The sequence below is a fragment of the Moraxella sp. CTOTU47618 genome, from assembly GCF_032017425.1.
In the GTDB taxonomy this organism is placed as follows: Bacteria; Pseudomonadota; Gammaproteobacteria; order Pseudomonadales; family Moraxellaceae; genus Faucicola; species Faucicola tetraodonis.
On record NZ_DALZPW010000002.1, the window covers coordinates 57,672 to 173,014 of the forward strand.

General features: G+C 45.0%; 105 protein-coding genes, 4 tRNA genes and 1 pseudogene (1 of these 110 only partly in view). 51 read left to right on the plus strand and 59 right to left on the minus strand.

The genetic code is table 11. From position 1 onward, the window contains the following. Positions 1-688, plus strand: partial view of a nicotinate phosphoribosyltransferase gene (locus RTS09_RS02455; RefSeq protein WP_312534022.1) — the 3' portion only. 719 nt of this gene lie to the left of the window's left edge; 688 of the gene's 1,407 nt are visible here — the last part of the coding sequence; the start codon falls outside the window, past its left edge; the stop codon is at positions 686-688. 57 nt (positions 689-745) lie between these two features. Here the strand turns inward: RTS09_RS02455 and coaE are convergent, their stop codons facing one another. From coaE to pilB, 4 genes are read right to left on the minus strand one after another with little or no spacing between them, the layout of a single operon-like run. Continuing rightward, positions 746-1,402: a dephospho-CoA kinase gene (gene coaE, locus RTS09_RS02460; RefSeq protein WP_312534025.1), complete on the minus strand. Its 657-nt coding sequence runs from the start codon at positions 1,400-1,402 to the stop codon at positions 746-748. Next, positions 1,399-2,274, minus strand: coding sequence for a prepilin peptidase (locus tag RTS09_RS02465; protein WP_312534028.1), 876 nt, complete (start codon positions 2,272-2,274; stop codon positions 1,399-1,401). The genes coaE and RTS09_RS02465 overlap by 4 nt, the downstream gene beginning before the upstream one ends. 5 nt (positions 2,275-2,279) lie before the next feature. Continuing rightward, positions 2,280-3,503, minus strand: coding sequence for a type II secretion system F family protein (locus RTS09_RS02470; RefSeq protein ID WP_312534031.1), 1,224 nt, complete (start codon positions 3,501-3,503; stop codon positions 2,280-2,282). A gap of 54 nt (positions 3,504-3,557) precedes the next feature. Continuing rightward, positions 3,558-5,264 (minus strand): type IV-A pilus assembly ATPase PilB, encoded by a 1,707-nt coding sequence (gene pilB, locus RTS09_RS02475; RefSeq protein ID WP_312534033.1) that lies wholly within the window; start codon positions 5,262-5,264, stop codon positions 3,558-3,560. Between the two features lie 433 nt (positions 5,265-5,697). Between pilB and tpiA the strand changes: the two genes are divergently transcribed. The 14 genes from tpiA (at position 5,698) to pnp (ending at position 19,050) form a co-directional block, all read left to right on the plus strand. Then, the gene (gene tpiA / locus RTS09_RS02480; protein WP_312534035.1) at positions 5,698-6,537 is read left to right on the plus strand and encodes a triose-phosphate isomerase; all 840 of its coding nucleotides are present in this window, start codon (positions 5,698-5,700) and stop codon (positions 6,535-6,537) included. A 91-nt stretch (positions 6,538-6,628) separates the two neighbouring features. Next, complete coding sequence (gene secG, locus RTS09_RS02485) at positions 6,629-6,949, plus strand: preprotein translocase subunit SecG (RefSeq protein ID WP_065253803.1); 321 nt, start codon at positions 6,629-6,631, stop codon at positions 6,947-6,949. Positions 6,950-7,057: 108 nt separating this feature from the next. After that, positions 7,058-7,142 (plus strand) — tRNA-Leu (locus RTS09_RS02490). Between the two features lie 68 nt (positions 7,143-7,210). Beyond that, a tRNA-Met gene (locus RTS09_RS02495) sits at positions 7,211-7,287 on the plus strand. A gap of 225 nt (positions 7,288-7,512) precedes the next feature. After that, complete coding sequence (rimP, locus tag RTS09_RS02500) at positions 7,513-8,022, plus strand: ribosome maturation factor RimP (RefSeq protein ID WP_282841714.1); 510 nt, start codon at positions 7,513-7,515, stop codon at positions 8,020-8,022. Between the two features lie 117 nt (positions 8,023-8,139). Beyond that, positions 8,140-9,621 carry a transcription termination factor NusA gene (gene nusA / locus RTS09_RS02505; protein WP_007115082.1) on the plus strand — a complete coding sequence of 494 codons (1,482 nt, stop codon included), beginning with the start codon at positions 8,140-8,142 and terminating at the stop codon, positions 9,619-9,621. A gap of 13 nt (positions 9,622-9,634) precedes the next feature. Continuing rightward, positions 9,635-12,364, plus strand: a complete 2,730-nt coding sequence (gene infB / locus RTS09_RS02510; protein WP_312534037.1) for a translation initiation factor IF-2 — start codon at positions 9,635-9,637, stop codon at positions 12,362-12,364. Between the two features lie 105 nt (positions 12,365-12,469). Continuing rightward, a complete protein-coding gene (locus RTS09_RS02515) occupies positions 12,470-12,859 on the plus strand; it encodes a ribosome-binding factor A (protein ID WP_007115084.1) in 390 nt (129 codons plus the stop codon). A 58-nt stretch (positions 12,860-12,917) separates the two neighbouring features. Beyond that, the gene (locus RTS09_RS02520; RefSeq protein WP_312534039.1) at positions 12,918-13,934 is read left to right on the plus strand and encodes an Lnb N-terminal periplasmic domain-containing protein; all 1,017 of its coding nucleotides are present in this window, start codon (positions 12,918-12,920) and stop codon (positions 13,932-13,934) included. 20 nt (positions 13,935-13,954) lie between these two features. Further along, positions 13,955-14,902, plus strand: coding sequence for a tRNA pseudouridine(55) synthase TruB (truB, locus tag RTS09_RS02525; protein WP_312534041.1), 948 nt, complete (start codon positions 13,955-13,957; stop codon positions 14,900-14,902). A gap of 389 nt (positions 14,903-15,291) precedes the next feature. Next, a complete protein-coding gene (locus tag RTS09_RS02530) occupies positions 15,292-15,822 on the plus strand; it encodes a type 1 glutamine amidotransferase domain-containing protein (protein ID WP_312534043.1) in 531 nt (176 codons plus the stop codon). 25 nt (positions 15,823-15,847) lie between these two features. Next, the gene (locus RTS09_RS02535) at positions 15,848-16,033 is read left to right on the plus strand and encodes a hypothetical protein (protein WP_096489435.1); all 186 of its coding nucleotides are present in this window, start codon (positions 15,848-15,850) and stop codon (positions 16,031-16,033) included. A gap of 208 nt (positions 16,034-16,241) precedes the next feature. Beyond that, positions 16,242-16,511, plus strand: a complete 270-nt coding sequence (gene rpsO / locus RTS09_RS02540) for a 30S ribosomal protein S15 (protein ID WP_096489436.1) — start codon at positions 16,242-16,244, stop codon at positions 16,509-16,511. A 397-nt stretch (positions 16,512-16,908) separates the two neighbouring features. Further along, the gene (pnp, locus tag RTS09_RS02545; protein ID WP_312534045.1) at positions 16,909-19,050 is read left to right on the plus strand and encodes a polyribonucleotide nucleotidyltransferase; all 2,142 of its coding nucleotides are present in this window, start codon (positions 16,909-16,911) and stop codon (positions 19,048-19,050) included. 246 nt (positions 19,051-19,296) lie between these two features. Here pnp and RTS09_RS02550 read toward each other — a convergent pair whose 3' ends face one another. The 4 genes from RTS09_RS02550 to RTS09_RS02565 form a co-directional block, all read right to left on the minus strand. Next, the gene (locus tag RTS09_RS02550; protein ID WP_312534047.1) at positions 19,297-19,797 is read right to left on the minus strand and encodes a hypothetical protein; all 501 of its coding nucleotides are present in this window, start codon (positions 19,795-19,797) and stop codon (positions 19,297-19,299) included. Positions 19,798-19,840: 43 nt separating this feature from the next. Further along, positions 19,841-21,070 carry a hypothetical protein gene (locus tag RTS09_RS02555; protein ID WP_312534050.1) on the minus strand — a complete coding sequence of 410 codons (1,230 nt, stop codon included), beginning with the start codon at positions 21,068-21,070 and terminating at the stop codon, positions 19,841-19,843. Between the two features lie 256 nt (positions 21,071-21,326). Further along, the gene (locus RTS09_RS02560; RefSeq protein WP_050324863.1) at positions 21,327-21,578 is read right to left on the minus strand and encodes a YheV family putative metal-binding protein; all 252 of its coding nucleotides are present in this window, start codon (positions 21,576-21,578) and stop codon (positions 21,327-21,329) included. Positions 21,579-21,617: 39 nt separating this feature from the next. Beyond that, a complete protein-coding gene (locus tag RTS09_RS02565; RefSeq protein WP_312534056.1) occupies positions 21,618-23,828 on the minus strand; it encodes a M3 family metallopeptidase in 2,211 nt (736 codons plus the stop codon). Between the two features lie 284 nt (positions 23,829-24,112). On the opposite strand from RTS09_RS02565, the gene RTS09_RS02570 reads away from it, so the two are divergent. Together RTS09_RS02570 and RTS09_RS02575 are read left to right on the plus strand one after the other, a co-directional pair. Continuing rightward, positions 24,113-24,901, plus strand: a complete 789-nt coding sequence (locus RTS09_RS02570; RefSeq protein WP_312534058.1) for an endonuclease/exonuclease/phosphatase family protein — start codon at positions 24,113-24,115, stop codon at positions 24,899-24,901. A gap of 196 nt (positions 24,902-25,097) precedes the next feature. After that, entirely contained in the window at positions 25,098-25,370 is a 273-nt protein-coding gene (locus RTS09_RS02575; protein WP_096489441.1) for a hypothetical protein, read from the plus strand. Between the two features lie 162 nt (positions 25,371-25,532). On the opposite strand, the gene rnr is transcribed toward RTS09_RS02575, so the two are convergent. After that, complete coding sequence (gene rnr / locus RTS09_RS02580; RefSeq protein ID WP_312534061.1) at positions 25,533-27,890, minus strand: ribonuclease R; 2,358 nt, start codon at positions 27,888-27,890, stop codon at positions 25,533-25,535. Between the two features lie 395 nt (positions 27,891-28,285). Here rnr and rlmH point away from each other — a divergent pair, with 395 nt between their 5' ends. Both rlmH and RTS09_RS02590 read left to right on the plus strand, forming a co-directional pair. Continuing rightward, entirely contained in the window at positions 28,286-28,792 is a 507-nt protein-coding gene (rlmH, locus tag RTS09_RS02585) for a 23S rRNA (pseudouridine(1915)-N(3))-methyltransferase RlmH (RefSeq protein ID WP_312534064.1), read from the plus strand. Between the two features lie 158 nt (positions 28,793-28,950). Beyond that, on the plus strand, positions 28,951-29,775 hold the full coding sequence (locus tag RTS09_RS02590; RefSeq protein ID WP_312534066.1) for a DODA-type extradiol aromatic ring-opening family dioxygenase: 825 nt from the start codon (positions 28,951-28,953) through the stop codon (positions 29,773-29,775). 3 nt (positions 29,776-29,778) lie between these two features. Here the strand turns inward: RTS09_RS02590 and RTS09_RS02595 are convergent, their stop codons facing one another. Both RTS09_RS02595 and asd read right to left on the minus strand, forming a co-directional pair. After that, on the minus strand, positions 29,779-31,020 hold the full coding sequence (locus RTS09_RS02595; RefSeq protein WP_312534068.1) for a multidrug effflux MFS transporter: 1,242 nt from the start codon (positions 31,018-31,020) through the stop codon (positions 29,779-29,781). Positions 31,021-31,218: 198 nt separating this feature from the next. Continuing rightward, positions 31,219-32,052: an archaetidylserine decarboxylase gene (gene asd / locus RTS09_RS02600; protein WP_065264347.1), complete on the minus strand. Its 834-nt coding sequence runs from the start codon at positions 32,050-32,052 to the stop codon at positions 31,219-31,221. A 151-nt stretch (positions 32,053-32,203) separates the two neighbouring features. On the opposite strand from asd, the gene dtd reads away from it, so the two are divergent. The 3 genes from dtd (at position 32,204) to phoR (ending at position 34,943) form a co-directional block, all read left to right on the plus strand. Further along, entirely contained in the window at positions 32,204-32,656 is a 453-nt protein-coding gene (dtd, locus tag RTS09_RS02605; RefSeq protein WP_312534074.1) for a D-aminoacyl-tRNA deacylase, read from the plus strand. A 190-nt stretch (positions 32,657-32,846) separates the two neighbouring features. After that, positions 32,847-33,545, plus strand: a complete 699-nt coding sequence (phoB, locus tag RTS09_RS02610; RefSeq protein WP_007115106.1) for a phosphate regulon transcriptional regulator PhoB — start codon at positions 32,847-32,849, stop codon at positions 33,543-33,545. Between the two features lie 90 nt (positions 33,546-33,635). Then, on the plus strand, positions 33,636-34,943 hold the full coding sequence (phoR, locus tag RTS09_RS02615; RefSeq protein ID WP_312534077.1) for a phosphate regulon sensor histidine kinase PhoR: 1,308 nt from the start codon (positions 33,636-33,638) through the stop codon (positions 34,941-34,943). Here the strand turns inward: phoR and RTS09_RS02620 are convergent. The 4 genes from RTS09_RS02620 to RTS09_RS02635 form a co-directional block, all read right to left on the minus strand. Continuing rightward, on the minus strand, positions 34,924-36,330 hold the full coding sequence (locus RTS09_RS02620; RefSeq protein ID WP_312534080.1) for a D-amino acid dehydrogenase: 1,407 nt from the start codon (positions 36,328-36,330) through the stop codon (positions 34,924-34,926). The genes phoR and RTS09_RS02620 overlap by 20 nt on opposite strands. A 92-nt stretch (positions 36,331-36,422) precedes the next feature. Continuing rightward, entirely contained in the window at positions 36,423-36,854 is a 432-nt protein-coding gene (gene mscL / locus RTS09_RS02625) for a large conductance mechanosensitive channel protein MscL (protein ID WP_036595296.1), read from the minus strand. Between the two features lie 193 nt (positions 36,855-37,047). Then, positions 37,048-38,886: a translational GTPase TypA gene (gene typA, locus RTS09_RS02630; RefSeq protein ID WP_036595294.1), complete on the minus strand. Its 1,839-nt coding sequence runs from the start codon at positions 38,884-38,886 to the stop codon at positions 37,048-37,050. A 166-nt stretch (positions 38,887-39,052) separates the two neighbouring features. Continuing rightward, on the minus strand, positions 39,053-40,210 hold the full coding sequence (locus RTS09_RS02635) for an OmpA family protein (protein ID WP_312534082.1): 1,158 nt from the start codon (positions 40,208-40,210) through the stop codon (positions 39,053-39,055). 669 nt (positions 40,211-40,879) lie between these two features. Here RTS09_RS02635 and RTS09_RS02640 point away from each other — a divergent pair. After that, complete coding sequence (locus RTS09_RS02640; RefSeq protein ID WP_312534084.1) at positions 40,880-41,443, plus strand: GspH/FimT family pseudopilin; 564 nt, start codon at positions 40,880-40,882, stop codon at positions 41,441-41,443. Between the two features lie 3 nt (positions 41,444-41,446). On the opposite strand, the gene pdxJ is transcribed toward RTS09_RS02640, so the two are convergent. The 8 genes from pdxJ to RTS09_RS02680 form a co-directional block, all read right to left on the minus strand. Continuing rightward, positions 41,447-42,196, minus strand: a complete 750-nt coding sequence (gene pdxJ / locus RTS09_RS02645) for a pyridoxine 5'-phosphate synthase (RefSeq protein WP_312176325.1) — start codon at positions 42,194-42,196, stop codon at positions 41,447-41,449. A gap of 39 nt (positions 42,197-42,235) precedes the next feature. Further along, entirely contained in the window at positions 42,236-42,991 is a 756-nt protein-coding gene (recO, locus tag RTS09_RS02650) for a DNA repair protein RecO (RefSeq protein ID WP_312534085.1), read from the minus strand. Between the two features lie 20 nt (positions 42,992-43,011). Continuing rightward, the gene (gene era, locus RTS09_RS02655) at positions 43,012-44,061 is read right to left on the minus strand and encodes a GTPase Era (protein WP_224054614.1); all 1,050 of its coding nucleotides are present in this window, start codon (positions 44,059-44,061) and stop codon (positions 43,012-43,014) included. A gap of 115 nt (positions 44,062-44,176) precedes the next feature. Then, complete coding sequence (gene rnc, locus RTS09_RS02660) at positions 44,177-44,962, minus strand: ribonuclease III (protein ID WP_050324849.1); 786 nt, start codon at positions 44,960-44,962, stop codon at positions 44,177-44,179. A gap of 86 nt (positions 44,963-45,048) precedes the next feature. After that, on the minus strand, positions 45,049-45,441 hold the full coding sequence (locus tag RTS09_RS02665) for a DUF4845 domain-containing protein (protein ID WP_312534095.1): 393 nt from the start codon (positions 45,439-45,441) through the stop codon (positions 45,049-45,051). 107 nt (positions 45,442-45,548) lie between these two features. Continuing rightward, positions 45,549-46,454 carry a signal peptidase I gene (gene lepB, locus RTS09_RS02670; RefSeq protein WP_312534098.1) on the minus strand — a complete coding sequence of 302 codons (906 nt, stop codon included), beginning with the start codon at positions 46,452-46,454 and terminating at the stop codon, positions 45,549-45,551. An 8-nt stretch (positions 46,455-46,462) separates the two neighbouring features. Continuing rightward, positions 46,463-48,268 carry a translation elongation factor 4 gene (gene lepA, locus RTS09_RS02675; RefSeq protein ID WP_076774812.1) on the minus strand — a complete coding sequence of 602 codons (1,806 nt, stop codon included), beginning with the start codon at positions 48,266-48,268 and terminating at the stop codon, positions 46,463-46,465. A 189-nt stretch (positions 48,269-48,457) separates the two neighbouring features. Next, positions 48,458-48,823: a zinc ribbon domain-containing protein YjdM gene (locus RTS09_RS02680; RefSeq protein ID WP_159375429.1), complete on the minus strand. Its 366-nt coding sequence runs from the start codon at positions 48,821-48,823 to the stop codon at positions 48,458-48,460. 264 nt (positions 48,824-49,087) lie between these two features. On the opposite strand from RTS09_RS02680, the gene ygfZ reads away from it, so the two are divergent. Further along, positions 49,088-49,816: a CAF17-like 4Fe-4S cluster assembly/insertion protein YgfZ gene (gene ygfZ, locus RTS09_RS02685; protein ID WP_312534101.1), complete on the plus strand. Its 729-nt coding sequence runs from the start codon at positions 49,088-49,090 to the stop codon at positions 49,814-49,816. A gap of 146 nt (positions 49,817-49,962) precedes the next feature. On the opposite strand, the gene RTS09_RS02690 is transcribed toward ygfZ, so the two are convergent. Continuing rightward, positions 49,963-51,291: a BaiN/RdsA family NAD(P)/FAD-dependent oxidoreductase gene (locus tag RTS09_RS02690; RefSeq protein WP_312534104.1), complete on the minus strand. Its 1,329-nt coding sequence runs from the start codon at positions 51,289-51,291 to the stop codon at positions 49,963-49,965. A 376-nt stretch (positions 51,292-51,667) separates the two neighbouring features. Between RTS09_RS02690 and acs the strand changes: the two genes are divergently transcribed. Continuing rightward, positions 51,668-53,617 carry an acetate--CoA ligase gene (gene acs / locus RTS09_RS02695; protein ID WP_309575856.1) on the plus strand — a complete coding sequence of 650 codons (1,950 nt, stop codon included), beginning with the start codon at positions 51,668-51,670 and terminating at the stop codon, positions 53,615-53,617. A gap of 238 nt (positions 53,618-53,855) precedes the next feature. Here the strand turns inward: acs and RTS09_RS02700 are convergent. Then, positions 53,856-54,843 (minus strand): annotated as a pseudogene (locus RTS09_RS02700) (IS5 family transposase). A 119-nt stretch (positions 54,844-54,962) separates the two neighbouring features. Here RTS09_RS02700 and RTS09_RS02705 point away from each other — a divergent pair. Continuing rightward, positions 54,963-57,338 carry an FdhF/YdeP family oxidoreductase gene (locus RTS09_RS02705; RefSeq protein ID WP_312534107.1) on the plus strand — a complete coding sequence of 792 codons (2,376 nt, stop codon included), beginning with the start codon at positions 54,963-54,965 and terminating at the stop codon, positions 57,336-57,338. 300 nt (positions 57,339-57,638) lie between these two features. Here RTS09_RS02705 and RTS09_RS02710 read toward each other — a convergent pair whose 3' ends face one another. Next, the gene (locus tag RTS09_RS02710; RefSeq protein WP_007115126.1) at positions 57,639-57,887 is read right to left on the minus strand and encodes an AMP-binding protein; all 249 of its coding nucleotides are present in this window, start codon (positions 57,885-57,887) and stop codon (positions 57,639-57,641) included. 267 nt (positions 57,888-58,154) lie between these two features. Between RTS09_RS02710 and RTS09_RS02715 the strand changes: the two genes are divergently transcribed. The 3 genes from RTS09_RS02715 to RTS09_RS02725 all read left to right on the plus strand — a co-directional run bounded on the left by RTS09_RS02715 (position 58,155) and on the right by RTS09_RS02725 (position 62,119). After that, positions 58,155-59,264, plus strand: a complete 1,110-nt coding sequence (locus RTS09_RS02715) for an S-(hydroxymethyl)glutathione dehydrogenase/class III alcohol dehydrogenase (RefSeq protein WP_312534375.1) — start codon at positions 58,155-58,157, stop codon at positions 59,262-59,264. 42 nt (positions 59,265-59,306) lie between these two features. Continuing rightward, positions 59,307-60,191 carry an S-formylglutathione hydrolase gene (gene fghA / locus RTS09_RS02720; RefSeq protein ID WP_312534115.1) on the plus strand — a complete coding sequence of 295 codons (885 nt, stop codon included), beginning with the start codon at positions 59,307-59,309 and terminating at the stop codon, positions 60,189-60,191. A gap of 140 nt (positions 60,192-60,331) precedes the next feature. After that, positions 60,332-62,119, plus strand: coding sequence for an FMN-binding glutamate synthase family protein (locus RTS09_RS02725; RefSeq protein ID WP_065253834.1), 1,788 nt, complete (start codon positions 60,332-60,334; stop codon positions 62,117-62,119). A 68-nt stretch (positions 62,120-62,187) separates the two neighbouring features. Here RTS09_RS02725 and glmS read toward each other — a convergent pair whose 3' ends face one another. From glmS to RTS09_RS02765, 8 genes are all read right to left on the minus strand, one after another. After that, positions 62,188-64,026 (minus strand): glutamine--fructose-6-phosphate transaminase (isomerizing), encoded by a 1,839-nt coding sequence (glmS, locus tag RTS09_RS02730; protein WP_312534120.1) that lies wholly within the window; start codon positions 64,024-64,026, stop codon positions 62,188-62,190. A 182-nt stretch (positions 64,027-64,208) separates the two neighbouring features. Further along, positions 64,209-65,567 (minus strand): bifunctional UDP-N-acetylglucosamine diphosphorylase/glucosamine-1-phosphate N-acetyltransferase GlmU, encoded by a 1,359-nt coding sequence (gene glmU, locus RTS09_RS02735; RefSeq protein ID WP_312534123.1) that lies wholly within the window; start codon positions 65,565-65,567, stop codon positions 64,209-64,211. Between the two features lie 45 nt (positions 65,568-65,612). Continuing rightward, a complete protein-coding gene (locus tag RTS09_RS02740; RefSeq protein ID WP_312534126.1) occupies positions 65,613-66,191 on the minus strand; it encodes a phosphatidylglycerophosphatase A family protein in 579 nt (192 codons plus the stop codon). A gap of 14 nt (positions 66,192-66,205) precedes the next feature. Continuing rightward, positions 66,206-67,171, minus strand: coding sequence for a thiamine-phosphate kinase (thiL, locus tag RTS09_RS02745; RefSeq protein WP_312534129.1), 966 nt, complete (start codon positions 67,169-67,171; stop codon positions 66,206-66,208). Positions 67,172-67,225: 54 nt separating this feature from the next. Continuing rightward, positions 67,226-67,786 (minus strand): transcription antitermination factor NusB, encoded by a 561-nt coding sequence (gene nusB, locus RTS09_RS02750; protein ID WP_312534132.1) that lies wholly within the window; start codon positions 67,784-67,786, stop codon positions 67,226-67,228. A gap of 9 nt (positions 67,787-67,795) precedes the next feature. Continuing rightward, positions 67,796-68,311 (minus strand): 6,7-dimethyl-8-ribityllumazine synthase, encoded by a 516-nt coding sequence (gene ribH, locus RTS09_RS02755; RefSeq protein ID WP_007115135.1) that lies wholly within the window; start codon positions 68,309-68,311, stop codon positions 67,796-67,798. Positions 68,312-68,469: 158 nt separating this feature from the next. Beyond that, positions 68,470-69,966, minus strand: coding sequence for a glutamate--tRNA ligase (gltX, locus tag RTS09_RS02760; RefSeq protein ID WP_312534134.1), 1,497 nt, complete (start codon positions 69,964-69,966; stop codon positions 68,470-68,472). Positions 69,967-70,139: 173 nt separating this feature from the next. Then, a complete protein-coding gene (locus RTS09_RS02765) occupies positions 70,140-70,766 on the minus strand; it encodes a DedA family protein (protein WP_060994646.1) in 627 nt (208 codons plus the stop codon). A 204-nt stretch (positions 70,767-70,970) separates the two neighbouring features. Here RTS09_RS02765 and RTS09_RS02770 point away from each other — a divergent pair. The 5 genes from RTS09_RS02770 to RTS09_RS02790 all read left to right on the plus strand — a co-directional run bounded on the left by RTS09_RS02770 (position 70,971) and on the right by RTS09_RS02790 (position 74,012). Next, a tRNA-Ala gene (locus RTS09_RS02770) sits at positions 70,971-71,046 on the plus strand. A gap of 35 nt (positions 71,047-71,081) precedes the next feature. Next, positions 71,082-71,157 (plus strand) — tRNA-Glu (locus RTS09_RS02775). Between the two features lie 371 nt (positions 71,158-71,528). Next, entirely contained in the window at positions 71,529-72,248 is a 720-nt protein-coding gene (locus RTS09_RS02780; protein WP_312534137.1) for a metal-dependent hydrolase, read from the plus strand. Between the two features lies 1 nt (position 72,249). Then, complete coding sequence (locus RTS09_RS02785; RefSeq protein WP_312534139.1) at positions 72,250-72,738, plus strand: YchJ family protein; 489 nt, start codon at positions 72,250-72,252, stop codon at positions 72,736-72,738. A 131-nt stretch (positions 72,739-72,869) separates the two neighbouring features. Then, positions 72,870-74,012, plus strand: a complete 1,143-nt coding sequence (locus tag RTS09_RS02790) for an aminotransferase class V-fold PLP-dependent enzyme (protein WP_312534142.1) — start codon at positions 72,870-72,872, stop codon at positions 74,010-74,012. An 89-nt stretch (positions 74,013-74,101) separates the two neighbouring features. Here the strand turns inward: RTS09_RS02790 and RTS09_RS02795 are convergent, their stop codons facing one another. The 5 genes from RTS09_RS02795 to RTS09_RS02815 all read right to left on the minus strand — a co-directional run bounded on the left by RTS09_RS02795 (position 74,102) and on the right by RTS09_RS02815 (position 78,082). Further along, on the minus strand, positions 74,102-75,004 hold the full coding sequence (locus RTS09_RS02795; RefSeq protein ID WP_312534145.1) for a histone deacetylase family protein: 903 nt from the start codon (positions 75,002-75,004) through the stop codon (positions 74,102-74,104). A 1-nt stretch (position 75,005) separates the two neighbouring features. Further along, positions 75,006-75,890, minus strand: a complete 885-nt coding sequence (locus RTS09_RS02800; protein ID WP_312534148.1) for a class II glutamine amidotransferase — start codon at positions 75,888-75,890, stop codon at positions 75,006-75,008. 18 nt (positions 75,891-75,908) lie between these two features. Beyond that, on the minus strand, positions 75,909-76,172 hold the full coding sequence (locus RTS09_RS02805; RefSeq protein WP_312534150.1) for a hypothetical protein: 264 nt from the start codon (positions 76,170-76,172) through the stop codon (positions 75,909-75,911). A 146-nt stretch (positions 76,173-76,318) separates the two neighbouring features. After that, positions 76,319-77,086 (minus strand): DUF3800 domain-containing protein, encoded by a 768-nt coding sequence (locus RTS09_RS02810; RefSeq protein WP_062333511.1) that lies wholly within the window; start codon positions 77,084-77,086, stop codon positions 76,319-76,321. Positions 77,087-77,095: 9 nt separating this feature from the next. Then, a complete protein-coding gene (locus RTS09_RS02815; RefSeq protein ID WP_201665379.1) occupies positions 77,096-78,082 on the minus strand; it encodes a homoserine kinase in 987 nt (328 codons plus the stop codon). Between the two features lie 92 nt (positions 78,083-78,174). Here RTS09_RS02815 and hisF point away from each other — a divergent pair, with 92 nt between their 5' ends. From hisF to RTS09_RS02835, 4 genes are all read left to right on the plus strand, one after another. After that, positions 78,175-78,933 (plus strand): imidazole glycerol phosphate synthase subunit HisF, encoded by a 759-nt coding sequence (hisF, locus tag RTS09_RS02820; RefSeq protein WP_007115145.1) that lies wholly within the window; start codon positions 78,175-78,177, stop codon positions 78,931-78,933. A gap of 129 nt (positions 78,934-79,062) precedes the next feature. Beyond that, positions 79,063-79,962 (plus strand): prolipoprotein diacylglyceryl transferase, encoded by a 900-nt coding sequence (gene lgt, locus RTS09_RS02825; protein WP_312534378.1) that lies wholly within the window; start codon positions 79,063-79,065, stop codon positions 79,960-79,962. A 31-nt stretch (positions 79,963-79,993) separates the two neighbouring features. Then, positions 79,994-80,854 (plus strand): thymidylate synthase, encoded by an 861-nt coding sequence (locus tag RTS09_RS02830; protein ID WP_095356690.1) that lies wholly within the window; start codon positions 79,994-79,996, stop codon positions 80,852-80,854. A 43-nt stretch (positions 80,855-80,897) separates the two neighbouring features. Next, positions 80,898-81,425 (plus strand): dihydrofolate reductase, encoded by a 528-nt coding sequence (locus RTS09_RS02835; protein WP_312534154.1) that lies wholly within the window; start codon positions 80,898-80,900, stop codon positions 81,423-81,425. A gap of 93 nt (positions 81,426-81,518) precedes the next feature. Here RTS09_RS02835 and RTS09_RS02840 read toward each other — a convergent pair whose 3' ends face one another. The 4 genes from RTS09_RS02840 to RTS09_RS02855 all read right to left on the minus strand — a co-directional run bounded on the left by RTS09_RS02840 (position 81,519) and on the right by RTS09_RS02855 (position 85,310). Next, entirely contained in the window at positions 81,519-82,007 is a 489-nt protein-coding gene (locus tag RTS09_RS02840) for a hypothetical protein (RefSeq protein WP_065253848.1), read from the minus strand. A 146-nt stretch (positions 82,008-82,153) separates the two neighbouring features. Next, a complete protein-coding gene (gene lnt, locus RTS09_RS02845) occupies positions 82,154-83,728 on the minus strand; it encodes an apolipoprotein N-acyltransferase (protein WP_312534158.1) in 1,575 nt (524 codons plus the stop codon). 52 nt (positions 83,729-83,780) lie between these two features. After that, positions 83,781-84,680, minus strand: coding sequence for a CBS domain-containing protein (locus RTS09_RS02850; RefSeq protein ID WP_312176380.1), 900 nt, complete (start codon positions 84,678-84,680; stop codon positions 83,781-83,783). Positions 84,681-84,836: 156 nt separating this feature from the next. Beyond that, complete coding sequence (locus RTS09_RS02855) at positions 84,837-85,310, minus strand: YcgN family cysteine cluster protein (RefSeq protein ID WP_159676779.1); 474 nt, start codon at positions 85,308-85,310, stop codon at positions 84,837-84,839. 204 nt (positions 85,311-85,514) lie between these two features. On the opposite strand from RTS09_RS02855, the gene RTS09_RS02860 reads away from it, so the two are divergent. Together RTS09_RS02860 and mutY are read left to right on the plus strand one after the other, a co-directional pair. Next, positions 85,515-86,255, plus strand: coding sequence for a dienelactone hydrolase family protein (locus RTS09_RS02860; RefSeq protein ID WP_007115153.1), 741 nt, complete (start codon positions 85,515-85,517; stop codon positions 86,253-86,255). A 168-nt stretch (positions 86,256-86,423) separates the two neighbouring features. Further along, positions 86,424-87,710, plus strand: coding sequence for an A/G-specific adenine glycosylase (gene mutY / locus RTS09_RS02865; protein ID WP_312534162.1), 1,287 nt, complete (start codon positions 86,424-86,426; stop codon positions 87,708-87,710). Here mutY and RTS09_RS02870 read toward each other — a convergent pair. The 4 genes from RTS09_RS02870 to RTS09_RS02885 form a co-directional block, all read right to left on the minus strand. Continuing rightward, positions 87,693-88,487, minus strand: coding sequence for a uroporphyrinogen-III synthase (locus tag RTS09_RS02870; protein ID WP_312534165.1), 795 nt, complete (start codon positions 88,485-88,487; stop codon positions 87,693-87,695). The two genes, mutY and RTS09_RS02870, sit on opposite strands and share 18 nt — an antisense overlap. Positions 88,488-88,502: 15 nt before the next feature. Further along, positions 88,503-89,462 (minus strand): hydroxymethylbilane synthase, encoded by a 960-nt coding sequence (gene hemC, locus RTS09_RS02875; protein ID WP_312534167.1) that lies wholly within the window; start codon positions 89,460-89,462, stop codon positions 88,503-88,505. Positions 89,463-89,630: 168 nt separating this feature from the next. Then, a complete protein-coding gene (locus tag RTS09_RS02880; protein ID WP_312534168.1) occupies positions 89,631-90,368 on the minus strand; it encodes a LytR/AlgR family response regulator transcription factor in 738 nt (245 codons plus the stop codon). A gap of 270 nt (positions 90,369-90,638) precedes the next feature. Then, positions 90,639-91,817, minus strand: a complete 1,179-nt coding sequence (locus RTS09_RS02885; protein WP_312534171.1) for a histidine kinase — start codon at positions 91,815-91,817, stop codon at positions 90,639-90,641. An 81-nt stretch (positions 91,818-91,898) separates the two neighbouring features. On the opposite strand from RTS09_RS02885, the gene argH reads away from it, so the two are divergent. The 4 genes from argH to RTS09_RS02905 are packed head-to-tail and all read left to right on the plus strand — an operon-like array spanning position 91,899 to position 95,270. Next, positions 91,899-93,275, plus strand: a complete 1,377-nt coding sequence (gene argH / locus RTS09_RS02890; RefSeq protein WP_312534381.1) for an argininosuccinate lyase — start codon at positions 91,899-91,901, stop codon at positions 93,273-93,275. A gap of 1 nt (position 93,276) precedes the next feature. Then, positions 93,277-93,621, plus strand: a complete 345-nt coding sequence (locus RTS09_RS02895) for a gamma-glutamylcyclotransferase family protein (RefSeq protein WP_312534173.1) — start codon at positions 93,277-93,279, stop codon at positions 93,619-93,621. 21 nt (positions 93,622-93,642) lie between these two features. Next, complete coding sequence (locus RTS09_RS02900; protein WP_007115982.1) at positions 93,643-93,930, plus strand: oxidative damage protection protein; 288 nt, start codon at positions 93,643-93,645, stop codon at positions 93,928-93,930. A 41-nt stretch (positions 93,931-93,971) separates the two neighbouring features. Continuing rightward, positions 93,972-95,270 (plus strand): MFS transporter, encoded by a 1,299-nt coding sequence (locus RTS09_RS02905; protein ID WP_312534176.1) that lies wholly within the window; start codon positions 93,972-93,974, stop codon positions 95,268-95,270. Between the two features lie 141 nt (positions 95,271-95,411). Here RTS09_RS02905 and rplS read toward each other — a convergent pair whose 3' ends face one another. The 5 genes from rplS to nhaD form a co-directional block, all read right to left on the minus strand. Continuing rightward, a complete protein-coding gene (rplS, locus tag RTS09_RS02910; RefSeq protein ID WP_007115984.1) occupies positions 95,412-95,792 on the minus strand; it encodes a 50S ribosomal protein L19 in 381 nt (126 codons plus the stop codon). Positions 95,793-95,916: 124 nt separating this feature from the next. After that, the gene (gene trmD / locus RTS09_RS02915) at positions 95,917-96,687 is read right to left on the minus strand and encodes a tRNA (guanosine(37)-N1)-methyltransferase TrmD (RefSeq protein ID WP_312534179.1); all 771 of its coding nucleotides are present in this window, start codon (positions 96,685-96,687) and stop codon (positions 95,917-95,919) included. A 127-nt stretch (positions 96,688-96,814) separates the two neighbouring features. Further along, positions 96,815-97,372 carry a ribosome maturation factor RimM gene (rimM, locus tag RTS09_RS02920; RefSeq protein ID WP_312534181.1) on the minus strand — a complete coding sequence of 186 codons (558 nt, stop codon included), beginning with the start codon at positions 97,370-97,372 and terminating at the stop codon, positions 96,815-96,817. Positions 97,373-97,406: 34 nt separating this feature from the next. Further along, positions 97,407-97,664 carry a 30S ribosomal protein S16 gene (gene rpsP / locus RTS09_RS02925; protein WP_007115987.1) on the minus strand — a complete coding sequence of 86 codons (258 nt, stop codon included), beginning with the start codon at positions 97,662-97,664 and terminating at the stop codon, positions 97,407-97,409. 301 nt (positions 97,665-97,965) lie between these two features. Then, the gene (gene nhaD / locus RTS09_RS02930; RefSeq protein ID WP_312534184.1) at positions 97,966-99,429 is read right to left on the minus strand and encodes a sodium:proton antiporter NhaD; all 1,464 of its coding nucleotides are present in this window, start codon (positions 99,427-99,429) and stop codon (positions 97,966-97,968) included. 146 nt (positions 99,430-99,575) lie between these two features. On the opposite strand from nhaD, the gene hisA reads away from it, so the two are divergent. After that, the gene (hisA, locus tag RTS09_RS02935; RefSeq protein ID WP_050325620.1) at positions 99,576-100,325 is read left to right on the plus strand and encodes a 1-(5-phosphoribosyl)-5-[(5-phosphoribosylamino)methylideneamino]imidazole-4-carboxamide isomerase; all 750 of its coding nucleotides are present in this window, start codon (positions 99,576-99,578) and stop codon (positions 100,323-100,325) included. 28 nt (positions 100,326-100,353) lie between these two features. Here hisA and RTS09_RS02940 read toward each other — a convergent pair whose 3' ends face one another. The 5 genes from RTS09_RS02940 to RTS09_RS02960 all read right to left on the minus strand — a co-directional run bounded on the left by RTS09_RS02940 (position 100,354) and on the right by RTS09_RS02960 (position 105,492). After that, positions 100,354-100,971 (minus strand): alpha-ketoglutarate-dependent dioxygenase AlkB family protein, encoded by a 618-nt coding sequence (locus RTS09_RS02940; RefSeq protein WP_203172476.1) that lies wholly within the window; start codon positions 100,969-100,971, stop codon positions 100,354-100,356. 1 nt (position 100,972) lies between these two features. After that, the gene (locus RTS09_RS02945; protein WP_007115991.1) at positions 100,973-101,857 is read right to left on the minus strand and encodes an alpha/beta fold hydrolase; all 885 of its coding nucleotides are present in this window, start codon (positions 101,855-101,857) and stop codon (positions 100,973-100,975) included. Positions 101,858-102,010: 153 nt separating this feature from the next. Next, positions 102,011-103,876, minus strand: a complete 1,866-nt coding sequence (locus RTS09_RS02950) for an ABC transporter ATP-binding protein (protein WP_312534190.1) — start codon at positions 103,874-103,876, stop codon at positions 102,011-102,013. A 350-nt stretch (positions 103,877-104,226) separates the two neighbouring features. Then, positions 104,227-105,033, minus strand: a complete 807-nt coding sequence (locus RTS09_RS02955; RefSeq protein ID WP_312534193.1) for a DODA-type extradiol aromatic ring-opening family dioxygenase — start codon at positions 105,031-105,033, stop codon at positions 104,227-104,229. A 54-nt stretch (positions 105,034-105,087) separates the two neighbouring features. Continuing rightward, positions 105,088-105,492, minus strand: coding sequence for a DoxX family protein (locus tag RTS09_RS02960; RefSeq protein WP_312523164.1), 405 nt, complete (start codon positions 105,490-105,492; stop codon positions 105,088-105,090). 180 nt (positions 105,493-105,672) lie between these two features. Between RTS09_RS02960 and RTS09_RS02965 the strand changes: the two genes are divergently transcribed. From RTS09_RS02965 to fumC, 6 genes are all read left to right on the plus strand, one after another. Continuing rightward, positions 105,673-106,521, plus strand: a complete 849-nt coding sequence (locus RTS09_RS02965) for a LysR family transcriptional regulator (RefSeq protein ID WP_312534196.1) — start codon at positions 105,673-105,675, stop codon at positions 106,519-106,521. Between the two features lie 521 nt (positions 106,522-107,042). Then, complete coding sequence (locus tag RTS09_RS02970) at positions 107,043-109,193, plus strand: circularly permuted type 2 ATP-grasp protein (RefSeq protein ID WP_312534199.1); 2,151 nt, start codon at positions 107,043-107,045, stop codon at positions 109,191-109,193. A gap of 60 nt (positions 109,194-109,253) precedes the next feature. Continuing rightward, the gene (locus tag RTS09_RS02975) at positions 109,254-110,105 is read left to right on the plus strand and encodes a transglutaminase family protein (protein WP_095356666.1); all 852 of its coding nucleotides are present in this window, start codon (positions 109,254-109,256) and stop codon (positions 110,103-110,105) included. A gap of 60 nt (positions 110,106-110,165) precedes the next feature. Then, positions 110,166-110,903, plus strand: a complete 738-nt coding sequence (locus tag RTS09_RS02980; RefSeq protein WP_312534202.1) for a proteasome-type protease — start codon at positions 110,166-110,168, stop codon at positions 110,901-110,903. A 303-nt stretch (positions 110,904-111,206) separates the two neighbouring features. After that, entirely contained in the window at positions 111,207-111,863 is a 657-nt protein-coding gene (locus RTS09_RS02985) for a trimeric intracellular cation channel family protein (protein ID WP_144918412.1), read from the plus strand. Between the two features lie 248 nt (positions 111,864-112,111). Continuing rightward, on the plus strand, positions 112,112-113,539 hold the full coding sequence (gene fumC / locus RTS09_RS02990) for a class II fumarate hydratase (RefSeq protein WP_312534204.1): 1,428 nt from the start codon (positions 112,112-112,114) through the stop codon (positions 113,537-113,539). Between the two features lie 159 nt (positions 113,540-113,698). Here fumC and urtE read toward each other — a convergent pair whose 3' ends face one another. Together urtE and urtD are read right to left on the minus strand one after the other, a co-directional pair. Next, entirely contained in the window at positions 113,699-114,397 is a 699-nt protein-coding gene (urtE, locus tag RTS09_RS02995; protein ID WP_007116004.1) for an urea ABC transporter ATP-binding subunit UrtE, read from the minus strand. Between the two features lie 9 nt (positions 114,398-114,406). Beyond that, a complete protein-coding gene (urtD, locus tag RTS09_RS03000; RefSeq protein ID WP_076774723.1) occupies positions 114,407-115,225 on the minus strand; it encodes an urea ABC transporter ATP-binding protein UrtD in 819 nt (272 codons plus the stop codon). Positions 115,226-115,343 lie beyond the last annotated feature (118 nt).

A 115,343-nucleotide genomic window follows, 5' to 3' on the forward strand; every position in this document is an offset into this window, starting at 1 on the left:
TTGGGGTCGTGAGCATGAAGCGGATGCCTATGGCAATATGATTGCCAAATTTGGCGGTGAAGGTAAAACCTTTGCGGTAGTGAGTGATAGCTACGACTTATGGAATGCCATCGATAATATCTGGGGCGGTGAGCTAAAAGAAAAAGTGGCGCAAACAGGGGGCACGTTAGTCATTCGCCCTGACAGTGGCGATCCGATTAAAGTGGTGCGTGAAGCCCTGCAGCGCCTTGCAGCAAAATTTGGCACTACCACCAACTCAAAAGGCTATAAGCTACTACCTAGCTATGTGCGACTCATCCAAGGTGATGGTATAAATCCCACCAGCATGAGTAAAATTATTGATGCGGTGATTAAAGCCGGATTTAGTAGTGATAATATCACCTTTGGAATGGGTGGCGGACTACTGCAACAAGTCAACCGCGATACCTTGAATTTTGCCATGAAGACCAGCAGCGCACGGGTGGACGGTTTTTGGCGAGACGTGTATAAAGACCCGATTACCAGTGTGAGCAAACGCAGCAAACGCGGGCGTTTAGCCTTGGTCAAACGTCAGGGTAGTTATATGACGCTGCGTGAAGATGAGCTTGCTGAGCAAAATAATTTGTTGCAGGATGTATTTTTGAACGGTGATTTACTAGTTGATGATACACTGACCGCGATTCGTCAACGCTCATCGGTAAAATCATAATTTAACTTGTCGCAATCTTAACAGCCGTCTTAATCAGACGGCTTTTTATCGTTAAAGCTAATTAACCCCTGCCATTGCCAAATATTTTTGGTGCAACTGTTCAAGTTTTAAATACAAATCGTCTAAGCTACCATTGTTGTCGACAATGTCATCAGCTTGCCTGAGCCTGTCATGACGCGACAGTTGATTTGCCATGATATTTTGAATACGTTCAGGTGTTTGACCATCGCGTTGACTGGCGCGCTCAATCTGCAAGGATTCATGACTATCAACCACCAATATTCGATCACACAGATTGGCTAACCCTGCTTCAGAGGCTTCTAACAGTAAGGGTGCTACCAAAATTACATAGGGTGACTGTGCAGTTGCTAGTAATTCTTTGGCACGGCTGCGAATGGCAGGATGGGTAATTTGTTCCAAATCCATTAACGCTTGCGCACTGCCAAATACATGCTCTCGCATGGCACGACGATTAAGCTCACCTGCCTCATCAATCACCCAGTCACCAAATTTGGCGACAATTTTTTTTAGCGTTGGCGAATCTTTGGCAACGACTTCACGTGCCAATACATCGGCATCAATAATAACAATTCCATGCGCATCGAACCAACGGCTCACTTGTGATTTGCCGCTACCGATACCACCTGTAAGCCCCACTACCAACATCGCCACCCCTCCTTGATTCACGGATAATTGACCCATAAATGACTTCATGACATTTTGCCTAGATACCACGACATTATTGGTTGCCCATACAAAAGTGCTATCATGCCGGCAATCGCGATATAGGGTCCAAAAGCAAAAGGTTTGCTTTCACCTGAGCGCTTCATCAGCATCACACCCACAACCGAGCCGACAAACGCAGATAAAAGCACAATTAAGGGTAGCATCAAAGGCCCTAGCCAAGCCCCCAAAGCTGCTAATAATTTAAAATCGCCATGTCCCATCCCGTGCTTGCCCGTAATCAGCAAAAACAGTTGGTAGACAATCCACAAGCATAAAAACCCAAATACATAGCCAAAAATAGCCGCTGTGGGGCTAATAAATAAGCCAAAGGCATTGACGAATAAGCCTAATCCCGCTAATGGCAATGTCAATCGGTCAGGCAACAATTGGGTATCAAAATCAATGCCTGTCAAAGCCACTAATGTCCATGTGAGTGCCAATCCTGCCAGCGCTTGCCAAGTAACACCAAATTTCATCACCACCAGCATAGACAAAATAGCAGTGATGATTTCTACAAGCGGATAGCGATAACTAATGGCGTTATGACACTGACTACATTTCCCTTTTAGCATTAGCCAGCTAACAACAGGCATATTTTCAAACCAACGTATTGAATGCCCACAATGCGGGCAACGAGAAGCAGGACTGCTTAAGGTAATGGATTCATGATTGTCAATAACGGTTTCTGGATGGAGCAATAGCTGGCATTCGTTCTTCCACTGCTGCTCCATCATTAAAGGCGTTCGATAAATCACCACATTTAAAAAACTGCCCACGCATAATCCCAATAAAGCTACGATAATCAACGTCAGCCATTGCGACTGTTGTAATAACGATACAAAATCTGAAAAAATCCCCATCGTATCTAGCCCACCACCGAGCCCATTTGGAAGATTGGTAGATACATGGCAATCACCAGACCCCCTACCAGTACCCCCAAAACCGCCATAATCATCGGTTCCATCAGGCTTGTTAACCCATCTACGGCGTTATCTACTTCGTTTTCATAATAAGTCGCGACTTTATCAAGCATCTCCTCTAGACTACCTGACTCCTCACCAATACCGACCATTTGGATAGCCATACTCGGAAAAAGATTGGTAGAACGCATCGAAAACTGCAGCTGTTGACCCGTCGCAACATCGCCTTTAATTTTTTGCGTGGCATTATAAAACACCACATTGTTGGTTGCCCCAGCGGTTGAATCTAACGCATCAATCAGCGGCACACCTGCTGCAAAAGTGGTAGATAAAGTGCGGGAAAAACGGGCAACCACCGCTTGATAAGCAATATTGCCAAAGATTGGTAATTTTAAGGTAAGTCGGTCTAAAAAATCATTAAAGGGCTTGCTACGTTTTTTAGCTTCAGAAAAGCCAACAACAGCGCCTGCAATGCTAAATAGCAATAACCACCACCATTTTTGCATCCACTCCGACATATTGACTACCATTCGGGTAAATGCGGGTAACTCTGCGCCAAATGAATTGAATAAATCAGCAAACACCGGTACTACTTTGACCAGCAAAATAATGGTAACGATAATCGCAACCACAATAACCGCAATCGGGTATTTCAAAGCTTTTTTAATTTTTGCTTTTAGTAGCTCGCTTTTTTCTTTATACGTCGCGACACGCTCAAGCATGGTTTCAAGCGCACCTGATTGCTCACCTGCCTCTACTAATGAACAAAACAAGTCATCAAAATATCTGGGATGTTTGCGCAGCGCTGCAGCAAAGGTGCTGCCTGATTCCACTTCTGACTTGACACTAAGCACCAACTCTTTCATTGAGGGGTTATCGAGCGCATCTGCAACGATTTCAAACGACTGTGTAAGGGGTACACCTGCTTTCATCATCGTAGCCAACTGACGCACAAAGATAGCAATATCAATTGGCTTGATGCTTTTTTTCATTTGAAAAATGGGCTTAGGTTTTTTCTTAATCGTCTTGACTTGGATGCCCTGCTTGCGTAGTTGCGCCTTTGCCAGCTCAATATTGCGGCTGGTGGTTTCGCCTTTGACTTTCTCGCCACGGCGATTGACCCCATCATAGACAAAGTCTAATAACATTTCTGTTTGGACTTTTGCCATACCCTTCCCCTTAATATCTCAACTAATCTTCAATAAAGACGGATAAAAAACGCCCTATTCGCTAGTAACACGATACATCTCTTGGATGCTGGTCGTGCCTTGTAGGACCTTTAAAATGCCAGAGCGCCTTAAATCCCTAAACCCTTGCTTTAAGGCAGCGTCTTTAATCTCAATAGCGTTGCCGTCTTCCATAATAATTCGGGCAATCTCAGGTGTTACTTTCATCACTTCATAAATACCAACACGTCCTTTATAGCCATCGCGGCATTCAGAGCAGCCAACGGGCTCATAAATGACATTGCTGGGATCTGCCAAATCTTCTTCGGTAAAGCCCATTTCAAGCAAGCTATTTTTTGGCACATCTGTCGGTTTCTTACAAGCTTTACACAGGCGACGTGCTAAGCGCTGCGCGATTACCAAATTGACTGAGGTGGCAATGTTAAAGGATGCCACCCCCATATTACGCAGACGCGTTAAGGTTTCTGGCGCTGAGTTGGTATGCAAAGTTGACAGCACCATATGCCCTGTTTGGGCAGCTTTGACAGCAATTTCAGCCGTTTCCAAGTCACGAATCTCACCAACCATCACAATATCAGGGTCTTGACGCAAGAATGATTTGAGCGCACTGGCAAAGGTCAAGCCAACTTTATTGTTCACATTGACCTGATTGATGCCTTCAAGGTTAATTTCAACGGGATCTTCTGCGGTGGATATATTGGTCTCAACTGTGTTTAAGATATTAAGACCGGTGTACAAGGAGACGGTTTTACCCGAACCAGTAGGGCCGGTAATCAATAACATCCCTTGCGGTTTTGCCAGCGCATCCATAAATAGCTGCTTTTGGTCAGGCTCATAGCCGAGTGCATCAATACCTAGCATCGCTGATGATGGGTCTAAAATACGCAATACGATTTTTTCACCAAATAAGGTTGGCAGTGAGTTGACACGAAAATCAATCGCCTTATCCTTGGAAATTTTTAACTTGATACGACCATCTTGCGGCACGCGGCGTTCAGAGATGTCCATTTGTGACATGACTTTCAGGCGGGCAGCAATTTTACCCGCTAGCTGCGTCGGTGGATTTGCCATTTTTTGTAACACCCCATCAATACGAAAACGCACGCGATAAGATTTTTCATAGGGTTCAAAGTGTAAGTCTGAGGCGCCCATGGTAATGGCTTTGATGAGCATCCCATTAACGAACTTGACGACAGGCGCTTCATCATTGACATCTAAATGACTGGTGGCACTATTGTCGTCATCGGCGCGGGTTTCATCAAACTCCACCGCTTCCATATCATCAAAATCAGCTAAATTAGAGCTAGCAAAGATTTTTTCGATGAGTGATTTTATTTTGTGGTGCTCGGCAACCACTGTTTCTACGGTAAACCTTGTACCAAATCGCAGCGCATCTAAAGCATCTACCCGCGTCGGGTCGCTCATGGCAACAAATAAGCGGCTACCTCGTTGGAAAATCGGCAGAATATTAAATTCGCGAATAATTTTTTCATCAACCGCTTCTTTTGGAATATAGTTGACATTGATGGCATCCAAATCAATGAGTGGGTCGCCAAATTCTCGTGAAATCACCCACGCTACTGCGTCAGCTTGCGCAAGCTTATTATCGACCACATAGGCGATTAAATTTATTTTTTGCTGCTGCGATTCTGCCAATACTTTTTGCATTGCCGCTTCGCTAATTAGTCCTTCATCCACTAATCGCGATGCAATGCCACCAAAACCAGGAAGGGATGCCGCCATCGTTTTTCTCGTTTACTCAATATTGATTCAAATGGGCTAATGTTTGTTAGTGTAAACTATTCATTTATATATTAACAAATCATTCTCGACAAATCCGTGAATTCAACGATAAATAATTTGTTATCGAATTTTATCTCTATCCATCAACCTTCATAAAACTGTTTGATACATTATCCCTTCTTTATCCTTTCTTTAAACACCTTACTTGCGTAACCCAATAATTTATTCGGCAAATCGCGGCAATTGCTTATATAATACCTACCATTTTACGCCTGATATTTTAAATACCCGTATTTTCATATCTTGATATCTTTAAATGGTGATGTTTTACATCATGATATGTTAAATAGCGTTACTTATATTTTAATGTTATCTTGACATTTATACTTTGCAAATTCGTAGATAACCACTTACCTCAATTGACAGGGACATTATGAAAGCATCTGATTATGTAGCAAATTGGCAGAATTCTTGGGTGATTGCTAATTGGAAAATGAATCCTAGCACACAGCTGACTGTCACAGCCCTTATGACCGATTTACAGCAGCAGCTACCTGCAGATGCACTGCAAAGCTGTAACGTGGTTATTGCGCCGAGTTTTATGCATTTATCGACCACGCAACAAGCCATTCAACATGGGTCATTGAACATCGGGCTAGCTGCGCAAAACTTATGTGCACAACACGCCGATAAAGGCGCGTTTACTGGGGAAGTTTCGGGTGCTCAGCTCAAGGACGCTCAGGTAAATTATGTCTTAGTCGGACATTCAGAACGCCGTCAATATTTTAATGAAGATGATGCTTGTTTAATCCGAAAAATTCGCAATACCTTTGCACATGATTTAACCGTTGTTTTTTGTATCGGTGAAACACAAGCCCAGTATGAGCAAAATCAGACCCAAGATGTGCTAGCAGCACAATTAACGGTAGTTAAACAACTAGCCGCTGAATTTGCTAATACCCAATCTGAAAACGCCCAATTGAATAACTTAGCATCGCGATTGATTATTGCTTATGAACCCGTTTGGGCGATTGGTACAGGTAAAATCCCAACCATACAAGAAGTACAAAATATTCATGCTTTTATCAACACCACCTTGACAGACATCGATGCCTCTTTAGCGACCACACCGATATTGTATGGCGGCAGCGTGAAAGCAGATAATGCGGCAGAAATCGCCCAATGCCCAAATGTAAATGGGGTGTTGGTAGGTGGGGCATCACTTGACGCGACGAGTTTTACACAAATTATTCAAGCATTTGCCCGAATTTAAGGTAAAATATCACCCATTTAAAATTTCTTACTTTTGCCACTGACAGCGTTTTTGTTGGGCATCAGTGCTATCAAGTTTTGTAGAGATAAGTATGTATAATGCAATTTTAGTGGTTCATATCATTGTCGCGATTTCGATGATTGGTCTGATTTTGGTTCAACATGGTAAAGGTGCCGATGCCGGCGCTTCATTTGGTGCAGGCGGTTCGGCAACCGTATTTGGTGCGTCTGGCTCTGCCAACTTTTTGACGCGCTTAACGGCGGTTTTAACAGCAATTTTCTTTATCACCAGTATGACACTGGCAGTATTTGCTAAACAGCAATCGCTATCTAGTCGTACTCTTGATACCAGCCTAGCGACTAGTACTGCGCCTGCAAGCCCTACACCAACGACGCCTACACCTGCCAAGTAAGTTATTAAAAAAAATGTTGCGTTATTGGTAGTTTTGACCTAGAATACAGCGTCTATTTTAGAGTGTTGTTTTTTAAAAAACAGCTTGGTTAAAGTAGTTTGGTTTTTTGCGATTGTGGTGGAATTGGTAGACACGCTACCTTGAGGTGGTAGTGCCGCAAGGTGTGAGGGTTCGAGTCCCTCCATTCGCACCAACTAAATTAATTTTAAATAACTATTGACAAGGTTAATATCTCACTCTATAATACGCTCTCTAAATTGTTGCGGGGTGGAGCAGTCTGGTAGCTCGTCGGGCTCATAACCCGAAGGTCGTTGGTTCAAATCCAGCCCCCGCTACCACTTTTCTAGTAGCATTGCTTTGGTAGCATTACTAGAAAAATCAATTTAGACACACTTTTATTGATTTAAAAGCCCACCAATTAGTTTGTGGGTTTTTTTGTATCTGTTGGTTTCGAAAAAACTTAAGTTTTGCTAAATTAGCGGTTGCGTTTTAGTAATGTGCCAATTTTTAAAATCAGCTTTTAAAATCAACAAAGATGTTAATAATCAACTCTAAAGGATATCATGAAACTATCAACGAAAGTTGCTGAACTGACCCAAATCATTGAGCCAGCAGTAACTGCCTGTGATGTGAGCTTGTGGGGTATTGAGTTTGTACCACAAGGTCGACGCTCTCTTCTTCGTATTTATATTGAAGCCCTACCTGAAGACCGTGCCGAAGGCAAACAAGTCACTATTGAAGACTGTGCTGCGGTCACCCACCAAGTCGGTGGTGTGTTGGACTTGCACGACCCGATTGCAGGCGAGTATCTACTTGAGGTGTCTTCACCCGGTTTGGACCGCGCGTTTTTTTCTGCTGAGCAGCTGCATGACTATGTGGGGCAAACCCTCAGCTTACGATTGATTCATGCGATTGGACAAGGTAGTGATAAGCGCCGTAAAGTAACAGGCGAATTGGTCAATATTGACGAGCGCCAGTTGACGGTCAAAACCGAACAGAATCAAGCCAATGACCAACTTTTAACCATCGAGCTTGATAATATTGATAAAGCCAATTTGGTCTACCAATTTTAGCTTTTAAATTTGGGGTTAACGCCTTTTTTACGCTATGTCTTCTAGCTAACTTTTTTCTAGCTAAAAGCAAGATTTTAAAGAATAAAGTCTAGAATGACTTAAATTATAGGTGATTACATGAATCGAGAAATTTTAACGGTCGTTGAAACCGTCAGTAATGAAAAAGGCTTAAATCCTGAAGATATTTTTGAAGCGATTGAGCAAGCCTTGGTGGTATCGACCAAAAAGAAAGTTTATAGTGAGCAGCCTGAAGTTGCCGTGCGCGTGCATATTAATCGCAAAACGGGCGACTATGACACTTACCGTTATTGGACAGTAGTGGCAGATGAAGATCATGAAATGCCTGCCTGTCAGCTAGCAATTAGCGATTTGGATGAAAACGAGTGGAAAATCGGCGACGTCAAAGAAGAACAAATCGAATCCATTGAATTTGGTCGTATTGCTGCTACCCAAGCTAAACAAGTCATCATTCAAAAAATCCGTGAAGCTGAACGCTCACTGGTGGCAGATGCGTTTGAACATCGTATCGGCGAGATGATTACGGGTGAAGTCAAAAAACCGGCGCGCGATGGTTATATTATTGATTTGGGCGATAATGTCGAAGGCTATCTACCACGCGATAAAATGTTGCCGCGTGAGCAGCTACGCATCAAAGGTCGTATCAATGCGATTTTAGAGCAAGTCAATCGTGATAACCGTGGTGCTCAGCTTGTATTGTCTCGTACCTCACCACAAATGCTAACGGCACTCATGCAAAAAGAAGTACCAGAGATTGCTGAGCAAATCATTGAAATTCGTGATGTTGCGCGTCAGCCTGGCTTACGTGCTAAGATTTCAGTCAAAACCAATGACCATCGTATCGACCCTGTCGGTGCTTGTATTGGTATGCGTGGCACCCGTATCCAAGCAGTACAACAAGAGCTTGAGGGCGAGCGTATCGACGTCGTGGTATGGTCGGATGATGCGGTGCAGTACATTATCAGCGCTTTGGAACCTGCGGATGTTGATCGTATTATTCTTGATGAAGATACCAAAACTGCAGATATCATCTTTGCCACTAACGATCAGTTGGCCCGTGCGATTGGCTCACAAGGTCAAAACGTGCGCCTTGCATCAGAATTAACAGGCTATCGTCTTAACATGATGCTCGAAGACGAGTACAATGCACAACAAGAATCAGAAACCAAAGTGTATCGCGACCTATTCTACACACGTCTTGAAGTCGATGAAGATTTGGCACAAGCCTTGGTGGATATTGGATTTACCTCACTTGAAGAAGTTGCGTATGTCCCTGCTGAGACTTTCTACGACATCGATGGGCTAGATGATGACGCCATCGACGCAATCCAAGAACGTGCCAAAGAGGCGGTGATCGCCGATGAATTGGTCAAACAACAAAATATTAAAGAGCCAAGCCAAGAGCTTCTAAACCTTGAAGGCATGACTCAAGCATGGGCCTACAAGCTTGCCGAACGTGACGTCATCACCGTCGACGACCTTGCCGAACAAGCCATCTTTGATATCCAAGATATCGAAGGTCTTGATGAAAAGACCGCAGGTGAGCTCATTATGAAAGCCCGTGAATCATGGTTTAATTAAAAAAGGTGTATGAATGGCAGATAAAACCGTAAAAGAACTTGCAGCAATGACCAAAAAGACCGTTGAAGCAATTAATAATCAACTGGTCAAGGCAGGGCTGTCTGCGCGCGGTGACAATGACATCGTCACCGATAGCGAACAACAAAAACTGGTCAGCTTTTTACAACAAAGTCATGGTCAAAATGACAAACCTCGCATTAGCTTAAAAAGCAAAACCACTTCTACTGCGCGGGTGACAGGCACTTCTGGTAAAGCCAAAAGTGTCAATGTTGAAATACGCAAAAAAATGGTATTTGATAAACCAAATCCCAATAAAATTGCTGAAGAACTAGCGTTGCGTGAAGCAGCGGCCAAAGAAGCTGAAGAAAAAGCGCGTTTGGCGAAAGAAAAAGCCGCCCAAGAACAAGCTGAAAAAGACAAAGCCAAACAAGCCGCTGAAGCGCGTCAACAAGCCACTTTAGCTGCCATGCGCGCTAACTTAGGTGGTGGTAGTCAAGCTGCCAAAGAGCACACAACCACCAGTGTGGTAGTGAAAAAAGGCAACAAAACTGCTGCAATTGAAGTCAAAAAAGCTGACAAAAAACCTGCGCCGAAAAAAGAATCGGATAGTGAACGCAAAGCGCGTGAAGCAGAAGAAGAACGCTTACGTCAAATCGAATCAGAAAATCGCCGTAAAGCCGCTGAAGAAGCTCAGCAGCGTACCCTTGAGCAAATGCGCCAAATGGCGAGTAAATATAGCGAAACCGATACTGAAACTACGATGGTTGTCAAAAAAGATGAACCATTAGCAGAAGGTTTGGTGGGCGCAGCGCTTGAAGACTCATTTGAACAAGAACGCCGTGAAATTAAACGCGGCACCGCAAGCACTGCCAACAAAAACCGTCGTCGTCGCCGTGACGATGAAGGTGAGCAAGAGATTAAGAACCGTAGTCGCGGCTTAAAATCATCGCAAGCCAATAGACACAAATTTGAAAAACCGGTTGAGAAAATCGTGCATAACGTTGAAATCGGTGAGACCATCGTGGTGTCTGAACTTGCCCAAAAAATGGCAATCAAAGTACGCGAAGTCGTCAAAATGTTAATGAAAATGGGCGAGTTGGTCCGTGAAAACGAATCCATCGACCAAGAAACCGCTGCCCTACTTGTTGAAGAAATGGGTCATAACCCCGTGCTTGTGAGTTCGACGCAAGTTGAAGACTCACTACGTGAGGCGGTGGGCGAGAAAAGTAGCAATGTCCAAGCGCGTCCGCCTGTGGTTACCATCATGGGTCACGTTGACCACGGTAAAACGTCCCTGCTCGATAAGATCCGTTCAAGTAAAGTGGCATCGGGCGAGGCAGGTGGTATTACTCAGCATATCGGTGCTTATCATGTGCAGACTGACCAAGGCGTTATTACTTTCTTAGACACCCCAGGTCACGCCGCATTTACCGCGATGCGTTCTCGTGGTGCCAAAGCGACAGATATCGTGGTGTTAGTGGTTGCAGCCGATGACGGTATGATGCCGCAGACGGCTGAAGCGATTGACCATGCGCGTGCCGCAGGTACCCCGATTATCGTGGCTATCAACAAGATGGATAAAGACAGCGCCGATCCAGACCGCGTCCTCAACGAACTAACCACCAAAGAAGTCGTTCCTGAAGAATGGGGCGGTGACACACCGGTGGTCAAAGTCTCTGCGTTAACAGGTCAAGGCATCGATGAATTGCTCGAAGTGATTAACCTACAAGCAGAAGTGATGGAACTTGAAGTCGCTACTGACGGTGCAGCACAAGGTGTGGTAATTGAATCACGTCTTGAAAAAGGTCGCGGAGCAGTGGTCAGTTTGCTGGTTAAACAAGGTACTTTAAATCAAGGTGACTTGGTACTTGCTGGCGAATATTATGGACGCGTCCGTGCTATGACCGATGAAAACGGTCAAAAAATCACCTCAGCGGGTCCTTCGATTCCTGTTGAAATCTTAGGTCTGCCTGATACACCAGCGGCTGGTAGCGAGTTTATGGTGGTCTCAGATGAGAAACGTGCGCGCGAAGTTGCAGAATATCGCACGGTGCGTGAGCGTGAAAAAGTGCTTGAACGTCAAGCCAAATCACGCTTAGAAAACTTGTTTGACCAAATGAGCGATGCCAAACTGCCTTCCGTTAATTTGATTCTCAAAACTGACGTTCGAGGTTCACTAGAAGCCTTGTTAACCGCGCTTGATGAGTTATCTACGGATGAAGTTAAAGTTAAAGTCATCTCATCGGGTGTCGGTCCAATCACCGAATCGGATGTGGTACTCGCCGAATCAAGTGAAGCGGTATTATTAGGCTTCAACGTTCGTGCTGATAGCGCCGCCAAACGCAAAGCGGATGAAGCAGGCCTAGATATTCGCTACTATAGTGTTATCTATGGGTTGATTGATGATGTGAAAGCAGCAATGAGCGGTTTACTTGCGCCAGAACATCGTGAGCAAATCTTGGGTATCGCTGAAGTACGTGAAGTCTTCCACTCTAGTCGCTTTGGTTATGCAGCCGGTTGTATGGTGACAGAAGGTAATATCATCCGTAACAAGCCAATTCGGGTATTGCGTGATGACCAAGTTATTTTCACGGGTCAATTACAATCATTACGTCGCTTCAAAGAGGATGTTAATGAGGTGCGCGCTGGTATGGAGTGTGGTCTAGCGGTGAAAGGTTATGAAGTAAAAGAAGGCGATAAGATTGAAGTCTTCGAAATTCATGAAGTCAAACGTACCTTATAAGTTAAGCTGACAACCTAATACTGCCAGCTTGCTATTAGCAACCTTTCCAGGGGTCTAATTAATCTAGGTTAATTAGACCTTTTTTTACTATAAAAAGGATTACCAATGAATCAACGTTTACAACGTCTTGCCGATCAAATTCAGCGCGACCTAGCGGTTTTGATTCGTGACGAGATTAACGACCCACGCTTGACTGGGTTTGTGACCATTTCTAGTGTCAAAATCAGCCCGGACTTGGGTTATGCTGATATTTATGTCACCATCATGGAAAAGTCGATGGATGATGCCATGGCAAAAGATTATCATACCGAGAGCTTAGAAGTGCTCAACAAAGCATCAGGTTTTTTGCGTACTGAGCTCAGTCATTTGCTAAAAACCCGCACTACCCCACGTCTGCGCTTTCACTATGATGAAGTGACAGCTAACGCTAACTATATGATGAACCTCATTTCTAAAGCGGTACAAAGTAGCGAAGGTCAGCCATCAGACGACTGATGCGTTGCAGGCTATAATAAGCTTATTTGTCACTTTGAGTCATTAACAGGGATGTTGAATGCAGTTACTTTGGGGTATCATTAAGTTTATCGTCATTATTCTCTCAAGCCTGTGGGTCGGGGTATTTGTATGGACGCATCAGCCCTTAGGCAGATATGTCAGTCTGGCACTGATTAGCATATGGGTATTTTTCACCCTTACTGTTTTGGTCAGTATCATCAAACCGACCCTGTTTTCATCCTCACTTTCTCATCAGTCTTTATTATTGATTTTTTTTGCGGTGGTGGCGCTTGCCATTGCCAGTTTTTTTTCGATGTCAGCTAGCAATGAGCGGGATTGGAACCCTGAAGTTGCCCAAATGTTAGACTATCGGCTTGACAGTGATGGCAACACACTCACCATTAGCAACGTTAGAAATTTTGATTGGCAAGATAAAACCCATTTTCAGCCGCGCTGGGAAACTAGACAATACGACTTGGCAAAGCTGCAAACTGTCGATTTTATTGCCTCCTATTGGATGGGCGATGCCATTGCCCATACGCTAGTGAGTTTTGGGTTTAGTGATGGAAAGCAGCTTGCGTTATCTATCGAGATTCGCAAAGAAGTCAATGAACAATTTAGTACGCTGGGTGGATTTTTTCGCAAGTTTGAATTGGTGATTATCGCTGCGGATGAAAAAGATATTATTTACACCCGTAGTAATATCCGTCATGAAGATGTTTATATTTATCCCATCAATATGCCAAAAGACCATATTCAAGCGTTGCTGCTTGCGTATCTAGCGAAAGCCAAGTCCTTAAAAACGCAGCCGGCATGGTATAATTCATTGGTAAATAACTGTACCACGGCAATTTATGAGCTGATTGACGATATCCAACCTTTGCCATTTGATTATCGTATCCTGTTATCAGGCTATATTCCCAGTTATCTGTATGACCAGCAATTGATTGATAACCGCTATAGCTTGCAGCAGTGGCAACAACGCGCACACATTAACCCTAAGTCAAAGCCATATTCTGTCAACCATCCTATTAGCGCAGCAGATTACTCGCAGCTGATTCGAACCGACTTTTAATGAATTGATAAATCCATAACATGATAACCCAACCAAAAACAAAATCCATCGTCTCTGGCGTCTTACTGATTGATAAACCGCAAGGGATGACTTCCCAGCAAGTGGTATCAAAAGTCAAATACTTGCTCAAATCTGATGTGCACGACAGTAAAAAAGCGGGTCATACCGGTACCCTTGACCCAATGGCAACAGGGTTGCTGCCGATTTGTTTGGGAGAAGCGACCAAGTTTAGCCATTACCAACTCGATGCCATCAAATCTTACCAAGCGATTATCAAACTTGGCGAGCAAACCGATACCGGGGATGCTGAAGGTGAGATAATTGCCACGAGCCCTGTACCGCATGTGACACAAGCGATGTTACAAAGCGTCACTGAGCAATTTTTGGGTGAGATAATGCAGGTCCCGCCCATGTACTCCGCGCTCAAAAAAGACGGCAAAAAACTGTATGAACTGGCGCGTGAAGGTATTGAGGTGGAGCGAGCAGCACGTCCTCTCATCATTTATGAGCTGTCACTCACTCCCCTATCCGCTCAACAATTGCAATTAACCGTTACTTGCTCCAAAGGAACCTATGTGCGCGTGCTGGCTGAAGATATTGCCAAAGCGCTGGGCACGCTAGGCCATCTAACAGCACTTAGACGGATACGCACGGGTGATTTTGAAATTGCCGATGCCATCCCATTAGCCGATTTTGCAGCGCTCGATGTTGCAGCGCGGTTTGATAAGCTATTAGCGGTGGATGCCTGCGTTCACTCACTACCAAGCTTAGTATTAGACGATAGCCAATCAAAGCGCATCCGGCAAGGTCAACGCTTAAACGTCAAGGCGACCATGTTAACTCAGCAGCTGAACTTAACCGCCAATCAAACGTTTCGCTTGTTTGACGACCATCAGCAATTTTTGGGTACAGGGCTACTTGAACCCAATGGTCGTTTACAACCGCTGAAGCTGGTCAATTTAAATTAGCCACGATAAGTCAAAAAATCTATCCATCTTGCTAATTTTTTGCTGTATTCACATAATTTACTCAATGAGCGATGCGATGTCACAAAGCGAGTACGTTTTTTATGCATTGATACAAAACGTGACGCTTTGCTAGCAGTTTTTACCCGGCGATTTCTTTATTCTTAGTGAGGTTGATTCATTTAGTTCTTTGCTTAGCAAGCTTTGCTAATAAAGAACAAACAGCGGTTTATTTAGATACCTTTATATAATTAATAAAAATATGATTAATAAAATAAAAATCAAATAATAATCTCAAAATAAAGCACGCACCTTACAGATGAATCGATAACAACAATAATTTTTTCTTTAACTATTTTTAACTTAAATAATGAAATAATAGGATAATTACCATGGCTAAGATTGCTATTTTACTTGATACCGACTTTGAACAAGTCGAATATACCCAAACCAATGACCTCCTTAAAGCTAAAGGTCACCAAACTACTTTAATTACCACACAACCAAAAAAACAAGTACGCGGGCTTAATCATACTGACCCTGCTGACACCTTTACCGCTGATTTATTAATTGGTGAAGCCAACGCAGCCGATTATGATGCCATTGTTTTACCAGGTGGCGGTGCCAATGCCGATGTGTTGCGGGCAAATACGGATGCACAAGCGATGGTAAAAGCATTCATGAATGCCGGTAAACCTGTCGCAGCAATTTGTCATGCACCGTGGATTTTTGCGGATACCGAAATTGCGCGTGGTAAAAAATTAACCGCTTACAAAACCATCGCTACTGACCTAAAAAATGCAGGTGCGCAGTTTGAAGACAAATCGGTGGTGATAGATGGCAATTTGATTACCAGTCGTCAACCTGAAGATATTCCAGATTTTGCTGAAGCGATTGACCAAGCATTGACTAAATCAGCTTAAATAAGCATAAGAAAAGGAGATTGCCATGCAACCAACTACCATGACAGATATTGAAAAAATGGACAAGAAAGCGTCTGACGCGACATTTGTTGCCGATACTACGCCTAATGATGCGGATGAAGTGACTTCTGATAAACTCACCACCGCGCCACAAGAGCAGCTTGACCGTCTGCATAGCGAAACACCCAAACAGCCTACGGGCAATCAGTAAGTTGAAAGCTTGAATTTATTAAAAGCCTTAATAAATTCAACACCCTAATGCAGATTAGGGTTTTTTTATTGGGCAATATTTGGTAAAATAATACTCCTTTTTGACGGTTAACTACTGAGAAGCGTGGTTATCCTGATTTTTTTACACTAATCGACTCGACTGATAGCCGATTAGGCTTCTCATTTTATGCTAAAAAAGCTAGGAAAACATTATGTTGACTAACCAAGACCGCGCAGATGTAATCGCAAAATTTCAACGCTCTGAAAATGATACAGGTTCTCCAGAAGTTCAAGTGGCGTTATTAACCGCACGTATCAATGACTTACAAGCACACTTTAAAGCACACAAAGCTGACCATCACAGCCGTCGTGGTTTGATTCGTATGGTTAACTCACGCCGTACGTTACTTGATTACTTAAAACGTAAAGATGCAGACCGTTATACTGCATTGATTAGTGAATTAGGCTTACGTCGCTAATTTATCAGCACGTTATTTGCTTTATTCAATCAGCGGCTGCTTTTGGGTAGCCGCTTTTTTATGGGTTCAATATTTTTAGCGAATTTTCTTTTCACTTTTACCCTCGCTGTTAGCTTAGTTATTACCCATCGTTTGCTATTAGGGGTTAAAGCGCAGTTAAAAGGTGGTGATTCGCCACAAAACTAGGTAAAATAGACAACGCATTGTGCCTGCACAATCGCAGTTTACACTTACTTTTTTTAAAGTATTTTTTAATTTAGGCTGATTTAAGGCTGCTATCAAGCGAATTGGTAGATTGCTTCTAACGTTTGTATTTTTTGAAAAGAACACAAACGTTAGGGGCTATTACTAAAACTTAAATCGCCCTATTTCATCACACTAAGGATAAAACCGCATTATGTTTAATATCATTACTAAAGAATTCCAATATGGTAATCAACAAGTTACGTTAGAAACAGGTCGCATTGCACGCCAAGCTAATTCAGTGGTCGTCCACATGGGCGGCGTCTCTGTGCTAGTGGCTGTTGTGGTAAAAGACGAGGCGCAAGCGGGTCAAAACTTTTTCCCATTGACCGTCAACTACCAAGAAAAAATGTACGCTGCTGGTAAAATCCCAGGTGGCTATGGCAAACGTGAAGGTCGCCCATCTGAGATGGAAACCTTGACCTCACGCCTCATTGACCGCCCGATTCGTCCATTGTTCCCAGAAGGTTACTTCAACGAAATCCAAGTGACCGCCACGGTGATTTCGTCAGACAAAAAACAAGATGCTGATATCGCAGCGATGATTGGTACTTCAGCGGCATTGGCAATTTCATCAGCGCCATTCAATGGTCCGATTGGTGCGGCACGTGTCGGTTTTATCAATGATGAATATGTGCTAAACCCAAACCATGAAGCGCTAAAACAAAGCTCGCTCGATTTGGTGGTCGCGGGCACGTCATCTGCGGTATTGATGGTAGAATCTGAAGCCAAAGAATTGTCAGAAGACCAAATGCTTGGCGCGGTACTATACGGTCACGCACAGCAGCAAGTCGTGATTGATGCCATCAATGAATTTGCCAAAGAAGTTGGCGTACAAAAAAACCAATTCGTTGCTCCTGCCGTCAATGAAGCCTTGCAAACTACCCTACAAAATCAATTTGCTGCAGCGATTTCAGAAGCGTATACCATCAGCGAAAAAGCCAGCCGTTATACTCGCCTTGATGAAATCAAAAACCAAGCGATTGAAGCCTTAGCCGGTGATGCAGAAGCCGAAGGCTATGCCGACAACGTGGCACAAATCAAAGAACTATTTGAGACCCTAAAATACCGTACGGTCCGTGACAATATTTTGTCTGGCAAACCCCGTATCGATGGTCGTGACTTGCAAACTGTCCGTGCCTTAGACATCCAAGTTGGTGTACTGCCTTACACGCATGGTTCAGCGCTATTTACGCGCGGTGAAACGCAAGCGCTCGTTACTACCACGCTTGGCAACAGCCGTGATGTGAACATGATTGACACCCTTGCGGGCACCAAACAAGACCACTTCATGCTGCATTATAACTTCCCAAGTTATTCAGTGGGCGAAACGGGTCGTGACAGCGGTCCAAAACGCCGTGAAATCGGTCATGGTCGTCTAGCACGCCGCGGTGTACAAGCCATGCTGCCAGATAGTGACCGTTTCCCATACGTGATTCGTATCGTATCTGACATCACCGAATCCAATGGTTCATCATCAATGGCATCTGTCTGTGGCGCATCACTGGCGTTAATGGATGCCGGCGTACCACTAAAAGCGCCTGTTGCTGGTATCGCAATGGGTCTGGTTAAAGAAGGCGAGCGTTTTGCCGTGCTGTCTGACATCTTGGGTGATGAAGACCACCTAGGTGATATGGACTTTAAAGTCGCGGGTTCTGCCAATGGCGTGACTGCGTTACAAATGGATATCAAAATTGAAGGCATCACGCCAGAAATTATGGAAAAAGCCCTGCACCAAGCGCATGCGGGTCGTATCCATATTTTAAATGCGATGAATGAAGTGATTTCAACCAGCCGTAAAGAAATCAACGCCCATGCACCAAACTTTGCGGTGATTGATATCGATCCTGAAAAAATTCGTGACGTGATTGGTAAAGGTGGTGCAACCATTCGCCAATTGACTGAAGAAACAGGCGCAGTGATTGATATTGATGATAATGGTACCATTCGTATCTTTGGTGAAAACAAAGCAGCGACCAAAGCCGCGATTGCTAAAATCGAAGCGATTACGGCAGAAGTAGAAGTTGGCAAGACTTATACCGGTAAAGTGGCTCGTATTGTTGAGTTTGGTGCGTTTGTCAATGTATTACCTAACACTGACGGTCTGGTGCATATCTCACAAATCTCTGATGCGCGTATTGAGAACGTGAATGATGTGCTAAAAGAAGGGCAAACGGTGAATGTACTGGTTCAAGACATCGACAACCGTGGACGTATTAAACTTACCATGAAAGGCGTGGATCAAACCATCGCGTCAACTGAATCTGCTGATACTGAAACGCCAGCGGCTGAATAGTTTTATTAAAATGTAGCTATCAAAAATTAAAAACCGCTTTATCGTAAGGTAAAGCGGTTTCTTTTGGGATAAATTTTGGCAAACGCTATGAAAACATCATTACAGTAATTAAAAAAAATGCCCGATGATGAGAAGGTTTTGACCGCGTTGACATTTTACTACTTGCAATATGCCGATAACGACAATGAATCGCTGAGTAGCCCTCGATAAAACCTCAACCATTGAAAACTCTTTAAACTAATAGCGTTAGCGATAAACCACCAAATTCAAATTACTCACAGGCTGAAGGTATTTTTCAAACAGTGGCAAAATATCTTCATCAAAACTTTTATCTTTTGGCAAAATGAGTTCATCACTTGCCAATATCGCCACACGGCGAATACCTTGATACCGTCCCCAATCAAACACAATTTTCTCTAACTTTTGTAACGCTGACACCATATACTCAACATGCGGCGGATTTTCGGCAAATTCTGTGATTGCCATATCCACGATGAATTGTGGCTTTGACAACGCCCCACCGACTGCCATACCTGCCAAATCACGCTGCGGCGTAAACTGTAACACATCACCGAGCAACAGCTGCGAACGCTCACAGGCTTGCTTGTAAACGGTATAATGCTCAGGATACAGCGATTGGTATTTAAGTAAGGTGCGATGACGAAAAACACCTGACACCGGGACGGGCATAATGAGCGCTTGATAGCGGTCTTGAAACAAGTTTTTTTTATCGACTTGGGTGAGCACTACTTAACCTGCCAGTTATTTATTGATTATTATTTGTGGGTGGTTATTTGTTAGCGGCTTTTTGCTGCTCAAGCTGTGCAACTTGCTGTTCTAGCAGCTGGATACGCTCTTCTTTTTTACTACTCAGCTCATTCATCATACGCAGCTGGTCTTGCATCATGGTTTCTTGCTCTTTTAGCTGCGCGCTCTGCTCTGACAATCGACTCAGCTCTTCTTTGGCAATCGCCGGATCTTCAGGCAGTGTCGGCGTAAGAATTTCTTCTGGCGTGATTGCCGGTAGCGCTGCGGTCGCATGAGCTGAGCTAGAGTTAGCATCCACTGCGACGGTTGACGCGGCAGGTAAGCTAGCGCTAGCTTGTGGTTTTACTATAGGCGCTGCAGTTTTGGGTGTTGAATGTGCTTGGGTCTGCGTCTGTGTCTGTTTCTGTGATTGCGCGGTCGATTTGTTGGGCTCGCTTGACTGCCCCATAAAAAACCATGCCAAGGCAGCCAGTGCCAACCCTGCACCCACTAGCAACCCAAGTTGTTTGCGTTTTTTTAACGTCCGTTTCGCTAGTGGCTGACGTGGCGGCCTTAAAAATGGGTTTGCTGTCTGGGCGATAACCGCTTTACTTTCGGGTTTTGTTTTGTTTAACGCAACGGGTGGCGTTGTCTCGATAGTCTCAATAGTCTCGATAATTTTTTTATCATTACTTTCATCACTATTTTCATCACTACTTTGTGGTGCGATGGGCTGTGCTTGCGCGCTATGGGGGTCTGATTCTAGGCTTAGTTTTAGGTCTGGGTCTGGCTTAGCTGCTAACGGTAGGTTATCAATATCAAACATCAGCGCGTCATCGGTTGTCTGTGACGGTACGGGCTGTGACACTGTCGCTGTATTAGCAGTGTCTTGGAGAGTCACAGTGGTGTTGGGTTCAACATCACTGGGTAGCTCATCCAAATCAAAATCATCAAAACTCAGCTTTTTAGGCGCGACAGTATCAGCCGCTTTTGTGTTATCTGCTGTATAGTCCGTTTTGCCATGAAGTAATTCATCTTCCAACTGGTTTAAATCAATGGTATCTAGTGAAAACGCATTTTTGATTGCTGTCGTTTCTGGTGATGTGTTTGGGTAGTTAGTCGCTTGCATCGGCGACTGATTAGTGGTATCAAGCTGCAACGCACTATCTGACACGCCTGTCGTTGGATTTTCAGCCAGCGGTGATGATGGATTGGCATCTTCGCTAGTCGGGGCTATAGAGTCATTGTCTTTTTTTAGGCTAAATAATTTCATGTTGGGTCAATATCCCTATCCATGTCGGGCGGGTCAGATGTCTGTACGCTTTCATGCTAGCGATGTATATGCCAAGCTGGCATGAAAATGATGGTGTACATTCGTTTGCTTGTTACTATAACAAACCGCAATCAAAAATAACAACGTTTGGCACAAAAACCTACTTTAACCGCCATACTTTGACCAGCCTAATTGTATCAAGAGCGCTTAAACTCGTTAACCTTGTCAAAATTTACCCAAACCGCTTAAACTTGGCTTATTTAAACCTAACAATACCTGCGCTATCGTCGCCATAATGAACAGTTTCCTGATGATTGGATTGCTGAATGTCGATGATATCATCGGGTGTTGGGCGACGCTCGGTATAGCCACATGCCGTACACTCGATATACTCATCATACTCGGGCTGATATAGCTGAATCTGAACAACTTTATCCAGTGCTTTACAGCTTGGACAAGCCACCCCTGCCAAAAATTGACGTTTGGGGCGATTGGATTGATATCTCATAGTTTCTTCTTTTTACTAGCCTGTATTTTGACAACCGTGTTACCAAGCTTGGGTATTGGCGTTATCGGTGTCATCGCTCAGCAGTTCATCATAGCTGCTGGTTAAAAATCCCGAGTGGCGTAACAGCGCATCAATACGGGCTTCACGACCGCGAAATGCCTCAAAGTTGGCTTTTGCAGATTGGCTACCGCCTTTGGCTAAAATGTTATCACGGAAAGATTTGCCAGCGTTTTTATCAAAAATACTGGTTTCTTCAAACTTGCTAAAAGCATCGGCTGACAACAGTTCTGCCCATTTGTAAGAATAGTACCCTGCCGCATAGCCCCCTGCGAAAATATGGCTAAAACCATTGGCAAAACGGTTATAACTGGCGGTCGGCATAATCGACACATCGGCACGCACGCTGTCGAGTAACGCCAATAACTGTGGATAGTCGGGTGCTGGGGTTTTGGCATGCAATAACAAATCAAATAGCGCAAACTCTAGCTGGCGCAGTGTTTGCATGCCGCTTTGGAAATTTTTGGCAGCGAGCATACTTTGTAGCATGCTCTCTGGCAACGTTTCGCCCGTATCGACATGACGGCTGATTAATGCAATCCCTTCAGGGTGCCATGCCCAGTTTTCCATAAACTGACTGGGTAGCTCAACTGCATCCCACTCGACGCCATTCACGCCTGCCACATCGCCCACATTCACTTCAGTAAGCAAATGATGCAGCCCATGTCCAAACTCATGAAAGAGCGTTAATACTTCATCATGGGTTAATAAGCTGGGTTTGCCGCGCTGTGCACCCGTTGGCGCAGGGCTAAAGTTTGCCACCATAAAACAAACGGGTAACTGCTGATAACCGCTATCATCGTGTTGATAACGCGCTTGAAAGCCACTCATCCATGCGCCACCGCGTTTGCCAGGACGGGCATATAAATCAAAATAAAAACCACCGATAAGCTGCTGATGTTCATCAAAAACTTGATAAAAACGCACGTCATCATGCCAGCGCTGCGTGCTTGCAGTTTTATCTTCAATCTGAATGCCATACAGTTTTTGCACAATCTCAAATAAGCCTGCGATGACTGTCGGCACCGGGAAGTACGGACGAACTTGTTCTTGCGATAGATTAAATTGACGTTGTTTGACTTTTTCTGCCAGATATGCGGTGTCCCAAGGTCGCACCTCATCGCCCTCATCACCGATGCCAAACGCTAAACCTTCAATTTGCAGTTGTTTTAAATCTTGCATGGCAAAGGGTCGTGCTTTGTCTGCCAAATCCCGTAAAAACTGCTCTACAGTGTCGACATTGTCCGCCATTTTGGTGGCAAGTGATAATTCAGCAAAATTGTCATAGCCCAATAACTGGGCTTTTTGTGCGCGTTTTGCCAAGATATCCGTCATGATATCGGCATTGTTAAATTCTGGCTGCGCTGACAATTCAGAGGCACGGGTGACATACGCCCGATACAAGGTTTCGCGTAACTCGCGGTCATCGGCATAGGTCATCACCGCAAGATAGACTGGGATATCAAGTGTCGCCACATACGGCGTTGCTAATACTTGCTCCGGGAATTTTTCTGTATATCGGTTACCCGCATCTGCAAGCATGGCAAGCGCAGATTCAGGCAGTCCTGCTAGTTGCGATTCACTTAACGGTAAAAAGTAGCTTTGGGTAGCATCGAGCACGTTATCGGAGAATTTAGCCGATAGCGTAGATAACTCGCTGGCAAGGGTGGCAAATTGCTGTTTTTGTGCCTCCGCTAAACCCACACCGGATAATTCAAAACTTTGTAGCGCCAAGGTCAACGAGCGTTGTCTCGCCGGCTCTAAACGCGCAAAAAATGACTGATCGCTCACCACACGCTGATAGCGTTGATACAGCGGTAGATGTTGACCAACCGCCGTGCCGTAGGCAGAAAGTGCGGGCAATAGTGCATGATGCAGCTCACGGATTGGCTCATCACTGATCACGCTATTTAAGTGCGATAGCAAGCCCCAACTGCGGTCTAATGCCAAATTCACATGGTCAAAGGCGATGATATCATTGAGCGCTTGTTGGCTGCTGAGTTTTGTATCGTTAACTTGACTATTAGCTTGCCCAGCTTTGTTATCGAGGTCGGCTTCATCATCGAGCATAGTCAAAAAAGCATGTCCATTCGCCAACGCCTCATCGATTGCCGTCTTGAGTTGCTCAAGTGCTAATTGATTAAATTCAACAAGGTGCAAATTTTTTGTCGGATTTTCTACATCGTTGGTCATACTGTTTTCCAATTTTTTATCGCTCGTTAATGATTGAAAGTAAAAGTCGTCATTGCCCAAAATTTTAGCATAAAAACCGCAACGCTTGGCAAAGTCACCCTATTTTGCTAAATAGGTTTGCGACATAAATGTCGACAACCATTATATTGTGACAATTTTTTGTCAAAACAAGCCAGCGGTACAATTTCACGTTAAAATAATGCCATGTTTATCACTGTGATTTTATTATGCGCTCACTAACACCTAAAAAAATAACACCTAAGCAAGTAGCATCTAACGAAATAGTGTCTAACCAAGTATCAGGCGCCAAACAACCAAAAAACAGCCTAATCATCACCAGTTATAACATCCATAAAGGCATGTCACCGCTCAATCGTTTTGTCAAAATGGAAGGCATCGCCGCTGCCCTTAACCAAGTGCAATCTGATATTATCTGTTTGCAGGAAGTCCAAGGTCAAAATCTCAAACGGGTGGTGAAATACAATGAATTTCCCGACCAGTCCCAACATGAATGGTTTGGCGAGTATCTACAGCTTGAAAACAGCTATGGCAAAAACGTCGAATATAACCACGGTCATCATGGCAATGCGGTGCTAAGTCGCCATCCGCTCGACCCCAAACACAATGTCAATATCACAGTGAGCCGCCTTGAGCAGCGTGGTGTATTGCACTGCGAAATTCAGCCCAAAGGCTGGCATACGCCTATTATCGTGCTTTGCGCGCATTTAAATCTGATGGAAAATGACCGTGAAAAACAATATGAGGTGATAAGCCAGTATATCAATAACGAAATCGACCAATCCACGCCGCTGATATTGGCAGGCGACTTCAATGACTGGAAAAAATTATCCTGTCAAAAGCTTGGCTGTGACCTTAATTTACAAGAAGCCGTGCTGACCCACCATGGCAAATTACTGCCCACCTTCCCTGCCAAGCTCCCGGTATTAAGCCTTGACCGTATCTATGTGCGTAACCTACAAGTACACCGTGCTTGGGTGCATAAGGGACAACCTTGGTCAAATCTCTCTGACCATTTGCCGATTAGTGCCGAAGTCAGTCTGCTACCAGATTAAACATTAAAAGATTAACAGATTAAATTTGCATGATTTTTGCACAAAGGTAGCCTACCAATTTTTATAGACACGACTGTCAATTTTTGTCCTAGCCAAACCCGATTTGACGTTTTAGGTCGCAAGCTTTAGATGTCAGACTTTAGACGTCAGGCTTTACACGTTGGTTAGCCAAATTGACGCTACACTGGAAATCCTCATGCAACCAAAATTACTCATTATTTTTGCGATATTAGGCATCACCGCACTCGCCATTTTTAACCTAATATCATCACATCGTACCCAGCAAGTCATTGCATCCAATCAAGCCAATAGTAGTGCCGCCTCGGCGCCCCTAGCCATAGCATCAAACGATACGTCATCGATTGGCGAGCAGCCTAAACAAGTGCTTGATAAAGCAACAGCAGATTTGAATCAAGCCGCTCAGACGTCATCCAACAACTTGGCAAGCGCAGAAAAAACCACGCAATAATAATTTGGCGTATTAGCTGCTAGTAACGCCAAGCAAGACTGGTTAAAGGGCATCAAGTGGCTAATATTAAATAGCTAAGATTAAGTAGTCAAAGGTGTTTTTTGTTCTAGCAGGTATTTGTCTGAACGATAAAAAAGGGCAAATTGTATTGCCCTTTTTTCATTAACGAGATTTGTTGCGCGCGTTACTTTTATTGTTAGCGCTTTTTGCTTTCCTGGCGCTCTCATTTGGCTTAGATGGCGCGTTGGGATTGGATTGAGCGTTAGGAGTGGAGGCCGCTTGCGATTGACCGCGACTTTTGCCTTTACCGCGATTATTAAATGACGATTTTTCCAGCTGTGCCACCAAATCAAAATCAATCTGCTGGGTCTCCATATTGACGGCAGCGACTTTGACACGGATTTTATCACCAAGTCCAAACACCAGTCCTGATTTTTCACCAAATAACTGCTGCGCCTTGTCATCATATACAAAGTAATCCTCGCCCAAATGCGAGATATGAATCAAGCCATCAATGAATAAATCGGTGAGGGTCACGAACAAGCCAAAATTGGTCACTGTGGTAACCACCGCATCAAATGCTTCACCGATATGGTCTTTCATATAATGGGCTTTGAGCCACTGCTCAACAAAACGGCTAGCTTCATCGGCACGGCGCTCTGTCATTGAGGTCTGTTCACCCGCATCTTCTAGTGACCAATCTGGCAGTGGCGCTTTTTTGCCCGTCACTTTGGCTTTGATGGCACGGTGTAGCATCAAGTCGGGATAACGGCGAATCGGTGAGGTAAAGTGGCTGTATTCCTCATACGCCAGCCCAAAGTGTCCGATATTGGTCGGTGCATAGTTGGCTTGCTGCATGGAGCGCAGTAGCACACTATGGATACTAATCGCATCAGGGCGCTCGCGTGTCGCTTCAATGATACGCTGATAATCTGCCTGTGTCGGGTTTTCTTCAGGAAATGACAAACCAAAATGCTTCACAAAGTCACTGACGCGAGCGGCTTTTTCTGCCTCTGGGGTATCATGATTGCGATACAAGACCGGCAATTCATGCTTGAGCGAAAACTCAGCCGCACAGGTATTTGCCAATAGCATCATCTCTTCGATGAGCTTATGCGAGTCACCACGCGTCCGTGCCACAATGGCGCTGATTTTGCCTGCTTCATCAAATTTGATATAAGTCTCTTGGGTTTCAAATTCCATCGCATGGCGCTGTTCGCGTTTGACCAATAGCACTTTGTACAAATCATACAGCACATCGATTGATTTTTTGACCGCTTTATTACCGGTGATAGTGACAGGCACTTCGGCTTTGGGCGTTTCCCCTTGCGCTTGGGCAAAATAATCATTGACTTGGTTATAAGTCAATCGCGCTTGAGAATGCATCACGCTTGGATAAAACTCATAGCTGGTCACGTTGCCGCTACGCGATAGTATGATGTCGGCTACCATGCACAAGCGGTCAACACCTGGGTTTAAAGAGCAAAGCCCGTTGGAGAGTTTTTCAGGGAGCATCGGCACCACAAAATGCGGGAAATACACCGATGTACCACGCTCATAGGCTTCTTGGTCAAGTACTGAGTTGGCAGTCACATAATGACTGACATCGGCAATCGCAACGACTAAGCGATAGCCACCGCCGCGACGTTTTTCGGCATAGACGGCATCATCAAAGTCGCGCGAGTCTTCGCCATCAATGGTGACTAGCGGCAAGGCACGTAAGTCGATACGGTCTTGATAGTCTTTTTGTGTCGGCTCTTTGTACGCATCGACTTGCTGCATGACTTTTGGGCTAAACTCATGAGGAATATCGTAATTTAGCAGCGTGGTTTTGATAATCAATTCACGCTCGTTATCATCGACCAAGCTTTCAGTAATTTTTCCCGTCGCGTATTCATGCTGAGTGGGATAGTCGATGATATCGACTTTAACGGGGTCACCCATTTTAAGTTGTAGGGCTTCGACGTTTTCTTCCGTCACCGTAATCGGTTGATGATTGTTTGGGCTAATGAGTTCTACAAAGTAACCATCGTCATCTTTTGCAAGTTTACCAATATATTGTAGCTGGGCATGGGATACCACCGACAACACACGACCCATCATACGACCACGGTTGTCGGTGCTAGTAGCGATGGCTTTTACTTTATCGCCATGAAATACCCAGCGCATTTCAGTTTCATTCAAAAATAAATCAGGCATATCCTCAAGCACCACAAAGCCAAAGCCCTTGGAGTGGGCAGCGACCACGCCAGTCACAGCATCGTTCTCAGTCAGTGGGCGATAAATATAAGGATTGCCACCGTCGGCATCACGGCTTAATTGTCCATCCCGCAGCATGGCTTTTAAGCGGTTGCCCAGTGCGTCGTATTCGTTGTCATCCAAATCAAAAATCGTCGCAAGCTCGTGTTGGGTAGCTTGTCCGCGCTCAAGTAAGGTTTGCAAAATCAGTACACGGCTTGGAATCGGGTTGTCATAGTTGGCTGCTTCAACAGCCGCATTGGGGTCTTGCCAATTTTTCATATTATTGTCGTCTTTTCTTATCATTTAAAATTTGTCATTTAAACTTTGTCATGCAAATTATTTTATCACCTTCGTTAAATGCTAGGGGAAGTATTATCCATCGCAGCGATAAAATCATGTTAAAATTTTGTTGCTCAGCTTAGCTTTAGTTCAGGCTTTAGCTCAGCTTAGGTTGCTTTAAGCTTTATCGCATTGTATATGGGTGCGTTGCAAGCGTTTTTAAATGGTTGGTTTTTAAATGGTTCATTTCAAGTTTTAATTTAAGTTTTAAGTAAGCTTTAATATAGCTGGCTTCGATAGCGAAAATATAGTTGGCTTCGCTAATGAGTGTTCAATGGCTAACAGTGAATCACCACAGTGACATAGACTGGTCAAAAGATAACAAAGGGGAACCCATGAAAGCAAGAATTTTAGCCGTTGGACAAAAAATGCCAGCTTGGGTGCAGACGGGATTTGACGACTATTATAAACGTATTCAGCCCATGCTTAGCACCGAAATCGTTGAAATCCCTGCCTGCAAACGCGCCAAAAACCCTTCGCCTGCCGAGCTTGAAAAATATGCCATCACCGAAGGCGGGCTAATTCTGCAAGCGCACCAAGCCAAAAATTCAGCAGGCAAACGCGAACAGCTGATTTGCCTAGACGTCCGCGGTAGGAATCTATCAACCGAAGATTTAGCGGCTAAAGTTGGCGAAGCCATGCAGCTGGGTGATGACATGGCGTTTGTGATTGGGGGTGCTGATGGCATTTCAAAAGAGGTATTAGCCCATGCGACATTCAAATGGTCGCTATCCAATCTCACCTTGCCGCATCCACTCGTGCGTGTGCTACTGATGGAGCAGCTGTACCGCGCTATGACCATTATCCATCATCATCCGTATCATCGTGGTGATTATTTTTAATTTTTTTCCAGTTAACCTGTTATGTATGATTATGTATGAAATCGCTGACATGGCTTGTTTTTGCGAATTTTCCCCTTATTTAACCTATTAATCCTTTTTAGTTAATCCTTATTAATTCGTTACCATTTCTTTTTATCACTGCAACTTTAAGAAAATTGATGGAAAAAACCGAAAAACAACCAATCAGCCTGCAGCCATTTTTACCCAAAACACCGTACCCGCTTTATACCTTGCCCAGTTTGTTTATCTCACATGGGGCGCCGACGATTGCTATCGAAAACAACCGTACTACCCAAGCGCTGAATAAATTTGGACAAAATCTGCCAAAACCACGCTTGATTATCATCATCTCTGCGCATTGGCAAAGCCAGCATCTAGAAATCAATGGTAATGCGGCGCCCGCTACTTGGCATGATTTTAGCGGCTTTCAAAAGGCGCTGTATACCATCGATTATCCTGTCAAAGGCGATAGCCTGATTGCTGAGCAGCTGGCACAGCAGTTGCAGGCTTTGGGCGTTAGCACGTCGGTCAATCGACTGCGTCCGTTTGATCATGGGGTATGGTCGCCGCTGGTGCATTTGTATCCGCAGGCAGATGTGCCGATTGTGCAGCTTTCGCTGCCGCAGCATTTTGATAGTTATGCGTGTTTTCAGTTGGGGGCTTTATTGGCGCCACTGAGGGCAGAGCAAGTATTACTCATCGGCTCTGGCAGTGTCACCCATAATTTGGCGCAGGTACAGTTTGATAGTGCTGAGGTGGATGCTGAGGCACGTGAATTTAAATATTGGTTGATTCATCAACTCAAACAACATATGCCAACGGCTTTAGATTGGCGGGCGCATCCATTTGCCCATCACAATCACCCCACCCCTGAACATTTATTGCCGTTATTTTTTGCGGCAGGCGCAGGCTCAAAGATGAGCATCGTGCATGAAAGTTTTGCCCATTTTAGTTTGGGTATGGATGTGTATCGGTTTGACTAACCCTTAGTCCACATCCGCCACATCGAGGTTTTTGTCGATTTGAAATACCAAAAATGCGCCGATAGTCATGAGCATAAACATGGTAATACCTAACTTGGCGACGGGATTAAAGGGCAGGATATTTAATACTAAGCCGCCAAAAATACCGACGACAAAGTTGAGTGAGCCTTGCAAGGCACTCGCCATGCCAGCACGGCGTTTTTGAAATGCCAAAGCAATGGCACCTGAATTGGGCTGAGTAAGTCCTAACCCTGCAATACAGCAAAAAATACTGGCGAGCACCAACGGCAGCCAAGTTTGCGTGCCAAATATTAAACCCAGCAGCATCAAACACGCCGCCGCGACTACTTGCATCACCGCCCCAAATCTCAGCAAGCTGACTAGACGATAACGGTTCACCAGCCATTGGTTGACCTGTGTCAACCCAATAAAACCTGCCGCATTCATGCCAAAAATCCAGCTAAAATGCTGCGGCGTCACCCCATACCCTTCCATAATTAGCTCAGGTGCTGCGCTGATATACACAAACATCGAACCCATCAGCAGCCCTGCGCCAATCGCAGGATAATTAAACTGGGTGTCTTTAAGCAAATCCCAGTATTGGTTGAGCACGTCATTCATCGGACGTTTGTTGCGAAACTCATCGGTCAAGGTTTCATGCAAAAACAGCCGGGTCAGCACGATATTTAAAATACCAAACCCTGCCAAAAACCAAAAAATCACCCGCCAACTGGCGACTTTTAACAACAACGACCCTAGGCTTGGTGCCAAAATCGGCGCAATCCCCATCACTAGGACCATCAGCGAAAATGCCTTTGCCATTTGCTTGGGATGCAAGCGGTCACGAATCATCGCCCGCGACACCACCGTTCCCACACACGCGCCTAACGCCTGTAGCGTTCGTGAGACAAACAACACGTATTCATTGGTGGTCGTGGCACACATCACCGAAGCAATCACATACAGTACCATGCCCACATACAAGGGCTTGATGCGCCCAATCCGATCCGAAATCGGGCCATAAAACAACTGCCCGACCACCAATCCCACAAAATAAGCCGGCACCGAATTGGACATAAAAGCCGTTGCCACGCCAAAATCTTGTGCCATACTGGGCAAGGCCGGCAAATACATATCAATCGACAGCGGGCCGATGGCAATAATCAAGCCCAAAATCATAATCCAAACTGTCGGATAGTCTAAATCGTGTGCTGGCTGAGGTTGCGGTGTTAGCGGTAGGTTCATAGTGATCAATTTAAATAAAAAAGCGTGTCTAAATAAAAAAGCAGGCAAAAATCATAAGTCGGCTATTATAAACAAATTTTCCTAAAATATTTTTCGTTATCGTTTAGTTTATGTGAGCAATCAACCATGCAGATTGCGTAAAAGACCCAATAAAAAAGGCAGCCTTTGCTACCTTTATTTAGCGAATACCTTGACAGCTTACTGCAAAAAAGTACCTAGACGTTGACCCATTGTCACCGGCACTGAATTAGAAAGACCTGCGCCCCAAGCCATGCCCGCTGATTTTGGTAATACCACAATCGCCGTTGAGCCCAAATAAAACCGCCCAAGTTCATCGCCTTTTTTCAACGTCATGTGATGGGTTTGACGCTGCACGCGATCGCTACGTTTGATTTTGCCTGTAGCCACTGTTTCAATTCCTGCTACAATCATCGCCCCGACTAGCACAACGCAAGCTTTCCCAAATTCGGTATCAAACACACACACGCAGCGCTCGTTACGGGCAAACAAATCGGTAATGTTTTCAGCGGTCTCATTATTGACCGAGAATAGCTGTCCTGGCACATAGATGGTTTCTACCAAAGTACCGTCAAACGGCATATGCACGCGGTGATAATTGGTTGGTGCCAAATACACGGTGACAAAACTTCCCTCTTGCATGGCTTTGCCAAGTTCATAATCCGCGAGCAATTGCCCGACTTCATACGATTTGCCTTTAGCTTGCAGGATTTGGTCTTTATCGATTTGCCCCAATTGCGATATCATGCCATCTGCAGGACAGATCAGCGCATCTGGGTCATCATCAATCTTGCGCGCGCCATCTTTGAGCTCACGGGTAAAAAAATCATTAAAACTGTCATACTGAGAAAAACTACCGCGCGCATATTCCTCTAGCTTGATACCATACACCGAAGCGAAGGTACGAATAAAAGTTTTTTTCACCATCGGATGACGGCTTTGGGCAAGACGACCTGCGATTTCACTGATTTTTTGTTGTGGGACAAGCGATTGTAACGTCGTAAACAAGGTCATAAGTTACTCGAGATTGGCATTTTAAAGTTGGCTTATTATAATCAAATTCCCCCTTAGAATCACGGTATATTAAACACTGGGCTATGAGTTAAGCGACAAGCTAGCTTTTAAGTTAAGCCGCTTACGCTCAAACTGACGGATAGGAAAAATCATGAAAGCAGTACTACAACGGGTGAAATTTGCCAAAGTAGCAGTCAACCAAGCGCCTCACCCACAACAAATCGTCGGCGAGATTGCACACGGCGTACTTGTTTACCTTGGCCTTGGGCATGATGATACGCTCGCGGTGGGGCAAAAAATGATTGATAAAATCCTCACCTATCGCGTATTTGAAAATGAGCAAGGCAAAATGGATAAAAATGTGCAAGAGGTTAATGGCGGCTTACTGTTAGTGTCGCAGTTTACCCTCCTTGCCAATACCCAATCGGGTAGACGTCCTGATTTTAAGCCCGCGATGGCGCCCGACACTGCCAAAGCTTTGTTTGCGCAGATAGTAGCGTATGCCAAGACGCAATATGCAGCCGTGCAAACAGGCGAATTTGGCGCAGATATGCAAGTCAGCAGTTGCAACGATGGTCCGATAAATTTTATTTTTGAACTGTGATGCGACCCGTGTTAAGTACCAAAAATTGAGTCAAACGCCGAATTTTTTACAACACCACAAATAAAAGCTCTAAAAGCTTATCGTTGTCATTTTTCTGTCATATTCTGAAGTTGTAATATGGGCATTGTAATATTGTTGTCATAAAATTGTTTTGACAAACAGTTGTCTATTTTTATCGCTTGAGAAATTTATGAAAAATGAAACTATTTTGGTAGTGGAAGATGAGCCTGCCATTCGAGAAATGATCGTGACCACACTAGAGATGGCAGGATTTGATTGTTTGCAAGCCTCAGAAGTCTCTCAAGCACATCATTTGGTGGTCGATCATCGTCCCAACCTCATCTTATTAGATTGGATGCTACCCAATGGGCTATCAGGCATTGATTTATGCCGCCGCCTGAAAAAAGATGAAATGCTCTCTGAAATTCCTATCATCATGCTCACCGCCAAAGGCGAAGAAGACAACAAAGTTCAAGGACTTGACGCTGGGGCAGATGACTATATCACCAAGCCGTTTTCCACCCGTGAATTGGTTTCCCGTATCAAAGCGGTATTGCGCCGTAGTAGCGCATTGTCAGGCGAAAAACCCATTGATGTGGGCGGCTTGTCGCTAGACCCTGCCAGTCAGCGCGTGAGTGCCAATAACAAAGCGGTAGATATCGGACCGACAGAGTATCGGCTACTTGCTTTTTTTATGAGTCATCCCGAGCGGGCTTATACCCGTACCCAGCTACTCGATCAAGTTTGGGGTGGCAATGTGTACGTTGAAGATCGTACCATTGACGTGCATATCCGCCGCCTGCGTAAAGTGCTTGAGCCATTTGGGTTTGCGGACTATATCCAAACTGTACGTGGCACAGGCTATCGCTTTTCTAATAAAATCGACTAACAATAGTCTGATTAATCGCATTGAAATTTTTGCCAACTTATCCCAACTTCGCTATAGTAAGCTTTCTCAATGGATGCTAGAAAAATTAATATGTGGTCGAGCATTTTACCCGTGATGACAGTTGGGGTTGCCGGGCTGTTGATTGGCGGGCTATTAGGGTTTTGGGGTTGGGGACTGGCGATAGGGCTTTGCCTGTATCAGCTATATTTTTTATGGTCGATACAACGCTTTAAAGCATGGTATAACAAAAACCCCGATGAGCCGCCGCCTGCATTTGAGTCCAACCTTAGTGTCGTTGCCAGCAATATCTACCAAGTCAATCGCCAAGAGAAATTGGCGCATCAGCAAACCGTTTCGCTGGTGCAAAAAGTGCGCGACTCGCTAAGCGCATTGCAAGACTCGATTATTCTGATTGACAAAAATGACTGTATCGAATGGTGGAACAACTCTGCCGAGCGGCTTTTTCAATTTAAAGCGCCCGACCAAGGTCGCAATGTGTTGACCATTATTCGCAACCCGCTTTTTCATCAATATTATCACCACATTGAAGACTATCCAGATGGTGTGCGTATCCATAACCCGTCTAATATCGAGCGCTATGTGCAGTGCAAGATTACCAAATTTGGGCAAGAAAAATTACTGCTGATTTATGATGTCACCCGTTTTCAGCATTTAGAACAGATGCGAAAAGACTTTGTGGCAAATGTTTCGCATGAACTTCGCACGCCGCTTACCGTCATCATGGGGTATGTGGAGACTTTGAGTGAACAGCCTGATTTAGATCCGCGTATTGCTCGCGCGTTTACTCAGATGATGCAGCAAAGTCAGCGCATGAATAACATCATCAATGACTTACTGTTATTATCTCGACTAGAGAACGATGAAAAGCCCGCTGAGCCCAAAGACATTGATATTTCCAAAATGCTGATGCAATTGTTTGACGATGCGCAAATGTACAACAAGTCATACGACCATATGATTCATTTGCATATCGACAGCACGTTACATATTTTGGGTTATGAAGATTATCTGCGAAGTGCGCTCAGTAACCTGATTACCAATGCCATGAAATACACCCCCAAAGGTGGTGAGATTAGTATTAGCTGGCATGAGTGTGACGCGGGGGTATGTTTTAGCTTGACCGACAATGGCATTGGTATCGAGCAGCGCCATATTCAGCGCTTAACCGAGCGTTTTTATCGCGTGGACACGGGTCGAAGCCGTGACACAGGGGGTACTGGTTTGGGGCTAGCAATTGTTAAGCATGTCTTGTATCAGCATCATGCCACCTTGGATATCACCTCCACAGTTGGCAAAGGCTCGACCTTCACTGTGACCTTTCCAAAATCCGCCAGTATTCCAACCCAACCCCTTAACCCTACAAGCCCACAAAGTTAAAATTTACTTGTGGCTGGCGCCCTTGCATGATATCAGCCATCGCTTTTGCTGAGCCGTTCGAGTGCGTCCAGCCCAAAGTGCCATGTCCCGTGTTGAGATACAAATTATCAATACGTCCTTGGCGATTGACCGCGCGACCGATAATCGGCACATTTGACGGTGTCATCGGTCGCAGCCCTGTCCAATAATTCGGCTCGGTCAAATCTACCGCATCCCCAAACACTTCTGTCACTCGCCGCGTAATCGCTTGGCAACGAACGGGATTTAGTTCAAGGTTAAACCCGTTAAATTCAGCCGTTCCTGCTACTCGCAAGCGATCGCCTAAGCGCGAGTATACCAGCTTAAACTCATCATCAATCAAGCTCACATAAGGTGTCTCATCGGGTCGCAACACGGGGTACGTGGCTGAATAGCCTTTGGCAGGATAGATGGGTAGATTGATGCCCAACGCTTTGACTAAGGCAGGACTATAACTCCCTAACGCCAGTACATAAGCATCGGCGGACAGTATCTGTGACTGCGCTGGCAAAGCGGTATTATCTCTGCTATCAACGGATATTACTTCCACACCGTCAATGTGTTGGTTATGATAAATAAGTCGTTTGATGGCAGTATTAAATAAAAATGTTACCCCTTGCTGTTGACAAAGTGCGGCCAAGCGATGGGTGAATTTTTGCGCATCCCCTGATTCATCAAGTGCCGTATAAGTCGCCCCAACCAATTCTTTGCCAATACCAGTTAACGCAGGCTCTAATTCTATCGCTTTATCCACACTAATTACTTGCCGATCACAACCCAATTGCTGCATCCGCTTAGTGGGTGCTATCGCTGCTTGAAACTCCGCATGATCGGTATAAAAATGCATAATACCGCGTGTCAGACAGTCATAATCAATGCCCGTTTGCGCCCTGACTTCGCCGAGTACTTGCCAAGAGTATAATCCTAAATTGACCATCTGCACCAAATTAGCATCAGCACTTTTCGCATTGCACTGCTGCAAAAACTGCCAACCCCATCGCCACAGCGCCATATCAGGGGCTGTATCTTGTCCCGCGTTGCCCGATAAACCCAACAACCTATGCCAGCGAAACAACAATGGCGCATCTTCTCGCAATAACCATTTTAGCGCTTTATAGGGTGTATCAGGGTTTGCCCAAGGCGTGGCATGTGACACAGATATTTGCCCACCATTGGCAAACGATGTTGACAGTGCAGCGCTACTTTCACGCTCGATTACCGTTACCTCAAACCCTGCTTGTCGAAGCTGCCAAGCAGTGGTGACACCCACCACCCCTGCACCAAGCACGATTACCTGCTTTGTCATAACTTGCCTTACTGTCGTTAGCTGATGAATATGTATAGATAAAAAATGTAGATTGACTAGCAATCAATAAAAAGCCCCCAGTTATCATGGAGGCTTTTTTTCATTTATAAATAACATGGGCTGAAATTTTAATCTATCAGCTTTTTTACAAACCGTTATTTGCTTAATTTACTGCTGATTTCACGTAGCAATAGTACTTCTTCTGAAGGTTCTGGTGCAGCCGCTTCTTGCGCTTCGCTTTGACGGCGTAGGCGGTTCATGGCTTTCACCAACATAAATATGATAAATGCCAAAATAATAAAGTTGATTAAGATGGTGACAAAATTACCATAAGCGAACACAGGCACGCCAGCTTTTTTCAGTGCATCATACGTCATAGCGGTGCCTGCAGGTACATCACCTAATACCACGAACATATTGGTAAAGTCGATTCTGCCGCCCATAATCGCAGAGATAATCGGCATAATAATATCTTCTACCAACGACGTCGTGATTTTACCAAATGCGCCACCGATGATGACACCCACTGCCAAATCCATCACGTTACCTTTGAGGGCAAACTCTTTAAATTCTGACATCATACTCATATTACTTCTCCTACCTTCAAAATAGTTGCTACAATCGTTGACTAAAAAGCCCTTATCATCATAAGGAATTGTGTAAAATTTTAAACCTTTACTTTGCCAGTGTGTAGATTAAATTAAAAAAGCTCGTAACAGGTACAAGCTTTTTGTAAATAAATGTTAGGCTTTTTCAAAATTTTATAGCTTAAATCTGCTATTATTTACGACCGTTACGTTTACGCTCATTTTCAGTCAAGTATTTTTTGCGTAGACGAATTGATTTTGGTGTCACTTCAACCAGCTCATCATCTTCAATAAATTCAAGCGCTTGTTCAAGGGTAAAAATGATTGGCGGCGTTAAAATAATCGCATCATCGGTACCACTGGCACGCACGTTCGTCAACTGTTTTGCTTTGGTTGGATTGACTACCATGTCATCGCTACGTGAGTTTTGACCAACAATCATACCTTCATAGACTTCAGTTTGCGGTGATACAAACATACGACCACGTTCTTGAAGGTTAAATAGCGCATAGCCCAATACAGTACCATTCACCATAGAAATCAACACCCCATTTTGGCGTTTTGCCACATCGCCTGTTTTCACAGGACCATAATGTGAGAAACTTGAGGTCATGATACCAGTACCTGAGGTAATGGTTAAGAACTCAGAGCGAAAACCGATTAAACCACGTGACGGTACTACCGCTTCAATACGGATACGACCTTTGCCGTCAACTTCCATATTGGTCAATTCGCCTTTACGGTAGCCCATTTGCTCCATTACCGCACCTTGGTGCTGTTCTTCAACGTCAAAAATCACATTTTCAAACGGCTCTTGTTTCTCACCCTCGATTTCACGAACAATTACTTCTGGACGTGATACACCCAGTTCAAAACCTTCACGGCGCATATTCTCAATCAATACAGATAAGTGAAGTTCCCCACGACCTGAGACTTTAAATTTATCAGGACTGTCGGTATCTTCTACGCGAAGTGCCACGTTATGAATTAACTCACGTTCTAGACGCTCACGAATATTGCGTGACGTCACGAATTTACCTTCTTTACCCGCAAATGGTGAGTTGTTGACTTGGAAAGTCATCGATACGGTTGGCTCATCGACACTTAGCGGTGGTAAGGCTTCTACGTTTTGTGGATCACAGATAGTATCAGAAATATTTAACGCATCGATACCCGTGATACATACGATATCACCTGCCTGTGCCATAGGTACTTCGATACGGTCAAGACCATGGTAACCCATGATTTGTAAGATACGGCCGTTGCGTTTATTACCTTCTTTATCCACAATTGTTACAGGCGTATTGGTTTTAACTGACCCACGCTGAATACGACCGATACCAATCAAACCTTTGAAGTTATCATAATCAAGGCTTGAAATCTGCATACGGAATGGACCGTCCGTATCCACCTGTGGTGGCTCAACAACATTAACGATGGTTTCAAACAATGGCTGCATATCTTCTGCAAGCTCGTCAGGCGATAACCCTGCAATACCATTCATGGCAGAGGTATAAACGATGGGAAAATCTAGCTGCTCATCTGTCGCACCCAAATTATCAAACAAATCAAACACCTGATCCATGACCCAGTCTGGACGGGCGCTTGGTTTATCAATTTTATTAATCACCACGATTGGCTTTAAGCCACGGGCAAATGCTTTTGAGGTCACAAAACGGGTTTGTGGCATAGGACCATCAACGGCATCAACTAATAACAACACACAGTCAACCATCGACATCACCCGTTCAACTTCACCACCGAAGTCGGCGTGACCGGGGGTGTCGACGATGTTAATACGGTATTCAACGCCGTCTTTAGGATTGGTCCATTTGATCGCCGTGTTTTTGGCTAAAATGGTAATACCACGCTCTTGCTCTAATGCGTTAGAGTCCATGACGCGTTCAACTTCTGCGGCACGCTCACCAAAAGTACCTGATTGTTGTAACAGTTTATCGACTAGAGTAGTTTTACCATGGTCAACGTGGGCAATAATCGCAATATTGCGAAGATTTTTGATTGAATCTGACATAAAAAAATAGCTCTTGAAAATTCGGCTAGGAAGGAAAATTAAAACACGCGGTAGTATAACATCTTATCGTTAAAAATAGATTAAATTTATCTAAGTTGAGTTTATAGCTGATAATAAAAATAAAAAAAGCTACCAACGAGGGTAGCTTTTTTTATTTAATAACTAATTATTGTACGTTCATGTCTTTAGTTTGAACGGTTGTGCCAGAGTTGTTACCAGTGATGATAGCATATACACGACGGTTCATTGCACGGCCTTCAGCAGTGTTGTTGTCTGCGATTGGACGGTCATAACCGTAACCCACTGTGCTAATACGTTGTGGTGCAACACCAAACTGGTTAACTAACATTGATTTAACCGCATTTGCACGTGCTTCAGACAAACGTTGGTTGTAACGCGCAGATGGACCAGTTTTTGAAGCGTGACCTTCAATTGAAGCTGTTGAATTTGGATATTCATTCATTTTTTCAGCAACTTTTTGGATTTCTGGTTTGTACTGATCTTTGATGACAGTTTTGTCATTGTCAAAGAATACACGTAATTCCATACGTAATGCGTCATCAACTGGGATTTCACGTGGGCAACCGTCAGCATCTACAACAACATTTAATGGAGTGCCTGGGCATTTGTCAACGCTATTTAATACGCCATCTTGGTCGTCATCACCATCAGTCACAACGATTGGTTCAACAGGGATAGGCTCAACTACTGGCGCTGCTGGGGCCAAGTGACCACCTAGAACCACGTTAAGACCTGCTAATGCTAGACCTTCCCACCAATCGTTATCGAAGTTATAAATCGCACGACCTTCACCACGTAAGCTTAATGCGTCATTGATGCGGTAGTAAGCACCAAGACCTAAGTTACCAATTGTGTCTTTAGAAGTTGCTTTGCTGCCATCATCAAATGCCATTGAGGTTTTTGATTGACCTGCACCGATTAACACATATGGCTTAAATGGGCTGTTAGTATAGCCACTAAAGGTTTCAGTACCGATAGTAAAGTTACCTGAGTATGATTTTTGTTCAAAATCATGTCCGTTAACTTTATCGCCGTTGCCATTTAATGCATCAGAATCAGTTTCACCGTACTCTAATTCAAGTGCGATAGTAGGTGTCAATTCGATACCAATACCTGCACCAGTGTACAAGTCGTTATCTTGGTGAGTACCTGCGAATTGTTCGCCTTGTTTGTCTTCAGTTTTGCTGATACCGTCTACATAATGATAACCTAATAGTAAAGGTGTAACAGTAACGCCTGCGTTAGCGGCTACTGGCATAACAGCTGCAGCAACAACTGCTAGAGCGATTTTATTTAGCTTCATAGAATTCCTCCAAAGGATTGGCTCATTTTAAATTAAAATAACCTGACAGTTAATTCACAAAATAACACATCAAAACACATGCAATTTATGAACTTGTTAAATATAGCTTAACGCCTAAAAATTGTGTTTACAACTCTTTTTTTTACATTGCTACACAATATTACACGAACATCACAATATGTTATATTTTTATTTTTTAGTAGCTAAGCTAATCACTTTCGCCCGATACTAAAAATTCAACAACCATCATGATTCGACATTACACATCAGAACTATACACTTATCTTGAGAAGGATTTTAATACAGTCTATTTAAATTTACCATATCTTAAATTCATACTGTCACTAAATGATACATTCTAGTGACATTCATTTACTTAATGTGTGAGTGATACATTTGCCATACCACTAAAACAGTTTCGTCTAGATAATGGCTTAACATTAATAACATCGTATAGATGATTTAACATGTAAACCCATCAATCGGTTTTGAAGACTTCAGCAGGTCAGACAGTACCAGTCTTTTGGTCGCTTTTATTAGCGTTATAACCAGCTAATCCTATCTTTTATATCAATATTTGTTTGTTAATTTATCAAAACTCTCTATAATAATGAACTAAAATCGTTTATTGTGTTATTCCATCATGATCTAGCCGGTAGCTCTAATAGCATGAATGATTCGAAATCCAATGTGTTCTCAACAAAAAGACAGGGGTTTACTTTGATTGAAACAGTTGTCGTTGTGGCTGTTTTATCTATCATCGTAGCGATGGCTTCGATTACTATTACCAACAGCTTAAAGCAAATGGAAGCAAAAAGCACCGCTTCAAGCTTAATGAATTTTTTAAGCAGCGCAAAACAAGAGGCGTTGATTTATCAAAACCCTGTGATAGCCTGTGTCGCTAATGATAACTTGGCTTGCGTGACAACTGGCGGTCATCAGCTGATTAGCTTTATCGATAAAAATAACAATAACAGCTATGAGGCAACGGTAGACAAACTCAATCATCAGCTTACGTTAGATTTGTCCTGGGGGGTGCTGACGGCAAATATCTCGTTGAATAACAACTATATTATTTTTAAGCCAGAAAACGCTAGACCCATTGGTTATATGGGTAATATTCAATACTGCCCTTTAGATGGTAAGGTCGATAATCGACTAAAGGTAAGTTTCAGTAAAACAGGCATTATTAAATATAAGCCCTACTCAGTTGAACAATTTAATTGCCCCTAATAGCTAGGCTTTTGCTGTAAATGCTTTTCTCATTGCGCTCACCGCTTCGCTAAGTCCCATAAACACACTGTCTGCAATAATGGCATGACCGATGTTTAGTTCATGGATGCCACCCATATTAGCAATGGGTGCAACGTTGTCACGGGTAAGACCGTGCCCTGCATTGACCAGTAAACTTGCTTTTGACTCGTGGGCATGAGTCACGGCTGTTTTGATACGGTTGATTTCATGGTTAATTTTAACTTGGTCATGTTGCAAACAATAGTCAGCATAGGCGCCCGTGTGTAGTTCAATGGCATCTGCCCCGAGCGCAATGCTTTTATCAATTTGCGCCAACTCTGGATCAATGAATAGTGACACTTGAGTGCCGACCTGATGTAACTGTTGAATCGCACTGGCTATTTTGTGCTGATTGCCAATCACATCAAGCCCGCCTTCGGTGGTCAGTTCTTGGCGTTTTTCAGGGACGAAGCACACCCAAGCTGGCTTAACATCACAGGCTATCGCAACCATCTCGTCAGTGACTGCCATTTCAAGGTTCATACGAGTGGTTATGACTTTGGCAAGTCGATAAACATCATCATCTTGAATGTGACGACGATCTTCACGCAAATGCAGCGTGATACCATCCGCCCCTGCCTGCTCACAAATTAATGCCCCTGCCACAGGATCGGGATACGCCACGCCGCGCGCTTGACGCAGGGTAGCAATGTGGTCGATATTGACACCGAGTAAGGGTTGATTGCTGGTCATGACGTTCCCTATTTTGTCTATTATTGATACTGAGTAAGCTTATTGATATTGGGTAAGCTGCTGCCAAAGTTCTCGGCTTTGCAGGGTTTGATAATTGAGTAAATTATCTATCAAATGGCGGTGCATGGCACTGATGCTATTGACCAATTGTTTGGCTAAATCAAAATCTTGTTGCATCATTTGGTTAAAGCTAGCTTCATCTTGCAAACATTGATACCAAGTTAGCAGCTGCTCACCTGTTAATGATATGTCGGGTTTATCCAAGGGTAAAACTGGCATAAATCCTTGCTGTAGTTGGTATTGATAACGCTGCGATGAGACTATTAAATCCCCTAACGCATCTTTAGCAAAATCGAACCCATAGCCTAATTGTTCAAACAATACATTTTCAAAGCGTCTTAAATACCACTTTAAACGGGTCATATCATATGGCGATTGCGCTGGGTCGACAAACAGCGTTGCCATGTTTGCAACGCACTGCTGGTATGCTTGCCATATCTCAGCAAACGGCTCTTCAACAGGCAATAGTTTTTGCAAAATTTCATTGAGATACATGCCTGCATACAGGCTTTGTCCGGTGAGGATAATGTGATTTTGCAAAATCTGGCTTTGACTAAAGGTTTTTAGGCTATTTTTACCATTGCCAAAAAATTGTATGGGGATAAATAGCGGTAAGTTTTTTTTACCGATACCATGTACTACGCCCCATTCTTCACTAAACAGGTAAACCAAACTACGGCTTTCACCATACGGCTTTTGGTGCAAAATATAACCTGTTAGCAGTTGATTGCGCATAGTAGCCTTTAGCCTATAACCTAGTAGCCCAAGCTCGTTAGCGCACGCTCATCATCTGACCAGCCTTTTTTGACTTTGACCCACAGCGTCAGCATCACTTTTTTATCAAACATTTTTTCCATATCTTGGCGCGCTTCGATGCCGATTTGTTTGATTTTTTCGCCTTTATCACCGATGACAATCACCTTTTGACCCTGACGCTCGACAAAAATCGTGGCATCGATAAAGGTCACAGCTTTACGCCATTTGCCTGTTTTTGGGTCTTGATGCGCGGGCTCATCCTTGAAGGTATCAATTTGCACCGTTAAATCGTAAGGAATCTCATCGCCCGATGCCCGCATCACTTTTTCACGAATGATTTCACTGGCTAAAAAGCGTTCTGAACGGTCAGTAACTTGTTCTGCATCATAGATTGGCGCTGCAATCGGTAAATGCTTACCGATGACTCGTACTAGCTCATCTAAGTTGTGCGCCCGTAACGCAGATACGGGCACGATATCGCTAAATACTTGGGTATCATGCAGTTTTTGTAGTAGCGCGAACAGCTGAGCTTCATCCTTAATGGTGTCGCTTTTATTAATCACTGCAATCACAGGAACACCCAAATTTTGCACTTTGGCAAACACCAGCTCATCATCTTCTACCCACTTTAGGCTATCAATCACAAACAATACCGCATCAACGTCTGCCAAAGCCGAAGTTGCGGCTTTATTCATACGCTCGTTGATGGCGCGCACTTCGCGGCTATGGATACCTGGGGTGTCAACAAAAATCGCTTGTAATTGCTCGTTGGTCAAAATTCCCATAATGCGATGGCGGGTGGTTTGGGGTTTTCGCGAGGTAATCGACAATTTTTGACCCAACACATGATTCATTAACGTTGATTTACCCACGTTTGGACGTCCGACAATGGCTACATATCCCGTGCGAAAATCCACCGCACGCGCGGGTGCTGATTCGCTTTGCCCACTGAAAAATTGACTGATAACATCATGGTTGTTGTCCGCTGATGGAATATCGACAGCTGGGTCAGTGGTGGTTTGTTGGGTAGCGTCTGCTTGGTTAGACATAAAGTGGGATCTCAACATTGGTTTAAAGGGTACAAATTATTGTAGAAGAGTTTTGAGCAAATTTCAGTAAGCATTTCATCAAATTTGGGTGTTGACAGTATAGCAGGTCGGCAAATTAGCGCAGCGGGGGTAACAAATCACTGATTTTAGTCAGCATGGCTTCGGCGCAGCGCTGCTCGGCAATACGGCGACTTTCCCCTTGTGCTGTGACTAAAGCTTGGGTTGGCGCTATGGGTTTGGCGGTTTTATTGTCAAAAATAATTTCGACTTGGCAGCTGACCACAAAAATTTGATTGGGGGCATTGCCAATGGTTTCGGTCACTTCATAGCGTGGCAGCGCAAGTTGGTGTGCTTGCAACAGCTCTTGTAAACGGCTTTTGGCATCTTTTAGCACTTTTTGTTCTTTCACTTTTTCGAACAAATCTTCAAACCACGCCAGTACACAAGCTTTAACCGTGTCAAAATTTTGGCTATCAAGATAAATAGCGCCAATCAAGGCTTCAACGCTATCTGCCAAGATTGAGGCGCGTTGACGACCACCGCCTTTACGCTCGCCCACCCCTAAAATCAAGTAATCTGATAAATTGAGCTGCTTTGCAATAATTACCAAGGTCTCTTCGCGCACAAGCGATGCACGTAAGCGACTGAGCCGACCTTCATTATAGTCGGGATAGCGCAAAAATAAGGCTTCTGCGATGATCACACCGAGCAATGCATCTCCCAAGAACTCTAATCGCTCATAATTGTGTTCGCTATCAAATGAGCGATGCATGAGTGCCATAATGGGTAAATTCACATTATCAAACTGATAACCCATTTGATAAAAAAGCGCGGTTAATTGACGCACTTGTGGCGGTAGTTTTTTGAGATTAAAGGTGGGGATAGTGATTGGTAAATTCATCTGCTTCAAATTGTTAGAAAAGTATTCGCCAGTGAAATCATCACATGGCTATCACTTACTTAAGATTGGGGCTACAAATTCAATAACTATTGCTTGGCGACTTTGGCATCTTCTGCGCTAATGGTATCTTCAAAGCGATTGACGATATCGACGTTACCAAAAAAGTTGTTTGCTTCATCGTATTTTAATTTCACTGACATCTCACCTGGCGTATTATCCACCACTTCCACGACGTCCTCTGCCTTTTGGCTGAGACCGTTGATATGCCATTGGGAATTGACATTACCTAAAAACTCTTTGACACTTTCTTTATTGTCATTGGACTTTTTGAGTTCAAAAGCCAACGATTTTTTGAGTTGGTAGTGACCGACTTGGGCAGGGATAATAGCTAAACCGAGTTTGGCACACACGACGATGAGTACAATCATAATCACGATACCCGTGACGCTGGCGCCGCGCTGATGACTTGGTAGGTTCATGCCGTATTCTCCTTTTATCATCGCTCAAGATAGGTTAATGTAAGCTTTAGTTAATTAAATATTCTCAACAACAAAGGCTTTGATATCCAATTTTTTAAAGCAAGCGGTTAGTGTATTGCGCCATTGCGATTAAAGGTGGGTAGACTTAATCCACTGGCTTTGTGCGTCCACACATACACGGCTTTACCCGCTAGGTTCTCATCAGGTACAAACCCCCAAAAACGACCATCAGCACTGCGATCACGGTTATCGCCCATCACAAAATAGTGTCCTTTAGGCACTGTTAGTTGCCATTGTTGACCTTGGCTTGCCATCAATTGAGGTGACGCTTGCTGCAAAAAGCTGGCATATTGAAACCAATTCTTGTCACCCAAATAGCGCACCAAATGTTGATGATTACTGCTGGGCGATTCTTGCACATACTGGGCTGTTTGTTCTTCTTGATTGCCCAGTTGCGCTGCTTGCTCAGCTGTCATAAGCTCACCGGTCTCAGTTTTCCCTGGCGGATATAGCTGCGCTGTCATCTTAGGGTCGGGGGTAAAGTTGGCAGGCGTGGTCGCAATCGCTTTGCCATTGACGCTTAACTGCCCGTTGTTAAAGCTCACCGTATCCCCACCCACGCCAATCACCCGCTTGATATAATAAATTTTTGGGTTTTCAGGATAGCGAAATACCACCACATCACCATGCTGTGGCGCGCCCAAATCAAGCACCTTGGTATTCACCAGTGGCAAGCGTATACCATACGCGTATTTGTTGACCGCAATAAAGTCACCCGTATAAAGGGTGGGCACCATCGACGATGAGGGGATATTAAACGGCTCAATCAAAAACGAGCGCACTACGAGCACAATCGCTAAAATCGGGAAAAAATCATACGCCCATCGCACCGGCGCAGTCGATTTCTCCAATCCTTTGCTTTGCTTTTGCTTTAGCACCAATTTATCCAGTAGCCAAATAGCGCCCAAAATCAAGGTCGCAGGAACAAGAATCAAATTAAAATCAAAATCCATACTTGCCTCTACGACTGATTATCCACTTTTAATACCGCCAAAAACGCTTCTTGTGGAATCTCGACACGCCCCACTTGCTTCATGCGTTTTTTACCTTCTTTTTGCTTTGACAGTAGTTTTTTCTTACGTGACACGTCACCACCATAACATTTGGCAAGTACGTCTTTACGCATGGCTTTGACAGTACTACGGGCAATGATTTGGCTACCAATCGCCGCTTGAATTGCTACGTCAAACATTTGACGCGGAATCAATTCTTTCATTTTTTCAACCAACTGATTACCGCGATAGCGCGCTTGCTCAGCATGACAAATCATCGCCAATGCATCAACTTTTTCGCCATTAATGAGTACATCCACCCGCACCAGTTTATCTGTTTCAAAGCGCTCAAAGCCGTAATCAAGTGACGCAAAGCCACGTGACACCGATTTTAGACGGTCAAAAAAGTCCATGACCACTTCACCCATCGGAATATCAAAGGTCAACTGCACTTGCTGTCCCATAAACTTCATATCAACTTGGATACCACGACGCTCTATACATAATGTCATCACGTTACCCAGATAATCGGGTGGTACCAAAATGTGACAGCGCGCAATCGGCTCACGAAACTCATCAATTAGACCTGGGTCAGGCATTTTTGATGGGTTATCGATTTGGATAATCTCACCACTCCGTTTTTTGATTTCGTAGATAACGGTCGGGGCGGTGGTAATCAAATCTAAATCGTATTCACGCTCAAGACGTTCTTGGATGATTTCCATATGCAGCATCCCCAAGAAACCACAGCGAAAACCAAACCCAAGGGCATCAGAGGTATCAGGCTCAAAAAACAACGCAGCGTCATTGACTTGCAGTTTTTGTAGCGCTTCACGAAATGCCTCAAAGTCACTCGAATCAACAGGGAACATACCGGCATAGACTTGTGGCTTGACCTTTTTAAACCCTGGTATGCTATCTACATCTGGGGTTTTGGCAAGGGTAATGGTATCGCCCACAGGCGCGCCGCCAATGTCTTTGATACCGGCAATCACAAAACCCACTTCGCCGGCTTCCAAGATATTGGTCTCAAACGATTTTGGGGTAAATACCCCAATTGACGTCACAATATGCGTGCCTTTGGTGGATTTGATATGGATTTTATCGTCTTTTTTGAGCGTGCCTTGACGCACACGTACCAGTGACACAACCCCAAGATAATTGTCAAACCATGAGTCAATAATTAACGCTTGCAAAGGCGCATCACGGTCGCCTTCAGGCGCGGGAATACGCTCAACAATCGCTTGTAGCAAATCATCCACGCCCACCCCTGTCTTGGCAGACACGCGCGGTGCATCCATCGCTTCAATCCCGATAATGTCTTCGATTTCTTGAATCACACGCTCAGGATCCACTTGCGGTAAGTCAATCTTGTTGAGTACCGGTAATACTTCAAGACCTTGCTCAATTGCGGTATAACAGTTGGCAACCGACTGCGCTTCTACGCCTTGCGCGGCATCAACCACCAGCAAAGCGCCTTCACAAGCCGCCAGTGAACGCGACACTTCATACGAAAAATCAACGTGCCCTGGGGTATCAATAAAGTTAAATTGGTATTTGTCACCGTTTGGGTGGTTATAATACAGTGTGACAGATTGGGCTTTAATGGTAATACCGCGCTCGCGCTCAATATCCATCGAGTCAAGTACTTGCGCCTGCATTTCACGTGCTTGTAGACCACCACACATTTGGATAATGCGGTCGGCAAGCGTGGATTTACCGTGGTCGATATGGGCAATAATAGAAAAATTACGAATATGAGATAAGGCGGTCACAATTACCTACTAACAAAAAAGTATATGATTAAATTTGTAGAAAAATAGCCTTATTGTAACGTATTTTTCTACAATCACCTACTGAATTTATTGTGACAGCTTTTGGGAGATCATAAAAAAAGATAAGCTTTGGGTGTCAATATCCATTGCAAACGCAAAGCCCCAAACAAAGCCCAAACCCTCCCAAAACTAGGCTTTTTTGACGACGCTGGATTTGAGTTTCATCGCGCCAAAACCGTCAATTTTACAATCAATATCATGATCATCGGTAGCATCATGGAGCAGGCGAATGGATTTGACTTTGGTGCCAACTTTAATGGGCGTGCTTGCGCCTTTGACTTTTAAGTCTTTAATAACCGTCACACTATCCCCATCTTGTAGCACATTGCCGACAGCATCTTTAATAACTTGCTCGCTGTCTGCTTCGGTTTCGCCCGCTTGCCATGCCTGCTGCGCTGCTTCAAAGCCACACATCGGGCAAATCAATAAATCGCCATCTTGGTAGGTATAATTTTCTTTACACTTGGGGCATGGGGGACAGGCAGGTAAACTCATAGCACACGCTCAATTATCTTAGAAAAATTTAATGGTCTTAAGATAGTGTATTGTACGCGATAAGTCACCCCAATAATAGTAATCAGCTAGTACAGACAAACCCTCTGACAGATGACCTAGTAACAGCATTAAATCAGAACTTATTCAAGCAGGACTTAAACCAGCATTTAGTCAAGCATAACCTAATAAAGCATGATTGCAGTCCGAGCCCAATTGTGCAAAACTTTGATTATAATTTTTTTAGCAAATAAAAAGAGAGCCACCATGACAGATTTCGTCGTCTTTGATATAACCGGTGCCGATGCCCAAAAATTCTTGCAAGGACAACTGACCTGCAACGTCACCAAACTCAGCGAGCAGTACCAAGCGACCGCAATTAGTAATCTCAAAGGGCGCGTTGCGTTGGGTATTTGGATTAGGAAAATAGCGGATGACGCTTACCAAATCGTCATCAGCCAAGACTGTGCCGATGAGTTTGCCAAGCATATCAAAAAATACGCGGCGTTCTCAAAACTTACCTTATCAGCCCCACGTGATATTTTTGCGGTTGTTGACAATGGGGTACCTAGTTTTAGTGAATCAGAGAATGGCTCTGACACCGACGCTAACCGCAAAGCATGGCAAAAAGCGAGTATCGCTACAGGTAATTACTGGATTGTCACAGCCACCCAAGGCTTATGGCAACCCCAAGAGTTACGTCTACACCAACACGGCGGGGTTGACTACGATAAAGGCTGTTATTTAGGTCAAGAAATCATTGCCCGGTTATATTTTAAAGCCAGCCCAAAAGCTTGGCTCCACCGCGTAGCAGGTACCGGTGATATACCTAACCCAGGTGAAAAAATTGGCAGTGTCGATGTGGTCAATAGCATTGCTACTGACACAGGTTTTGAAGCCTTGGTCGTCGGGCGTCCCGATGATATTGCCGCCAGTAACCTGACCATTCTTGAATTACCTCAAGCACTGCAACAACCGGTTGCGCGCCAACACTAAACACCCACCAAACTTGATTAACGTAAATAAGTTAAAATAAATGGCTTAAAGATTAAAATAAAAAAGGCATTTCGCTGATGCCTTTTTTAACCGTTTTTTTAGGTTTATCAATACCTAACCCATTTCAAACCTAAACCATTTTATAACTAAACCACTTCGCCAGCCACAAACCCGCTTGCCCAAGCCCACTGGAAATTGTAGCCACCCAGCCAACCAGTAACATCGAGCACCTCGCCGATAAAATACAAATTCGGTTGTAACTGACTTTGCATGGTTTTTGAGGAGACTTTATCAGTAGCAACGCCACCACGGGTGACTTCAGCTGTGCGATAGCCTTCAGTGCCTGATGGCGTCAAACGCCAAGCATTGAGCTGCTCACCGAGCTGCGCTAACTTCTCGTCTTTGATATTGGCAAGCTCAGTCTCAGCCATGTCTTGCCACAATAAATTTTGCAAAGTAATCATTACTTTTTTAGGTAGCGTCGCCGCGCCTATCTGGTCGTTTAGCACGGTTCTAATCAGCTGTTTTGGGTGTTGTTTTTTTTGCTCGGTTAAAAATACTGCCATATCAAGGCTTGGGAATAAATTGATAAAAATCGGCTCGCCCACCTGCCAATAATTCGATAGCTGTAACATCGCAGGCCCGGATAAACCGCGATGGGTAAATAGCACAGGTAACCTAAAACTGATGCGCTCGTTAAACGCAATGACCTCAAAACTAACCCCCGATAACGATTTAATCGCATTGCCAATCTTATCGGTAAAGGTAAAGGGTACGAGTCCTGCCGATGTTGGTACAATGGTATGCCCAAATTGCTGCGCTACTTGGTAACCAAATCCTGTCGCACCCATGGTCGGAATTGACAGCCCCCCTGTGGCGACTACCAATGAGTGACAAGTTAAGGTTTGCTCGCTACTTTTTTGATGCGCTGGTTGATTGGCTTGTTGATTGACCGTTAAAACAAACCCCGTATTGTCGGGTAACGCTTGGATTTGCTGGATGGTGGTTTTTAGTTGAATAGTCACTTGATTGGCGCGGCACTCAGTCAGTAGCATTTGCAAAATATCATTGGCAGAGGTATCACAAAACAGTTGCCCATGCTCACGCTCATGATAAGGAATCTGATACTGGCTAACCATCCCAATAAAATCCCAATTTAGATACCGTGACAACGCCGATTTGCAAAAGTGCGGATTGCTACTTAAATAATGCTTGGGCTCAATGTCATAGTTGGTAAAATTACAGCGCCCACCGCCACTCATAAGGATTTTCTTGCCCGCTTTATTGGCATGATCTACCACCAGTACCCGCCGTCCGCGCTTGCCCGCTGTCAATGCACAAAATAGTCCTGATGCCCCTGCCCCGATGATGATAACATCATACGCCAACGTGGACGGTGCGTTTGTTGACCCAGCGTGATTTTGAACCGTGTCAATCTTTGGTGAAGTATTTGGTGAAATATGTTGTTGCTGCATGATGACCGCTATTTATCAAGTAAAAGACCAAATGAGAATCTGCTTACAATAAAGATATTTGCCCAAGATCGGAAAAAATATCCTTAAAAATATCCTGAGTAACATTGCAAAATTTGTGATTTTTTGCCAAACTAAGGAAAAGGCACTCTAGAATCAAGGATTAGATTGTATTGCATTTTCATAGTGAGCGGACGTTTATTGATGGCTCGTTTTATCGCTCTGTTGCTAGCCCGTGTTACTGCCAACTTGTCAATGTTAGCTTATCAACGTGAAAATGTTGTTTTTTAAGTTAAGCCCGCTACCTATTTGAGCCGTTTGTCAGTTCGTAGCCATTTAGAGTATTACCCCACCCCCCTGTCATAACAAGGAATGTTTTATGAAGAGCTACCCTCATAGCGCTGAATTTGCCGCTAAAGCCAACACCACTCCCCAAAAATACGCCGAGACCTATCAAGAATCTGTGGAAAATAACGAAGCGTTTTGGGCAAAACGCGCTGAATGGATTGATTGGATAAAAAAACCCACCAAAATCAAAAACGTCAATTATGACCTAAACAATTTTAGCATTAAATGGTTTGAAGATGGTGAGCTTAATCTATCGGTCAACTGTCTTGACCGTCACGTTGCTGAAAACCCTTACAAGCCTGCGATTATTTGGGAAGGCGATCACCCCTCACTTCACAAAATCATCTCATACAAAGAGCTACATTCAGAAGTATGCCGCCTTGGTAGCGCACTGCGTCGTAAAGGCGTCAAAAAAGGCGACCGGGTCACCATTTATTTACCCATGATTCCTGAAGCGGCGGTTGCGATGCTGGCTTGTGCGCGGATTGGCGCGGTTCACTCATTGGTATTTGGCGGGTTTTCAGCAGACAGTCTAGCTAGCCGTATCATCGATAGCCAATCAAAAATTGTCATCACTGCTGATGAATCTGTGCGTGGCGGTAAACATACGCCGCTTAAACAAAATGTGGATCGTGCGCTAGACCATGACGGCACCGAATGTGTTGAAAATGTCATTGTGGTGTACCGTACCGGTGAATCCATCCCCATGAGCGGACGCCGCGATATTTGGTATCACAACTTAATCGACAATGCCTCTGAAGACTGTCCACCAGAGCCAATGAATGCCGAAGACCCGCTATTTTTACTTTATACTTCAGGCTCAACTGGCAAGCCTAAAGGCGTAGTACACACCACCGGTGGTTATTTGACCTATGCCCTATCCACCTTCCGTGACGTGTTTGATATCAAAGACAATGACGTATTTTGGTGTACCGCCGATGTGGGCTGGGTCACAGGTCACACCTATGTGGTATATGGACCGCTTGCCAACGGCACAACGACCGTGATGTTTGAAGGAGTGCCGCAGTACCCAGATTGGGCGCGTATCGGTCATATCGTTGACAAGCATGACGTTACCATCTTGTATACTGCGCCAACCGCCATTCGAGCGATGATGAAAGAAGGCGATGATTACGTCCGTAAATCAAACCGTTCCAGCTTACGTCTGTTGGGCTCGGTGGGTGAACCTATCAACCCTGAAGCTTGGAACTGGTATTATAACGTGGTGGGCGAAGGACGTTGTCCGATTGTCGATACTTGGTGGCAAACTGAAACAGGGGGTATTTTGATGACGCCAATCCCCAATACGGTTGATCTCAAACCAGGCTCCGCGATGAATCCGCTGTATGGCGTCAAGCCAGCGATTGTCGATGCCGAAGGTGCTGAATTAACGGGCGCTGCCGAAGGCAACTTAATCATCAAAGACAGTTGGCCAGGTCAAATGCGTACCATTTGGGGAGACCATAAACGCTTTTTAGAAACTTACTTTAGCACCTATCCAGGCGCTTACTTCACAGGTGATGGTGCCCTGCGCGATGAAGACGGTCATTATTGGATCACAGGTCGTGTGGATGATGTCTTAAACGTCTCTGGTCACCGCCTAGGTACGGCCGAGATTGAAAGTGCGTTAGTATCGCATCCTTCCGTCGCTGAAGCGGCTATTGTCGGTATGCCGCATGAGCTTAAAGGTCAAGGCGTTGCCGCTTACGTCATCTTAAAATCGGGCGAAGAGCCAAGCGAGATGCTTAAAGGTGAAATCAACCGTCATGTCCGTGGTGAGATTGGTCCAATCGCCAACTTAGACTCGCTATATTTGGTCGAAGCCTTACCAAAAACGCGCTCCGGTAAAATCATGCGCCGTATTCTGCGTAAACTTGCCGCGCATGAATTTGAAGGTTTAGGCGATACTTCAACCTTGGCAGAACCAGAGGTGGTTGATAACCTCATCAATGTGGTTAAAGCTGATAAACAGCCTGCTTAATGGCTTACCAAAATTGAAAAAACGTCTGTAGTTACAGGCATTTTTTCATGGTTTTTTAATTGTTAGAGACCTTTGCACAAACCAGCGACTATCTCTCGACACCAATTTCAAACTCAACTAAAAACTGGAATTGGTGTTAAAAAAGCGAAAAAAGTCACCGAATTGGCATAAAAGTCTCCTAAATTGCAGTAAATTAACGTCTATTGGCTAGTTTTGCCAACCAACAGACACAATAATCCTAAGATAGTCCGTATTTTCGCTTCAAACCTAGGGCAGTTTTTAAATTATGCACAATGCTAGCAAGCAATGTACGGGTATGAAATTGCATTAAGCCAAGATGACGAGCCTTGCTCATCCCATAATTTAAAATGACCGAATACCCGTTCTACCGTATTTCTGGTTTGGCTCTTTTGGGTATTGGTACGTTTCTGTTGTTCGGTAAGTGGTGTATTACGCCATGCCCTATCATGGATATGATTGTTGATAGGCGGTTCATGCTCGGCAAGATAGTCGTCATGGTCTTGGCTTTTATACGCACTGTCGGCGTAAACGGCTGATTCATCACCTGTTAAAAGCGTGGTAAAACATTGTGAATCATGGACATTGGCTGGGGTAGTTTGAATCTTTTTGACAAAGCTGTTTTCATCACAATTAAGATGGATTTTAAAGCCGTAGGTGGTTTTCACTTTGCCTGTGCTGTCTTTTTTACTGACGTAGGCAGCTTCGTTATCTTGGGTATTGTCGGTATGTTTGCCTTTTTTAGCTCGTTTGTTTTTGGCTTCAACGATACTGGCATCAATGATGCTAACACTGCCTGCTTTGATGATGATATTTTGCTCGGCTAGTTGTTGACTAATTTGGTTGAATAAGGGTTTTATGAGTCAAAGTTCACCTAAGTGTTTGTGGTATCGCCAGATGGTGCTGTGGTCGGGTACGTTATCGGTAAGCGATAGACCAACAAAGCGACGAAATAGTAAATCTCTTGCCAGTTGTTTTTCCATGGCTGGGTCGGATAGGTTATAGAGTTTTTGTAGTAGTAAGATTTTAAACATGATGACAGGGTGAAAGGCACTTTCGCCACGATCACTGCTATGAACGTGGCGTAAGGTTTGCTCGATAGTTTGCCAGTTGATAAGGTTGTGTAGTTCATCAAGTTCTTCGATGGCTTTATGACCATTGATGAGACTGTCTGCTAGGGAGAGTTGCCCTGTTTGTTTCCATGCCATATTCGTGTCTTTTGCTATCTTTTTGACTTTACTGTATTATATCACTTTTACAAACTTTTGTTTATTTGTTAGTGCAAAGGTTTCTAATTTATCTCTCCTCAAATATTTTGGAAAATGCCATGCGATTAATGCAACCCTTCCATACGTTGACGAATCAAATTTTTGACTATGTCAATCTTCCTCATGGTTTGACTCATACCACCGATTTGAACCAAACCGATAATAAACTTGATGCGCTTATTACGCCATCTGGGGGTTGGGGTGCGTTGATAGCCGTGCAAGGTAATATGCGAAAGCAGCAGGCATTGACCCGTGCGCCAATCACATTATTAGACCTAAATCAGCCATTTGGCACTAAGTGCCCAAGTTGTGCATTTCCAAACGGCAAAAAAAAGCCCATTAATTTTTGTGAAAATGGGGCTAAAGCAACGGCATTTGAAACCACCAAAAAAACCGTGACGGCTGATTTTTTTGCCAAATATACCGTCACTGAACTGCTCGCGCAAAGTGATTATTTCTTGGAAAACCAAGGACGCTTGACTGAGCCTATGCAGTACAATGCGGCGACTGATAAGTACGAACCCATCGAATGGGAAGCTGCTTATCAGTTGATTGCCAGTCATCTCAATCGATTGGATGACCCGAATGAAGCTGTCTTTTATACCTCTGGTCGAGCCAGTAATGAAGCGTCGTTTTTGTATCAGTTATTTACCAAATGCTATGGCACGAACAATATGCCAGATTGCTCCAATATGTGCCATGAAGCAAGCAGTGTGGGGTTAAAAGATAGTATCGGCTTAGGTAAAGCAACCATCGTAATGGATGACTTTGAGCATTGTGACAGCGTGTGGAGTTTTGGGCATAATCCAGGTACCAATCACCCACGTATGCTAGAAACATTGGCAAATGTCGCTGAGCGTGGTGGCAAAATCATTGTGATTAATCCGCTTAAAGAGCGGGGACTTACCCGTTTTCAAGATCCAAAACGCCCAAGCCAAATGCTGACAAATGGTAGCACGCCACTTAGTCACTATTTTTTCCAGCTAAACATTGGCTCAGACTATGCGTTAATGACGGGCATACTCAAGCATTTAGATAATTGGGATCGCGAGGCACGGGATAACGGTAAAGCCGCTATTTTTGATCATGACTTTATTCAAGCCCAGACCGTAGGCTTTGATGAAATGATTGCAGGGGTAAGGGCGACCGATTGGCAAACCATTTATCATATTACAGGGTTAGACGCGCAGCAAATTGAGCAACTAGCCCAGCTTTATCGAGAGAGTAAACGTCCTATTTTAACATGGTGTATGGGCATCACCCAGCATCGTCATGGTACGGACAATGTGCATATATTGGCAAATTTAGCCTTGGTTATGGGGCATATTGGCAAGACAGGGACGGGACTTGCGCCGATTCGTGGGCATAGTAATGTTCAAGGTAACCGTACCATGGGTGTATGGGACAAGCCTTCAGATAAGCTACTTGATCAAATCGACAAAGTTTTTGGCATTAAGTCCCCTAGAGCGCATGGCTATAACGTTGTAGAGACCCTTGAAGCCATGCAACAAGGCAAGGTTAAAGTATTTATGAGCCTAGCGGGCAATTTTGCAGTGGCAACCCCCGATAAAGCACGTACAGAAGCGGGTATTCGCGGCTGTGAGTTAACGGTACAGATACAGACCAAGCTCAATCGTAGCCACTTGATTCATGGTAAAGAAGCCATTATTTTACCTTGTTTAGGACGAACAGAAATTGATAAGCAAGGCGACAATAACCAATACATTAGTATTGAAGATTCCATGTGTAATGTGGTGTTGTCACAAGGAGCGCGTCAGCCTGTTTCACATAAATTGCGCGCTGAAACTGAGATTATCGCAAGTATCGCTGCGGCTACACTTAGGCATAGCCCGATTCGTTGGGCTTGGTATGTAGAAGATTACGACCGAATTCGTAATGACATTGCTAAAGCCATTGAAGGCTTTGATAACTTTAACCAAAAAGTCTATACCAAACAAGGCTTTCATCTACCGCATCCTGCCAACCGTTATGAATGGCAGACCCAATCTGGTAAAGCCACCTTTTTCTTTACACCGTTAACCGAGATTTATGCAGATAAATTGACGGCTCAGCCCGATGATTTATTAACACTAACCAGTATCCGTTCTCATGACCAATTCAATACCACCATTTATGGGTTGGATGACCGCTATCGCAACGTTTTTGACACGCGGCAAGTAATTTTTATGAATGCTGATGATGCTGATAGATTGGATTTAAAAGCAGGTGATAAGGTGACTATCCAAAGTGAATACGGCGATGGTATTGAGCGAAAAGTCACAGGCTTTCAAGTCATTTTGTATGATATCCCTAAAGGCAATCTAGCCATGTACTACCCTGAAGCCAATCCACTGATTGCGATGACAGATTTTGATAAAAAATCAGGCATGCCTGCCTTTAAAACCGTGTCGGTTAGGCTGAAAAAATGTGCTTAATAATCATAGGGTTGCTTAAAAAACCCTATGGATGATTGTTAAATGTAAAAGTATCATTGAATAAAAAAGTGATGATTGAAAAAACAGGCTGAAAAGTTGATAAAATAGTGACAAGTGATTTACACTAGCCATCAAATGCCCAGCCTGTTCTAGTCTATCAGGTTGCCCCAGCTTATCTAAGCGCTTGTATTAAGCGGTTGTATAAAGAAAAATGGCGTAAAAAGCGGTAAAAAGCCCTATTGATCAATCAGTCGTAATTGAGTCTTTTGAATTTTGCCAACCGCGGTTTTGGGCAATTGTTCAATAAATGCATAATGACGTGGGCCTGCCTGTGGTGCCGCCTGTGTATTGAATAAAGGCAACATCATCCAGTGATTTATTTGGCGGTTGATAAGGTAAATTTTGAGCAGCTGTTAATACCTGACTTAAGCGTAACGGCTGATAGTTGTTGTCAATTTGGTAAGGTGCTACCAGTTTTTTGACATATTTGACGCCAAGATTGACAAACTTGCCTTTAACGCCTAGCAAATCACCCAACGTGATAATCACTACTCTTTTAACGGGCGTTTTATCGATGACTTTTTGTAAGGTATGGGCAAAATTTTCTTGTTAAATATTTTTAAAAATCCAATTCAAATTTTTAATTTTAATGATGATTTAATTAAACCCAATTGCTTACAATTTTGAGCTTAATCATGCGATAATGGGTTATGTTATAATGCCGACCAAAGGCATTTTTAATAAAACCAATATAACAAGGATAAACCGATGACTGATATGACTGCGGCCACAGCGCCATTAGATTTTACCAAACCTATCAAATCGCGTGCTGCGGTAGCTTTTGCTGCGGGAGAACCATTACAAATCGTCGAAATCGACGTCGAGCCACCGCGTAAAGGTGAAGTACTCGTCAAAATTACCCATACGGGCGTTTGCCACACGGACGCATTCACCTTGAGTGGCGATGACCCTGAAGGGGTTTTCCCAGCGGTTTTGGGTCATGAAGGCGCAGGTATTGTGATGGCAGTCGGTGAAGGGGTAACCAGTGTACAACCTGGTGATCATGTCATTCCACTATATACGGCTGAATGTGGTGAATGTTTATTTTGTAAAAGTGACAAAACCAATCTATGCGTCGCAGTGCGTGCCACCCAAGGTAAAGGCGTGATGCCTGATGGTACTACCCGTTTTAGCTATCAAGGTCAGCCAATTTATCACTACATGGGCTGTTCGACGTTTAGTGAATATACTGTCGTTGCTGATGTATCGCTTGCCAAAATCAATCCTGAAGCCAATCCTGAGCAAGTCTGTCTATTAGGTTGTGGCGTGACCACAGGACTAGGTGCGGTAAAAAATACCGCTAAAGTACAAGAAGGCGATAGCGTCGCGGTATTTGGGCTTGGTGGTATTGGGCTTGCTGTTATTCAAGGTGCCAAACTTGCCAAAGCAGGACGCATTATTGCGGTTGATACCAACCCTGAAAAATTTGAGTTAGCCCGTGAGTTTGGCGCGACCGATTTTGTCAATCCAAAAGATTATGACCAACCCATTCAACAAGTGATTGTTGAGATGACAGGTTGGGGTGTGGATCACAGTTTTGAATGTATTGGTAACGTCAATGTCATGCGCTCGGCACTTGAATGCGCGCATCGTGGCTGGGGTCAAAGCGTGATTATTGGTGTCGCGGCTGCAGGTCAAGAGATTTCCACTCGTCCGTTCCAACTAGTGACAGGTCGCCGCTGGTTAGGCTCTGCATTTGGTGGGGTGAAAGGTCGCTCGCAGCTGCCAGGTATGGTGGAGCAAGCCATGCACGGTGATATCCAACTGGCACCTTTTGTCACCCATACCATGGGGCTTGAAGATATCAATGCCGCATTTGATTTAATGCATAAAGGTGAGTCCATTCGTTCAGTGGTGCATTACTAAACCACTACCAAACTTAGCGTTAAAAAGAATGGGAAACTCACCATGAAAAAAATTGAATCGCATAAATTGCACGGTGGTGACCTACAAGTGTGGCAGCATACCAGTGCTACCACACACACGGAGATGAAATTTGCCATCTATTTGCCACCCAAAGCCATCGCCCATGAAGCAGCCAAAACCACTGAAACAACAGTTCAAAAATGTGCGGTGCTGTATTGGCTATCAGGGCTGACGTGTACTGAGCAAAACTTTATTCAAAAATCTGGGTTTGCTGAGTATGCCAGTCGTCACAACGTGATTGTGGTAGCACCCGATACCAGTCCTAGGGGTATTGATATTAGCGGTAATGATGTGCCTGATGACAGCGCTTATGATTTGGGGCAAGGGGCAGGCTTTTATGTCAATGCCACCCAAGCGCCTTGGGCAACGCATTTTCAGATGTATGATTATATCGTCGATGAGTTGCCTAATCTAATTGAACAGCATTTCCCAGCCAGTGACCAGCGCAGTATTTTTGGTCATAGTATGGGTGGACATGGCGCGCTGATGATTGCCCTACGCAATCCGCAGCGCTATGCCAGCGTATCGGCCTTTTCCCCCATCGTCGCACCGTCACAAGTGCCTTGGGGACAAAAAGCCTTTAGCGCTTACTTAGGCGATGACCAAAGCACCTGGGCAAGCTACGATAGCTTAGCGTGGATGAAACAGTCTGCGCATAGCAAAAAATTACCGCTATTGATTGACCAAGGTAGTGGGGATGAGTTTTTGGCTGAGCAGCTCAAACCTGAGCTTTTTGCGCAAGCTGCCAAGGATGCCAATTATCCGATGACGCTGCGTATGCACGACGGTTATGACCATAGCTACTATTTTATCAGTAGTTTTATCGCTGACCATTTTGCTCACCACGCCGCTGCCCTTCAAGCTTAATCACACAATCACTTGTCGGCGCACACGGCTGACAAGTGATTGACCATTTTGTAATCGCATTCCCCTCTCCGACATTTAAAATAACCACAAATTTGCGATGATTATTTTGTCCGCGATCCTATCTGATAAGGAAGATTGTCATGGTTGACAAGCGCACTGATATCACGGTAACCCCTACCCATAAAGAGCCCTATTTGCAAGGCGTTGTGTTTCGCTACAGCGTGTTTGTCATTGCCTTTGCTATCCTTGCGTTGGGGATTGTGCTACTTAAATGGTGGCTGATAGTGATTGGTCTGGTGGGCTTTGTGGTGGGCATTTATGATTTGATACAAGTCCACCATGCCGTCTTACGTAACTACCCAATTTCGGGACATATTCGTTATCTATTGGAAGAGTTTCGACCTGAACTGCGCCAGTATTTGATTGAAGATGACCAAGCCGCCGTGCCGTTTTCGCGCCAGCAGCGTGCGCTTGCTTATCAACGTGCCAAAAACGTCAGTGATACCAATGCCTTTGGTACCTTAGAAAATCTATACCAGTCTGGCAAAGAATGGTTTTTACAATCCACCCTTAGCTACCCCCTCAAAGAAACCAATTTTCGTATTATGGTGGGCGGTGAACGATGCCTGCAGCCCTACTCGATGTCGGTGTTTAATATCTCTGCCATGAGTTTTGGCAGTCTTTCAGCCGCGGCAATCGAAGCGCTCAATCAGGGCGCAAAACTCGGTGGATTTGCTCATGATACAGGTGAAGGTGCGATTAGTCCGTACCATAAAGAACACGGCGGCGATTTGATTTGGGAGCTGGGTACCGGGTATTTTGGATGCCGTAATCACGATGGCACGTTTAGCGCCGAAAAATTCGCTGAACGCTCGCGCATTGAGCAAGTCAAAATGATTGAAATCAAGCTGTCGCAAGGGGCAAAGCCTGGTAAAGGCGGGGTGTTGCCCAAAGAAAAAATCACCCCGGAAATTGCCGAAACCCGTGATGTGCCGATGGATGTAGACTGCGTTTCTCCAGCGAGCCACTCAGCCTTTACTACCCCGCGTGAGATGGTGCAGTTTTGGCAACAGCTGCGTGAATTGTCAGGGGGCAAGCCGGTTGGTTTTAAGCTGTGTGTCGGACAGCCTTGGCAGTTTATGGCGATTGTCAAAGCCATGATTGAAGCAGATAATTACCCTGATTTTATCGTGGTTGATGGTGCAGAAGGCGGTACAGGTGCTGCGCCTGTTGAGTTTATGGATAATGTTGGCATGCCACTACTCGATGGCTTTTTGCTTGTGCACAACACACTGGTGGGTGCGGGGGTGCGTGACAAAATCAAAATCGGTGTCAGTGGTAAAATCATCTCTGCCTTTGATATCGCTCGCATGCTAGCGCTGGGTGCAGATTGGTGTAACTCAGCGCGTGGCTTTATGTTTGCGGTGGGCTGTATCCAATCGCGCGCGTGCCATACCAACAAATGCCCAACTGGAGTTGCCACCCAAGACCCCTATCGTCAGCGGGCATTACATATTCCTGATAAGGCACAGCGAGTCTATAATTTTCATAAAAATACGCTTAAATCATTGGCAGCGATTGTCGGTGCGGTGGGTTTAAAACACCCAAAAGATTTACAAGCGTATCATATCGCCAGACGACTGGAAAATGGGCAGATTAAGCTATTATCCAAGTTTTATTATTTTACGGAACCTGGCGTGTTACTGAATTTATCGGCGCGCTCAGATGTTTTTAACCAAATGTGGGTCATGGCAAATCCTGATAGTTTTTTGGCAAATAACGAGGCGTTAATTGCTTACAATCACGATGTGCGTCACGCCCATGACCATAACGAAAAGCGCTTTAATGAAGGCAATTATCCTGAACGTATCGACAGCTTTGATGAAACCGCAAATAGCTATTATACCTACGATGATGACCCTTCTTAATACTTTTTCCAAAAAAAAACCGCTAACGATTAGCGGTTTTTTTGTGTCAGCTTAACTTATAGCTTAGCTTATTCCACCGTGACGCTTTTGGCCAAATTACGGGGTTTATCAACGTCTGTGCCTTTGGCAAGCGCAACATGGTAAGACAACAATTGTACAGGAATGGTGTGTACAATAGGCGATAACACGCCAATATGACGTGGGGTGCGAATCACGTGTACGCCTTCACTATCGGAAAAATCACTGTCAAGATCGGTAAATACAAACAACTCACCACCACGCGCCGAGACTTCTTGCATATTGGCTTTGACTTTATCAAGTAGGCTGTCATTTGGCGCTATCACCACCACAGGCATATTTTCATCAACCAATGCCAGTGGACCGTGTTTTAACTCGCCAGCGGGATAGGCTTCCGCATGGATATAGGTGATTTCTTTGAGCTTCAATGCGCCTTCTAATGCAATCGGGTAATGAATACCACGCCCCAAAAACAGCGCGCTTGGCTTATCAGCAAATTTGCTTGACCAGCTGCTGATCTGTGGCTCAAGATTGAGCGCATATTGAATATCATTGGGCAAGCTACGCAGCGCATTGGTGTATTCGACCAGTTTAGTGTCATCCACATAGCCACGCACACGACCGAGTGTCACCGCCAAACCAAATAAAGCCACTAACTGGGTAGTAAAGGCTTTGGTTGAGGCGACCCCAATCTCCGCACCGGCTCGGGTGTAGACTACTAGCTCACTGGCGCGAGGCAAGGCAGATTCCATCACGTTACAGATGGATAGACTATGTTTGTGACCCAAGGCTTGTGCGTATTTTAGCGCCTCCATGGTATCTAGCGTTTCCCCTGATTGCGAGATGGTGATAATCAATCGTTTTGGATTGGCAATCACCTCACGATAACGGTATTCGCTAGCGATTTCGACATCGGTGGCAATTTTGGCAATACTTTCCAACCAATATTTGGCGGTCGATGCAGCATAATACGACGTGCCACAGGCAAGAATCTTAATACTGTCGATATCATTGAAAACGGCTTCAGCATTTTCACCAAAGTTGTTGGCGATAAACCCCGCATCCAAAAAGATTTCGGCGGTATCTGACACTGCTTTTGGCTGCTCGTAGATTTCTTTTTGCATAAAGTGGCTATAAGCCCCTAGTTCAAGAGACGCTAAGGACACTTGCGAAGTGGTAGCTTTGCGGGTCGCTGGATTGCCTTGTTTGTCAATCATTTGTGCCACGCCATCTGCGGTCAACTGGGCAATATCGCCATCTTCAAGATACATGATTTGACGGGTAAAGGCGACAACTGCTGAGACATCCGATGCGATAAAGGTTTCATGCTCACCTAAGCCAATAAGTAACGGACAGCCCATACGCGCCACCACCATGTTTTGTGGCATATCGTTGGCAATCACCGCAATTGCATACGCCCCATGAAATTGCTGGGTCGCCGCTTGTACCGCATTGAATAAATCACCGCCGTTTTGTACGTAGTGCTGATGCACCGCATGGGCGATGACCTCAGTGTCGGTTTGTGACTCAAAATGATAGCCATTTTGCTGAAGGCGGGCGCGCTCGGCTTCAAAATTTTCGATGATGCCGTTATGTACCACCGAAATCAAATCACCTGAGATATGCGGATGCGCGTTTGGCTCAGTGACACCGCCGTGGGTCGCCCAGCGAGTGTGACCGATGCCGGTGTGACCGTAGACACCCCGCTCTTTGGCAGCAGCTTCCATCAAGGCAACACGCCCCACTCGGCGCACGCGTTTGAGTCCTTCATCGGTTTGCACCGCAATACCCGATGAGTCATAACCCCGATATTCTAGGCGTTTTAAGCCATCGGTTAAAAAATCTACCACATTGTCTTGCGCACGAATGGCGCCAACGATACCGCACATAACTGTTCCTTAGTATCCAGTTTTTGGTGTGAGCAATCAAATTTGACTGCTGTGAAAAACAATCCCCCCGTTTACACAGTCGTTAGATTGTTTTATTGTTGCTTAACCAAACGGCTTTATCGTATAAAGCAAGTTTATGGTATTAAGCAAGAATTTGTTAAATTTAGGCAAAAATTCAAATATCAAGATTTTTTTTCAGGACGTTGCCAACCCTCAATGGTGACTTGTTTGCCACGGGCGATAGACAGTTTTTCGGCAGGGCAGGCTTTACTGATGGCACTGCCTGCGCCAATGGTGGCACGGTCACCAATGGTCACAGGGGCAATCAGCACCGCATTTGAGCCAATTCTGACCTCATCACCGATTTCGGTTTTAAACTTATTAACGCCATCATAATTAGCAGTGATGGTGCCTGCGCCGATATTGGTCTTTTGTCCAATGGTGGCATCGCCCAAATACGCCAAATGATTGGCTTTAGCGCCGCTTGCCATTTGGGTGTTTTTAAGCTCCACAAAGTTACCGATATGCACTTCTTTGTCAGTGACCGCATCAGGGCGCAGACGGGCAAATGGTCCGATTTGGTTGTCTTCACCCACTACCGCATTGTCAAATAGACTGTAAGGTTGCACCACAGTGCCACTGGCGATTTTGCTGTTTTTGATGATACAACCTGCGCCGATTTTGACGTTATCACCTAGCTCACAGTCACCTTCAATGATGACATTAATATCAATTTGCACATCTTTGCCAACTTTAAGCGAACCGCGTAAATCAAAACGGCTTGGGTCAATCAAATGTACGCCTTGTTGCATCAGCGCTTGGGCTTGATGCGTTTGCCAAGTACGCTCTAGATTTGCCAACTGCAGACGGTCATTCACGCCTTCGATTTCAAACTGGTAGGTCGGCGATACGGTGGCGATTTCGATGCCGTCATCTACCGCCATTTTGACGATATCGGTCAGGTAATATTCGCCTTGGGCATTATTATTGGTCAAGTTATTGAGATATCGATGCAAAATATCATTGGCGACACAGTACACACCACTATTGATTTCAGTGATTTGTCTTTGCTCATCGTTGGCATCTTTTTCTTCGACAATGGCGATTACTTGGTCGTTGTCACGCACAATACGCCCCAAACCGAACGGGTTGGATAAGTTTAGGGTCAGCATGGCAAAACGGCTGTCTGTATTTGCCAGTTTCTCTAAGGTATCGACGCCAATAAGGGGCACGTCGCCTGACAAAATCAAGCTTTTCCCATCCGTAGGCAACACCGGCAAAGTCATTTGCACCGCGTGACCCGTGCCCAATTGCTCAGCTTGCTCGACCCAATCAATTTGTTCATCGGCAAAGGCATCTTTGACTTGTTGACCTTCAAAACCATAGATAATGATATTTTTTTGGCTACCCAATTGTTTGGCAGTGGCGAGTACGTGATGTAGCAAAGGCTTGCCTGCCAGCGGTTGTAGCACTTTTGGCTTGCTCGATTTCATGCGAGTGCCTTTGCCCGCTGCCATGATGATGGTGGTTAAGTTGGTCATGGGAATCCCTTATTTTTTTTAAATTAATTTTAATGATACAACAGATTAAACATAAGTAACGAGCACACTCACAAAGACTATTAGCACAACCCCTGTCATCAGCCCCGCCAAAATGTCATCAATCAAAATACCAAAACCGCCGCTCACATTCTTATCCACCCATTTAATCGGAAAGGGTTTTAAAATATCAAAAAAACGAAACGCGACAAATGCAGCAAAGTATAGTAGCAGTAAACTTAACTGATGACCTTGCAATAAAGCATCATCGTAGAAATGCAGCCATAAAATTGGCAAGAGTGACACCCACATGCCGACCCATTCATCCCATACGATATGCGGGTCATCGTGTACACCCATCAAATCAGACGTTTTACCGCAGATATAACTACCGACTAGAGCGCCCACCACCGTAACCGCCAAGAACCCCCAGAACCCCAGCCATAACATCGGAATGGCAACCACCAGTCCGCCCACCGTGCCCCACGTCCCAGCAGCACGCTTTGGCAATCCTGAGCCTAAGCCGATACCGAGCCAATAAATCAGCTTTTCCCAAACGCTCGCGGTTGGTGGACAAGGCGGGCAAACATTGGCTTTACGGACGTCGGGTTTATGCAGTTGAGTCATAGGAAGTTCTTTGGCTAAAAATGCTGATAGCCAGTGATCGAAAATTCAATTGGTTGGTTATTATAAGTCAGCCTCAAGCCGTTTTCTGTGACAATTTTGCCAATGGCAAAAATTTTATCCGAAAACTGTTGATTAAATTTGACAAAATTTTGCTCACTCATGGTAAAGCACAGCTGATAATCATCACCGCCATTGAGCTGATGTTGCCACTTATCAGCATTTGGCAAGGCTTGTAATCGTGGGTGCGTTGGAATGCTGGCTAAATCGACCACCGCGCCCACCTTTGATGCGGTCAGGATATGACCCAAATCCTGTCCTAGCCCGTCTGAAATATCAATCATGCTATGGGCAAACCCACGTAATTTTTGCCCTAGATCAACTTGCGGAACAGGTAAATCGAGTGCCGGCTGTAAAGCGATTGGTTGTAAAGCGATATTGTGCTGCTCAGATTTTTCAGCGTTAAAAATCTGCTGTAACGCAAAACTTGCTGAGCCAATCTCACCGCTGACACAGATGATATCACCGACTTTTGCGCAACCTCTGGTAATAGCTTGCCCAGTTGGCACAAACCCCAGTGCAGTGACAGAGAGGGTTAAGGTGTTTGATTGGGTGGTATCGCCACCGATAAGCTCGACATCAAATCGGTTGCAAATGTCCGCGATACCTTGGGCGAATGGTTTGAGCCAGTCATCCTGTGCAAGCTTAGCAGGCAAGCTAATACCCAACAATATCGCATAGGGTGTCGCCCCCATCGCTGCCAAATCGGATAAATTGACCGCGACCGATTTATAGCCGATGGCATAAGCGGATGTTGATAAGGGAAAATGTCGACCTGCAACCAGCGTGTCAATACAGCTCACCAGTTCGCAATCGCTTGGGATACTGCTTATCGCGCAATCATCCCCAATACCCACTTGGGTCAAAGGGTTTTTGCGTGTACAGTGTTGAAAATGTTGATAAATCAAAGAAAATTCGGACATCCTAGCCATCCGTATCGAGCATAAAAGGGCGTATTGGCTACGCCCTTTACGGTATTATTTTTCTTCTTCAGTGGTCGCTTGCGATGGCGGCTGCGGCGCATCCTCTGTTTTGGCTTTTTTGGCATCTGCCTCTACTTCAGGCATACGCGCCTCTTTGGCGATTTTATCCATCACCACATGAATCATTTTATAACCATCTGATGAGCCAAAATGGGTATTGAGCTGAATCGCTTCATCAATCACTACTTTGTAAGGCACTTCCAAGTGCTGCTTCATCTCATACGCACCGACAAGCAGTACCGCTTGCTCAACTTTATCTAGACGTGTCCAAGGGCGATCCAGTAGGCTGTCGATATAGGCGATTAAGTCATCGCTTTGCTCAATGATTTTGCTCAGTAGCTCGTGATAATAGCCCAAATGCACCGTGTGCATGGCATTCTCACTGCGGGTATGCGCTTCAATTTCGTGCGATGGATTGCCTGTCAACAGCCATTCATATAACCCTTGCACCACAAAACGGCGTGCTTTACGAATCGCGGTCAGGCTGGTTTTATAATTGACGGCGTTGTCTTGACTCGCCTGCGCTGGTGAGGTGTGGGTTGAATTGTCAGTCATATTGCTACCTTATTCACCAGCCATTTGTGCGTCAATTTGACCCAACACGTTAATCATCTCAAGCGCGACCATGGCTGCTTCTGAGCCTTTGTTACCGGCTTTGGTGCCAGAGCGTTCAATGGCTTGTTCGATGCTGTCTGTGGTCAAAATCGCATTAATAACAGGCACGTCATAATCCAACCCAATCGCGCCCAAGCCTTTGGCAGATTCACCAGCGACAAAATCAAAGTGCGGCGTGCTACCACGAATCACTGCGCCTAAACCGATGATGGCGTCAAATTTATCGGTTTGTGCCATACGGGCAACCGCCAGTGGAATTTCCCAAGCACCCGGTACACGTACGACAGTAATATTGCTACCTGCGATACCATGACGCAGTAAGGTATCAATCGCGCCGCTGACCAAACTTTCTACCACAAAACTGTTAAAACGTCCTACCACCATACCGATTTTGGCGTGGGCATTGGTGTGTAGTTCACCGCTGATATGCTGTACTTGGGCGAGTTCGTTTTGAAGATTTGCCATGATGATTACCTTTAAATTGTAAAAATTAGAATCTGATTTTGCTAGGTATGATACCATTTTTGTTAGGTTTATTCATGTTATTTAGCATGACCCTAGGTTACTCTTGTTAAAATAAAAAATCCGCCACAGCGACGGACTTTTATACAAAACAATTAAGCTTATTGGGTCAAAAAGCTTGGCAATGCTTTATGACGTTTTTCCAATTCTTTCGCTTTTTTCTTACTGACACCGCCTAATACCTCAATGGCATGACGCAGGCGCTGCAACGTCATATCCGCCCCAATCAAATACATTGAATTCATCACAGGCGTGCTTGACTTGCTACCTGCGATGGCAATAAAAAATGGCGACATAAAATCACGCAATTTAATGCCCATCTCGCCTGCCAAGCCAGACAATACCGCTTGTATATTCTCCTCCGTCCACACAGGCAGGGTTTCTAACTGCCATTGCGCAAGTTGTAGAATCTCCACGGTTTGTTCAGTGGATAGCACTTTATGTTCAAAGTCCACCTCACTAATGGTTGGCAAGTTTTGGAAATAAAAGCCCGACCAATTCACCGCATCCGACAACAAGTTAATGCGTGGCTGAATGGCTTTGGCAATCGCGGTGAGTTTGTCGCTGTCATTTGCCCAATCGAGAATTTTGGTTTTTAAGGCTTCGGGTGACAGTGAACGCAACCATTCGCCATTTAGCCAAGTGAGTTTTTCCACGTCAAAAATCGGACCGCCCAATGACACCCGTTTGATGTCAAAACTGGCAATCATTTCATCCAAGGTGAATTTTTCGGCTTCATTTGGCATGGAGTAGCCCATCCGTCCCAAGTAGTTGAGTAAGGCTTCTGGCAATACACCTGCATCACGGTAATAAGTGATAGACGTTGGGTTTTTGCGTTTCGATAGTTTGGATTTGTCGGGATTTCTGAGCAGTGGCATATGACAGAGTACGGGCATATCCCAACCAAAATATTTATACAACAGTTGATGTTTTGGGGCGGAGTTAATCCACTCTTCGCCACGAATGACGTGGGTAATCTGCATCAAATGGTCATCGACAACGTTTGCCAAATGGTAGGTTGGTAGACCGTCGGTTTTGAGTAGCACTTGCATATCCACTTGTGACCAAGGAATCTCGACCTCCCCACGTAGCATATCGTCAAATTTACATACACCCTCGTCTGGCACACGCATACGAATGACGAATGGCTTGCCTTCGGCGGCGAGCTTGTCCGATTGTTCACGGGAAAGGTTCGCATAGCGACCGTCATATTTTGGGGTTTCGCCCCGCGCCATTTGTTCGGCTCGCATTTGGTCGAGTTCATCACTGGTGGCAAAACAGCGAAACGCATGACCTTTGTCCAACAGTTCTTCGGCGTATTGTTTGTAGATGTCTTTACGCTCGCTTTGGCGATACGGTGCATGTGGACCGCCCACGTCTGGACCTTCTGACCAGTCAAGACCGACCCAGCGCAGCGCGTCCAAAATCATTTGTTCAGATTGCGCGGTGGAACGCGTTTGGTCGGTGTCTTCAATGCGTAGGATAAAGTCGCCGCCATGCGCTTTGGCAAAGGCAAGGTTAAATAGCGCGATATAGGCGGTGCCAACGTGGGGAAAGCCTGTGGGGCTTGGGGCAATACGGGTGCGGACTTTTGACATGGATTTCTCAATTTTACAAAAATTTTAAATTAGCGACTATTATAGCCGACTATCGAATTTTTATAAATTGAATCCTAGCGATGATATGTGGCTGATAAAATCTAAATTTGGAAGGTAACGCTAAATGCTAGATTGACTTTGGCATTTAGCGTTATTTTTGAACACTAATTCAATTATTTATCCTTGCGATGACGAATGATTTCGACAATCATTGGTACCACCGAAAACACAATAATGGCAATCATAATCCACGAAAAATGTTCTTTGACAAAGGGTAATTGACCAAAAAAATAGCCTAGCGTGGTAAAAGATACCACCCATAATACCGCGCCAACGATGTTATAGCGGGCAAACTGGGCATAATTCATGTTACCCATCCCGCCTACAAACGGCGCAAAAGTGCGTACAATGGGAATAAAACGGGCAATAATAATGGTGCGTCCGCCGTATCTTTCATAATAATCGTGGGTTTTTTGCAAATAGCTTTGCTTAAAAATCTTGGAATTGGGATTGGAAAATAACTTTTGCCCAAAGTGTTTGCCAATCTCAAAATTGACAAAATCGCCCAATACTGCTGCCACAATCAATAAACCAATCAGCACAAAGATATTCATATCGCCCACTGCGGCAATGGTGCCTGCGGCAAACAACATCGAATCCCCGGGCAAAAATGGCAACACCACCAGACCCGTCTCGCAGAACACAATGGCAAACAAAATCGCATAAATCCAATTGCCATAGTTGTTGACCAGCTCTTGTAAATGATCACCGATATGCAAAATAAAATTTACCAACCACATGGGCTATCCTTATAATTTTAGACAAAACAACAAAATATAACTAATCTACAGTCGTTATATGAAGGCAACATTAAGCAGGCATCATTATAGCAAGAATGGGTAAAAATTTTGTGTTTTTAGGCAAAAATCATCTTGACAGCAAAATCAGTTTTCAATAAAATACGCGCACTCTTAGGCAAAGCAGTCTAAATAATTCCCAAAAATGGGGCTATAGCTCAGTTGGTAGAGCACTTGCATGGCATGCAAGGGGTCAGCGGTTCGACTCCGCTTAGCTCCACCACTATTAAGTCTGCTTAGAGCACCTCGTGCGATTGCGTCCCCATCGTCTAGAGGCCTAGGACATCGCCCTTTCACGGCGGTAACCGGGGTTCGAATCCCCGTGGGGACGCCACTTATTTAAAAAAAGCCATTGTCTAACGGACGATGGCTTTTTTGTTTTTGCTGTCTGTTTGTCGTAGGCTTTTGTGGTATGTAGTGTTGCTTTGCCACATCCTAGGTTAAATAGGTTAAATAGCTTACAATGTTTTGCTTTTCTCCATGCCGCATGCCTCACCCTACAAAATCAATTTTCCTTGCGCTCAGTTGACGCTTTGTCATCAAAATTAGCATATAATTGAGCGCGCAATTGCGTATGTGATAAATGACTTTTTGGCTATCTGCTTTAAGCTACTTGATTTAAGCCACTAAATTTTACCACTCAAGATTTTACCACTTGAGTTTTGACTCGCTGATTTTAAGCTATTGGGAAACTGGGCGAAGACTATGGCAAATTTTAACACCCACATAAGCGTGGCTTTTGTCGCAAGTGGCGTCACTGGCTTGGTGATTTATAAGGCAGGGATGCTGACCGCGCCTGAATATTTGATGTGTGTGGTGGCTGGTACCATTGGTGGATTGCTGCCCGATATTGATTTGGATCACTCGGTACCCGCGACCGTAGGCTTTAATGTCGTATCGCTGTTGAGCGCATTTTTTATTGTTATCTTGTGTGTCGGGCAGTTTTCGTTGGTTGCATTGGCAGGATTGTGGTTAGCATCTTATTTGCTGATGCGCTACGGTGTGTTTAATTTATATAGCAAATTGACGGTGCACCGCGGTATCGTGCACTCGATTCCCTATCTGGGGATTATGGCGATGACCCTCGTGTACGCCAGCTTCTATGGCTTTAAGCAAGGCGCTGTTATTAGTTGGTTTTTGGGGCTGTTTTTGATGTTTGGCGCCATTGTTCATCTGCTGTTAGATGAAATGTTTAGCGTCAACCTGTTAGGGCTGAGTGTCAAAAAATCTTTTGGTACCGCGTTTAAAGTGTTTAAATTCGATCAAATAGGCTGGTATTTGGGCTTATATGCCGTGTTGGCTGCCATGATTGTGTTTGCCCCACCGTTTAAACTATTTTGGCAGACGCTACAGGACCCGATTAGTTGGCTTATTTTAAAGAAAAATATCTTGCCTACCGCCATCAACCTACCGAATATTCATTAACATGATACATACGTCACCTTGCCCGTGTGGCTCTACACTGTCTTATGCTGATTGCTGTGCGCCCCTGCATGTGGGGCAAAAAATCGCTGATACCGCAGCACAGCTAATGCGCGCTCGGTACGCGGCATTTGTGCTTCAACATATCGAGTATATCGTTGCCACCACCGCGCCTTTTCAGCAGCCGCTACTCGATACAAAAGCAATTAGCGACTGGGCGCAGCAGACTGACTGGGCAGGACTTGAAGTCATCAACCATCTAGCAAAACTTGGCAAACGCCATGCTCAAGTAGAATTTAACGCATTCTTTCACTCAACCACTGGCAAGGATGCGCATCATGAACTTTCTACCTTCGTCAACATCCCCAGCGGTCGCATAAACCGTTGGTATTTTCTAGATCCAACAGTCACCATGCAAGTTACCCAAAAACAGCCTTGCCCCTGCGGCAGTGGTGAGAAATACAAACGCTGCTGTGGACAGTTTTTGGCTTAATCGCTGCGCCATTGATAACAAAAACTTTAACAACCACTCTACAATTTTTTTGTTTTTTAAAAGGGCTTTTTTGCTAGACTAATTTTATTTGCGATTTTGCGATAACGACAACGATATTAAAGGAGAGTCCCATGCCAGCCCTACGCCAAGATATTGATCCAGACGGTTTATTAGAATATTCTGTGGTCTACACCGACCGCTCGCTCAATCACATGTCCAAAAAATTCCAAACAGTGATGAATGATTTGTCCACAAGCTTAAAAAACGTGTATAACGCCGATGCGGTGGCAATCGTGCCGGGTACAGGGACTTACGGTATGGAAGCGGTTGCGCGTCAGCTTGCCACTGACCAAACAGTGCTCATCATCCGCAACGGCTTTTTTAGTTTTCGCTGGACGCAAATCCTTGAAAAAGGTCGTATCACGGATGACGTGACCGTCCTGACCGCACACATCGGTGACAACAGCGATTCAATGGGGCAACAACAGCAGTTTGAGCCAGTGGCAATCGAGACGGCTGTCGCTGAGATTCAATCCAAAAAACCTGCGGTGGTATTTGCCCCCCATGTCGAAACCGCGGCAGGCTTGATGCTGCCTGATGACTACATCAAACAACTTGCCGATGCGGTGCATAGTGTCGGTGGTTTACTGGTTATCGACTGTATCGCCTCAGGCTGTATATGGCTTGATATGAAAGCGTTGGGCATTGACGTGCTCATCTCTGCGCCACAAAAAGGCTGGTCAAGCACGCCATGTGCAGGACTAGTGATGATGAATGAGCAAGCGGTTGCCAAAGTGGAAGCCACCGAATCAACCAGTTTTGGGCTAGATCTCAAACAGTGGCTCACTATCATGCGCGCTTATGAAAATGGCGGTCATGCGTATCATGCGACGATGCCAACCGATGGGCTGACCAAATTTCGCGATACCGTCAAAGAAGCCGAAGCGATTGGACTTGATAAACTCAAAAGCGCCCAATTTGAATTGGGTCAAAAAGTGCTCTCTGTCCTCAATCAACATAATATTATCAGCGTCGCAGCTGAAGGCTACCAAGCGCCCGGTGTAATTGTGGTCTATACCGACCGTGATGATATGCACAAAGGTGCAGCATTTGCGACCCAAGGCTTACAAATTGCAGGCGGCGTGCCACTGAAAGTTGGCGAACCCGACAGCTTTAAAACATTCCGTTTGGGGCTGTTTGGGTTAGATAAATTAACAGATGTCGACGGTACAGTCAGCCGTTTTAAGCAAGCGCTTGAGAAAGTATTAGCCTAATTATCAACGTACGTGTTGGTGCATTTATTAGCATAACCACGGTGTATTTTAAAAGCTCTGTATAACAGGGCTTTTTTATTGCTTTAAAATTACTTATACAGCCTTTTTGCCATGCGAAAGGTATTGCAATGGGCTTCCACCACATCGTCGATGTTTTCTGAGTAGCCGCCACCCATCACCACCGCCACTGGAATTCCATGGGCTTTCGCTTGGCTAAATACAAACGCATCACGCTTGGCACAGCCGTCACGGGTGAGCGCAAGTTTACCGAGCTTATCGGTGGCGAGCACATCCACAGCGGACTGGTAAAACAGCATATCGGGTTTCACTTTTGTGATAAGTGCTGGCAGCGTCTCCATTAATATTGCTAAATACGCCTCATCGCCTGTCTCGTTTGGCAAATCAATATCTAAATCAGATGCTTGCTTGCGAAACGGATAGTTTTTTGCGCCATGCATACTGAAGGTAAATACCCGAGGTTCATTTGCCATCAAATGCGCTGTACCGTTGCCTTGATGCACATCCAAATCCACGGTCAGAATTTGGGTCGCTTGTCCACGTGCCAACAATAAATTACTCGCCACCGCCACATCGTTAAACACGCAAAACCCTTCGCCATGATCGGCAAAGGCATGGTGGGTCCCGCCTGCGATATTGAGCGCGACACCGAATTGTTTGGCGAATAACGCACATTCATAAGTGCCGTGGGCAATCACACGTTCCCGCTCAACGAGCCTTGGCGTCATCTCAAAGCCGATGGCGCGCGCGTCTTTGGCGGGCAATGTTTGGTGTTTTAGATGCTGCCAATACCTTTGTGTATGTGTGGTGAGAATTTCGTCTTCGCTCAATCGCTGCGGGGCAAAAAAATTGGCTTGGGTGAATGTACCCTCCGCCAATAACCGCTCCGCAATCATCGGATATTTTTGCATGGGAAAACGGTGACGCTCGGGGACGTCATATTTAAAAATATCAGAATAAGCGACTTTTATCATATTATAAGCTCGCCCCCACTTTGCGGGCGATAGCAATGCCTTCTTCAATGGTTAAGCAGGTCGGATTATCAGGGGTATCTTTAAATAAAATATCGCCATCCCGAAACATCAAACATTCATCCACATACAGCTGTTGCCAGTGTTCGTTGTAAGTCAAAGGAATGGTAGTAATCAAGGTGACTTTATCGGTCTGCGAGGTCACTTCACTAAAATCAATCGCCAGCTCACTGTCAGCGAGTTTCGCCTCACCAAATGGCGCTTTACGGGTGATAAAAAACAGCAAGCTTCCTGCATACGCTAGCTGCCAATCGCCATTGCTAATGAGACAATTAAACAAGCCCAACGCCGATAACTCACGACAAATCGTGGTCAAAAACTGGAATAACACCTCGTCACTGGGCGGCTCACTAAATTGTGATTTGAGGCGATTGAGCAGATAACAAAATGCCATCTCCGAATCGGTTGTACCTACGGGCTGATAGTGGGTGGGCACAGGACTGAGCTGGTCAATAAAACCCATCTGCAGCTGCCCATTATGCGCAAACGCCCATTCCTCGCCCCATACCTCACGGACAAATGGGTGGGTATTAGCCAAGCAATTTGTGCCTTGCGTGGCTTTGCGAATATGGCTAATTACATTCATCGCCTTAATCGGATAACTGTTGACTAAATCCGCCACCGGTGAGCAGAAACTTGGCTTGTCATCGTGAAATTGACGTATCCCAGCTTTACGATTACACTGCGATGGGTCGGGATTTTTTTCAAAAAACACAATACCAAACCCATCGGTATGGATATCGGTCTGCCCGCCCCGCTTGCGAAACCCCGCAAAGCTAAAATGAATATCAGTGGGTGTGTTGCAATTCATACCCAGAAGTTGGCACATGGTGATTAGGGTTCCTTTCTACTGCAATTTTGCTGAGTCGTTATGGTCTACCAAGCCGTCATCCGCTAGTTGCGAGGTGTCATCGATATTATCGAGCAAAGCTCTGGCTTGCTCAACATCTTCAGGGGCAACCCATAGTACACCGCCTGTGTTTAATCCCATCAAATCAACGAGTTGGGTCTGTACGTTGATGCCGTTGTTTTGTAAATAGATGGCGTGGGTTTCTGCCAATAAGTTGGTCGGGTATTCGGCAAGTTTCTGCCAGTTGTTAGTATCATTCATCTTTACTATTCCGAGAATTATGTATATTTTGGTAAAATTAAATTGAAATCAATCATAAAAATGCTATTATTAATAGGTAGTCTGACCTAGGGCTAGACCCTACAGTAGGACTCATCGGGTTCGGCGAAAGCTGAACCCTTTTCTTTTTAACGTATAACTATGCCTAACGGATGACTTTTACTTGCTTGTTTTAATAAAACTGGCATTAGTCTATCAAGATAATTTCTACCACCTTTCTTTTTAACATATTGATTAGTAAAAAATTTCTGCCCCAAGAAATAAGCATTAACATCGGCTAATTGAATAAAATAAGAATGTGCAGAATCACGATGAATTGCATCTTCTATTACCCATTGTGTGGGCATCATACGATAGCCTGAGCCCAAGTTAAAGCTATTTGGGACAGGATTATATCTTCTCATTCGTCGGGTTAAATTTCTTAATTTTATCTCATCAGTTTTATCAACAAATAACAAAGCTGAATCAGTTGCATTGTTTGAACCAATAAAATTGTGATGATAAAGTGTATTTTCGATACGCTGAATAAGCGTTTGCCAAGCAAGGCTAAAAATATCACTATTTAAAGATTTATTCTTTTTGTTTACCACCACGTTCACAATTTGATAATTAAGTAAACTTGCTTGAAAATCAATAACATCTCGTAACAGCCTGAGCCGTAAAGACTTAGGAATTCTCTGAAAATCACCAGGTTTGTGAATAAAATGAGAACAGTGAATTTCTTCTCGTAATTTAAAACCATAGCTTGCTCTCAGTTCTTTTCTAAAGCCAATCACTGAATTTAACGTGGTTTGCCAATGACTTTCATGAACTACGATAGCACTTAAACAAAAATAATTCGATGGACTATTTACCAAGCCAGTATCACCGCTTTCATCCACATACACAAGAAACATTGAATATCCTTATTTCACGCTCGCCCAATGAAAGCTGGCTAGGCGTTTCATCAAATCAGGATTTTTCACCATAATATTATCGCCCGTGCGACCTTGCTGACGGTTATAATAAATCACATTCAAACGCAGCAGCCAAAACGTCACGCCCGCCATAGCAAGCATAACTGGCAATGCCTTTTTCTCATCATCGCTCAAAGCGCGTTTGCTCTCGTACCCTTGTAAAAACGCTTGCATTTTGGCGTCATCAAAATTCACCGCTTCGCCATCATTGGCGTTACCCCAAGTGGTGCAAAAATCATTAATGGTGATCGCCACATCCATCACAAAATGTTCAACACTGACTTCAGTAAAATCAAGCAAACCTGTGAGTGTTGGCTGGGTTTCATCACTAAAATCCCACAGCGTGTTATCGGCAAACATATCTAGATGACATAAACCTGTTGGCAAATTTTTGCTCGCTACGGTTTCGTACGCTTGCCAAATATCATTCATCAGTTTGGCTTCATCGCTTGGCATAAACTTGGTTTCACGGTCACGCACCAGATGCCAAGGATATAACTCAACGCCATAGTTTTGTGCAGGGGTCAAGGTTTGCAAGGTTTGGTGAAGAACGGCTAAAGCCTCGCCCATTTGGCGACACATATCAGGTGTGGTTGCTTTCGGGTGACCGCCCGAGAGTTTTGGTGACACCACAATAGCTTTGTTGTCAAAATACAGCAAATACTCGCCGTTTTTGGCGGCTAGCGGTGCTGCTACAGGTAGCTGGTCTTTTAATCGGTTGAGGATAATCGCCATTTTTTGAATTTCATGCGGTTTGCGTTCCTCAAACAAGGTAAATACATAAGACGGCTCGCCGGCTTTGTCCGTGGTTGTTTCAATAAACCAATTACTGTTTTTGATACCCTGTGTGATAGGTATGGCTTTGGCAAAATCCACGCCAAATTGTTGGCAAAAATCACTAAATTGTTGGTCAGTCAACTGGGTATATACAGACATAAGGCATCCTTGAAGCGCAGCACACCGATAAAACTGCGGTAATGGCAAAGTAAATTTGATAAACTTACGGCTATTATAGAAGGAAATCGAATATGTTAGCAAAACGAATTATCCCTTGCCTTGATGTTGACAATGGTCGGGTGGTCAAAGGTGTGCAGTTTGTCGACATCAAAGACGCGGGCGACCCTGTTGAAGTGGCGCAGCGCTACAACGAACAAGGCGCGGATGAAATCACTTTTTTGGACATCACCGCTACCCATCATGGACGCGACACCACCTATCACACGGTTGAACGCATGGCAGAGACCGTATTTGTACCGCTGACCGTGGGCGGCGGGGTGCGTAAAGTCGATGACATTCGTCACTTGCTAAACGCCGGCGCGGATAAAGTATCGATTAATTCAGCGGCAATTTTTAACCCTGAATTTGTCGGTGAAGCGGCAGCGCGTTTTGGCAGTCAGTGTATCGTAGTAGCGATTGATGCCAAAAAAGTGGCTGACAATCAATGGGAAATCTTTACCCATGGGGGACGCAAAGCGACTGGCATTGATGCGGTGGCATGGGCGGTAAAAATGGCAGGGTTTGGGGCGGGTGAACTGCTTGTCACCTCGATGGATTCAGATGGTACCAAAAACGGCTATGATATCGCCTTGATGAAACGTATCACAGATAGCGTGAATGTGCCAGTGATTGCGTCGGGTGGTGTCGGTAATTTGCAACACTTGGCAGATGGGGTGCTACAAGGCGGTGTTGATGCGGTACTAGCGGCGAGTATTTTCCATTTTGGCGAATATACCGTGGGGGAAGCCAAGCAGTTTATGGCACAGCAAGGCATTGAAATGCGCTTGTAATGGCGAGCCTTGTGAGAACGATAGCCGTTGGTAATAACTAAAAGGGCACAGCAAAAAATAGCCCAAACTAGCCAAAACTGCTATGATATTGGCATTTTCGATAATGACTAAATTGCCATGTTTCCACTAATTTTAACTCACCCGCAATGGGATCCTGTCGCTCTGCATTTGGGACCTATCCAAGCCCACTGGTACGGGCTGATGTATTTACTGGCTTTTGCTGCCGCTTATACGTTGGCTTGGTATCGCACTAAGTCACGCCCAGACTGGAATGCCGACATGGTCGCTGACCTGGTATTTTACGGGGCGATGGGCGTGATTCTAGGCGGTCGTATCGGCTATGTGCTGTTTTATCAATTAAGCGAATTTTTAGCCAATCCGATGTATTTGTTCAAAATCAACCAAGGCGGTATGTCGTTTCATGGGGGATTTTTGGGTGTTGCCATCGCAATGCTATTTATTGCCCGCAAATACAAAAAAAACATTTGGAATGTGCTAGATTTTATTATTCCCTGCGTGCCAACCGGACTGCTGTTTGGTCGTATTGGCAATTTTATCAATGGCGAATTGTGGGGTCGCGTGTCTGACGGGGGTTACAACTGGCTAATGCTGTTCCCGCAAGCGGTCAATGAAGACAATGAACTGCTGAAACAATCCCCTGCCCTGCAAAGTCTTGCGCAAACCTTTGTGATTGATGGCAACAATTATTTGTTACTTCCCCGCCATCCGTCACAGTTGTATCAGGCTTTTACCGAAGGCGTGGTACTGTTTGTTTTGGTTTGGTGGTTTGCCAGTCGGCCGCGTCCGCGTATGGCGATTAGTGGCTTGTTTGTGATGGGCTACGGTATTGCACGTTTTATTACCGAATTCTTCCGCCAACCTGATGCTGACCAAGGTTTTATTTTATTAGGGTGGATGACAAAAGGGCAAATCTTAAGCCTACCGATGATTATCGGCGGTTTGGTTTTATTGATTTGGGCGTATAAAAACCAAATTTACGATTGGGGCCGTCAAAAGAATGTGGACTAACAAAGAAAACTAACCAAGGAACTCATCACCCATGATTACGTCAAAAAACGAACAAGCCTATTTGGATTTACTTAAACTGGTGCTAGCTAACGGCATACAAAAAGGCGACCGTACGGGTACCGGCACCATCAGCTATTTTGGCGCGCAGATGCGGTTTGATTTGAATGAAGGTTTTCCACTACTGACCACCAAAAAAATCCATACCAAAAGCGTGATTTATGAGCTGCTTTGGTTTTTAAAAGGCGATACCCACGTCCAATACTTGCAGGACAACGGGGTACGTATTTGGAATGAATGGGCAACCGCCGAGCAAACTGCCCGCTTTGGCAAGCCTGAAGGCGAACTTGGCGCGGTATACGGACACCAGTGGCGCAACTTCGGGGCAAGCAAAAAAGCGGACGGCAGCTACCATTCAGACGGTTTTGACCAAATCAGTTGGGTGGTGAATGAAATCAAAAACAACCCAAACTCGCGCCGTTTGATTGTCTCTGGCTGGAATCCTTTGGAGGCCAACGAAGTGGCCTTGCCACCTTGTCATACCCTGTTTCAGTTTTTTGTCGCCGATGGCAAATTATCTTGTCAGTTGTACCAACGCTCGGCGGATTTGTTTTTGGGTGTACCGTTTAACATTGCCAGCTATGCCTTGCTTACCCACATGATAGCCCATGTGACCGGGCTTGGCGTCGGTGAGTTTGTGTGGACGGGCGGTGATTGTCATATCTATAACAACCATCTACAGCAAGTGCATGAGCAGCTTAGCCGCGAGCCGTTTGCCCTACCAAAACTTTGGCTCAACCCTGAAGTTACTGACATTTTTGCGTTTGATTTTAACGATATAAAAATTGAAAACTATCAAAGCCATGCCACAATTAAGGCTGAAGTCTCTGTATAAGCTTGCAGCCCAATGCCAAAACTCACAGCAATAAGGATAAATCATGAGTTATTCTAATGTGGAAGTCGCCCAAATCGTGGCGATGAGCCAAAACCGCGCCATTGGCAAAGACAATCAATTGCCTTGGCATATCTCTGAGGACTTGAAACATTTTAAAAAACATACCAATGGCGGTATCGTGATTATGGGTCGCAAGACCTTTGAATCCATGGGCGCAAAACCCTTGCCCAACCGTACCAATTTTGTGATTACCACCAATTTGGACTACCAAGTAGATGATGATGCCGTCATTGTGATGCACAACCTAGATGAAGCACTGACCCAAGCCTCGTCGCTCGCCCATGGTAAAGGTTTACAAACGATTTGGGTAATTGGTGGCGAAAAAGTCTTCCAACAAGCCCTACTGTTTAGTGATCGCTTAGAAATCACCCATGTCGATACTGTGATTGACAATGCAGCGGCGTTTTATCCAGAGATTACCAGTGATTTTGTCAAAACAGCAGAAAGTGAAAAATTCACGGATGAGCAAAGCGCGTTAAGCTATCAGTTTGTCACTTACCAAAAAGCTTAAGCTTGACAGTGACAACTCAGCGCACAAAAAAAACCACGTCATCTAACGTGGTTTTTTATGCAGCTGTAGTTTTTTTATTTAGATATTGATGTTTTATTTTGATTGTTCTTGAGATTTGACCGCTGAGGCAACAGGTGGTGCGATATTTGGGGTGTCACCTGTTTTGGCTTTAATCTCTGCTTTGGCTTCAGCCGTTGAGGCATTACGCGCTTCAATGGTCGATGTTTTTGCAGTAGCCGTTGGTGCAGAAGATGGCGTCATAGAAGCATTGTCTGGGCTAGCAACCGTGGCATTTGGACCTGTTGCGGTGTCTGCATTGGCAGTGGCGGTGGTGGTTTCACCCGCCGCAGGTGAGGTTGCCGCAGGCGTCGAACCCGCTGGTTTGGCAGCGGCAGCAGCAGATGCAGCGGCTTTGGCTTCTACTTCAGCATTGAGTTTTGCAACGTCAACGTGGTTACCAGCGGGGCGAACAATTGCTGAAATAAGGATTAATAAAACCACGCCTAGAAACGCTAAAACGCCAATTAAAGAGTAACTAAGTTCTTTTTTGACATTGTTTTCCACGACTTCATGATGAGCCATCGTAAACCTCACTGTAAATCATTGGGGCAAGAGTTGTTGAATCTAAATGAATTCAAGTCTAATTTTTAACTATTATACGGAACTTTGTAACCATTATATACTAAATTTTTGCAATTGGTGACAAAACCTTACTGCATCTAAGGTTTTTAACGTGTTTTACGAACCAGCCAACTAATCAGTAGCAAGAGCGCTGCCAGTGCCAAGATAGGATAACTACCCCAGCGCATAAATGGCGTATTACCAATGCGCGATTGAATCTCACCCCGTAGCACCGTGCGTTCAAAGGCTGGCGCTTTGGCAACAATGTTGCCTTTATCATTGATAATGGCGGTCACGCCTGTATTGGTCGCGCGCATAAACCAGCGACCGGTTTCAATCGAGCGCATTTGCACCATCTGTAGATGCTGTAATGGACCTGCCGATGTGCCAAACCAGGCATCATTGGATACGGTCAATAAAAAGTCGGTATTTTTGGCATTGCGGCGGGTGGTATCAGGATAGGCGACTTCATAACAAATCGCCACGCCGACTGGGTGGTTTTTGACTTGCAAGGGTGCTTGGTGCGCAGACCCACTGCGAAAACTCATGGTGCCACTCATCAAGTTTGGCAATGCCCAATCTAACATACCTTCAAACGGGATATATTCGCCCACGGGTACCAAATTTTGTTTCTTGTATAAGCCTTTGGCATCGGCGCCCAAAGCAATCACACTGTTGTAAAATGGCTCGTATTTATCAACTTTTGGGTCGTATTTATTGACATCGACATACGGAATACCGGTGAGCCATGCGGTATTGCTTTCGCGGGCTTGGGCAGCAATTTGGCTGATAAAGGGCATGGCGTCGGTCTGAAACATCGGAATTGACGACTCTGGCCATAAGATAATGTCCTGCCCCCATTCTGTTTTACTTAAGCCTGCATAGATACCCAGCGTTTGGATTTGGTACTCTTGCAGCCATTTTAAGTCCTGCGGAATATTGCCTTGCACTAACGAAACTTTTAGATTTGGTGTGCCTTTGGGGGTCGTCCATTGCGGGGCAATAAGCCACAGCGCAACGCTTGCCAGTAACATCACAGACGATGGAATTAAAAAACGGTATTTTTTTCGCGCCGCTTCCACCAGACTTGCTGAGACGAACACGGATACAAAGCTCAGCGCCAACACCCCAAAAATTGGGGCAAGGCTCGTCAGCCAAGGTTGCGCTGTATAAGCATAGCCCACGAATAGCCAAGGAAAACCTGTAAATAGCCAGGTTTTTAACCACTCTTGTACCACCCATAATGACGCAAAGCTTAGCGGCTGTTTTGCCACAAAGCGATTAAAAATGACTGCCAAGGCGCCATGAAACAATCCCATCCCCAAGCCAACAAAGCCAATCATCAGCAAAGCTAATAAGGTAGGGGTATCGCCGTAGGTATGAATCGAGGTAAACAACCAAAACGCGCCCACGCTCCACAATCCCATGCCATACATTTCACCGAGCCAAAACGCCCGCCAATTTGACATGGAGGGCAATAACAGCCAATACAGCACCAGTGGCGACAACAGTGCCACTATCCAAAAATTGTAAGGCGCTAACGCAAAGACAAATGCCGCACCCGCAAGCCAAGCCAGCACCAGTTTGGGTAACAGGGGCTGTTTGGTATTTGCAGATTTGGCACTATCGTGATGAGATTGTACAGAAAGTTGCTTTTTTAGGGACTGGGTAGTAAGACGCATTGGCGAGTATTGCCTTTAGGGTTAAACGGTTTTGCAAACATAAGTAATTGGACTAATCGTCGAGCTGATTATACCCTTTAACCAGTTCAATTTCTTGGATAAATCGACCATCTGCTGACAATACCGTCAAACGACAATCGTCAATAAAGACGGTTTGACCCAATACCTCATTGACTTCGCCAAGCTCTTGCATGACCAGTCCACCCATACTAGTGACATCCTCACTATCAAAATGGGTACCTAGCTGTTCATTACAGTCTGAGACTGAGGTGATGGATTGCACAATCCATGTGTCAAGCTGGTTGGGCACAGGCACTATATGATTGATATCGGTATCTTCTTCGATGTCGTCATGCTCATCGATGATATCACCGACAATTTCCTCGAGTAAGTCTTCCATCGTCACCACGCCTGATGCCACCCCAAACTCATCGATGACGATTGCCATATGAATTTGATTTTTTTGAAATAGACGCAGCAGGTTGTCAGAACGCGCAGTTTCACTGATATAAATTGGCTGACGTACAATTGCCTCAAGATTGAAATGGTCAATGTTTTGACCTTGCGCCTTGGCGACCAAAAACGGAATCAAATCTTTGGCAAGTAAGATACCCATCACTGTGTCTTTGTTATCATCGGTAAATACAGGATAACGCGAGTGGGCGGTTTCCATATAGAGCGACATGATGTCTTGCAAGTTTTGGTGCTGGGTGATGCCTGCAACGTGGCTGACAGGGGTCATGATTTCTCGTACTTGAATAGCGGGTAAATCTAGCACGCCCTCTAACATATCGACGGTGTCGGGCGCCAAAAATCGACGCGAATCATGTACCAATTTGACTAGTTCATCACGGGTTTCAGGGGCGGTGGATAGCCAGCGTTTCAGACCGCGTGACCAGCTACTGCCTTGTTGTTTGTTTGACAGGTGTGAACTCGAATTGTCGTCTGACATAGCCGACGAGACCCTCATATGACGAAAGATTTTTTTACCTTACCTTAACCCCATGATGATTGCAATGGTATTTTTCTTAATTTTATTGTATTTTTTGGCTGATTTTACTCACCCATCAGCTTGTTCAGTGCTAGCAAAGCCTCGAATAAACTAGCACTATTGGCGAATCCAATGGATTACCCGTTCTTCTTGCTCTAGCTCAGAGACTTCTGTTTCAGACTGACAGCGTCCCGCCACGCTAATATTTTTTTGGCGCATCATGGCTTGTGTCACGGCGGCATCCTGAGTGAGTAATAAATGCCAGCTTGGCAGTGATTGCCCGTAGTACAAGCGCTTGTAGGCACAGCTTGCCGGTAGCCAGTACATCTCGCCAATGTTATCGATGGTCAGGCTGATGCAATCGGGCACATAGTCGCGCCTTGTTGGGTAATGCTGGCAAGCCCCTGTGGCACAATCAAGCAGGCGACAGGCGACATCACTGTATTCAACTTCATCGGTGTCATCGTCTTTAAATTTAATCAAACAACACGCCCCACAGCCATCGCACAAGGCTTCCCATTCAGCTTGGGTCAATTGTTCTAACGAAAATCGCTCCCAAAATTGCGGGCGTAAGGTAACAGATTGGCTCATTATGTTTCCAACTTTCGGCTTGTATAAAACAGTGACAGTATTATAACGGAAAATACGATGATTTCAGTATACAGTAATGCCTGTATTAACCGTTGCACTGACTTGCCACGCTCTCATTAGCGTATGAATCCAGCGTTTTTATAACGCCAGTGTCTTATAACAATAGCAACCAATCATATATTTACCATAACATAAGGATGCATGATGCCAATTCAAATTTTACAACTCGAATCTACCACCACCGATGGCGTGGAGCTCAAAAGCTATGTCTGTCTACCAGAATCAGCGAGCCACGACAATCCTGCCCCAGCGATTTTAGTGGCGCCTGAATGGTGGGGCGTGGTTGAGCACCCACAAAAAGTCACTGAGCGTTTAGCCGAAGCGGGTTTTGCTGCCGTCGCCATGGATGTGTATGGCGAGGGTAAACTGACCACAGATGCCGCCCAAGCCAATGAATGGATGAGCCAAATGCTCGCTGACCAAGACATGTTAATGGCGCGCTGTAAACTCATTATGGATGACTTTACCGACCTTGAAGCTGTTGACACAAACCGTCTTGGCGCAATTGGTTTTTGCTTTGGCGGCAAAATTGCTCTAGACATGGCGCGTGAAGGCTTCCCACTCAAAGCAGTGGCGACTTTCCACGGCAACCCTACCCCAAAACAACCGGCACAAAAAGGCAAATTCACTGCCAAAGTGTTGGTGGCACATGGTGAAGCCGATAGTATGGTATCAATGGACGCCATTGAAGGGCTAAAAAAAGAGTTGGATAACGCCGATGTAGAGTACACAGTCGATGTATACGAAGGCGCCAAACACGGCTTTACCAATCCTAATGCTGACAAACGCGCCGAAGAAAATGGCGTGGATTTGGGCTATGATGCGGATGCGGCAAAAGCCAGCTGGGATGAAATGATTGCGTTTATGCAAGACAATCTTGTATAACATATGCCAGTTGCATCCTAACAGCAAAAGCAATATCCCTCATGATATTGCTTTTTTTATGTCTATGTCCCAGTTTTAGTCAAGATTTTTAGCCATCTTATCAGTCAGTATTGAATCCCAAATAGAAAGTCTTATATAGCTATCACGATAGTAACCCGATGGTGAATCTTGAACGCACATCCGAATACAAACCCCTCAACGATGCAAAGTCCCAATCAGCACTTAAGCCACAACCATACCCAAGCGCATACCGAAACACATACCGAAATAGAGCTTGATAGTTTTGCACCGCGTATTTTGACCTGGTTTGACCATAACGGGCGTCATGATTTGCCGTGGCAGCAGCATCAGCTTGACACGCCAGACCCCTATCCTGTGTGGTTATCTGAAATCATGCTACAGCAGACCCAAGTGGCGACGGTGATTCCTTATTTTGAGCGCTTTATGGCAAGTTTTCCCACGGTGCAGGATTTGGCAAACGCATCTTGGGAGCAAGTCGCTGAGCACTGGGCAGGACTGGGTTACTATGCACGTGCGCGCAATCTGCATAAAGGTGCCAAGCAGCTGGTGGATATCATCGAGCAAACTGGCAAATTTCCGCAAACGGTTGCCCACTGGGAGCAGATTTCAGGGGTAGGTAAATCTACGGCAGGTGCGATTGTGGCGATGGGTGTCAGAGCTGACCAATATGGCGGTGACAGAGGAGTGATTTGCGATGGTAATGTCAAACGTGTGCTGACCCGTTGGGCTGGTATTGACGGTGATATCACCAAAACTGCCACAACCAAAGCGCTCTGGCAACTCGCCGAGCGCCTAACACCGAACCGTGACAGCGGACACTACGCCCAAGCGATGATGGATATGGGGGCGACGCTATGCACCAAAGCCAAACCTGCCTGCCTACTGTGTCCCGTGCAAGCCGACTGCGTGGCAAATGCTCAAGGTAAGCAAAGTTTTTATCCGGTAAAAAGTAAAAAATCGCCTAATCCGTCTAAGTTTTCGCTAGCGTTAAAGCTAGTTTGCGATGACAAAACCTTGTGGCTACAACGCCCTGATAATGGGATTTGGGGTGGACTGTGGTGTTTACCATTGGCATTTATCAAAAAACAATCGGGCGAAAAAAAACCAAGCGCGCCACCACTGGCAATCTGGCAGCAAGAGTCAACATTTGAAGCAGAATACAACACCGCTGAGCAGATTATTTTTGCGTTCTTACAAGCCGAGCAGCTGCTAAATATCGAGCAGGTTAATTTAGATAGCACTGATACTGTCAAACATAGCCTTACCCATTTTCATTGGTTGTTAACCCCCTTAACGATTTCGTTGAACGCCGAGCAACATGAAAAATTGACTAAAAAATTGCAACAAGCGATGCAGTCGTTGTCTTGGGTGAAAAATACGCAGATAAATAGTTTGGCAAAACCGAAAGCCATGCAGCTATTGGTGAGTGGTTAATGCGTGTAAAATCGTCGCAGGCATTAAATCAGGGATGATGGTTATGTTAAGATTGGCCTGCTGTAATAACATTTGCTCTGCAATACGCGACTGCAATACCAAATAATAACAGCTGGCAGCCATTTCAGTGTTTGCTGTTAGTTGTTGCCAATTTTGCCAGGCGGTCAAACTTGAGATGAGTACAACGATGGGTTGTTTGTGGCTCTGCGTTTGCTGCCAAACCGCAAATGCTTGGGTAGTTGCGCTTGGTAAAACCCGTTGGTACAAGTTTAGCAAATGCACTTGCACACCTTTTGCCGCCAATGTATCTGCCAATAATTCTCGCCCGCCGATACCGCGCCATACCTGCAAATAATCGCCTTTACCAAGCGCTTGTATTATAGGCAAATTCAATAGCCCTTCATTGTTTTGCGCGTGTTTTTCATGGGGAAAGATAACGGTAGGCGCTGGCAACTCTGTGAGCTGCTGCCAAGTCTGTTTAAAGTGATTCGCGGTTTTGTCACCCACAGCAACCCATGTAATCTTTTTGGACAATTCCGTTAGCTTGACCAAGGTGGCAAGCCTCGCTAAGCCATACGTTACTGCCGCTTCGCTGACTAGCACCACCACTTGATAACGGTCAATCGATTGTAAAACTGCCCGCTCTGCCACTGTCAAGGGCTTTTCTACCAACGTCAACAGCGGCAGCTCAATCACTTTAACGCCATGCTGGTGCAAAAATAGACTTAGCGTCTTGGCTCGCTGATCAGGTCTGGTATTGATAAATTGCATGGCCATGCGTATCGTTCAATATCAGTGGTCTTGATAAATCTGCGCCAAGATTTTGTCCGCACCTTGTGCAATGAGTGCTTCAGCCACCACCACGCCCATGGCTTCAGCAATTTGCTCAGACTCCCGTGCGTCATCAACTAACGCGTTATGATGCTCGGCTTTTAACAAGATTTTGCCATCTACACTGCCGACCCGACCCTGTAAATAAATTTGTCCATCTTGAATGGTAGCAAAGCCTGCAATCGGCACTTGGCAACCACCCTGCAAATGACGATTCATGGCGCGTTCTGCCATCACGCATAGACGGCTTGGCTCGTCATTGAGCGGTTTTAGTAATGCAAGCACATCGGTATCATCACTTCGGCATTCAATGGCAAGCGCACCTTGTCCGACCGCTGGCAGACTGATATGCGTATCAAGTTCATGGCGAATACGATCGGTAAGCCCCAAACGGGTTAAGCCACTGGTTGCCAAAATAATGGCATCATACTCACCTGCATCTAGCTTGGATAAGCGCGTGCCTACATTGCCGCGTAAGCTGATAATCTCTAAGTCAGGACGATATTGCTGGATTTGGCATTGACGGCGTAAACTTGATGTACCAAGTTTAGCGCCTTGTGGCAACGCATCTATACTCTCATAGTGATTTGATATAAAGGCATCGGTTGGCTGCTCACGCTCACAATATGCGCCAAGCGTCAGACCTTCAGGGAGCACCATGGGTACGTCTTTGAGCGAATGTACGGCGATATCGGCACGTTTTTCATACAAAGCTTGCTCAAGCTCTTTGACAAATAAGCCTTTGCCGCCGATTTTGGCTAGCGGGGTGTCCAGGATTTTGTCGCCCTGGGTGACCATTGGTATTAGATTGACGGTCAGGCTTGGGTACAGCGCTTGCAAACGTGCTTGGATGTGTTCGGCTTGCCATAAGGCAAGCGGGCTTTGGCGAGTGGCGATATTTAAAGTCGTTAACGTAGTCATAGCAGTATCTTTTTTAGCATTCGATAAAAATGCCTAACTCTCTAAGCTAGGCATTTGTCAGATGGTTATCTGTCAGTGATTCAGCGAGTTAGGCAACAGTATAGCAAAATGTCAGGCTAATTACTCTTACGGCTCATTGAAGTAGACGCAAACATACGAAAACCTACGCTACATTGATTGGATTTTATCCCGTAGTAATGGCAAATGACGGCGGCTAATGGCAAGTTTGTCGGACAAGCCTTTGAAACACACTTGGTACTGACCTTGGTCAATCGCTTCAAGCATTTCTAGATAGTTAACATTGATTAACGCATTGCGATGGATACGAAAGAACGCATCACCAAATTCTTGCTCAAGCTCTTTGAGCGTTTCATCAATTAAAACCGTGCCGCCTTTATGACGGATTTGCACGTATTTTTGGTCGGCTGTAAAGTAATAGATATCTTGCAGCGCAATCAGCTCCACCCCACGATGGGTACGTGCTGCAATATGCTGACGATTGGACTGTGCTAACGGGTCTTCTAATCGACTGATTTCATTGAGCTGTGCATTACTAAGCAATGACGCTCTCGATAGTACCTGTAACAATTCTTCTTTGTTGGCAGGCTTTAGCAAATAGCCAATCGCGTGTGCTTTGAATGCAGCAATCGCATAATGGTCGTACGCGGTCACAAAAATAATGGCGGGCGCATTATTAAGCTCATTGAGCTCTTGGGCGCAGCGGATACCATCCATTCCTGGCATCCGAATGTCTAACAAAATTACATCGGGTGCGAGTTCTTTGACTTTTGCAATGGCCTCCATACAGGTGGCTGCCAGGGCAATTACCTCATGTCCCTCTTCTCTTACGATACGCGCCAACCTCTCTCGGGCTAGTGGCTCATCGTCACAGATCACAATTCTCACTGTTTACTCCTTTGCTCCTTTGAGGTCAAAAACACATGCCTTTAACCCTACAAATCTTACGTACTTCAAAATCTTATGCCAAATCCAACACAACCTCTTTGTGAGCAATCAAACCCTTATAAAATAGCGCTTAACTGATTAGATAAACTAATAAACGCATTGTTTTAAGTAGACGCAAATTAATATACCATAATTTGTTAGATAAAATGTGAAATGCCGCGTCAGATTGGTGACTTTTTTATGCCCATTCCGACTAACAAAATGACTGGGCTAAAAAGCCGCGACATCTTTGAGGGGATAGCGAATTTGAGTAACTAACAAATATCCAGATAATTCAAAGTGAATGCTGGCTTCATGACCAAAATACTGACGTAAAATTGCCAGTTGACTGTTAAACTGCAGTTTTTGGTGAATATCTTGACAAATCAGCTGATACGTCGTGGCTGGCAGCTCAATTTCGATATCAATTTTGGCAACGTCGTTTTGCCAATCGATACTAATAGTAATGTGAATGGGGTCGGTGCTGTTTTCAACAATCAGTACAATCAGTTTTTCAATCACCATTTGCAGCGATAATGAGGTAATTACCATGTCATAGAGCAAATCTTCATCGGGCAAATGCCAAGTTACCTTCAGCTTTTTATCAAAACGGTATTTTTCGATGCTCAAATAGCTTTCGCATAGCGCCATCTCATCAAGTAGCGCAATCTCACGCGTTTCATCAAAGCTCACCCGATACAGATTTGAGATATGACAAATCATTCTCTCGGCTTCATACGCATCGGTTTCTATCAGATATTGCATAGTATTGAGTAGATTAAAGAAAAAATGCGGGGTGATACGCGCCTTTAACTGCTCGTTTTGCTCGATGAGTTTCTGTTGGTTACGCAGTTCAGCGCGGCGAATATTTTGGTACTGTATCTCAAAAAAAGTGAGCAGCACCGCTATCATCAAAAAGGCACATAAAGTATTCACCAGGGTTTCTAGTACCAGCGTATTTAAACTGACTTCATAGCCCAGCGTGAAAAATAAAATCAACCGACCTAGCAAACTCAGTACCGGCACGATAATAAATGAAGTCGATAGCAGATAGGCGGTGATTTGTTTTGAGCGCCAATTAAATTCTCTGAATTTTTTGGCAGAATTCGCCAAAAAAACCATTTCACCCGTCACAACTAAGCTAGTAATCACCACCGTTTCAATGCTATGACGGATAATCAAACTGATATCATGGGTAAAAGTTAACAGCGTTATAATCGAAACCAGTGAATAAAACGCGATATAGCTTGCCCACAGTTTGATGGTCTGTTTTTCGCTCATATTGGGCAGGAAAAAGGTGCTGGTGAGCGGCTCTTTAATCCGCTTGAGTGAAATTTGTGAGGCATCCTCAGTTTTTGCTATACTAGCCCTAGATTTTGCAGAGGGAATTAGCAGCTCTAGCAATCTCATTGTCTTTATTCCTTTCAAACTTATACAAAAAATGGACGTATTATGAGCAATCAAATTTCCGCTGATTCTAGCACATCTAGTATGTGGGGTGGACGTTTTAGCGAAGCCACTGACAGTTTTGTCGCTGAATTTACCGCGTCTGTCGGATTTGACCAACGTTTTGCCAATCAAGACATCGCAGGCTCGATTGCTCATGCCACCATGCTGGCCAAAGCAGGTATTATCACCGAGGCGGAAAAAGACCAAATCGTTGGCGGTTTGACCCAAATCAAACAAGAAATCGCCGATGGCAAGTTTGTGTGGTCGGTGGCGCTTGAAGACGTGCACATGAATGTGGAGTCTCGTCTGACCGCTATTATTGGCGATGTCGGCAAAAAACTGCATACAGGGCGTAGTCGTAATGACCAAGTCGCAACCGATATCCGTTTATATCTGCGTGACCAAACCGATATTATTTTAGGATTGTTAAAACGTCTACAAACGGGCTTATTGGATTTGGCAAGCCAGCATACCGACACTATCATGCCAGGCTTTACTCATTTGCAGACTGCGCAGCCTGTCAGTTTTGGTCATCATGTGATGGCATGGTTTGAGATGTTAATGCGTGATAGCGAGCGCTTGATTGATGGTCGAAAACGTATCAACCAAATGCCCCTAGGCGCCGCAGCGCTGGCAGGTACGACTTATCCGATTGAGCGGGAATTTACCGCCGAGCTATTAGGCTTTGAAGGGATTTGTCAAAATTCGCTGGATGCCGTATCCGACCGTGATTTTGCCATTGAATTTGCCAGTAGCGCAAGCCTGTTAATGATGCACTTGTCGCGTATGAGTGAAGAAATCATCTTGTGGATGTCAGCGCAATTTGGGTTTGTGGTCGTCCCGGATCGTTTTTGCACGGGCTCATCGATTATGCCACAAAAGAAAAATCCCGATGTGCCAGAGCTGGTACGGGGTAAAGCTGCCCGCGTGTTTGGCGATATGATTACCCTATTGACCTTGATGAAAAACCAACCGCTGGCTTACAACAAAGATAACCAAGAAGATAAAGAGCCGCTATTTGACGTGGTAGATACTGTAACCGGCTCACTACTTGCCTTTGCTGATATGCTGCCTAATTTAATTCCAAACAAAGAAAATATGCGTGCTGCGACCATGAAAGGTTATGCGACCGCCACCGATTTGGCGGATTATCTAGTGCGTAAAGGCTTAGCCTTCCGCGACGCGCATGAAGTAGTGGGTAAAGCAGTAGCGTTAGGTGTGCAAAAAGGCGTAGATTTGAGTGAATTATCGCTCGACGAGCTTAAAGGCTTTAGCGACTTGATTGGTGAGGACGTATTTGAATATCTGACCCTTGAAGGCTCGCTCAATGCTCGTAACCACATTGGCGGTACAGCGCCTAATCAAGTCAAAATGGCGATTGAACGTGGTCGTCAGCGTATCGAACAATTAGGTCATTAATATGCCAAAACTGTTCTCGTATGGCACATTACAACAAGAAAATGTACAGCTTGCTACCTTTGGGCGTACACTGGTGGGTAGTAAAGACCAACTCATTGGCTACCAGTTAGGTGAAATTGAAATCACCGATGACGATGTGATCGCCAAAAGTGGCAAACGTTTTCATCCGATACTACTTAAAACCAATAACCCAACCGACAAAGTGGCAGGTGTGATTTTTGACATTACCGATGATGAGCTTGCCCAAGCCGACCGCTACGAAGTCGATGACTACGCACGAGTAGAAGGTCACTTTGACAGTGGCGCTACCGCGTGGATTTATGCCGATGCAAGAGACTTAGACTAGCAACTATTAAAAGGATAACAAATGGAAACTTATAACCCCGCTGACCACATGGTCATGTGCCGTAAATACAAACAAAAGCTACCCAAAATGCCAAAACCGCCGTTTCCTAACAAGCTGGGTGAAGAATTGCAAAACACCGTGTCTGCCAAAGCGTGGAACGAATGGTTAGAGCACCAAACCATGCTCATCAATGAAAATCACTTAAGCATGATTGACCCAGAAGCCAAAAAATTTATTACCGAGCAGCGCAATAAATTTTTGGATAATGAAGACTATGAACGCCCAAAAGGCTGGACAGCGCAAAAATAACCTTTAGCATGTATTCAACAAGTCTTTGACAAGGATTTTCAATGTCTCAATCGATTGAAACTATTGACCAAAAAACACGCTTAAAATCTATTTTAGGCGGGTCAGCGGGTAACATGGTCGAATGGTACGACTGGTATGCGTATGCAGCTTTTACCTTATATTTTGCGCCTGTATTTTTTCCAAAAGGCAATCAAACCGCTCAATTATTAAGTGCCGCAGCGATTTTTGCGGTGGGTTTTGTCATGCGACCGATCGGTGCATGGATAATGGGCGTTTATGCGGACAAGAAAGGTCGTAAAGCAGGTCTTACGCTATCGGTAACATTAATGTGCTTAGGCTCACTGATGATTGCGGTTACCCCAAGTTATGACAGTATTGGGATTTTCGCCCCAATACTGTTGGTGACTGCTCGTCTAATTCAAGGTATCAGTGTTGGTGGCGAATATGGGGCTAGCGCCACTTACCTTAGCGAGATGGCGGGTAAAGATAGACGCGGATTTTTCTCTAGTTTTCAATATGTTACGCTGATTTCTGGGCAGTTAACAGCGCTGGTACTTCTGATTATTCTACAGCAAGTTTTAACCCCTGCTGAACTCAAAGCTTGGGGTTGGCGGATTCCGTTTGTCATTGGGGCTTTGTTGGCGTTTTTTGTATTTTATATTCGCCGTGGTTTGCTTGAGACCGAATCCTTTAATAAAGTTGATACCAGTAGTTCGCAAAAAAAATCCGGCGCATTGGCTTTATTTAAAGAACACCCGAAAGCGGCATTTACGGTCATTGGATTGACGGCAGGCGGTACGTTGGCATTTTATGCTTACACCACTTACTTGCAAAAATTCTTGGTCAACACGTCAGGGTTTAGTAAAGAGTCAGCCACGCAAATCACCGCTATTGCGTTATTTATTTTTATGCTCTTGCAACCTGTCGCTGGGGCATTATCCGATAGAATCGGGCGTAAACCGCTGATGATAGGATTTGGTGTGATGGGGGTGTTATTTACTTACTTTATTTTTAACACCTTGGCAGGCACGACAGACCCGTGGATGGCGTTTGCGTTATGTTTGTTTGGTCTGATAATCGTCACAGGCTATACGTCAATTAATGCCGTAGTCAAAGCTGAAATGTTCCCTGCGCATATTCGTGCGTTGGGCGTGGCGTTACCCTATGCCATTGCCAATACTTTGTTTGGCGGTACAGCGGAGTATGTGGCACTATCCTTCAAGCAAGCAGGTCATGAAGAATGGTTTTTCTTGTATGTGACGATTATGATTGGGATTTCATTGATTGTTTATGCACGTATGAAAGATACCAAAGAGCATAGCTTAATTAATCATGACTAGCCCACCCATAAAAGGCTAAAGTTAGCCAACAAAAAACCCCAAATAGATTTATTTGGGGTTTTTGCTTTTTTGGTGTTGATTAAACCATGACAATCAAAGTTTAACCCATTTAGGCAGATAATAAATAACGCAGTTAAAGCCTTAAGCTTGCGCTTCTTCTTTACGCACTGACAGTTTTTCACGGATACGTGCTGATTTACCAGAACGGTCACGTAGGTAGTAAAGTTTGGCACGGCGTACATCACCACGACGTTTTACTTCAATTTTTGCAATTTGTGGTGAATGGGTTTGGAACGCACGTTCAACACCTACACCACTAGAGATTTTACGTACGGTAAACGCAGAGTTTAAGCCGCGGTTACGTTTAGCGATAACAACACCTTCAAATGCTTGTAGACGCTCACGGTCGCCTTCACGCACTTTTACTTGTACGACAACAGTGTCACCAGGACCAAAACTTGGTACGTCTTGCTTAAGCTGGCTGTTTTCGATTTGTTGAACCAAAGGATGTTTGTTACTCATGAGATTTTCTCCTCTCACTGGGGACAGAGGCTAAGCTGACTAAGGTTGGTTGATGTCAGCAAATGCGCATACTCCCCGCTAATTTTATGTGCCTTGATAGCAATCGACACGATTAGGGCATCCGTCAAGTGGATGAATCTGGGTTGCTGTCTTTAGCAGATTGCGCTGCTTCTGTCAGCCATTTTTGTTGCTGTTTGGTTGGAACAAAGGCTTGCCACAAATCAGGACGTCTTAACTGGGTACGTGTTGCCTGCTGAATAAATCGCCACTTGGCGATGTTGGCATGATGCCCTGACAACAGCACGTCAGGCACTTTCATCCCTTGATATTCAGTCGGTTTGGTATATTGTGGACAATCGAGCAAGCCATCCACGAAGGAGTCTTGCTGCGCCGATAAATCATCGCCCATCACATTGGGCAATCGGCGTATCACACTATCCATCAATACCATCGCAGGCAATTCACCGCCTGTCAGCACATAATCACCAATTGAGCACTCGATATCGACATACTGACTCAGTAGTCTTTCATCGATGCCTTCATAACGACCGCATAACAAAATCAAGCCGTCATATTGGCAAAAATCAAGCACCCTGCTTTCGCTCAGTGTCTTGCCTTGTGGCGATAAATATACCACAGGACAGGTTTTACCGCGCGCATTGGCTTGCGTTTTGGCGTAGTCGATGGCTTTTTGTAACGGTTCTGCCATCATCACCATGCCAGGACCCCCACCAAACGGACGCTCATCGATACGCCGATAATTGTCTGTGGTAAAGTCTCTTGGGTTAATCAGCAAGATTTCCGCTTGCTTGCGAGCCATCGCCCGCCCAGTGATGCCAAAATCAGTAATACTAGCAAACATTTCGGGCAAAATGGTTATTACCGCAAAAAACATACGCTACACTCACTTTAGCTTGGCATTAACAACGCCTTGTTGATTGAAAAACTCGCATCGAATAAACGCTAGGCACCCATCAAGGATGAATCCGCAAATGTTATTCATCAATGCTAGTTATCAACGTTTAATAATCACTGCCCCAATCAACCATCAGGGTTTGCTCGATCAAGTTTACCTCGCCAATGGTCTGTTTGTGCCAAGGAATCAGTCGTTCTTCCCCATCCACACTATCAGTAGTCGGCTCGACTACCATAATGGCATGTGCCCCTGTTTCAAACAGCTCTTTTACACGTCCTAAAATGACATTTTCTGACTGGCTAATCACCGTCAAACCAATCAAATCTGACCAATAATATTCGTCTTCTGCAAGCTCAGACAGATTGTTTTTTTCTGCCCAAAGGCTCACGCCAAACATAGTTTCTGCGATATTGCGGTCGGGTACTTCGTTAAGTTGTACCACGTAGCCTTTACCTTGTTGTCGCCAGTTTTTTACCGTTAAGGTCTTTTGACCCATGGCAGTATTGATGACCCAAGGCTGCATATGAAATATCGCTTCACGGTCTTCAGTAAAGCTAAATACCCATAGCCAGCCATGAATGCCATAAGGCTTTTTTAGCTCGCCGATTTTAAACAGCGATGTGTTAGCCTCATTGGTATGCAAGTCTGTCGGTTGTTTTGCCATATTAAAGTCCGCTGTACTTAATTTTTATAAAAAATTAAGCAGTTGCTTGTGCTTTGCTAGCTGCTTTAAATAAAGCGGCAACACGGTCAGAAGGTTGTGCGCCTTTGTTGATCCATGCTTGGTAAGCGTCAGCGTTGATGCGTAGTGGCACTTCTTGACCTTGCGCTAGTGGGTTAAAGAACCCGATGTTTTCGATGTAACGACCGTCACGGGCATTGCGTGAGTCGGTTACCACGATTTGATAAAATGGGCGTTTTTTCGCACCACCGCGTTGTAAACGGATAACTACCATAATGTTCTCTCTGTGAATGCAATCAATTGAATCTAGTTCAGTGGTTAGAGCCTAAAAGACCCAAACAATTGAAAAAACGGCATAAATACAGTTTTAGCAAAGTTTAGGTACACCAAAAAGGGCAATAGTTTAGCATATTTTTATCAAAATCAATAGCTTTTTGGAGTAAATTTTGACTTTTTATATTTAGCGCAAGTTTAATCAAATTTAAGCGATAGCATCACTCACCAGTCCATAAAACCAGTGCATAAAAAAGGCGCTTATTTGCGCCTTTTTTACAATTTAATAGCCGATTATCGTATTATCTTATCATCGTTTCAATCAGCACATACACCCCTGCCCCGACCAGATAGCCAATCAGTGCAAGCCAAGTGATTTTTTTCATGTACCACATAAACGGGATTTTCTCCATACCCATCGCTGCCACGCCCGCGGCTGAGCCGATAATCAAACAGCTGCCGCCTGTCCCCGCACAATAAGCTAAAAACTCCCAAAACATGCCATCTTGACGAAACAGCTCAAGGCGCGCGGCTTCAGCTGCCGCCGCTTGCGCGATACTGGCATCGGTGGTCAGCGGATACATATTCATTGCCCCTGCTACCAGAGGCACGTTGTCCACGATTGAGGATAACAAGCCAATCATGACATTGATGACATACACATTGCCAAAAGTGGCATCCAGCCATTTTGCTACGTCACCGAGTATGCCCGCAGTGGCAAGCGCTGCCACCGCCAATAAAATACCGAGGAAAAATAAAATACTGGGAATATCAATACGGCTTAATACGCCTTCAACCCCGATACGCTCACGAATATAATGATCTTGGTGACGGTGCATGATTTCAGTGACCATCCACAGTACTGCCAAGCCAAACAACACGCCCACATAAGGGGGCAAATGGGTAAGGGTTTTAAAAATTGGCACAAATGCCAATGCACCCAAACCTAGCAGTAACACTGTCATGCGCGTTTTTTGACTGATGCTGTCTTGGGCGTTGGATTTGATGGTAGCACGTAAGCTTTCAATACGCTGCTCTATAGGCATGCTAGCCAATTCACTGTCAGATTCTTGTCCGCTTGGCAGTACAGGCGCGGTCACGGTTTGACCTTTTAGCTGCATCATCACCAAACCCATTGGGATTAATGTACATACGATACTTGGGATAAACACATTTGCCATAATACCCGTTGCGGTAATCTGCCCGCCAATCCATAGCATGGTGGTGGTGACATCACCCACAGGTGACCAAGCACCGCCCGCATTGGCCGCAATCACAATAAGACCGGCAAAATACCATCGCATTTTTTGGTCATCGATGATTTTTGACACCAGTGATACCATCACAATGGTGGTGGTTAAGTTGTCGAGTAACGATGAGAGAAAAAAGGTGATAATGGTAATAATGGCGAGTAGTTTACTGGCATTTTTGGTATGAATTTTATCGGTAATCACTCGAAAGCCATCATGCGCATCAATCAGCTCAACAATCGCCATCGCCCCCATCAAGAAGAACAAAATCTCGGCGATTTCTGCCAAATGCTCACGTAACTGCTCGCCGACAAAATGCAAAGAATCTTGATGATTGGCAAGGCTGGCGGTCACCGAATGGTTGGCAACAAGCGTATCGATACCAAAGGTCAGCAGTACCCATAACGCAATCGCAGTCAGTAGCGCGCTGGCAGCTTTGTTGACATGGATGTTGTGCTCAAAGGCAATCGCCATATACCCTAATATAAAAATCCCTGCTATCACCACGTATAACATTGTCCTTCCCCCTGTTATGCTAATACCCACATGCAAAATATCTTAACCTTAGTTGGCATTATACGGTAAAATTATCGCCAAATTCTAGCGACACGCATTTTGACTAGCCTAGCTCAATTTGCGCCAACCGACAACAGGACAACCCCATGACGACGTTATCAACTACGCCAACTTTAATTATCCCTGCCATTGACCTCAAAGACGGCAAATGTGTCCGCCTCAAACAAGGGCGTATGGAAGACGATACCGTATTTAGTGATGACCCTGTCGCAATGGCAAGCCGCTGGGTAAAAGAAGGCGCTCGACGCCTGCATTTGGTGGATTTAAACGGTGCTTTCGATGGCGTGCCGGTGCATAAAGACGTCGTCACCGCGATTGCCAAAGCCTATCCAAATTTACCCATTCAACTCGGTGGCGGTATTCGTAGCCTTGATACCATCCGTCATTATCTAGAAGCGGGTTTGACCTATATTATTATCGGTACCAAAGCAGTCGAACAGCCTGAATTTGTTGAACAAGCGTGTCAAGAATTTGCCGGTCATATCATTGTGGGTATTGATGCCAAAGATGGCATGGTAGCGACACATGGCTGGGCAAATGTCACCGATGTCAAAGCGGTGGATTTGGCAAAACGCTTTGCCGATGCAGGCGTATCTTCTATCGTCTATACCGATATTGCGCGTGATGGCATGATGCAAGGCGTCAATGTCGAGCAAACAGTCAACTTGGCAAAAGAAGGCGGTATTCCGGTGATTGCCTCAGGTGGGGTGACGGACTTACAAGACATTGAAAATCTAAAACCCTACAGTGATTATCTTGAAGGTATCATTACAGGCCGTGCCATTTATGAAGGTACTCTCGATATTGCTGCGGCGCAGGCGCTACTCGATAGCTAGCAGGCGCTACTCGACAACTAAATGATATTTAATTCGCTATATGACGGAAGGTCAGATTAATTCTACCTTCCGTTACTTTTTTGGTTTTAGGCAGGCTGTGCAGCCAATGGCGCTGGGTCTGTCCGCGCATGACAATTAGCTGTCCATTTTGCAAGGGAATCTCGACTTTTTCCTTGGTGATACGGTGCTTGAATACAAATTTACGGGTTGCCCCTAATGAGACAGACGCGATAATGGGTTCATTACCCAGTTCGCTTTCATTATCGGCATGGTAGCCCATACCATCATCGCCTGTGGGGTAATAATTAAACAAACAGGCGTTAAAATTTGCGCTCATCTGTTGCTCAGCCAGTAGCAATTCTATGTGCTGTTTTAATGCCAAAACATCCGCGGTCCAAGGCGTTGCCGTCTTGCGTTGTCCAGAATAGTGATAATCGTTTTCACTCATCCACACGATTTGGCGATGGGTGACATGGGTTTTGCCAAAAATTGTGACAACGTCATGCTGCCAAGGTAACTGCGTTAAAAAATGCCGATAAAGCGCATTGGGCTCATAAGCGGGGCTGTCAAAAACCTGCCCAAAATCATTGACAATGCCATCGTAGGGCAACAAATTCTCGTTGGGATTGGCGGCAAATAAACTCATGTTAGCTTGTCAACTTCAGCTTTTGAAAAATGAGCTTGGCGCATAATTCTGGTGCTTCAAGTGGCAGTAAATGTCCATAGTCATTGAGCACCGTCATTTGCTCCTTGGGCACGAATGTATCCCACATTTGACGTACTTGTTGACTGATAAACATCGACGGCTTACCGATAATTAACTGCACAGGCACTTTGTTGTCGGCAAGAAGCTGTTGTAACGGTTTCATAATCAGCGGTGTACCAAAATAATTGGCGAGTTCTTGCTTGGGTGAAAAACGTAGCGTGAGTTCAGCTGATTGGCCTGCCTCTAGACTATTTTTGGCATAGATTAAAAGGTGTTCATCGGTGATACGTTTGTACGCTTTATGACGACGAAGAAACTGATAATACGCATCCACACTGTGCCAGTCGGCTTGTTTGACCTGGGTGCTTTTAAAGGGTTCTCGGGTCATTTTCACCATGCGTGGCACCAGGCTGTAAAGCTTGCCTTGCTGGTTGGTAAAGGTGACAGGCTCAAGCAAATAAAGCGCGCTAAACAAATCTGGGCGTTTGGCAGCTGCCATGGTGGTGGCCGTTGCGCCTTGTGAGTGCCCGATACCGATGACGGGCTTGCCGTCTCGCTCTGCTAGGGTGGCTTGCAAGAACTCAATCAGGACATCGGCGTCTTGTTCCCGCGTCAGCGTGGTTTCGGTCGGTTTATCGTACCATTCCCCCCGCATGGTTAGCGCGGTGATGTTAAGATGTTGCGCTAAGTCGCTCAAGAGTGGCTCATAGACGCCTAAGGCAAAGCCGTTACCGCCGTAAAAATGGGCAGTCTGGCTGGCGGTGGGGTTTTTAATGTTATAATATTTGGCGTTTTTGCCATTTAGATTGATGCGTTGTTCTTCCATGCCAATTGTCCTAATTAATCACTTAGTCACTTAATCACTTAGTCACTTGATTATAAGACCCAGTGAAAAATTATGGCTACCCCTTTTGTGACTTGGCATTCACCCTTGCCGTTGGGCGGTATCAAATCTAGCGTAAGTTGGCATTTCTTTTATTTAATCATCTTCGCCAAGAAAACCGCCACTTTGTCTTGCCCATAATTTGGCATACACGCCATTTTGAGCTAAAAGCTGGGCATGGCTACCTTGCTCGACGATTTGCCCTCTATCCATCACCACCAATCTATCCATCGACGCAATTGTCGATAATCGGTGGGCAATCGCAATCACGGTCTTGCCTGCCATCATATCGTTAAGGCTGTCAGTGATGGCGTATTCCACTTCGCTATCGAGTGCTGAGGTCGCTTCATCCAGCAGCAAAATCGGGGCATTTTTGAGCATCACACGGGCGATGGCAATGCGCTGGCGTTGTCCGCCCGAGAGTTTGACCCCTCGTTCACCGACTTGGGTATCCAAGCCGACATTGCCTTTGGCGTCGCTTAGATGTTGGATAAACTCCCACGCATGCGCTTGTTTGGCGGCGCTGATGATTTGCTCATCGGTGGCATCTGGGCGACCATAGGCAATATTTTCTCGCACGGTGCGGTGTAGTAGTGAGGTATCTTGGGTGACCATGCCGATTTGTTGGCGTAAGCTCTCTTGGGTGACATCGCTGATGTTTTGATTATCAATTAAAATCGCACCACCATCGACATCATAGAAACGCAGTAGCAAATTCACCAAGGTTGATTTACCTGCGCCAGAGCGTCCCACTAGACCGATTTTTTCACCTGCTTTAATCTCAAGGTTAAAATCATCGAGTAGTTTTTGCTTGGCATCGGCGTCATTGGTTTTATTGCCACTTCGACCATAATTAAAATCGACATGGCTAAAGTTGATTTCGCCTTGCGTGATGATTAAATCCCTAGCATTCGGCTTATCTACCACGGTATGCGGTTTTGACAAGGTTTTCATGCCGTCCTGCACGGTACCGATATTCTCAAACAATGCCGCCGTTTGCCACATTATCCAGTGGGTCAACCCGTTAAGACGCATCGCCATTGCAGTCGCTGCCGCAATCGCCCCTACGCTTAAGCCGTTGTAATACCACAGGTACAAACCGAGCGCCACCGTAGTACCGACCAATACCACATTAATCAAATGATTGACCAGCTCAAGGCGGGACACCCAGCGCATTTGCTCATGCACCGTACCCAAAAACTGGCTCATCGCATCTTTGGCATAGGTCAACTCACGGCGAGAGTGGCTAAATAATTTTACTGTCGTGATATTGGCATACGCATCCGTAATCCGCCCTGTCATCAAGGCACGGGCATCGGCTTGGCGACTGGCAGAGTTTTTAAGCTTGGGGATAAAATACGCCACAGTGGCAAAGAACATCACCATCCATAACAGAAATGGGATAAGTAACCAACTGTCCAGGTGAAATAAAATAATGCCACTACTGACAAAATACACCAATACATACACCAGCATATCGGCAATGGTCATAATGGTATCGCGCACTGCAAGCGCGGTTTGCATCACCTTGGCAGACACCCGCCCGGAAAACTCGTCTTGATAAAACTGCATGGATTGACCGAGCATTTGACGGTGAAAACGCCAGCGCATCTGCATCGGGAACACGCCTTGCAGGGTCTGAAAATGAATTAGAGAACTTAAGCCCACCAAAATCGGGCTGACCACCAACACGGCCGCCATCATTAGCAAACTATCGCCTTTTTCTGCCCATAGACTAGCGGGCGTATAGGCACCCAGCCAATTGACGATATCACCAATCCACTTGTACAGTAGCGACTCATACACGCCTATCAAGCCTGTCAAGAACATGAAGGCAAAAATCCAACCGCGCAGACCCTTGGTACACGCCCACAGAAACTTCAAAAAATTATCCGTTGGTAGGTTGTAATTGTCTTCTGGATAGACTTCCAGACGATTTTCAAAAAAACGAAATAAACCCATAATTGATTATCAGTAGTTTAAAATTATCTGTGTTATTTTAGCAGATATTGAGGATTGATAGCAGGATCGCTGACGGCTAGCTACAATCCTTTACACACAAGTAAACAATTTTCAACTTAATCCTTGAGCGGTAGTTATCAAAGCTTTTCTATCGCCATAAAAAAGCCATTATCCTAGAATAATGGCTTTTTTTGCGGCTTTTTTTGAGGTCGGTTCAGCCGCTACAATATTGGGTAAAAGTGCAAAAATAAAGCCATACAAATGACATTCTTATCAAGCCTTATAAAGCTTTTGCGATAAATTGATGGTAAGGCAAATTTACTGCGGTTAATTCGCCTTTTTTATAACCACTAATCAAACCGATAGATATCCATACCCAGATTGTAGTGAGCAAAGCTTTCATGCACCACCGACATCACATCCCCTGCGCCCCGCGCAAAAAATACAGGCAATAAATGCTCGGGCGTTGGGTGATTGTGGCGCGCCAAGCTATGCGTCTGCCAGTCAAACATGGTTTTGTCATTGGCTTTTAACTGATCTATTATCCAGTATTTAAAGGTTTTGGCTTGCGGCTCAATCTGTTGGCTGTTAAAACGCACATTGTATAAGTTGTGGGTAATACTGCCCGATGCCATAATCAACACGCCTTGTTGCCGTAGCGGCGCAAACAACTGCCCAAGCTGATACAACTGACTGGGGCTAAACCCGTGTGGCAACGACACCTGCACGATTGGCACATCGGCATTGGGGTACATGTGTAGCAGCGGTGTCCAGACACCATGATCAAATGGTTGATGGTCGACCACTTTAACCGCCACTTGCATTTGCGCTAGCTGCTTGGCGATACTTTGCGCAGCCGCGGTATGACCGGCTGCGGGGTACTGGATTTCAAATAGCGCTTTAGGAAAGCCCCCAAAATCATGCAAAGTGCTGGGGGCTGGATTGGCGTTGATCAGCCACTCGCCACTTTCCCAGTGCGCCGACATGATGAGGATAAGCTTCGGCTTGGGTAAATCTGCACCGAGCTGATGCAGCGCCTGAGTAAATGGCGTATCTTCGATCGCAATCGTCGGTGCGCCATGCGAGATAAATAAACTCGGCAGCGTTGGCTCGTCAATGCTTGCGCCGAATACATCAGTTAATGTTAAACCCTTCATGGCGACCTCCTATTGTTATCAACTAAAATTTTTATTAGCTAAGATTTTGATTAACTAGGCACTGACAGCTTGTCCACGATTATCAATGGAGAAAGCACCCGCGCCTGCAACAGATAAGTATAAGAAAGCAAAGCTATACAGTACAGCGGCTTCCCCTTGATTCAGCAGTGGCAACCAAAAATTATCAATGCCTGCGTGCATCATAAAGTATGCCACCGCCATTTGACCTGACAGAATAAAAGCGACAGGACGCGTGAACCAGCCCAAAATCAGCAAAACGCCACCGACCAATTCTAACACGCCTGCTAAGCCCATCAGCGAAAACAATTGCAAACCATCAAACATCGCCACATGCGGCACTCCAAATAATTTTGCCATGCCATGTAGCATAAAGGTGTAGCCCAGTACGATGCGAAACAAGCCAAGTACATAAGGTTGATATCGAGAAACATTGTTCATTGTTGTATCCTATTAGTCTAAAGTTAAAGTCATGAATATATGTGATGACGCCATTATAGTGATATCTTATTAAGAGAAAAACACATAAAATATTGATATATTATTTCTTATTAGTTGATAATTAACATGACGCATTCAAGCGTTAATTCACTGGAAACATTAACTCACTGAAGGATACGCATGGATACGCTCAAAAGCTTGCAAGTGTTTCGCACCATCGTAGAAAAAGGCAGTTTTACCAAAGCCGCTGATGCACTCGATATGTCGCTTGCCATGACCAGCAAACACTTACAACACCTTGAAGCCTATGTGCAAGCCAAGCTGTTAAATCGCAACAACCGTAATTTAAGCCTCACTGAAGTCGGTCAACAATACTATGCAGAAGCGGTACACGCCCTAGATATTTTGCAGCAGGCAAAAACCAAGGCACACGATGGCAGTGTATTGCCGGAAGGAAAACTGCGAATCATTGCACCGGTATGGTTTGCCACGCCCTATTTTGTCAATCTGCTTGCCAAATTCCAGCAAGATTATCCCAAAATTGAGCTAACGGTTGATTTGGAAAATCGCTTCACCGATTTGATTGCTGCGGGCTATGATCTAGCGCTGCGGGTGGTCAACACGCCACAAGATAATTTGATTGTCAAACCGCTGGGTAAAATAGATTTTTATTATGTCGCAAGTCCGCGTTTTGTTGCGCAGCACGAGCCGCGTACGTCTGCAGACACGCTCAGTAACTTGCCAGGGATTTTACCCAACTATACGCACATGGCAACCCCACTCAAACCTTATAATAGTAGTAATAACACCGTGATGATGGCACAGATGGCGCTGACAGGCATGGGCGCTGCGATATTGCCCGAATGGCTGATTGAGGATGAGATTGCGCAAGGGCGACTGGTCAAATTGTTTGAGCAGCCATTTAGCAGCGTATCAATCTATGCGGTCTATATGAATCGGGCATTTTTAAATTTAAAAATACGCTTATTAATTGATTTTTTGGGGGATAACTTAATACAAAACGATTAGCGTAAAAAACGATTAGCCTGTTAACTGCTTTTACCCTTTAGCTCACGAGCCTTAGGGTCGATTGGGCAACGAAGCCGGCATCCGACTAGTTCAGGTTGTTTGCATTGTACAAGTTGGGTATTGACTATTGCTATTAGTATGCGCATTATTTGGTGATGTATTGCAATAATTTTTAATAAAAATAATTTTAATATAATAACAATTTAGTAGAAAAATATTCGTTTAATTTTTCACCAAAATATTTCTTTTGCATCAATTTGGTTCATGTCATGATTGTTATGCGCCTATGGCATAAATTTTTTGTTTTACACTGCACCAACTTTAATAATTCGATTAATTTTGGTGCAAAATTGAGCGATTTTTAATCTATTTTTCAACTATTTATGCCTTTTGCTTTGTTTTTTTTGGCACGAAACTTGATGAATTATTTAATAAGTTATTTATCAAATAATCTGTCAAGAAAATGTCTGCCATCGTGAGGCAAAACTATTCCATCTTTTGTCATGAATAAGGAGCCAATAATGCCAATTTCCAAAGCATTTGATGAACTGCAACTCGCCGATGGGCAATATAGACACTCGGCACAACAGGTGGGTGCTTGGCTTCAAGAGATGAATTCAGACACGTTAATTAGTTTGAATAACCAAGCATCGGATATTTTTTATCGCCGCGGCGTGACTTTTACTGTGTATAGCGATGCCAGCAACATTGAGCGCATGATACCCTTTGATATCATCCCGCGCATCATTGACATCCAAGAATGGCAAGTGATGGAAAAAGGCTGCCAACAACGTATCCGCGCGCTCAATCAATTTATCCATGATATTTATCACGAACAGACGATTGTCAAAGAAGGCATTGTGCCAAGCGAGTTTGTGTTTAAAAACAGTGGCTACGAGCCGTGGATGCTGGGTATCAACTTGGATAAACCCGTCTATGCCCATATCAGCGGCATTGATTTGATTCGCGACCAGCACGGACAATATTGTGTGCTCGAGGACAACTTACGCACCCCTTCTGGCGTCTCTTATATGCTCGAGAGCCGCAACGTGTCGCAAACCCTACTAAGCAAACTCTACCAATCTCAGTCAGTGTTGCCGGTGGCGGACTATCCAAAACGGTTAAAGGCGTGTCTATCGAGCACCACCAACAAATACGACCCACAAATCGTGGTACTCACCCCGGGACGTTTTAACAGTGCGTACTACGAACATGCGTTTTTGGCGCGTGAGATGAATGTGCCGTTGGTGCATGGCTATGATTTGATTGTAGAAAACAACCATGTCTACATCCAAGGGGTGCGTGGCAAGGTACAAGTGGATGTGATTTATCGCCGTATTGACGACCCATTTTTGGACCCGTTGGCGTTTTTACCCGATTCAATCTTGGGGGTGTCAGGGCTGATGAGTGCGTATCGCGCAGGCAATGTGGTGATAACCAACGCCCCAGGCACAGGGATTGCTGACGATAAAAGCCTTTATCCGTTTGTACCCAAAATAATTGAGTATTATTTGGGTGAAAAACCGATTTTACCCAATGTGCAAACCTATCAATGCGGTGATGCCGATGAGTTGGCATATGTGCTCGACCATATGCCAGAGTTGGTGATTAAAGAAACGCAGGGCTCGGGAGGATATGGGATGCTGATAGGACCGACGTCAAGCAAAGAGCAAATTGCCGCTTACCGCAAACGCTTACTAGACAACCCAGCAGGGTTTATCGCCCAGCCGACCATTAGCTTGTCCACCAACCCAACCGCGGTTGCCAGTGGCATCGCACCGCGCCATATTGATTTGCGTCCTTTTGTATTGTCACATGGCGATGGTACGGTGGATATTGTACCAGGCGGATTGACGCGGGTAGCAATGACCGAAGGCTCATTGGTGGTCAACTCATCCCAAGGCGGCGGGGTAAAAGACACTTGGGTGGTCGATACCGTCAATGGCAAACTCAGCGGCAAACAAGGTACCGCTCATTTGGGCGCCATTCAAACCAACCATGAACGAAAATCGCAATCATCGACTTTATTGGCGTATGAAAATATCAACCATAATCGCTTAATTTTGCTGTTATCAACAGCGAGCTACTTAGTGTGGCTAGGTCGATACAGTGAGCGCTTACGCTACTATGAACAAATCATTACACGGCTGTCAAATGACCAGTGCAGCCAAACAGACGTCGATGCAATCGTGCACAATCTTGGCTTGCCGATTTCAGCCGATGCTGATGCCCTATATGACTATCTTGCCAACAAAAAGGTGCCTGAAACCATTGGCTTTATCGAGCAAAATGTCCAAGACGTCAAAGGCGTTATTGGCAAAGATACGGCTGAACTCTATAACCTCATCAAACGGTTAGCCAATACGGGAGCCTACCGCGCTGCCAGCCTACAGCTCTATGCCTGCAATGCGTCGATGCAGCAAGAAAACCCGATTGTGGTCACGTTTTGGCAGCTCGGACAATGTTTTGAATCGCTGGACTGTCATATATTGATGAAAAAAGATTGCCGTGAGTGCGTGCAAAAACTTAAAGAGGTTGTTAATACCTTGCCAGAAAACACCCGCTGGCGTGAGCTGGATCGATTGGTCAATCAACTGTTAAAGTCTAATCAACCCAAAGATTTTCAGTCACTATCGGGCGCGTTTTCAAATATTTTACAGCAAGGTGTGTAAGCCAAATCTATTAGATGACTACCATCATTTTGACAAAAATAAGCAGTTAGTGAGAGCACAATGAGACTTATAATCAGCCACCAAACCAATTATTTTTATGAACAACTTGCCTTACGCAGTGTGCAATACATCCGCATGACGCCGATGACCCTACCCCACCAAACCATCCATAACTGGCAAGTGATGCTGCCTAAAGTCGCACAAATGCAAACGGACGGCTTTGGCAACCAATGGCTTACCCTAAGCCGTCACGAACCGCATAACAACTTGCAAATTCAAGCCTTTGGCGAAGTAGAAATTAACACTGATACCTTATTTATCCCTGACAATCAGCAAGTGCCGTATCAGATTTTTGCCGTACCCACCAAGCTGACCCAATGCTCCGAAGCCATGCGTGAATTTGCCCATGACGCGCTTGAGCAGTTTTTACAAAGTGAGGACATCGATACGCAGTTAGCTATCCTCAAATCATTGGCAAAAGACTTGCTCGATAAAATGCCCTATACCAAAAGCGTGACCCATGTCGGCACCACAGCAGAGCAAGCGTTTGCGATGGCGGCTGGGGTGTGCCAAGACCATACCCATGTATTTTTGGCACTGCTACGGGATAAAGGCATTGCAGCGCGCTATGTATCGGGTTATATTTATGAAGCGACCCAAGCGCATATGGCAAGCCATGCCTGGGCAGAAGTCTGGCTTGCGGGTAATTGGTACACCTTTGATATCTCTAACCAACATTTTACCCCTAATTCCCATGTCTACATCGCCTTTGGGCGTGACTATGCCGATGCGGCGCCAGTGCGCGGGGTGCGAACAGGGGGCGGTGACGAGCGACTGTATAGTCAAGTCATGGTATCTACAAGCCCCCAGTACATACCGCAGCTTAACGCGCAGTTTGCAGCGCAGCAGTAATTTGCCACTATTGATTCACCAATATTTGCTAAACCAGTATTTGCTAAAAAAGGAACAACCATGACCTATTGTGTGGGTATCCGACTCAAAGATGGGATGATTTTCGCCAGTGATACTCGCACCAATGCGGGCGTTGACCAAGTATCGATGTTTCGCAAAATGTATCAATACGGCATTGAGGGCGAGCGGTTTTTGGTGCTACAAACCGCCGGCAACTTGGCGACGTCACAAGCGGTATTTACCAAACTAGATAACGCCATCAAACTTGCGCAAGAGCGTAATCTGCATACCGTCCCTACCCTGTATGATGCCGCGCAATTGGTGGGTGAGTGCCTGCGAGAAACCACCATCCATGCCCAAACCATCGCACAAGAAACGGATACCAAGTTTAGAAGCAGTTTTATTTTGGGTGGGCAAATCAAGGGGCAATCCCCCGAAATTTATTTTATCTACCCTGAAGGTAATTGCATCAGAGCAACGACCGATACGCCTTTTTTCCAGTTAGGGGAAAGTAAATACGGCAAACCTATTTTAGACCGTTCCATGAATTATCATTCATCACTCAAATCAGCGATGCGAGCCATTCTGATTTCTTTTGATTCAACCATCCGCTCCAACTTATCCGTCGGTATGCCCATTGATGTGTTGGTCTATCACAATGACAGCCTACAGATGCCACAAGGGTTTCGCATTGATGAAAACGATGAGTACTTTGCCAGCATCCGCCAACACTGGTCAGATGGGCTAAGAAAAATTCTAAATGAACTTGAAGACTCACCGGTGAGCTATTGGCAATAGCAACTGTCATACAGTTAAAAATCAACCCACGTCAAACCATCTAGCAGGTTCTTCACTGTGTCATCCCCTGTCCATTTATATCGTGCTTTTGGTTATACCGCGCTTTTGGTTATACCATTTTTGGCATATACCGCGCTTGAAACATAATGCGCTACTGTCTATATCGACCAGTCCTAGGCAATTGCTTTACTATAGTTCAATTGCCTTGCCATAGATAATGCAAATACCTTGGGTTTTTGCTAGGCGGTTATTTTGGTGGGTATGGTATGATGTGATTTTTTATAATTGTTTGGTTTTTATGCTATGCAGCTAACTGATTTGGCACCTTGGGGTGAATCACTCAGAATCGCCGTAGAAGTCATTGGCACCATTGCTTTTGCCTTGTCAGGTATCTTGGCAGGCGTGCGCAAACGTATGGATATGTTTGGGGTAGCGGTGCTGGGATTTTTATCGGCGTATGGGGGTGGCACGCTGCGTGATATTTTGCTAGAGCGGCGGCCGTTTTTTTGGGTGTCCCAAGAGCTGATGTTATGGCTGGTGTTTGCGCTTTGTATTGTGGTGATGCTAGTCAATAGCCGCCGTCCGTTTCGTATCACCCCTGCGGCGATTCAATTGGCAGATGCGTTAGGGTTGGGCTTGTTTGTCGCCTCTGGGGTACAAGCGTCACTGGCAAGCGGTATGCCGATGGCGGTATCAGTCATCATGGGGATTATTACTGGGGTATTTGGCGGGGTGATGCGTGATATTGCCTGTGGTGAGATGCCCACCGCGTTTTTTGACCATCGTCCGTATGCCATGTGTGCCTTGGTTGGCGGCTGGGTGTATGCGATTTTGGCGGTTTACAGCTCGCTTGCCGCTTGGGTGATTATGTTTATCAGTACCGTCACCACCACAGGGCTGCGTATTGCCGCGCTGGCGTTTAATTATCATTTACCCGGTTGGAAAAAAAACGCCTCTTAGCCAATAGATTGGGTAGCCATCACATTTAGCCATCACTTTTGGTAGTTATCAGATTTGGCTTGCTATCTTTCGGTATCAGCCGGCATTTTACCGCTTACTTTAACAAAGATAACAAACGACACATATTCTCAAACTTTTATGGTCGATAACTCTGTTAAACTTTACCCTGTGCTTTGGTGCATAAGTGGCGATAACCAGCCGCTTTGATAATGACAGAATCAAAAAATTCACTAAAAAAGAGAACAATAATGACAACCGATAACCAAACCGATAACCAAACCGATATCCAGCAATTTCGCAGCGAAAAAGACACTATGGGCGCCGTCAACGTCCCTATAGATGCTTACTGGGGCGCGCAAACCGAGCGTAGCCGCAATAACTTTAAAATCGGTGGCGAAACCTTACCACAGCCGCTGATTGAAGCCATGGCACTGGTCAAAAAAGCCGCCGCCATCACCAATGCCAAATTAGGGCGTATTAGTGATGACAAACGTGACCTTATCGTGCAGGCCGCCGATGAAATCATCAACGGGGCACTGCGTGACCAATTTCCTTTGGTGGTTTGGCAGACAGGCTCTGGCACCCAGTCAAACATGAATATGAATGAAGTGATTGCCAACCGCGCCAATGAACTTGTCGGTCAGGGCAAAGGTAGCTATCAGCCGATTCATCCCAATGACGATGTCAACCATGCTCAGTCTACCAATGACAGCTTTCCCACCGCGATTCGGGTAGCGGCGGCGCGTCAGATTGTCTATCTGCTTATCCCGGCGGTGCAAAAACTGCGTGACACCTTAGCAAGCAAAGCTGAGCAGTTTGCTGGCATTGTAAAAATCGGACGTACCCATCTGCAAGACGCCACCCCTTTGACGCTAGGACAAGAGTTTAGCGGCTATGTCAGTCAGTTAGATCATGCGCTCATTCGTCTAGATGCCGCGCTACAGGGTCTGTATGAACTGCCTTTAGGCGGTACGGCAGTCGGTACAGGATTAAACGCTCACCCTGACTATGCCGAGCAGGTTGCGCAAACCTTAGCTGCGTTGACCGATGTGCCTTTTGTCACTGCGCCCAATAAATTTGAAGCGTTAGCGGCCAGAGACGCTGAAGTTTTTGCTTCAGGTGCCCTAAAAACCTTGGCAGCGAGCCTCAATAAAATTGCCAATGATGTCCGCTGGTTGGCTTCAGGTCCTAGATGTGGGATAGGTGAGCTTAAAATCCCTGAAAATGAGCCAGGCTCATCCATCATGCCAGGAAAAGTCAATCCGACCCAGTCTGAAGCCATGACGATGGTCGTCGCGCAAGTGATAGGTAACGATGTCACCATCAATATGGCGGGGGCATCGGGTAATTTTGAACTCAATGTGTTTATGCCAGTCATTGGCTACAACCTACTGCAATCGATTCGCTTACTGGCCGATACTTGTGACAGCTTCAATGACCATTGCGCGGTAGGCATCGAGCCTGTGACAGAAAAAATTGATTATTTCTTGCACAACTCATTGATGTTAGTCACCGCGCTCAATCGCCATGTCGGCTATGAAAATGCAGCAAAAATTGCCAAAACTGCTTATAAAGAAAATAAAACCTTAAAACAAGTTGCCGTTGAGTTAGGTTTATTGACTGACACCCAATTTGATGAGTGGGTCAAACCTGAAGCCATGACTAGTCCAAAGTGATTAATCGAAAGTGACTAATTCAAAAATGATTAGTCCAAAGTCATGTGAAGGTTAATGCAGCGTAATCGCACTCTTTAATCAATCAATTTTTATCAGCAAATTTTTAGCCAGATGACTGTCATCTGGCTAAAAGCTAACTCACGTATCGTTGGCTATTTACTAAATCGCCACTAGCTCCCTGATGCCTTTTTCTGGCATATCACCGCCCATGCCTTGGGCAATGACTTGCCCCCGTGCCATAACCGTATAGTTATCGGCAAGTTCTTCGGCAAAGTCATAAAACTGCTCGACCAAAATAATCGCCATATCGCCTTGGTCAGCCAAGCGACGAATCACCCGCCCGATATCTTTGATAATCGATGGCTGAATTCCTTCGGTCGGCTCGTCCAAAATCAGCACCCGTGGCTCAGAAGCGAGCGCCCTGGCTATCGCTAGTTGTTGTTGTTGACCGCCTGACAAGTCACCGCCCCGACGTTGGCTCATTTCATCGAGCACAGGAAAAATCTCATACAAATGGCTCGGGACTTTTTTGGCTTTGCTGCCTTTAAACTTTGCCATGCCAATCAAGATATTTTCTTCTACGGTTAAGGTTGAAAAAATATCTCGCCCTTGTGGCACATACGCCATGCCTGCGCGCACGCGGTTTTCAGGCGACAATTTGCTGATGTCTTTGCCATCGAGCAAAATTTGACCCGATTTAATCGGTAAAACCCCCATCAGACACTTTAACAGTGTGGTTTTACCCACGCCATTGCGACCGAGTACCACAGAACACTCACCCACAGGCGCGGTCAAACTGACATCGCGCAGAATATGACTGCCGCCATAATATTGATTGATTGTGTTTACTTCTAACATCGCTATCCCCTATCGCCCTAGATATTTTTCGATGACATCGTCGTTGGCTTGTACTTCAGCAAGCGTGCCTTCTGCCAAAATTGCGCCTTGCGCCAATACCGTCACTTGCTCACTGATGGTGTCAATAAAGCTCATGTCATGTTCAACCACCACCAAGGTATGGTCTTTTTTAAGCTCCAAACATAGCTCGGCGGTGCGTTCAGTTTCGGCATCGGTCATGCCTGCGACTGGCTCATCGAGCAAAATCAGCTTGGGGCGCTGCATCAGTAGCATCCCAATCTCCAGCCATTGTTTTTGCCCGTGCGACAACAATCCTGCCGGTTTATTGACAAACTCACCCAAGCGAATCGTCGCTAAAGTTTGGTCAAGGGCATTTTGGGCATCTGGGTCAAGCTTGCTAAACAGGCTTTTTTTGACCCGCTTGTCTTTGGGTGCGGCAAGCAGTAAGTTCTCCATGACGGTAAAATTTTCAAACACCGTGGGTTTTTGAAATTTTCGCCCAATGCCAGCTTCGGCAATTTGCTCGGTGGTCATGCTGGCAAGATTGTGGGTTTGTCCAAAATATACTGATCCTTCCGTGGGGCGAGTTTTACCGGTAATCACGTCCATCAGCGTAGTTTTACCCGCACCGTTAGGTCCGATGATACAACGCAGCTCGCCTTCTTTGATGTACAAGGATAAGTTGTTTAAGGCGCGGAATTTATCAAACCACACACTGACATCTTCCATATATAGGGCAATGCCTTTGCTAAAATCCGCTTCTGGTGACTTTAGCCGTCCGTAGTTACTCTCAGCAAAGTCATTGATATTATTATCGTTTGTATTCATAACAGACTCTTTGATGTGTTATTAATGGGGTGTTTATCGGGTATAATTAAACTAACTACTTGGTTGCAGGCGGTCAGCATGACGCCGCTGCCGACCCTGAAGCCTAAGATTCTTTTTT

Coding starts and splice junctions, on each gene's coding strand:
- coaE (WP_312534025.1), bottom strand. CDS start 1,402: ATGAAGTCATTTATGGGTCAATTATCCGTGAATCAAGGAGGGGTGGCG.
- RTS09_RS02465 (WP_312534028.1), bottom strand. CDS start 2,274: ATGGGGATTTTTTCAGATTTTGTATCGTTATTACAACAGTCGCAATGG.
- RTS09_RS02470 (WP_312534031.1), bottom strand. CDS start 3,503: ATGGCAAAAGTCCAAACAGAAATGTTATTAGACTTTGTCTATGATGGG.
- pilB (WP_312534033.1), bottom strand. CDS start 5,264: ATGGCGGCATCCCTTCCTGGTTTTGGTGGCATTGCATCGCGATTAGTG.
- tpiA (WP_312534035.1), top strand. CDS start 5,698: ATGAAAGCATCTGATTATGTAGCAAATTGGCAGAATTCTTGGGTGATT.
- secG (WP_065253803.1), top strand. CDS start 6,629: ATGTATAATGCAATTTTAGTGGTTCATATCATTGTCGCGATTTCGATG.
- rimP (WP_282841714.1), top strand. CDS start 7,513: ATGAAACTATCAACGAAAGTTGCTGAACTGACCCAAATCATTGAGCCA.
- nusA (WP_007115082.1), top strand. CDS start 8,140: ATGAATCGAGAAATTTTAACGGTCGTTGAAACCGTCAGTAATGAAAAA.
- infB (WP_312534037.1), top strand. CDS start 9,635: ATGGCAGATAAAACCGTAAAAGAACTTGCAGCAATGACCAAAAAGACC.
- RTS09_RS02515 (WP_007115084.1), top strand. CDS start 12,470: ATGAATCAACGTTTACAACGTCTTGCCGATCAAATTCAGCGCGACCTA.
- RTS09_RS02520 (WP_312534039.1), top strand. CDS start 12,918: ATGCAGTTACTTTGGGGTATCATTAAGTTTATCGTCATTATTCTCTCA.
- truB (WP_312534041.1), top strand. CDS start 13,955: ATGATAACCCAACCAAAAACAAAATCCATCGTCTCTGGCGTCTTACTG.
- RTS09_RS02530 (WP_312534043.1), top strand. CDS start 15,292: ATGGCTAAGATTGCTATTTTACTTGATACCGACTTTGAACAAGTCGAA.
- RTS09_RS02535 (WP_096489435.1), top strand. CDS start 15,848: ATGCAACCAACTACCATGACAGATATTGAAAAAATGGACAAGAAAGCG.
- pnp (WP_312534045.1), top strand. CDS start 16,909: ATGTTTAATATCATTACTAAAGAATTCCAATATGGTAATCAACAAGTT.
- RTS09_RS02555 (WP_312534050.1), bottom strand. CDS start 21,070: ATGAAATTATTTAGCCTAAAAAAAGACAATGACTCTATAGCCCCGACT.
- RTS09_RS02560 (WP_050324863.1), bottom strand. CDS start 21,578: ATGAGATATCAATCCAATCGCCCCAAACGTCAATTTTTGGCAGGGGTG.
- RTS09_RS02565 (WP_312534056.1), bottom strand. CDS start 23,828: ATGACCAACGATGTAGAAAATCCGACAAAAAATTTGCACCTTGTTGAA.
- RTS09_RS02575 (WP_096489441.1), top strand. CDS start 25,098: ATGCAACCAAAATTACTCATTATTTTTGCGATATTAGGCATCACCGCA.
- rnr (WP_312534061.1), bottom strand. CDS start 27,890: ATGAAAAATTGGCAAGACCCCAATGCGGCTGTTGAAGCAGCCAACTAT.
- rlmH (WP_312534064.1), top strand. CDS start 28,286: ATGAAAGCAAGAATTTTAGCCGTTGGACAAAAAATGCCAGCTTGGGTG.
- RTS09_RS02590 (WP_312534066.1), top strand. CDS start 28,951: ATGGAAAAAACCGAAAAACAACCAATCAGCCTGCAGCCATTTTTACCC.
- RTS09_RS02595 (WP_312534068.1), bottom strand. CDS start 31,020: ATGAACCTACCGCTAACACCGCAACCTCAGCCAGCACACGATTTAGAC.
- asd (WP_065264347.1), bottom strand. CDS start 32,052: ATGACCTTGTTTACGACGTTACAATCGCTTGTCCCACAACAAAAAATC.
- dtd (WP_312534074.1), top strand. CDS start 32,204: ATGAAAGCAGTACTACAACGGGTGAAATTTGCCAAAGTAGCAGTCAAC.
- phoB (WP_007115106.1), top strand. CDS start 32,847: ATGAAAAATGAAACTATTTTGGTAGTGGAAGATGAGCCTGCCATTCGA.
- phoR (WP_312534077.1), top strand. CDS start 33,636: ATGTGGTCGAGCATTTTACCCGTGATGACAGTTGGGGTTGCCGGGCTG.
- mscL (WP_036595296.1), bottom strand. CDS start 36,854: ATGAGTATGATGTCAGAATTTAAAGAGTTTGCCCTCAAAGGTAACGTG.
- typA (WP_036595294.1), bottom strand. CDS start 38,886: ATGTCAGATTCAATCAAAAATCTTCGCAATATTGCGATTATTGCCCAC.
- RTS09_RS02635 (WP_312534082.1), bottom strand. CDS start 40,210: ATGAAGCTAAATAAAATCGCTCTAGCAGTTGTTGCTGCAGCTGTTATG.
- RTS09_RS02640 (WP_312534084.1), top strand. CDS start 40,880: ATGAATGATTCGAAATCCAATGTGTTCTCAACAAAAAGACAGGGGTTT.
- pdxJ (WP_312176325.1), bottom strand. CDS start 42,196: ATGACCAGCAATCAACCCTTACTCGGTGTCAATATCGACCACATTGCT.
- recO (WP_312534085.1), bottom strand. CDS start 42,991: ATGCGCAATCAACTGCTAACAGGTTATATTTTGCACCAAAAGCCGTAT.
- era (WP_224054614.1), bottom strand. CDS start 44,061: ATGTCTAACCAAGCAGACGCTACCCAACAAACCACCACTGACCCAGCT.
- rnc (WP_050324849.1), bottom strand. CDS start 44,962: ATGAATTTACCAATCACTATCCCCACCTTTAATCTCAAAAAACTACCG.
- RTS09_RS02665 (WP_312534095.1), bottom strand. CDS start 45,441: ATGAACCTACCAAGTCATCAGCGCGGCGCCAGCGTCACGGGTATCGTG.
- lepB (WP_312534098.1), bottom strand. CDS start 46,454: ATGGATTTTGATTTTAATTTGATTCTTGTTCCTGCGACCTTGATTTTG.
- RTS09_RS02680 (WP_159375429.1), bottom strand. CDS start 48,823: ATGAGTTTACCTGCCTGTCCCCCATGCCCCAAGTGTAAAGAAAATTAT.
- ygfZ (WP_312534101.1), top strand. CDS start 49,088: ATGACAGATTTCGTCGTCTTTGATATAACCGGTGCCGATGCCCAAAAA.
- RTS09_RS02690 (WP_312534104.1), bottom strand. CDS start 51,291: ATGCAGCAACAACATATTTCACCAAATACTTCACCAAAGATTGACACG.
- acs (WP_309575856.1), top strand. CDS start 51,668: ATGAAGAGCTACCCTCATAGCGCTGAATTTGCCGCTAAAGCCAACACC.
- RTS09_RS02705 (WP_312534107.1), top strand. CDS start 54,963: ATGCGATTAATGCAACCCTTCCATACGTTGACGAATCAAATTTTTGAC.
- fghA (WP_312534115.1), top strand. CDS start 59,307: ATGAAAAAAATTGAATCGCATAAATTGCACGGTGGTGACCTACAAGTG.
- RTS09_RS02725 (WP_065253834.1), top strand. CDS start 60,332: ATGGTTGACAAGCGCACTGATATCACGGTAACCCCTACCCATAAAGAG.
- glmS (WP_312534120.1), bottom strand. CDS start 64,026: ATGTGCGGTATCGTTGGCGCCATTCGTGCGCAAGACAATGTGGTAGAT.
- glmU (WP_312534123.1), bottom strand. CDS start 65,567: ATGACCAACTTAACCACCATCATCATGGCAGCGGGCAAAGGCACTCGC.
- RTS09_RS02740 (WP_312534126.1), bottom strand. CDS start 66,191: ATGACTCAACTGCATAAACCCGACGTCCGTAAAGCCAATGTTTGCCCG.
- thiL (WP_312534129.1), bottom strand. CDS start 67,171: ATGTCCGAATTTTCTTTGATTTATCAACATTTTCAACACTGTACACGC.
- nusB (WP_312534132.1), bottom strand. CDS start 67,786: ATGACTGACAATTCAACCCACACCTCACCAGCGCAGGCGAGTCAAGAC.
- ribH (WP_007115135.1), bottom strand. CDS start 68,311: ATGGCAAATCTTCAAAACGAACTCGCCCAAGTACAGCATATCAGCGGT.
- gltX (WP_312534134.1), bottom strand. CDS start 69,966: ATGTCAAAAGTCCGCACCCGTATTGCCCCAAGCCCCACAGGCTTTCCC.
- RTS09_RS02765 (WP_060994646.1), bottom strand. CDS start 70,766: ATGTGGTTGGTAAATTTTATTTTGCATATCGGTGATCATTTACAAGAG.
- RTS09_RS02780 (WP_312534137.1), top strand. CDS start 71,529: ATGGCAAATTTTAACACCCACATAAGCGTGGCTTTTGTCGCAAGTGGC.
- RTS09_RS02785 (WP_312534139.1), top strand. CDS start 72,250: ATGATACATACGTCACCTTGCCCGTGTGGCTCTACACTGTCTTATGCT.
- RTS09_RS02790 (WP_312534142.1), top strand. CDS start 72,870: ATGCCAGCCCTACGCCAAGATATTGATCCAGACGGTTTATTAGAATAT.
- RTS09_RS02795 (WP_312534145.1), bottom strand. CDS start 75,004: ATGATAAAAGTCGCTTATTCTGATATTTTTAAATATGACGTCCCCGAG.
- RTS09_RS02800 (WP_312534148.1), bottom strand. CDS start 75,890: ATGTGCCAACTTCTGGGTATGAATTGCAACACACCCACTGATATTCAT.
- RTS09_RS02805 (WP_312534150.1), bottom strand. CDS start 76,172: ATGAATGATACTAACAACTGGCAGAAACTTGCCGAATACCCGACCAAC.
- RTS09_RS02810 (WP_062333511.1), bottom strand. CDS start 77,086: ATGTTTCTTGTGTATGTGGATGAAAGCGGTGATACTGGCTTGGTAAAT.
- RTS09_RS02815 (WP_201665379.1), bottom strand. CDS start 78,082: ATGTCTGTATATACCCAGTTGACTGACCAACAATTTAGTGATTTTTGC.
- hisF (WP_007115145.1), top strand. CDS start 78,175: ATGTTAGCAAAACGAATTATCCCTTGCCTTGATGTTGACAATGGTCGG.
- RTS09_RS02830 (WP_095356690.1), top strand. CDS start 79,994: ATGATTACGTCAAAAAACGAACAAGCCTATTTGGATTTACTTAAACTG.
- RTS09_RS02835 (WP_312534154.1), top strand. CDS start 80,898: ATGAGTTATTCTAATGTGGAAGTCGCCCAAATCGTGGCGATGAGCCAA.
- RTS09_RS02840 (WP_065253848.1), bottom strand. CDS start 82,007: ATGGCTCATCATGAAGTCGTGGAAAACAATGTCAAAAAAGAACTTAGT.
- lnt (WP_312534158.1), bottom strand. CDS start 83,728: ATGCGTCTTACTACCCAGTCCCTAAAAAAGCAACTTTCTGTACAATCT.
- RTS09_RS02850 (WP_312176380.1), bottom strand. CDS start 84,680: ATGTCAGACGACAATTCGAGTTCACACCTGTCAAACAAACAACAAGGC.
- RTS09_RS02855 (WP_159676779.1), bottom strand. CDS start 85,310: ATGAGCCAATCTGTTACCTTACGCCCGCAATTTTGGGAGCGATTTTCG.
- RTS09_RS02860 (WP_007115153.1), top strand. CDS start 85,515: ATGCCAATTCAAATTTTACAACTCGAATCTACCACCACCGATGGCGTG.
- RTS09_RS02870 (WP_312534165.1), bottom strand. CDS start 88,487: ATGGCCATGCAATTTATCAATACCAGACCTGATCAGCGAGCCAAGACG.
- hemC (WP_312534167.1), bottom strand. CDS start 89,462: ATGACTACGTTAACGACTTTAAATATCGCCACTCGCCAAAGCCCGCTT.
- RTS09_RS02885 (WP_312534171.1), bottom strand. CDS start 91,817: ATGAGATTGCTAGAGCTGCTAATTCCCTCTGCAAAATCTAGGGCTAGT.
- argH (WP_312534381.1), top strand. CDS start 91,899: ATGTGGGGTGGACGTTTTAGCGAAGCCACTGACAGTTTTGTCGCTGAA.
- RTS09_RS02895 (WP_312534173.1), top strand. CDS start 93,277: ATGCCAAAACTGTTCTCGTATGGCACATTACAACAAGAAAATGTACAG.
- RTS09_RS02900 (WP_007115982.1), top strand. CDS start 93,643: ATGGAAACTTATAACCCCGCTGACCACATGGTCATGTGCCGTAAATAC.
- RTS09_RS02905 (WP_312534176.1), top strand. CDS start 93,972: ATGTCTCAATCGATTGAAACTATTGACCAAAAAACACGCTTAAAATCT.
- rplS (WP_007115984.1), bottom strand. CDS start 95,792: ATGAGTAACAAACATCCTTTGGTTCAACAAATCGAAAACAGCCAGCTT.
- trmD (WP_312534179.1), bottom strand. CDS start 96,687: ATGTTTTTTGCGGTAATAACCATTTTGCCCGAAATGTTTGCTAGTATT.
- rimM (WP_312534181.1), bottom strand. CDS start 97,372: ATGGCAAAACAACCGACAGACTTGCATACCAATGAGGCTAACACATCG.
- rpsP (WP_007115987.1), bottom strand. CDS start 97,664: ATGGTAGTTATCCGTTTACAACGCGGTGGTGCGAAAAAACGCCCATTT.
- nhaD (WP_312534184.1), bottom strand. CDS start 99,429: ATGTTATACGTGGTGATAGCAGGGATTTTTATATTAGGGTATATGGCG.
- hisA (WP_050325620.1), top strand. CDS start 99,576: ATGACGACGTTATCAACTACGCCAACTTTAATTATCCCTGCCATTGAC.
- RTS09_RS02940 (WP_203172476.1), bottom strand. CDS start 100,971: ATGAGTTTATTTGCCGCCAATCCCAACGAGAATTTGTTGCCCTACGAT.
- RTS09_RS02945 (WP_007115991.1), bottom strand. CDS start 101,857: ATGGAAGAACAACGCATCAATCTAAATGGCAAAAACGCCAAATATTAT.
- RTS09_RS02950 (WP_312534190.1), bottom strand. CDS start 103,876: ATGGGTTTATTTCGTTTTTTTGAAAATCGTCTGGAAGTCTATCCAGAA.
- RTS09_RS02955 (WP_312534193.1), bottom strand. CDS start 105,033: ATGAAGGGTTTAACATTAACTGATGTATTCGGCGCAAGCATTGACGAG.
- RTS09_RS02960 (WP_312523164.1), bottom strand. CDS start 105,492: ATGAACAATGTTTCTCGATATCAACCTTATGTACTTGGCTTGTTTCGC.
- RTS09_RS02965 (WP_312534196.1), top strand. CDS start 105,673: ATGGATACGCTCAAAAGCTTGCAAGTGTTTCGCACCATCGTAGAAAAA.
- RTS09_RS02970 (WP_312534199.1), top strand. CDS start 107,043: ATGCCAATTTCCAAAGCATTTGATGAACTGCAACTCGCCGATGGGCAA.
- RTS09_RS02975 (WP_095356666.1), top strand. CDS start 109,254: ATGAGACTTATAATCAGCCACCAAACCAATTATTTTTATGAACAACTT.
- RTS09_RS02980 (WP_312534202.1), top strand. CDS start 110,166: ATGACCTATTGTGTGGGTATCCGACTCAAAGATGGGATGATTTTCGCC.
- RTS09_RS02985 (WP_144918412.1), top strand. CDS start 111,207: ATGCAGCTAACTGATTTGGCACCTTGGGGTGAATCACTCAGAATCGCC.
- fumC (WP_312534204.1), top strand. CDS start 112,112: ATGACAACCGATAACCAAACCGATAACCAAACCGATATCCAGCAATTT.
- urtE (WP_007116004.1), bottom strand. CDS start 114,397: ATGTTAGAAGTAAACACAATCAATCAATATTATGGCGGCAGTCATATT.
- urtD (WP_076774723.1), bottom strand. CDS start 115,225: ATGAATACAAACGATAATAATATCAATGACTTTGCTGAGAGTAACTAC.